This is a genomic window from Paraburkholderia sp. BL27I4N3 (assembly GCF_003386115.1).
Lineage (GTDB): Bacteria > Pseudomonadota > Gammaproteobacteria > Burkholderiales > Burkholderiaceae > Paraburkholderia.
This window is the reverse complement of the sequence record NZ_QREJ01000001.1, coordinates 5,804,155-5,919,497: the sequence shown is the minus strand read 5'-3', so window position 1 is coordinate 5,919,497 and position 115,343 is coordinate 5,804,155. Positions and strand designations below refer to the sequence as shown.

Sequence of the window (115,343 nt, the reverse complement as noted above, 5' to 3'; positions counted from 1 at the left end):
CTTGCGCAAAACGAAGCGCATCCAGTAAGAAGGGCAATTCGATCCTCGAAACGGAGCAGGCAATGAACGGGGTTCCTTTTCCAATTGGTCCATGCGTGATGACGCTAGTACTCGTCGCCGCCCTGTGGGACATGCAAACGCGCCGGATTCCTAACTGGCTGGTGGCGACAGGATTGATCGTGGCGATTCCGGTGCAGTGGTTTACGCACGGTGTCGTCGATGGCATGACGATGTGGATGGGCGGCATGCTGGCCGGCGGCGCGTTTTTCCTGCCGGGCTACGCGATGCGGCTGATGGGCGCGGGCGACGTGAAGCTGATGGCGGCAATCGGCGCCTTCTGCGGCGCTTACGGCGCGCTCGAAATTGGTTTGGCGGCCTGTGTGATCGGTGCGATCGGGTCGCTCGCAATATGGTTCCGGCGTCGCCAGATGCGCGCCGGACTGCACGGGGCGGCAGCATTGCTGATCAACTGCGCGACGCCGGGCAACGGCACGCTGCGCAGGTCGGGCAGTGTGGCTGAAAGCAGTGCGACGGGGACCATGCCTTACGGCATTGCGATAGCAATAGGCAGCGCATGCGTGTTGTTCGCCAGCGTGTGACGCATGCCGGGGCAGGGCAAAAAATCAGGGGTTGAAAATGAAAAACGCGCGCGCTGTAACGATGCTGCTGATCGCGACGCTGGCGGGCCTCACCGCGGTGGTGTTCGCCTCGCGCTGGATGGTCTCGCAATCGTCGAATGCCACGACAAGGGTCGTGGTGGCGGCAGCCGATATCAATCTCGGTCAACGCATCGGCCCGGACTACCTCAAGCTCACCGACTGGCCGTCCAATAGCGTGCCGCCCGGCTCGTACACCGACATCCAGAAACTCGACGGCCGCGTGCTGAAGGAAAGCCTGCTGCGCGGCGAACCGATTCTCGATGCGAAGCTCACGCCGGTCGGCACGCTCGGCGGCCTCTCGGCGGTGATCGGCGAAGGCAAGCGCGCCATCACGGTGCGCGTGAACGACGTGATCGGCGTGGCGGGCTTCGCGCTGCCGGGCAATTACGTCGACATCATCGTCAACACGCAAAAGGATGCCCGCGATCCAGGCACCCAGCGTGATCAGAACATTTCCAAGATCGTGCTCGAAAAGATTCTCGTGCTGGCCGTTGCGCAGGAAGTGGGCCGCGACGAAACCAAGCCGAAGGTGGTCGATGCGGTGACGCTCGAAGTGTCGCCGGAACAGGCCGAGAAGATCGACCTTGCACGCAGCATCGGCACGCTCTCGCTGGTGTTGCGTAACCAGATCGATCCGAAAGCGATCGATACCGCCGGCGCCACCAAGGCCAGCCTGCTGCAAACGCCGGTCGCCGTGGTGCCCGCACCCGAACCGAAGCCGGTCCATATCGTGCGCAAAGTGGCGGCGCGCGCGCCGGCCAACTGTGTGCGGGTGCTCGACGGCGCCGACGTAAGACAAGAATGCTTTTGACAGGCTCGAGCCTGCAGGCCGTGACCGATGCGTGACCGACGTTCAGAGCGGCACGCAAAAAAATGCGGCACATAACGGGGGTAGGACATGAACGCCAGAACCACTCAGCGCGCTAGCGCGCCGCGGCAGCCGCTCGGCCCGCGCGAAGCGAATTCGCGCCTGCCGCGGGGCCGCACCCGGATCGCCGAAGCCTGCACATGTGTGCTGCTGGGCATGTATCTGACGATGCTGCCGGTGGCGCAAGCGGCCGGCCAGAACGCCGCAGCGGGTGTGCCCGGATTGCCGGACGTGCCGCTCACGGTGGCGTCGAACGGTTCGGTGCATCTGACCATTGCCGCGAGCGGCATGGGCCCGGGTGCTTCGTCCGGCGGCGCGCAGCAGGGCGCTCGTGGCCCGAACTGCAGCGGCCCGGTCGCCGAACACAGCTCGGTGACGATCCCGGTCGGCAAATCCACGATGGTCGATGTGCGCGAACCGGTGAAGAGCCGCAGCGTCGGCAATCCGGCGGTCGTGCAGGCCATGCTCGTGTCACCGCAAACACTGTATCTGCTGGGCTCCGATGTCGGCACCACCAACATGATCGTGCAAGGCCGCAGCGGCTCCTGCACCATCATCGACGTGAGCGTCGGCGCGGACCCGGGCGGTCTCCAACAAACCCTCGCCGCGCTGATGCCCGAGGAAACCGGCATTCAGGTGAAGGCCGCCGCCGACACGCTGGTGCTGACCGGCACGGTCTCCGATGCGGTCAAGGCCGAACGCGTGCTTGAACTGGCGCGCGCCTTCGTGGCCCGTCCGACCACCGCCTTGCAAGCCGCCGCGCCGATGGGCAGCGGCCCGTTGCCGGTCGGCGCCGCACCGCGCGCGATGGGTATGCCGGCACCGACGCTCGGCGGCGCGGGCGGCGAACGCATCATCAACATGATGCACGTGGCCGCGCCGCAGCAGGTCATGCTCGAAGTGAAGGTCGCCGAAGTCTCGAAGACGCTGATCGACCAGCTCGGCGTGGCGGCGAATATCAACGGCGGGATCGGCAGCTGGAGCTTCGGCTTGCTGGCCGATTACCTGTCGGGCGGGCTGAGCGCATTGACGGCATCGAAAGCGAACAATGCGCCGCTCAGGGCCGCGATCGATGCGCAAAAAACCGATCAGCTCGTCAAGATTCTGGCCGAGCCGAACCTGATGGCGATCAGCGGCCAGGAAGCGAGCTTCCTCGCGGGCGGCAAGGTTTATATTCCGGTGCCGCAAAGCAACGGTGCGAACGGCACGACCATCGTGCTACAGGAAGAACAGTACGGTGTCGGCCTGACCTTCACGCCGACCGTGCTCGAAGGCGGCCGCATCAACCTGAAGGTGTCGCCGGAGGTGTCCGAGCTGTCGTCAACTGGCGTGGTCGTCAGCGCCGGCAACTCGAACAACCAGACGATCCTGCCGCTGATCACCACGCGGCGCGCCTCCACCACGCTGCAGGTGTTCGACGGTCAGAGTTTCGCGATCGGCGGCTTGCTGAAGAGCAACATCACCGGTTCGATCAAGGGTTTGCCAGGCGCCGCGGAATTGCCGGTGCTCGGCGCGCTGTTCCGCAGCACGAGCTACGAACAGGACAAGACCGAACTGGTGTTCGTCGTGACGCCGCGGCTCGCCAAACCGCTGCCGCAGCACTATCCGTTGCCGACCGACGGTTTCGGCGACGCCAGCGAAGCGAACGTGTACCTGACCGGCCACATGGAAGGCACGAAGCGCGCCGCGCCGGCCGCGGGAGCTTCGGCGCCAGTCGGGGCACCGGCAACCGCGCCTGCACCCATACCGGTTCCCGCACCCGCTCCCAGCGCGGCTGCCGCTGTCGCTGTGATACCGGCCACGCCGGAAACCAGCGGCTCACACGCCTCGCAGTAATGCGCGGCCTACCGGAGATCGACATGACAAGCACCAAGACACTGATCCGCACGGCACTGTGCGCCGGCTTGAGCGCCGCGCTCGCCGGCTGCCTGAGTTCGACGCCGCACTGGGACGCGACGTTCGGCGACTCGATCAACCAGATCAAGGAAATGCAGACGCTCAACCCGAACGCATCGGCGAACACCGATCCGGTTGCGGGAATCGACGGCACGGCTGCAGCCGCGGCGCAGAAGAGCTACGCCAAATCCTTCACGGCGCCGCCCCCGCCCACCAATTCCTTGACGATCGGCGTCGGCTCATCGATTTCGTACTGAAGCGGCACAACCAGGAGGCTCGCTGTAGAGCCAGCGGAGACTTACCATGATCGACACCCTTCTGATTTCGTCCAGCGCCGAGCGCGCGCCGCACATCGCGGCGCGTCTCGAGGCAAGCGGCATCGCGTTTCGTCTGCGTACGCTGCACGGCACGGCGAAGCAGTTGCGCGTGCACGCCACGGCGATCAGGAGCGCCGATCTGCTGATCGTCGACGACGCCGATCTGACACCGCGCGATCTGAACGGTGTCGAAGAAGTGCTGTCACTCCTGCTGAATTTGCATTGCATGCTGATCACGCCTGCGCCGTCGACCACGCTGCTGATGGCGGCGATGCGTGTCGGCGTACGGCATGTGCTCTCCTGGCCGCTGAACGACGCCGAGATCGCCGACGCGCTCGCTCACGTCTCGGCAAAGAAGCACGCCGGTGTGCGCCGCGACGGCCGTGTGGTGTCGTTCACCTCCTGCAAGGGCGGCAGCGGCACGACACTGATCGCCGTGAATCTCGCCTATGCGCTGGCCGCCTTGCGCGACAAGCGCGTGCTGCTGATCGACCTGAACCAGCAATTCGCCGACGCGAGTCTGCTGGTCGCCGACAAAGCGCCGCCCGCCACGCTCGCGGATCTGTGCTCGCAGATCGACCGGCTCGACGCCGCGTTCTTCGAATCTTGCGTGATGCATGTGCACGCGAATCTCGACGTGCTGGCCGGCGCGGGCGATCCGGTCAAGTCGGGCGAACTGCGCGCCGCGCATCTGGAACGGATTCTCACGCTGGTGCGCGAGCAATACGACGCGGTGCTGATCGACGTCGGTCAGAACATCAATCCGCTCGCGATCCACGCGCTCGATCACAGCGACTCGATCTGCATGGTGGTGCGGCAGAACATTCTGTACCTGCACGCGGGCCGCCGGATGCTCGACATTTTCAAGGAGCTCGGCTATCCGGCGAGCAAGGTGAAAGTGATCGTCAATCAGTACGACAAGAACGCGCGCATCAACCTGTCCACGCTCGAAGAAACGTTCGGCGCGAAGGTCGCGCATCACTTGCCGCGCGACGAAAAGCAGGCCACCGAGGCGCTGAACCACGGCGTGCCGCTCGTGACCGGCGCGAAGGGCGGCGCGCTCGCCCAGGGCATCTCGCAACTGGCGGCGCTGCTGTGGCCGTTGCCGGTCGCCGAGCGCAAGAGTGTGCTCGGGCGTCTGTTCCAAAGCCGGCCGAATTCGCCGCCGCAACTCAAGCCCGGACACTGAGCCGCCTGAATTCGTTCAGGGTAGCTTGCCATCGAAAAGAATGCGGAGAGCACCATGTCATTGCGCGAACAGTTGATGATCCAGAGCGGCACGATGCCGTTCGACGGCGCCAGTCCCGCCGCGGCCACCGAAAGCCTGGCGGCGCGGCGCGCGTATCAGCAACTCAAGATGAACATTCATCAGGCGATCATCGACCGGGTGGAACTCGACAAGCTGCAACGCCTGTCGCCCGAGCAGATCAAGCGCGAGTTGGCGCAACTGGTGGAACGGATCGTCGACGAAGACAAGATCCCGATGAACGAACTCGAGCGCCGCCGTCTCGCTCAGGACGTGCACGACGAAATGGTCGGCCTCGGCCCGCTCGAACCGCTGCTCAACGACCCGACCATTTCCGACATTCTGGTCAACACGTCGCAGCACGTGTACGTGGAACGGCGCGGGCGCCTCGAACACACCGACGTGACCTTCTACGACGACGCGCATCTGATGAAGATCATCGAGCGCATCGTCTCGCGCGTGGGCCGCCGGATCGACGAATCCACGCCGATGGTCGATGCGCGCCTGCCGGACGGCTCGCGCGTCAACGCGATCATTCCGCCCTCGGCGATCGACGGACCGCTCGTGTCGATTCGCCGTTTCGCGGTAAATCCGCTTACCGTGACCGACATGGTGAACAACCAGAGCTTCACGCCCGCGATGGCGCAACTGCTCGAAGCGCTGATCAAGTCGAAGCTGAACGTACTGATTTCGGGCGGAACCGGCAGCGGTAAAACCACGCTGCTCAATCTGCTTTCCGGCTTCATTCCCGAGGACGAACGGGTCGTGACGATTGAAGACGCGGCCGAATTGCAGATGCGCCAGCAACACGTGCTGCGCCTCGAAACGCGGCCGCCGAATATCGAAGGCAAGGGCGAAATCTCGCAGCGCTCGCTGGTGCGCAATGCGCTGCGGATGCGCCCCGATCGCATCGTACTCGGTGAAGTGCGCGGCGCCGAAGCGCTCGACATGCTGCACGCCATGAACACCGGCCACGAAGGTTCGATGGCGACGCTGCACGCGAACACGCCGCGCGACGCGCTCACGCGGCTGGAGAACATGGTCGGCATGGCGGGTCTGACGATGCCGATCAAGGCGATCCGCCAGCAGATCGCGTCGGCCATCACGGTAGTAGTGCAGGCTTCGCGCCTCACCGACGGACGCCGCAAGCTGATGAGCATCTCCGAAGTCACCGGCATGGAAGGCGACATCATCAACATGCAGGAGATCTTCGCGTTCAAGCGCACCGGTGTCGACGAGAACGGCATGATCAAAGGCTATTTCTGCGCGAGCGGGGTACGGCCGAAATTCTGCGAGCGGCTGGCGGGCTTCGGCATCGTGCTGCCGGACCAGATGTTCGATCCGGCAAGGCGTTTCGAAGTATGAGCGCGCAACGGATTTGAGGAGAGGGACATGAACACGTCGTTTATCGGCTTTGCGGTGCTCGCGTTCCTCGCGGTCGTGCTGGCCATCGAGGCTGTTTATCTGCTCTGGAGCAGCCATCGCGGCAAGGACGTCAAGCGCATGGACGAGCGCATTCGCGCGCTCTCCGCCGGCGGCAATGTGAGCAGCCAACAGCTCTCGATTCTCAAGCAGCGCATGCTGAGCGAGTCGCCGTTCGTCACGCAGCTACTGCTGCGCATACCGCGCGTGCACACGCTCGACCGGCAGTTGCAACAGTCCGGGCTGAAGTGGTCGGTGGCGCGCTTCGTTACCTACACGTTGCTGTGCGCGATGCTGGGCGCGTTGGGCGGGTTTGTGCTGCAATTTCCCGCGCCGGTGATGGGCGTGTTCGCCGTGGTGGCGAGCCTGCTGCCTACCCTGATTCTTCGCCGCAAGCGCACCAAACGCGTGCTGCAACTCGAACGCCAGTTGCCCGATGCGGCTGATCTGATCGCCCGCGCGCTGCGTGCCGGCCACTCCTTTCCGGCCGCGCTCGGCATGGTCGGCGAAGAACTGCCCCAGCCGCTCGGCGGCGAATTCGCGCTGGTGTTCGACGAGATCAACTACGGCGTGTCGATGAACGACGCGCTTCTGAACATGGTGAGTCGCGTACCGGTCGAGGATCTGCGCTACTTCGTGATCGCCGTGCTGATCCAGCGCGAGGCGGGCGGCAATCTGGCGGAGATTCTGGGTTCCATCGCCGGCATCATTCGCGAGCGGCTCAAGCTGCTCGGCAAGGTGCGCGTGCTGTCGGCGGAAGGGCGCCTGTCGGCCTGGGTGCTCGGCGTGTTGCCATTCGCCATTCTCGGGCTGCTGTCGGTGCTCAATCCGGGTTACATCAGCGTGTTCTGGAAGGATCCGGCGGGCCCGCAGATCGCCGGCGTGGCTATCACGATGATGATGTTCGGCATCTTGTGGATGCGCAAAGTCGTGCGCATCCGCGTCTAGACCACGGTTTCGACACGAGGAGCGCGGGTTCGGCCCGCAGACCATGAAAATTGAACAGATCGTGCTGCTTGGGCTAATGTTTCTGATCGTGTTCGGCGCGGCGCTGAAGGCGATGACGCTGCTGCGCCCCGACCCTGTGCAACGGCGCATTGAAGAGATCGCGCAGCCAGGTGTCGCCGCCGAGGCTGACGCCGGCGCGCAAATGAATTGGGTCGAAACCGTCACGAAGATGTCCGAGCGGGTCGCCAAACTGTCGCTGCCGAAAGAGGACTGGGACAAGTCGGTGCTGCGTCTGCGCTTCGCGAACGCGGGTATTCGCACGCCGTCCGCAGCGGCCATCTACTTCGCTGCCAAGACTGTGCTGGCGCTTGCGCTGCCGGCCATTGCGCTAATTGCTTTCGGCAACGCCTTCCAGGCCGGCGAGCGCATTTATCTGCTGCTGACCGTGCTGGCTGCCTCGGCGCTCGGCTTCTATCTGCCGAACCTCGTGATGAGGCGCCTAGTTGAAAGCCGTCAGCGCAAGCTGTTCGAAGATCTGCCCGACGCGCTCGATCTGATGACCGTCTGCGTGGAAGCGGGCCTCGGCCTCGACGCAGCGATGATGCGCGTCACTCAGGAAATCGGCGTGAAAAGCCATGCGCTCAAAGACGAATTCGACATGGTGCTGCTGGAGCTGCGTGCCGGCTTGGGCCGCGACAAGGCATTGCGCAACCTTTCGCTGCGCACCGGCGTGGAAGACATCGACACGCTTGCCGCGATGCTGATTCAGGCGGACCGCTTCGGCACCAGCGTGGGTGACTCGCTCCGTGTTTATACCGACAACCTGCGCACCAAACGACGCTTGCGCGCCGAAGAGCAGGCTGCGAAGATCGCCTTGAAGCTGCTGTTTCCGCTGATGTTTTTTATTTTTCCGACTCTGCTGGCCGTGCTGGTCGGCCCGTCGGCGATCCAGATCGTGCGTCAGCTGTCACCGGCCGTCCAAGGTATTGCGGGCGGTTGAACGCCAGGCATTCATCGGGGAATCCCATGCTCGCATCCAGCCCGTTTCCTGACCTCCTGCAACACGCAGGCCTGTGGCTGCGCATGTACGCGCTCGGGCTGGCGATGATGGCCGCGGGCGCGGCGCTGGAACGGCGCTGGCCCGCCGCGATGCTGCAATCGCGCGCCGGCCAGCGTTTCAACGTGGCCTATGCGGGCGTGTATCTGGCGCTCGCGGAAGCGATGAAGCCGTTCACCGCGGCGGCGAGCGTCGCGATCGTCAATGCGCTCGGTGGCGGCCTGGTCGTTCTGAACTCGCACGAGGTGGGCGCGGTGGCTTCGTTCGTGATCGTGCTGCTCACTATCGACGTGCTCGAATACGCGTTTCACCGGCTGCAGCATACGTGGCCGGTGCTGTGGAAGCTGCATTCGCTGCACCATAGCGCGGTCGAGTTCAATGTCACGGTCACGTGGCGGCACCACTGGGTCGAATCGCTCATCAAGGGTTGCCTGCTCTATCCGCTGATCGGCGTGCTGTTCAAGGTCGAACCGTGGATCGTCGGGTCGACCTCGGTCATTTTCATGCTCGGTAATTATTTCGCGCATCTGAACCTGCGCGTGGACCTCGGCCGCTACATCACGTGGGTCAACAATCCGCAGTATCACCGGCTGCATCATTCGAACCGCGCCGAGCATTTCAACCATAACTTCACGCAACTGCTGCCGCTGTGGGATCACCTGTTCGACACGCAGTGGGTGCCCGCCAAAGAAGAGTGGCCGGCCACCGGTCTCGACGACGGTGCGCAGCCGCGCTCGTTGCTGGAAGCATTGTGCTGGCCGCTGCGTCTGCACGCCGGACGCGGCGCGGGGCTCGCCGGCAAGCCGGTGCCGGTGCTGGACAAGGAGACGAAATGAAATCCGCTCGCCACAAGTCCATCTTTAGCGGGGAGGCGCGCGCAGGCAAGCGCGGGCACACGCGCAAGCAACGCGGCGTGGCCACGATCGAGTTTGCGTTGATCGCGCCGCTGCTGCTGCTGTTGCTGTGCTTTGCGATGGATCTCGGCATTGCGCTGTGGGTCAACCTGACCATGCAATACGCGGTGCGGGAAGGCGCGCGCTATTCGGTAACGGGGCAGACCAACCTCGATCCGAACGCGACCAATCAGCAGCGCTATCTGGCTGTCGTGCAGGAGATCAAAAACAGCTCGATGGGCCTCTATTCGCTCGTCTCGCCGAGCTATGTGATCACCATCAACGGGGCGACCCAAAGCTACAACACGCAGACAAGTTACAGCACGGGCATGTTCGGCAATCCCGGCGACATCGTGGTGCTGCAGATCAACTGCATCTGGCCGCTGCTCACACCGCTGGTCAAGCCGTTCTTCGCCAACGGCAAGTTCAGCTTCAGCGTCGCGGCGACGATGCGCAACGAGGGCTTCTGACATGCGCACACGTTCCTCGCGAAGCGGCCGCGCGTCCAAAGGCATCGTCACGGTGGAGATGGCGCTGTTGCTGCCAATCATGGTGGCGCTGGCGCTGCCGGTGTACGACATTGCGCGCAACATCCAGGCACAGATGATTCTGATCAACGTGAGCCGCGAAGGCGCGAACCTGTCCTCGCGCGCATCGCTTACGTTTCCGATGCAGACCATCATGTCCTCGCTCAGCGCAACCACGCCGCCGCTCAACATGAGCGCGCACGGCATGATCTACATCACCGAGATCATGGGCAATAACAACTGCGACAGCAACGGTAACAATTGCACAGGCGTGGTGGTCGCGCAATATCGCTGGAACGGCGGCAACTACGCTCCGGCGAGCAAGTTGTGGAGTTGCGGTAGCAGCGGCACGAACTGGGCGACGGACGGCAGCGGCAGTTGCAGCGGCATTCCCGCGGCAGGGAAGACGTCGCCGGTGGTCAATCTGCTGCAAGGCAAGCTTTCGGACGGCCAGATCGCCTACGCGGTGGAGGCGTTCTATTTGCAGACGCCGCTGATCGGTTCGCTGAATCTGGGCCGCGGCCTCACGACGCCCGCACTCTCGCCGAATCTCTATGCAATGACGGTGTTCTGACGCGGCGAAGAAGTGCCCGATTAGATAAGAAAAACGCAGGACCGGGGGTAGCAAATGAAAACAAAAACGAAAACAGTGGCGGCATTCAGAAGGCGGCAGAGAGGATCGGTCAGCATTTTCGTGGCGGTGTCGCTGATTGCCTTGCTGGGTGTCCTCGGCCTCGCGGTGGATTCCGGTTTCGGCTATATGATCAAGGCACGTCTGGACGCCGCCACCGACGGCGCAGTTATTGCGGCTGGCGAAGCAGTCACGCGCGGCAACAATCAGACGGAGCAGACCAATAACGCGCAGCAGGCGGCAACGGCTTTTTTCGCGGCGAACTATCCGGCGGGTTTTCTCGGTTCCAGCGCGACCGCGGGCACGCCGTCGATCGTGTTCAACGCCGGCACGGTGACGATCGGCATGACCGCGCAGGCAAGCGTGCCGGTTACGTTCTCGAAAATACTCGGATTCAATGTGCTGAATGTGAGTTCGTCTTCGCAGGCGATTCGCAGGACGCTGGATATGGCGTTCGTGATCGATACCACGGGCTCGCTGAATTCTTCCGGTGTGCCGGCAGCGGTGCGCTCGAATGCGGTGGCCTTCCTCAATAATTTCGACGTGACGAATGACCGGGTCACGCTGATGCACTTCGCGTACGGCACGGTGGTGGATGTACCGTTCAAGGGCAACACGCGTGGTTTCGATCGCGCAACGATGACCACGGATATTAACAATTACACGTTCAGCGGCAGCACCAACTCCCCCGAGGCACTGTGGAACGCGCGTAACCAGTTGAACACGGTAATTACACAACCTTCGAGCCTGCGCGTCATCGTGTTCTTCTCGGACGGCGCACCGAATAGCTTCTCATCGTTTTTCACGACCAACCAGAGCAAGTGCAACAACATCTCCACCACGCTCGCGAGCGGCGATGGTCAAACCGGCTCCCCCTCCGGACTATTCAGCATCAATGCCCTGAATCAAAAGCTGGCGTCGCCGTGTTATCAGAGCGATACGTCGGGCTTCGTGACCGCCATGCCGAAGTGGTACAACGCTCACAACGTCAACGAGCAGACCTTCCCGATCTGGCCCGTGACCTCGCCGCGCGTGGTGTCGAACGGCAATGCGACGTATGTGAACGTCAACCGCGTATCGCGCAATCTGCTCGAAGCGATGGCCGCGGCGGCGCGTGCCGAAGGCACCTACGTGTTCACACTCGGCTACGGCAACGAGTTGACCAAGCCCGCCGGTCCGGACAATGAAATTGGCCAGGACGTGCTCAAGTGCATGGCCAACACAGCCGATTCGCTATCGCGCTGCTACAACCCGAAACAACCGGTCGGCGTGTACTGCTACGCCGCGACACCGGCCGATCTGAAGCCGTGCTTTTCGCAACTGGCTTCGCAAATCCTGCGTATTTCCAAGTGAGCGCGCCATGATACCGACGACACCTCTCCAAGACCTGCCACTCGCCGTGAGTACCGAAGGCGCCACCCTGGCCAGTGCCATGTCCGCGGAGCCGGGCAATGCCGGCGGCTTGCGCGAGGCGCTGGTGGAAGTCGCCGCGCGCGCGGGCGCGGCGACCATGCTGAGCCTGTTCGCCTATGCCGCGATCACGCAATGGCGCGCGGCGCCCTCGCGGATCACGCTGTTATTTCTGGTGGTTTCCGCATGTTTCACGGTCGGCTTGTCGCTCGTGACGCGGGTGCCGATGAAGCGCGATTGGCGGCCGTTCGCTTTCATGTGCGCGATGGGCGGCACGTACTATTTCCTCGCCGTGCGTCTCGCGCCCGGCGTGCAACTCGTGCCTGAGGCGGCCGGTGCCGCGCTGCAGCTGCTGGGGATATGCTGGCAACTGTTCGCCAAGGTATCGCTGCGCCGCTCGTTCGGCATCTTGCCCGCCAATCGCGGCGTCGTATCGCGCGGTGCCTATCGCTTCATTCGGCATCCGATGTATCTGGGTTACTTCATCACCGACATCGGCTTTCTGCTGGTGAACTTCGGTCTGCAAAACCTGCTGGTGTACGGGTGCCAGTTCGCGTTGCAAGTGGGGCGCATCGTGCGCGAGGAGCGGCTTCTCTCGGCGGACGAAGGCTATCGGACCTACAAGGGCCGCGTGCGTTATCGCGTGATTCCGGGCATTTTCTAGGGCTGCGGTCCTTGCGCTCGGCCATCCCATGGCCGGCGCAAGTCCGTTATCCACGTGAGCTTGACCTAAGCAAGCCGCGCCCCGCGCACCGCCTTCCCCCCAACCACACAAACGACCAGCGTCGCCATGACAAGCACGCCCAAGGTCACGGCGCGTTCCTTGACCGGCCTGATCTGAGGCATAGCGACAATCGGTTCCCTCGAACCGTGCTCCGCGCCGGTTTCGCGCGACACGCGGCGCCGAGCGCGGACACGCCCCGCCGCATCTAACTCCGGGCGTAGCACCACGGCCAGGCACCCGCCGTCATGGCGTCGCCGCGCGCCGCGCGGCACGGCCGAAGATCGCCCGATCCGCGAGCCACACCGCCAGCAGCGTGACGCCCATCAACGGGAACACGATGCCGAGCAGGACGAGGCCGATTTTCCAGCCGCGCATGGGCGGCGCGGCACGTTCGCGCGACGGTGCGCCGAGCGAGCGTTGCGGCCGCCGCTTCCACCACATCACGCAGCCGGTGACGGCCATCGCCGCCAATCCTAAAGAAATCGCGGCGCAGAGAATCTGGTTGGCAACGCCGAAATAACGGCCCATATGCAGCGACGTGCCGTACGACACGGCCTTCGACACCGCGCCGTAATCGCCATAGCGGATGTCCTTCAGAATCGCTCCGCTGTATTGGTCGATGTACAGCGTGCGTTCGTCTTTCGGATCGTCCGGAAAGTACGAGATGGTGTAGACGCCGGTCGCGGAAGCCGGCAGCACGATGTTGTAGCCGTCCGTCACGCCGAGCGAGGCAGCCAGTGCGACGACGCGTCCGAGCGGCAGCGGACGCACGGCGTTTGCCTCGTCGGCCGAGGAGAGAGAGTGGGAGTCAGGCACGCGTGTGTTGCCGACGGCCCAGGGCGTGAGCGGCAGAGGCAGGTCGTCCATCACCATGCCGGGCATCGAGTCCATGTTGGCGGCGTGGGCACCGTGGCCGTTGTGCTCATCGTGAGCTTTGTTTTTCGCGTGCGTCTCCGTTGCGGCAGGCTGCGCGCCGCTCTTTGCTGGCAGCGCAGAGCGCAGCGGCAAGCCGCCCCACGATCCCGGCGGCGCACCGAGATTCGCGGCGGTCGCGAGCGCCTTGAACTGCTTGCCCCACGAACCCGTCCACGGCAGCCCCGTCAACACGAACGCTAGCGCGCCGAGCGCGAGCCAGATGCCCATCACGGCATGGACGTTCTTCCACAGCGCGCGTCCCTTCAGTGCGAAGCGCGGCAACAGCGCAGCACGTGCCGTGGTTTTCTCGCGCGGCCACCACAACGCGACGCCGGTGCCGATCATCACGAGCGTCCAGCATGCGGCCAGTTCCATCAGCAACTCGCCGGGTTTGCCGAGCAGCAGCTTGCGATGAAGCATCCGGTCCACTTGCATGAAGCGGCGTTCGACGCTCAGCGTGCCCAGCACCTCGCCGGTATAGGGGTTCACATAGACGCTCTGCTTATCGCCGTCCGCGAGACGGAAGACAAATTCGGCGCTGCGCTCCGGTGCGCTCGCGACGACCGCGGTCAGCGCGACCGCGTTCGCCGGCAGTGCCGAACGCGCTCTTGCCAGCAGTACGTCTTCGGGCAATCTCGGGAGCGCTTGCGGCGCGATGGTCAGGCGCCCCGGATACAGCAGCGGCTCGATTTGCGGCTGGAAGCAGTACAGCGTGCCGGTGATCGCCAGTACGACCAGAAACGGCATCACGAAGAGGCCCGCATAGAAATGCCAGCGCCAGAGCGTGCGATAGCCTGGATGGATGGCGGTAGTCGCCGGCGTGGCGCGCTGGGCGTCGATGCCAGTGGTGGTGGACATGAAAATCCTCCTGAAGCAGAGATGAATCAATCAGTTCGAGCAACGTGCATGCGTATGCGTTTGGTTCAGCGCGCTCACATGCGCAGCTTCGCTTCCAGATAGAACGTGCGGCCGGGATACGGGTGATAGACGAAGTAGCGGGCATCGAACAGGTTGTCGACGCCGATGCCGATTTCGCTCAGCCTGGTCGGCTTGTAGGTGAATTTAGCGTCGGCCACCGTGTACGAACTGGTGCCGCCGAACACGTCCGGATTCGTGTCGGTGTTAGTGAGCGTGTTGTACTGACGGCCCGAATAGCGCGCAGCGAGCGTGAGCGCCGCGCGTTCGTCGAAGTGATACGTCGCGGCGAGATCCGCGCGCCACAGCGGGATCCGGTAGAAGTACTTGCCGACCGTGGCCGGGTTCTGCGCGTTGGCGATGATCTTCGACTGCGTGTAGGCCACGCTTGCCAGCAGGTCCAGGCCGCGCACCAGCACGTTCTCTCCCGAATAGCTCGTTTCGACGCCGCGCGAGCGGACCTTGCCGATGTTCTGAAAGTTCGTCACGTTCGGAATCACGGTCGTATCGGTCTGGCTGAAGATTGTGTTCTTCACGTCGTCCTGAAACAGCGAGAAGCGGAACAAGCCGTTCCAGTGCGCCCATTCGGCGGTCAGTTCCTTCGAGAGATCGTCTTCGGGCTTCAGGTTCGGATTGTTGTTGACGATCGCGGAGCCGTTGATCTGCCCTTGAAACAGCTCGCTCACTGTCGGAAACCGATAGGCGCGGCCGATGGACGCGCGCAAGGTCAGATCGTCGGTGACGTCGAACGACAAGGAGGCTTTCGGCGAGAAATGCTGCTGGCTTGCGTCGCTATACGGCAGCGTCGTGCCGCCCAGCGACTGCGAACCGCCATAGGCCTGCCAGTCTTCGTAGCGCACGCCGTAGACGAGCTTCCAGCGCGGCAGAAAGCGCCAGGCGTCCTGCGCGTAGAGCGCCTGAGTCTGCGTCTTGCCGGCGAACGCATTGGCGAACGAGGTGGCTGCGCCGTCGCGCCAGTTCAGCGTGTTGTAGCTTTCGTTGTCGACGAAGTAGTTGTCGTAGTGATAACCGAAGCTCAGCGCGTGATTCGCGAGTCCGGCCTGATTCGTCGCGGGCGTGTAGGTGCTGCGCAGATCGAGCGTTTTCCAGCCGGCGCCGTCGCCGAAGATCACGGTGCCCGGACCGTTGCCCGGCGCGCCGGAATTCGCGGTGCGCGCCACGCTGTTGCCGACGTCGTAGTACGAAGCGATCGCTTCGCCATTCCAGCCGGTCGCATTGCGCGTTTTCAGCGACACGCCATAGAGCCAGTTCTCGCTATGGCCGAGACTCGGCGCGAATGCGGCGGTGGGAATCGTGTATTCGTAGCCGTCGATCGCGACCTTGCCGCTGTACACCGCGTTGCCGTTCGCATCGCGCAGAAAGCTCGAGGTCTGGCTGTTGTAGGTCTGATGCCAATAGCCGAGCGTGAAGCCGGCCTGCAGTGTCGGCGTGAAGTCGTACTGCATCTTCAGCTTGAACTGGTCCTGCACCGTGTGTTCGATCCCTTCACCGTTCACGCCGAGCACTGCCGTCGGCGTGTTGGTCTGGTTGTTGTAGAAGTACGCGCCGGTGACCGGCGTGTCGCCGGCTTTGGCGGGTGTGCCGGACTTGGCGAGTGTGGCGAATTGCAGCGGCTGGCTGGTGTTTTCCAGGTGATTCACACCGAGTAGAAACGAGAACTTGCCGATGCGGTTGCCGAGCGTCGCGCTGGCTTCGCTGCCGTTGAAATTCTGGTTCACGCCGAACAGGCTGAAGTGCTGCGTGAAGGCTTTGACGTCGGCGCTCGCTTCGAACTGTTTCGGCATGCGCGTGCTGATGAGCACGGTCGCGCCGAGCGAGTTGCCCGGATAGAGCGCGGAAAACGGCCCGTAGATCACATCGACCTGCTGGATCTCGTCGGGAAACACCATCGACCAGCGCGGCGGAAACGAGTAGCTGTTGCCGAGCAGATTGCTGAGCAGCAGACCGTCCGCGTAGACGAGACCGCGCGCGCTTTGCGTGTTGCTGGTGCCGCGCACGGCGATGATCGAATTCAGATCGCCGATAAAGCGCTTGCGCACGGCGAGGTTCGGCATGTACTTCAGGACGTCTTCGGTGTTGACGACGTTCCAGTTGTCGAACTGCTCGCGGGTGACGGTTTCGACCGAGGCCGGCAGGTTGGGATCGACGGCACGCGGCGCGGCGGCGGCATTCGCGCTGACGCTGATGGCAGGCAGCGCGGCGTCGGCGCTCGCGCTCTGCGCATGAGCGGACGAGGCGATGAACGCCGGCACGAACGCCGGCACGATGGCAGGCAGACAGGCGGACAAAAACGGCCGGGGCAGCGGTTGAAGCGAGACGCGGCGCTCGCCACGGCGGGCGCAAAAGGGTAGTCTTCGCAGGGCGAAGTTGAACATGAGTGTTTCCTCGATGCATGGAACAAACGATCGCGCGCCCCCTCGACGGGTGCGACGACTGCGCGATCAGGACCGATAGCAATCAGGAAACGACGGGTGGGGCTCGAGGACGGCCGGACGGAAAGGCGCCGAGCGGCGTGAAGCGAGTGGAAAGCGTGGGCGGCGCGGTGCCGGCAAGTGTGAGGGCGGCCGGCGGCTCGGCCGCGGCGACCGTCGGCATGGCGACGTGGTGCTGAAGCAGATGACAGTAGCCGCACGCGCCGAATGCGTCGTCATGGCTCAAACGGACCGGCGCCGGGGCGGCCTGGGTCGTCACGCTCGCCGCGCCGACCACGCTGAAATCGCGCGGCTGCAACGCCGAACAGAGCGCGGCGATGGGCTCGTGCGCACGGTTCGACATCAACATCTGACTCACGACCGGCGCGAACACGACGAGCCACATGGCGAACAGGCCAAGCCATGCGGTCATGTGAATGCGAGAGCGTGGATTCATGATGTTGGGCGTAAAGACGCGGGCGATTCTAACATCGCCGCGCGGACTTTTCGCTCGTAATCCTCGTTATAGCGTGGGATTAGAAGGCCGAAAACCGCTCATTTCGTCGCGTTACAGGCGCGCCGATTCACGTAAGCTGCGTGGTACATGTTCCGCTTTCGCGGCCGCACCGAGACTTCGGCACGCCAATCTGGCAGCCGGGTCAGGGCGCGGCACATGCGATCGACCCGGCCGGCTCATCGCCGGCTCCAGTGACCACGACTCATGAACCACACGCAGCTCGCAACCTCGATCGACGATATCAACCAGCAGGCCGTCTCGTTGTTCTCGGCCGGACAATTCGCCGAGGCTTTGTCGATGCTGACGCCGTTCATCGACGGCGATGCGCTGCCGGACGACGCGCTCGCCGACGCGTTGAATATCGCCGGGGCCTGTTCGTTCGCCCTGCAGCGTCCCGCGGAGGCGGAAAGCTATTGGCGCCGCTGTCTGCAACGCAAACCGGGCTATGCCGAGGTGTACGGCAGTCTCGGCATGCTGCTCAAGTCGCTCGGGCGTCTGTCCGCAGCCAAGGCGATGTACCGGCAACTGGTCGCGCTGCGGCCCGGCGACGCGGACGCCCGCAATCATCTCGGCGCCGTGCTCTACGGGCTCGGCTACAAGGAGCAAGCGGAGGCGTCGTATCGCGAGGCGCTGGCGCTTCGCCCCAACTACCCCGAAGCCCACTACAACCGCGGCATCGTATTGCACGAACTGCGCCGCCTGCCGGAAGCGGAAGCGGCATTCCGCGAGGCGCTGCGGGGACTGCCGGTTCACGCCGAAGCCCATAACAATCTGGGCAACGTGCTGATGGAGTTGGGCCGCCTCGCCGAAGCGGACCTTGCCTATCGCGAGGCGCTGACTATCCGGCCACAGTATCCGGAGGCGCTCAACAACCTGGGCGGCGTGCTGAAGGCCGCTTTCCGTCTCGCCGAAGCCGAGCTGGCTTTTCGCCTTGCCCTTGCCATTCGTCCGGATTACGCCGAAGCCCTCCTGAATCTCGGCACCGTGCTCGCCGATCTCCAACGTCTGCCCGAAGCCGAGGCGGCATATCGCGACGCCATCGCACAACGTCCCGGCTACGCTGAAGCGCACTACAACCTCGGCGTGGCACTGTGCAAAATGGAGCGTCTTTGGCAAGCCGAACTGGCTTACCGCGAGGCGATTCGCCTGCGGCCCGATCTCGTTCATGCGCACAACAACCTGGGCTGCGTGCTTCGCCGGCTCGACCGACTGCCGGAGGCTGTCGAGGCTTTCGAGCAGGCGCTCTGCCTGCGTCCCGATCTGGCGGAAGCGCATTACAACCTCGGCGCAGCGCGGGCGCAACTCATGCAATGGCCCGAGGCCGAGAGCGCGTATCGCCGCGCGCTTGCTTTACGCGCCGATTACGGCGATGCGAAATTCGGCCTGGCCGTGTTGCTGCTCGGCATGGGCCGCTTCGAAGAGGGTTGGCGTCTGTACGAATGTCGCTACGAGCAGGCCGGTTTCGTCCATCACAAGACTAGGTCGATGTTGAGCTGCCCGCAGTGGCAAGGCGACACGCTCGCCGGCAAGCCGCTGCTGGTATGGCAGGAAGACGGCCTCGGCGACATGATCCAGTTCAGCCGCTATTTCGCCTTGCTGAAGGCACAGGGCGCCTCGCATATCGCCTTTGCGTGCGCACCGTCGTTACACCGGCTGATGGCATGTGTCGACGGCGTGGATGCCGTGCTCGATCACGATACCGCTCGCGCACAGGCGTCCACTTACGGCTGCTGGACGAGCCCGCTGAGCGCGCCGCTGCATCTGCGCACGAGCGTGGACACGATTCCGCGCGCCGTGCGTCTCACGGCCGAGCCGGCGCTGGTCGAGCATTGGCGCACCATGTTGGACGCGCTGCCTTCCGGCCGCAAGATTGGCCTGGTATGGAGAGGCAACGCGAACCATCCTAACGATATGAACCGCTCCATCCCCTCGCTCGCTGTGCTGGCGCCGCTCTGGAGCGTGCCGGGCCTGAGCTTCGTGAGCCTGCAAAAAGGATGGGGCGAAGACGAGGCGCGCCATCCACCCGCCGGTCAACCGCTGCTCGACCTCGGCTCGCGTGTGTCGGATTTCGCGGACAGCGCTGCGATCATCGCGCAACTCGACCTGGTGATTTGCGTGGACACGTCCACCGCGCATCTGGCCGCGTCGCTCGGCACGCCGTGCTGGGTGATGCTGCCGGAAAAGGATATCGACTGGCGCTGGCTGCACGATCGCAGTGATTCGCCGTGGTATCCGCGCACGCTGCGCCTGTTCCGCCGCGCGCCGGGCGAGGATTGGTCGATGCCGGTCGAGCGGGTGCGTCAGGCGTGCGTCAAACGATTCGGCGCAACGGTCCGCGCGCTTACCTGATTCGCGTGCCGCGCTTGCGGGCCGATTGCGTCGACGTGTGAAAGCGGTCCTCGATCGTTTCGATTGCCTGGCCGAGGAACTGCAGGAACATGCTCATCGCGACGGTGCTCGTCAGATCCGAGCGTTGATATAGACAACTGAACGATTGGGCCCCGGCATCGGCGAGCGGGGTCCATGCCAGCTTACGCTCGGCCACGTCTTCCGCGACGTTCTCCGCGATCAGAAATCCGATGCCGACCCCGTCCGCCACGAGCCGGCGCACCATCGAGACCGAACTGGTTTCCACCAGAGGACGGGCCTTGCGTCTTTCGCGATGATCGATCTGGTCCACCATGGCGCGTAATTCGGTATCCGGCGTCATCAGGATGAGCGGGTAGTCGAGACATTCGCGCAGGCGTGGGCGTTTCTGCAGCTTCGTGAGCGGATGCCCCGGCGGCGTGACCAAGCCGAGATACTGCGCGAACGCGCGCACTTCCACGACGCCTGGCGGCGGCTTGCGGCGCAGGCCGTAGCCGATGTCGGCCTCGCCGGTCTCCACCCATTTCAGGATGCTTTCGCCGTTGCCCGAACGCACGCTGTAGGTCACGCCGGGATAGCGTTCCATTGCGGCCTGAATCGCGTCGGGCACCAATTGCTCGGCCGACGACGGCGACACCGCCAGATTGACATGCCCGCGCCGCAGCGAACGCAGATCTTCCACCTGCGTCATGGCGTTGTCGAAATCGCGCTGGCCGCGCCGCACCGCCGCAATGATGATCTCGCCGGCGGTGGTGAGTTGCATGCCGCGCGGCAAGCGGTCGAACAGCGGCGAGCCGACCTGTTCCTCGAGATTGAGAATTTGCTGGTGCACCGCGGCAGCGGTCAGATGCAGCGCTTCCGCCGCTTTACGGATCGAACCGCGCCTGACCACCTCGTCGAAACAGCGGAATGTCTGTGATATTGGACGCATGACTAGCCTGTATAGTTTTCTCGAACGGCCTGTATAGAACAATCAGATTTTCCTGACGCAGCGAATGGCCTAGATTTGTTCCAACATCTTAACGGAGCGAATCGTGACCACCACAGTCGATCAGATTACCCAGCGCCGCCGCGGCGTCGGCCTCATTGCTCACGACCCGAAACTATCCGCCGGCGGCTATACGCTGATCGCGCCGCAGACAGCGGGCGGACGCGTGTATCTCGTGGATATCGGCGGCGAGGTTGTGCACGAATGGCAGATGCCGGTGCGTCCCGGCCGTCACGCGGTGATTCTCCCGAACGGCAATCTCGGCTACAACGGCAACCATGCGGACTCGGAAGACCGCTACGCACCGTGGTCGATGTGGCATGGCGGTGATTTCTACGAAGTCACACCGGGAGGCGAAGTGGTCTGGCGTTACGAAGATCCGGCGCATCACCACGACGCGCAGTGGCTGCCGAACGGCAATTTGCTGTATGCCGCGTGCGCGCCGGTGCCGGCGGGTTTCGCCGATCGCGTGCCGGGTGGCACCGCGCATGGTCCCGAAGAGGTGATGTACGGCGACGTGATTCGCGAAGTGAATCGAGCGGGCGAACTCGTGTGGGAATGGAAGGCCTGGGAGCATCTGAATCCGCAAGACTTTCCCATCGCGCCCGGCTTCGGCCGCTATCACTGGCCGCTCGTGAACGGGCTCGGCGTGAACGCACAGGGCGAGGTGCTGATGAGTTTGCGCACCACGTCGGGCATCATCGCGGTCGATCGTGAGACGGGCGCTGTGCAGACGCACATTCCACCGAGCGTGGTTTCGCATCAGCATGCGCCGGTGGCGCTCGCCAACGGCAACATTCTCACCTTCGACAACGGCAATTTCCGCGCTGGCGCGCACGTGGTGTTCTCGCGAGTGCTGGAGATCGATCCCGTTAGCCGCGAAGTGGTGTGGTCATACGCGGACGACATGGTGAACATGTTCTACAGCGCGTTCATGGGCAACGCGCAGCGCCTCGCGAACGGCAATACGCACATTACCGAGTCGGCCACGGGGCGCTTATTCGAAGTGACTCCGGCAGGGGAAGTGGTGTGGGAATACGTGATTCCGTGGTTCGGTGAATACCCGGATGAAGCGGCGCGTAAAACCGGTCCCGGCCAGTTGAACAGCGTGTTCCAGACCTTCCGCTACAGCCGCGAGCAATTGCCGTGGTTGCGCGCTTGACTGCCGCGTTTCATTGCACTTCAAACCCCGAGGGCAACGTGAATCCAGAACCCGCCATTCATAGCGTCGACGCGCGCCTGCCCGCGTGGCAACTCGTGCTGTTCGGCCTGCAACATGTGCTGTCGATGGCCGCCTCGCCGGTCACTGCGGTGTTTCTGGTGTCGCGCATGTTGTCGCTGCCATCGGACATAACCGTGCATCTGATCGGCGCGACCTTCTTCGTGTGCGGCGCGGGCACGCTGCTGCAATCGCTCGGTGCGGGATCGATCGGCGCGCGGCTGCCGTTCGTGATGGTGCCGGGCGGCGCGCCCGCGATGCTATTCGCGGTCATCGCGACTCAAACGGATTTGCGCACGGCGGCCGGCGCCGCGATTCTCACCAGTCTGTTCTACTGGATCGTGCTGCCGGTATTCGCGCGCTGCCTGCGGTTCTTTCCCCGCGTGGTGGTAGGCACGATGCTGGTGCTCGTGTCGGTGAGCCTGATCAAAATATATGCGGGCATCGTGGTCGGACAGCCCGGTACGCCGGGCTTCGCGCGGCCCCAGTCGCTGGGACTTGCGCTGCTCACGATCGTGGCCACACTCGTCGTGGCGCGACTCTTCAAGGGCACGGTGGGCCGGCTGGCCGTGCTGCTAGGTCTTGCCGCCGGCACCTTTGCCGCCTGGGCGATGGGCTTGATGCCGGCCAATGGGCTGTGGAGCGGGCCGCTCCTCACGCTGCCGACGCTGCTGCCGTTCGGCATGCCGCGCTTCGATGTGCTGGCCGCTCTGCCCATGCTGATCTTCAGTGTGATCTCGATGGCTGAAGCGACGGGGCAGACGGTGGCCGTCGGCGAGATCACGGGCAGGAAGATCGACATGCGCCGCGACGTGCCGCGCACGATTCGCGGCGATGCGCTGGCGTCATTGATCGGCGCGCTGCTCGGCACTTCGCTCATCATCACCAGCGCGGAAAATATCGGCGTCGTGCAAACCACGGGCGTGCGTTCGCGCTACGTCACCGCGACGGCCGGTGCCATGCTGATGCTCATTGCGCTGTTCGTGCCGCTCGGACGCTTTGCGTACGCGATTCCCGCGCCGGTGGTCGGCGGCACGGCGCTGATCGTGTTCGCGATGATCGGCGTGATGGGCATCAATCTGCTCGGCAAAGTCGACCTCCACGTGCGGGGCAATCAGTACACGCTTGCCGCGGCGCTCGTCATGGGACTGATACCGGTGCTGGTCCCCAATGTCTACGCGGCTTTTCCCGCCTCGTTACAGATCGTGCTGGGCAACGGCATGGCCGCGGGCACGCTCACGGCGATCGTCGTCAATCTGGTGTTCGTCGCATGGCGTCTCGCACCGGCGGAGAAAGTGCAGACCATCTGATTTCGGCTTTCCACGCCCTACGCAGTTTTCCTTCCAACGTTTCACCACACGCCATGAAAATCAAAATCGCTTGCCTCGCGACGCTCGTCGCGGGCTCGGCTGCGCTCGTTGTTTCCTCGACGGCTTTCGCGCAGAGCAGTGTCACGCTGTATGGCAGTCTCGACGCCGGTCTCGGTTATGTGAGCAATCTGCACGGCTCATCGGCTTATATCGCGGAGCAGGGCACCCTGCAGGCCGATCGCTTCGGCTTTCAGGGTGTGGAGGATATCGGCGCGGGCCGTTCGGTCGTGTTCAGACTCGAGAACGGTTTCGTCACGACGACCGGCGCCTCCGCGAGCAGCACGACGTTCTTCAATCGCCAGGCATACGTGGGACTATCCGATCCGCGCTTCGGTACGGTGACGCTCGGCCGTCAGACCGACTGGAATTTCGACTGGCTCGGGTCGGTCTCGACCGGACAACTACTCGGCGACTTTTCCGCTTTTCACCCCGGCAATCTGGATGGTCTCGGCAGCACCTTGCCCGTGCAGTTGTCGAGCACGGTGAAATGGAAAAGCGCCAGCTATGGCGGCCTGACGCTCGGCGCGCTCTATGGGTTTCCCGGCGCGGCAGCCAGCAACACCAACGGGCGGACCGTCAGCTTCGGCGCCAACTATACGAATGGTCCGCTTAAACTGGTGGCGGCGTATTCCGAGTATCGCGACCGTTTGCTGCCGCTGTCGAACGGACTCGGGTTGACTTCGTTCGAAGGGCAGACGCTCGCACCCGGCGCGACCTTCAACGCAAAACAGGTGCGCGATATGGGCATCGGCGGATCGTACCGGTTCGAGCGGGTGACGCTGCATGCGCTTGCCACCGATGTGCGGATCGCCTGGAACGGCGGCAGCGAGCACTTTCGCAGCTTCGACGGCGGCGCCAATCTGCGTTTGACGCCCGCCGAGGAAGTCGCGGCGGGCGCATGGACCGCGACGCTTGATGGGCGTCGCTGGACGCAGTTCACGGTGGCGAATGTGTATTCGTTGTCGAAGGCGACGCAGCTCTACGCCGATCTGATGTTCGAGACCGCAGGCGGCGGCGCGGTGGCGAATACGCTTGGTATTGGGGCTGCGTCAGGTGGGCGGCAGACTGTTGTTCTTGGGGGGATTCATCATTTGTTTTGAGGCTGCGCGTGTGCCGGGTTTGCCATCGCTGGGGAGCGTTAAGCCAAGGTCGGTGGCACGCCTTAGCCTTTAAGCCTCGGTTACCTGCAGATGATACAAGCCCCAAGGCGACAGTTCGAAACGGTCCTTGAGCGGCTTGCTCGACAACTCAGGGATATTATCCGCGTCGTAGGTGGCCCACAGCGGACCGACTCCGCCAAGCGGCAGTGGCTTGCCGTCCATTTGTGTCGCCACGATGAATTGATAGGCGCGCATTTTATCGAGTGTCGTCGCGACTGCATAGCCGTCCACCGCGTGCATGACGATTTGCGTGCTGCCCGCGCTGGGCGCGCCCACGTGCTCGAGCACATGCGTGAGCAGCGGGCCGCTCAAGGCGTGCTGATGGGCATCGTATTCGGTGGTGGGCTTGATCGTCACCGCTGGCATGCCGGCGAGCGAAGCGAAATCGACGGCGTACGCTTCGGAGAACTTCACCTGATGCTTGGCGAGCAACTGGTCGAAAGCGGGATCGAGCGCGCCGCGATTGTGGCGCTTGATCGCGCCGGTGATCGTCAGAACGACGGGCGATGCCGGGCAGGCTTCTTTCCGGACGCGCTGGCTGCCCAGTGCAGGCGCAGCTGTCACGCCCAGCAGCGCGGCGCTGGTCAGGAACTGGCGTTTGTTCATGGCGTGGTCTCCGGACGATGAGAAGAGCGACGGGTTCGGCAAGGTTGTCTCAGCTTCTATTGTCGGGTAATTGCCGCTGACTGTGTCACGGCTAGGCTTTATATAACGCGTTGAGCCCTATGCTGCGTGGCGTAGGCCATACTTCTGCCGTCACGGCGAGGACTCGGTTCGGCGCTGGCCGCGAAAGGCGTGCAGGTGTCGATTCAACGGCGGTGGAGATGCGGATTATTCAACGCTCCTGATTGGGTTGTGTTTCTTGGCGGGGAAAAAGCCGGTCGTGATGGCCCGGTTTTTTTGCGTGTGTCGAGCGAGCTTAGTGGCCGCTAGTCGCATCGAATGTCTACCGGAGGTACCACAGGCCGTGGTCGTACAGGATTGACAGGATCTTGTGCTCAGCGGTTGCGCCGGCGGCCAGACTGTTCGCCACGGTGAGGCACGCGGCAGCAGTGTTGCCCACCAGGAACCCAGAATCGCGTGCAAAGGTTCTGCGCGTGTTCAAGACTTCATCGTACGTCACTGTTCTGATTTCACTGATCAGGTTCCACTCGATAAAAGGCGGTACGACGCCCACCGACATGCCCTCGAGCTTGTGATCCAAGAAAACGCCATTTCGCGAGTCGCATCCCTGCGGTTCGACGAGGACAACGGTGACGCTATAACCCGCCAGTTTCAACGCCTTTGCAATGCCGACGAGGCTGGCGCCCGTGCCAGCACACGAAACAAAGGTCACTTCTCTGACCTCCGGCCACGCCTTGAGTTGCGCGGCGATTTCCGGCCCGGTTTCCAATTCGTGAGCGGCGACGCTCGCGGCGTTGCGAAATTGATCGGTGTAGAAGTAACTGCGGCCATGTTCCGCCGCATGCTCCAAGTGCCATTGCACGACCTCGCGCGGAGTCGCACCACGTTCGAGCATGTCCAAGCCGATAAGCCGGGCGCCGAACAATTCGAGGCAGCGTCGTTTGACGGCGCTGAATCCCAATCCAACGGCAAGCTCGACGGGTATGGCGTGTGCCTGGCAGGCGAGGGTAAGTCCAAAGCCAAAGTTGCCACCGGTCTTTTCGATTATGGTGGTTCGGCCAGGAACGATTTCGCCGCTCGCGATCGCGCTCCGAACGATGAAGCGTGCAGCCCGCACTTTGTGGCTGCCGCCGGGATTATCGCATTCAAACTTGAGAAGAAGTCCGGGCCTAACCTCGCGAAGCGGCGTGGCTGTGACATCGCCTCGTCCGGTAGCGACGCTAGCGAAAGGGCGCCTGTCAATGAGATTGAGCGTCATGACGGAAGCGCCTCTGCAGTCGGCGCGCCGGCTTTGCGCATGCACATCCATGTGAGGCAGGCCGCAATCGCGCAAAGAGTGAGGCACAGCAGGTTCGTATTTTTCCAGCCAATGAAGGCCTGTAATACGGCAGGAAAAAAAGCGCCAACGGTTGCACAGATCGCGATGACGGAGTCGTTGATGCCCTGCATCCGATGACGATTGCTGTCGGTCAACACGCAAGCCAACAAAGCGCCGCCGCCCACGTAGCCGAAATTCCAACCCACGCCGAGCATGATCAAACCTGCGATCAATGCCCAAAGATTTGAGCCCCAGACTCCCAAAGCAGCTGCGCAGGCTAGTAATGCATAACCGGCGAGAAGCGAGTTGCGGTGGCCTGCGCGGATGAGAATGGCCCCGGTCACGAGGGATGGAGCAAACATGGCTATGACATGCCCTTGAATTGCAAGTGAACTCGCATGGAACGACACGCACATCGATTCCATGACAAGCGACGCCTGAACCATCAGCATATTCATGATGAGGTAGCTTAGCGCGGACGCGACTATTGCAACCGTAATTGGCGCGGTCGCGGCGATGTTGCGGGCTTCGACTGAGCGCTGAACCGTTGCCGGAGATTCAATCGGACGCCAGATTGCGATCAGCGCGATGGTGGCGAGCCCGAGCAGCACAAATGACGCATAACACAGCGAGAATGTCGCAAAGCCATCCACATCTTTCAGGCCCATCGACAGAAGGGGGCCGCTAATTGCCGCAACGATACCGCCTGCCACGACTAGCGACAAACCCTTCGGACGCACCTCCGCCGCGAGTCCATCAACCGCGGCAAAGCGGTAGAAGTTCGCAAAAGCGACATACAAGCCGAGCATTCCATGCGCCACGATCAGTTGCGCAAAGCTACTCTGTGTCGTTGCGTTATAGCCAATGCAGCCTGCGGCAATCAGAAACATGGCGCCGAGCTGAAACCCTTTTTTGCGGCCATGACGGCGCATGAAACTTGCGGCCGGGTACGTGGCGATAGCAACCACTGCAAACTGGCAACCGTATGGCACCGTCGCCCACGCGTGACTGGGCGCGAGCTTACTACCGACGAGTGCCGCGATGGTGACAGAGACCACGGCTGCAGTCAGATTGATGGCCTGGCATAGCGTGAGAAGATAAGTCGTGGGCGGCAGCTTTTTTAGCCCGCCACGGTTCGCATGTGAGGTGACGCGAATTCCATTCATGACACTACTCCCCGCGAAGCGCTACGCCGTCAGCAGCGTGGAAAGAAGCCGTATCGAAGCGCGCGTTGTCGAATTGACACGACAGACGTTCCTTACCCGACCCCATGCTCTTGCGGCGGACGCTTATCCGCCCGATGGGTGCGGTGTTGCCGATGTGGGTGCCCCCGCAAGGTATGAGATTGTCCTCGCATTGCCAATAGCGGGCTTCGATATGGTCCGGATGGGCGCGCGTTGTAACCGCGCTGCCGCGAGCCACGAAGTCGTTCGCGATCTGCTCGATGGCCAGGACTTCGTCAGGCGTAAAGCGGCTACCGACGCCGAAATCGAAGCGAGCGCCATCTGTCCGGATGTGGCATCCCAGTGTCCATGCAATGGCGTCAGGTCTGATCTTGCCGACACCCAGATATAGCAGATGCGACGCAGTGTGGCTCAAGGACAATTGAGCCCTACGCATCGTGTCGATACTGATCTGCACTTCGTCATCTACTTGCAGCGCGGCGAGATATTGAATGTCTTCGGGGTGAATCACATGTTCGATAATCCCGCCTAGCTGAATGTCCGGAAAGCCAGGAATATTGGCGCGTCGGCCGTACATTTTACGCACGTGAATGAATCGGATTACATTGCCGTCCGGCAGCGCCAGCGTACCTGTGTCGGATTCTTGGCCACCTCCCTCGGGATAAGCAACAGTTGCGTTCAGTTCGACATAGTCGCTACCGATCTTTGAAACAACGGACCGCGTTTTATATAGCAAGTTATCCGAATAATAGAGTCTGACCGTATGTCTGGGGAATGAGAGCATTAATTGGGTGACCTCGACTATGCAATCCGGTTAAACGCATTTGGCGGCGTTACCGCCACGTACAACTTGCGTCTCCGACCGAAGCGTAACAATGGAATCTGAAGGGATATCTTGTGTGATACAGCAATGCGTGCCGATGAATACATTGTTGCCGATTTGAATGTTGCCGAAGATACGGGCGAACGCGCCGATCTGTACGCGATCCCCCAAACTGGGGTGACGCCTGGCTGACGGGTTGTTTGCAATACCCGCGGCGCCTAAGGTCACACCTCCGAGCATGTAGCAATCGTGACCAATCACGCTCGTCTCGCCGATGACCGATCCCCAGCCATGATCCAGAACAAATCGCCTGCCGATTTCGCATCGAGGATGTATCTCCGCGCCGGACAGCAGTTTGCCGCGACTTGAAACGAGGGCGGCATAGGCTTCGAGTTCGTTAAATGCAAACTCACCAGCATTGCCTATGGCAATCAACGCGTGGGCAAGCCGGTAATGCAGGATCGCTTTGTATGACGTGGAGCCAGTCAGCGTGATCACCGCTGAACCGCGTTGAGCCGGATCTTTGGACAGAAACGCATCCAGATCCTCATGTGCGGCAACGCATGCTTGCGTAAAGCGGCGATGGACGACGACCGCTTTTGTGACCGCAGGCGGAGCGCATTCCATCAAAGCGGCGCGTAGTAGGTTGAAAACAGACTGGTAGGAGTCTGGGGAAGCGGACGTGGCGACGGGTGCTGCGTCGCCCTCGGTTGAGTTGCAACGAATAGCGGACGGCACCTCAAATTCCCCGGGTTCGGTTAAGACGTCTCTCATGTGTTTTTGTTCGTGTATATAGGGATGCACATAATCAAGTTTGCACCAATCTGGCGAAATCATGGTGTGTGAAATTTCCCAAATTTCAGTGGCGGATAAACAGAAGTTTCACGCCTCAATGTAGGCGTCGAGTGCCCCAGTCGCTAGTAGACATCGTGGCCCCATTCGCCGTTTCTATTACATCCAAGGTAATTGCCGACCCTCACCCCCAAGCCTAATCTTCGGTGGTCGCGCGGTTCACCCCGAACCGCGTTCACTATCAAGGACACATCATGTCGACGTTTCAGGTTCACACCATCGACTCCGCGCCGGAGCAATCCAAACCGGTATTGCAACAACTCAAGCAGACCTTTGGCTTCATCCCCAACATCGCGGGAGCCATGGCCGAGTCGCCCGTGCTGATCGGTGCGTTCATCAATCTTTTTCAGAAAGTCCATTCAGGCACGTTCACCGAAGCGCAGATCCAGACGCTGTTGCTGACGAACGCCGTCACCAACGCATGCACCTGGGCAGTCGCGTTTCACACGGCATTAGCGCTGAACGAGGGACTCACGCCCGCCGATGTCGAAGCGCTTCGCGCAGGCCGCACGCCTGCTGACCCCAAGCATGCCGCGCTTGCCACGTTGACGAAAAATGCGATCCTGAAACGCGGCCATCTCGACGAGCGCGACGTGAGCGCATTTCTCGAAGCCGGTTTCCGTCGCGATCAGGTGCTCGAAGTACTCGCGGTGGCAGCAGCCTCGACGATCACGAACTACGTGGGCAGCATCACGCAACCGCCCTTGGAAGCGCAGTTTCAGGTTCACGCCTGGACGGCTTGATTCCCGTGAGGGAAAGCGCACTCACCGCTAGCGAGTATCCTGACCGACGAGGTTAGCTGAACCTCTTACCGGTAACATCTTGCGGACAGGAACACACGATGAATCCTGCGAACCCAGTCAAAAAAGCGCCGCCGAACGATCTCGGCGTCTTGTTGCGTCACTGGCGAGACGTGCGCGGGATCAGCCAGTTGGACCTGTCGTTCAATGCCGGCATCTCGCAGCGTCATATCAGCTTCATCGAAAGCGGACGCAGCGTGCCCAGCCGTCAGATGCTGATGGATATCGCGCAGGCGCTCGACATCCCGCTGCGCGAACGCAACACGCTGCTGCTGGCAGCAGGGTACGCGCCCATGTATGCCGACGCCGCATGGAATGCGCAAGAGATGCACAGCGTCACGAATGCGCTCGGACTCATGCTGCGTCAGCATGAACCGTTTCCAGCGCTCGTCATGGACCGCTACTGGAATGTGCTGATGACAAACGATGCGGCTCCACGTTTTTTCAATTGCTTTATCGACATGGCGGCGCGCAAGGGGCCGCGCAACATGCTGCATCTGGTGTTCGATCCGGAAGGTATGCGTCCGTTCGTGGCCGACTGGCAGACCGTGGCGGATAGTTTGATTCAGCGCGTCTACCGCGAGTCGGTGGGGCGTGTGATCGACGATCGGACGCGCGAGTTGCTCGACGCGTTGCGCGCCTACCCGGATGCGGAAAAGAACAGGGAGCCGGGGCATCCCGAGTCGGCGGCCGAAACCGCGTCGGCGGCGGCCATGCCGGTGATCCCGATCGGTTTCGTCAAGAACGGCCACGTCATGAAGTATTTCTCGATGGTCGCGACCGTGGGCACGCCGCAGACGATCGCGGCGCAGGAGTTGCGCCTCGAATGCATGTTCCCCGCCGACGACGAAACCGAAGCGCGTCATCGGGAGATGCTCGACGCGGCGGCGCAGCCGCAGCGCTAGATCAATCGGCAAGCTGCCGCTACAGCAGCCGCCGTTGAACCACAGCGCCGCGTCGAAGCTTTAAAACTTATGCCGCACGCCGATGCTGACAATCGCCTGCGATTGCGTCGCTGATGAGTGCCCGTTGCCCTTGTCGCTAACCGATGCAGTCGCCGCGACCGGATGGCCGAGCGCATCCAGCGTGCCGCCTGACGCGTGCTGGTAACCACCCATCAGATACACAGTCGAACGCTTGGACAGCGCATACTGCGCGCCGAGCGTCACGTTGTGATATTGCGCGCGCTCATCCACGCCATCCACTTCGCCGCCACGCGTGTAGCTGTAGCCCGCGAACAGTTGCACGGCGGGACGGATCGTCCATTGTCCGAACGCGCCGGCGATGTTGAACGTCGCGTGACCCTTGAACAGCGAGTCCGCACCGGAGCGATACTGCACGTTGCTGTAATTCACACCGACGATCGCCGGCCCGAAGTCGTACGTCGCGCCCGTCGCGATGATCTGTTGCGATTGCGCGCTGGCGTAGCCTTCGTTGATCGATGAATTGAACAGGCCGTCGTCCGTGCCGCTCCATTTGCCGTAGGTCGTGTCCTGCGTGCCGGTCTTGCTGTTGTCGGAGCGTTCGTAGCCGACGCCCACGTGCAGCGGGCCGTTGCCGTAGGCGGCGCCGACGCTCCAGGTGTTCTGCTGCTTCAGGCTGCCGGGCTGGCCGCCGAAACCGTACAGCGCGCCGAACGTGAAGCCGGCATAGTTCGAGCTCGTGTACTTGATCGAGTTGTTGACGCGCGCGGTCTGATCCAGATCGTCGATATCGCCCGGATGCGCGCCGTAGCCGCCGACCATCGCCACCGGGGCCACCGGCGAAACGAAGTCGTTCAGCGAGGTGTACTGGCGCCCCAGCGTAATCGTGCCGAACTGCTTGCTGCCGATGCCCACGTACGCTTGACGCCCGAACAGGCCGCCGTTCTGGCCGGTCTTGCCGTTCGTGATGTCGAAGCCGTCCTCGAGCTGGAACAACGCGTTCCAGCCGCCGCCCAGGTCCTCCTGACCCTTGATGCCCCAGCGGCTGCCGGAGAGATTGCCGCTCGTCACGGCGATGTTCGAGTGGCCGCTATAGTTGCCGGCCGTGCCGGTGCGCTCGTTGCTGCGATACGAAATGCCCGCATCGACGATGCCGTACAGCACGACGGAACTCTGCGCGGACGCAATGCCCGCGAACGTCATCAGGAGGGGTGCGGCAATCCATTGGTTCTTCATCGTAGTCATAGCCTGGTTGGAACTTCTATCTCAAGTCGCCTGAATGGCGATCTTTCTTTTTTCCGCGCACGCGAAAGCCCGCTCACGGATGATGGAGCGGACTGCATGAAGCGGGTATGCGCAGCGGCGCTTGCCATATCTGTGACGCGTCCCTCGCGCGGGACGCGTCACGCAAGGCCGCATGCGATCAGTGAGCCAGGGCGGCGCCTGGCGGCATGTCGGGCGCGCGCACCGTGACGGTCTCGCGGACGTGGGCGACATCCGTCGCGCTGACCGTTGAACCGCGGTTGCCCCAACTGTTGCGCACGAAGTTGGTCACATCCGCGACTTCCTGATCGTTCAGACGCCAGCCGAAGGCCGGCATCGTGAACGAGGAGGGTGCGGTCTTCGTGCCTTCCAGCGTGCTGCCGGTGAGCAGCACGTGAATCAGCGAGGTGGCGTCCTTGCCCTGCACGACCGGATTGCCGCCCAGCGCCGGAAACACGCGGTTGTAGCCGCGACCGTCGCTGCGGTGGCAGGCCGTGCAGTTGTCGCGATAGACGGCCGCGCCCGGCGCGGTTGCGTCGCCCATGCGCAGCGCGCGCGCGGCAGTGTCGTCGTATGCGTACGGCGTTTCCTGCGGATCGGTCGATGGCAGCGTCTTCAGATAACGCGCAATCGCGGTGAGATCGGCGTCGCTCATGTGCTGCATGCTGTGCTGCACGACGTCCGTCATGCCGCCGAAGGCCGCGCTGTGCTGCGTGCGTCCGGTCTTCAGGAATTGCACGAGATCGGCTTCGCTCCACGCGCCGATGCCGGTGCGCGGATTGCCGCGCAAGCTCGACGGAATCCAGCCGTCGATCGCCGCGCCGCCCGCGAGAAACGCCGGGCCGTCGAGGTCGCTCAGCGCGCGCTCCTGCATCGTCGCCGCGCGCGGTGTGTGGCACGCGCCGCAGTGGCCGAGCCCTTGCACGAGGTAGGCGCCGCGCGCGATCACGGGATCGGCGTAACGCTTAGCGTCGAACGAAACCGGCTCGGGCGCGAACAGGTGACGCCAGATGCCGAGCGGCCAGCGCATCGACAGCGGCCAGACGATGTCGACCGGTTTGTTCTTCTGGTTCACCGGCGCGACGCCTTGCGTGAAGTACGCATACAGCGCGTGCATGTCGTCCTGGCTCAGGCGTGCATACGACGGGAACGGCATGGCCGGATACAGCGTGTCGCCGTTTGGCTTCACGCCGGCGCGCACCGCGCGATCGAACTGCGCGAAGGTCCACGCGCCAATGCCGGTGTTGCGCTCCGGCGTGATATTGGTCGAGTAGATCGCGCCGATCGGCGTGTCGAATTTCAGCCCGCGGCGAATGGCTTGCCCGAAGGTGCCGAATGACACGCGATGCAATCGCCGGCCCGCGCGAGATATTCGCCGTGCGCGATCAGCGCTGCGTCGTTCTGGCTTTGTGGCGCTGCCGCGTGTGCGGCAAGCGTGCTCATGCCCAGCACAGCCGCCGCGCCCACGCGTTTGAGCGCCCGCGCGAGGCGTTTGTTATGGATCTTCTTCGTCATACGCTCACCAGCGGCCCGGGGTTCTTCAGATACTGCGTGCGGATCGCCCGCGCCGACCAGTAAGCCAGCGCCGCGACGAGGCCGGTCGGGTTGTAGCCGATGCCCTGCGGAAACGCCGAGGCGCCCATCACGAACACGTTGTGCACGTCCCAGCTTTGCAGGTAGCGGTTCAGCACGCTTGTCTTCGGATCGGTGCCCATCACCGCGCCGCCCACCAGGTGAGTGGTCTGATAGCGGCGCGAGTCGAAGTGCGCGCCGAATTCGCGTGTGTAGACGTTTATCGACTTCGGGCCCATCTGCTGCGCGATCTTGTGCATCTGGCCGGTCACGTAGCGCGCCATCTTGATGTCGTTGTCCTTCCAGTCGAAGGTCATGCGCAACAGCGGCTGGCCGTACGAATCGCGATAGGTCGGATCGAGGTCGAGGAACACGTCGCGGTACGACATGTTGCTGCCGTGCGCATCCATCGAAATGGTGTGCGCGTAGTGGTCTTTCACCGACTTCTTCCAGTCGGCGCCCCAGTTCGGCGTGCCGGCCGGCGTGGCGATGCCGCTGACCGGCTTGGTGCCGGCCTGATTGACCCACAACGGCGAGCCGCCGACGAAACCGAGCGGACCGTGATCGAAGTTGTCAGCATTGAAGTCGTCCACCGCGACGCCGTTGCCGCCCGCGCCGATGAACGGATTGGTGAAGGTGTCTTTATCGAAGAACGCGGTGATGGTCGAAAGGTTCTGGTACGCAAAATTGCGGCCGACCACGCCTTCGCCCGAGATCGGGTCATACGGCTTGCCGATGCCCGACAGCAGAAGCAGATGAACGTTGTGATACTGGAACGCCGCGACGATCACGAGATCCGCCGGCTGGAACACTTCATTGCCCGCCGGATCGACATACGTCACGCCCTTGGCGCGCTTTTTCGTGTCGTCGAGTTCGACGCGCAGCACGTGGCAGCGCGAGCGCAATTCGAAGTTCGGCAACGGCTTCAGGGCGGGCAGAATGTTGAGATTCGGCGAGGCCTTCGAATACATGTAGCACGCGTATCCGCTGCAGAATCCGCAGAAATTGCACGGACCCATCTGCACGCCGTACGGGTTGGTGTACGGCCCCGATGTATTCGCCGACGGCAAACGGTACGGATTTAGCCCGAGTTCGCGCGCGGCCTTGCCGAAGCGCTCCGCCGAATAGGTGTTCAGTTGCGCGGCGAGCGGAAAGTTGTCGCTACGCGGCGCTTCGTAAATGTTGCCGTCGCCGACTACCTTGCCGTTGACCTTGTACGCCTGGCCCGAGGTGCCGAACACTTTCTCCGCGAAGTCGAAATGCGGTTCGAGTTCGTCGTAGCTGACGCCGTAATCCTGGATCGTCATGCCTTCGGGAATGAAGCGCTTGCCGTAGCGTTCCTCGTAGTGGCTTCTCAGGCGCAGTTCTTCCGGCGTGATGCGGAAATGCACGCCCGACCAGTGCAGGCCCGCGCCGCCGACGCCTTCGCCCGGCAGGAACGCAGCCAACTGGCGATACGGCAGAGCGGTATCGCTCGGCGCATGACGGATCGAGACCGTGGTCTTCGAAAGATCGAGAAAGAGCTTCTTGCGGACGTTGTAGGTCAGTTCATCGATGGTGTTCGGATACGCGCCGTCCGGATAGGTGTCGCGATATTCGCCGCGTTCCAGCGCGACGACTTTCAGGCCGGCTTCGGTCAGTTCCTTCGCGAGAATCGCACCGGTCCAGCCGAAGCCGACGATCACCGCGTCGACGTGCGGTTTGTTTTGAGTAGACATCAGGTGCGCTTTCCTTCGATCGACACGGGGGCATACGGATAAGCCGCGCCGTTCTGATTGACGAAGTCCATGAAATCGGCGCGCGCGCCGGGGAAGCCGATCATCTTCCAGCCGCCCATGTCGCGGTTGCCGCCGTGGATCGGATCGCAGAAGTAGCCTTCGCGCGTGTTTTGCAGCAGTTGTCCGAAGAACACCCCGGCCGGCACGTTCTCCAGATCGACCTTGTCTTTCTCGAGCGCGCCGAGCACGGTGTCGCGCGTGGCGGCGTCGAGGGCGTCGAACGGATGCGCGTAAGTCTTCGTGCAGTAGGCGTTGACCGCCGCGATGCCGAGGCGGTACAGATCGCGCGGCACGAGCTTCAACTGGTAGCCGAGTTCGGGCGCGCCCTGCGTGAACGGCCCCTGCATGTACCAGAGCGCGCCATGTGCGTACGGCGTATCCATCTGCCGGTCGATGAATTCGGGCACGCCGGCTTCGACTGCGCCGGGACCTTCGCTGTCCGACGGAATCAGACGGTCGACCGCGGCGTGGATGAACGCCCATTCCTTCGTGTCGAAGAAATGCGGTTTGTAGTCCGCTCCGGACGCGCGGCCCGCGTTCGCGCTTTCGCCCGAACCCGGCACGGAGGCCGTCGTGGCTTGCTTGACCTCGCAGCCGGCGAGCGTTCCGGCCGGGACCAGAGCGATAGCCGTACGTAAAAAGCCACGGCGAGAGTTGATAGGGGATGAGGGCATATTGTTCTAGTCACCAGATTGGAGCGCGCGATTGCGTTCCGGCATTCATCGGATTGCCGGCGGGATGATAAATGGAACCGGTTCCAAAGTCTTTTAGCTTTTTTACAATAGCTTGTTTCGCGGAGCGATGAAATGCCGCGATTTTTTCAAAAAATCCGTTTTAGATCAAAGGCATTCTAGGCGTGAGACGACGCGGCAGCGAGGGCGCCAGGCGTATCAGGGCTGATGTGAAAAAGCGACGTCGTCGCGGGCGTGACCCGAGCGGCGGGCGATCAGAGCGGGCCCGTGCGCGAAGCGCTGCTCCGACTAGCCGCGGCCGGCATGGTGGAGATGCGGCCGCGGCATGGCGCCGTGGTCGCGAAGATCAACCTGCAAAGACTGATCGAGATGTTTGAGGTGATGGCCGAACTGGAGGCGATGTGCAGCCGCCTCGCCGCGCGGCGTGCTCGCCGCACGTGCAGAGCGGCGAGTTCTTTTACCTCACAGGTAATCGACACGCGTCATGCCCGGGTCGACCATGAGCGGCATGCAAGTTTTCGATCCGCATCCACTCATGACCAGGAGCCACGCCATGACCGCCTACGCGATTGCCCATCTGCACGACGTCGAACTGGGCAACGAGATCGTCGAATACCTCAAGTGCATCGACGCCACGCTCGCGCCGTTCGGCGGCCATTTCATCGTGCATGGCGCACGCCCCGAGATACTCGAAGGCGAATGGCGCGGCGATCTGATCGCGATCGCGTTCCCCGATCTTGCCGCCGCGCGCGCCTGGTACGCGTCGGACGCGTATCGGCGCATCCGGCCGCTGCGCACGCGGCATGCGCGCGGGCCGGTGATCCTGATCGACGGCGTGGACGAGCGGCACAAGGCGACCGACATCCTGCGATGAACGCGGCGGCATCAGCGCGTGAACGTGCCGGGACCTTCCGCGTTGTAGTACTCGATCGTCACCTGATTGCTGAGGAACGACACCTTGGAGATGGTCCCCGGCGCGGCGTTTTCGTAGCGTAGGCAGCAATGAAGCGAATCGAAAGCCACGTGCGCGAATGGCAGGCATTCTGGTCTGGAGAAGGGCGTTACACTGGCCCATCTTTTTTACCGGTCCCTTCATGCCGATGCCGGGTTTGCTGTTGGGTTCTTCAGCCTCACCGTGTATGAAGCATCAACAATGGAAAACCTTCTCAAGAAACTGGACCTCACCTCGCTGCGCCTGTTCGTCGCCGTCTGCCAGGAGCGCAATATCGCGCGCGCGGCGGACCGCGAGTTCATCGCATCGTCCGCGGTGAGCCGGCGCATCGCCGAGATCGAGGCGGTGATCGGCTTGCCGGTGATCCAGCGGCAGTCGCGAGGCATCACCGTGACGCCGGTCGGCGAGACCGTGCTGCGCTACGCGCTGGCGATCATCGGCAATATCGAGCAGATGAGCGCGGAGCTGTCGCGTTTCTCGTCGGGCGCGAAAGGGCGCGTGCGGGTGGTGGCGAATCTGTCCTCCATCGTGCAGTTTTTGCCGGAAGATGTGGCCGCGTTCGGGCGCGCGTTCCCGGAGGTGTCGATCGAACTGGAGGAGGAAAATAGCGCCGACGTGCTGCGGATTGTCGGTGAGCACGCGGCGGACTTCGGCATCTGCAATTCGGTGGCGGGCAGTGAGGCGTTCGAGCAGGTGCCGTACCGGCAGGATCGGCTGGCGGTGCTGGTGCCGGGCGGCCATCGGCTCGCCGGCGCGTTGCGGGTGAGCTTCGACGACCTGCTCGATGACAGCTTCGTCGGGCTGCGCAGCGAGAGCGCGCTGACGCAACTGCTCACGCAGCAGGCAGCCGGCGCGGGGCGGCAACTCGATGTGAAGATTCGCGTCAGCAGTCTCGACGCGCTCTGCCGGATGGTGCATGCCGGGCTCGGCATCGCGGTCGTGCCTGAACAGGTCGGGCTGCTCTATCTGAATGCACTCGACGTGAGCCTACTGTCTTTGAGCGATGCCTGGGCGGTGCGCCACCTCATCATGATCTTCAAGTCACGCGATCAGTTGAGCGCGAGCGCGGCGGCGCTGGTCGGGTTTCTCGGCAAGGGCGGTTGACGCGAGCCACGGCGGGCGAATCGGTACAGGCGTGTCTGCGCCGGCGGCGACGCGCCGATGCCCGGACAACCGTGTCGAGTACGATCGCGCCCATCATCGCCAAACGAGAGGTCTGCGTTGCCGCACCGGCACTTCGGCATTGCTCATGCGCGCCGTATAGTGGGCGCAAGGAGAATGCCCATGAGCGACACGATTCGTCTGGACGGCCGCGTGCTGTACCTGTCCCAGGACCCCGCGGTGATCGAGGCGCAACTCGCCGGCGAGAACTTCACGCGCGCCACGGCCGGTCCGCTGCGCGACAACGTCTCCACCGACGAGATCACGCCGGTCACCGTCATGCTCACCTACGACGAGCGCCTCGGCCAATATCCGTACGTCGGCTTCAAGGCCGGCGAGCGCATGCCGATCGGCCGCGATGCGGTGAAGAATGGCGGCTTCCAGGTGACGGTGGCGGGCAAGCGCTACGGCAAGGGATCGTCGCGCGAATCGAGTCCGTTGGCGGAACTCTCGGCCGGCATCCGGTTGATCGTCGCGGAAAGCTTCGAGCGGATCTATCAGCAGAACTGCGACAACATCGGCATTCTCACCACCACTGACTTTGCCGTGCTCGATCGTTTGAGCGCGGGTGAAGCGGTGCCGATCGACGAATTCCTGAACGGACGCGACGCGCTCACGCAGCAGATCATTCGCAGCGGCGGCCTGCTCGCATACAGCAAGTTCGCCGACTGGCCCGCGCCGCGCCCGGGCGATAGCGCTGACGCTGACGCGCTGCAGGCTGAGAAGCCGAAGACGCTGGTCGAGAAGATCATCGAGCGCCATCTGCACCCGGCCAGCGTGGGTGCGCGACGCGGCGATGGCGTGTTCATCGCCGCGGACTGGCGCTTCAGCCACGACTACTTCACCGGCATGTGCGCGCATCTGATGCATCGCGCGTTCGGCAAGCCGGCGCCGCTGCATGCGCCGGATCACATCATCGCGTTCCAGGATCATCTGGTGCTCGCATCGCAGAGCATTCCGCACGTGCGCGACGGTCTGCTGCCGGGCGTCGCCAATCTGATGGAAGGGCATACGTCTTTCTCGCGTGACTATCCGGCGCGCTCGCATGGCGCGCTCGACAGCATGCCGGGCTCCGAAGGGATCTGTCATGCCTTGATGGCCGAGCAATACGCATTGCCGGGGCAAGTGGCGTGCGGCACCGATTCACACACGCCGCATTCGGGTGCGCTCGGCTGCCTCGCGTTCGGTGCGGGCGCAACGGAAATCGCCAATAGCTGGGTGACGGGCTATGTGCGCTGCAAAGTGCCGGAGACTTTGCGCATTGAAATCAGCGGCCACTTGCGCGATGGAGTGACCGCGAAGGACGTGGTGCTGCATCTGCTGCAAATGGATGCGATCCGCTCGGGTGACGCGATCGGCCTCGTGTTCGAATATGGCGGTGCAGCCGTGCGCGCGATGTCGATCGACGAGCGCGCGACCTTGACCAACATGGTCGCGGAACTGGGCGGCTTTACCGGCATCGTGGAACCGGACGAACGCACGATGGCGTTTCTCAAAGAGCGGCGCGGCGTCGATTTCACCCTTGAAAACTGGATGAAAAGCGATGCGGGCGCCACCTATCGCGACACCATCCGTATCGACGCAGGCGCGATCGAACCGATGCTCGCGCGTCCCGGCGACCCCGGCAACGGCGTGCCGGCGCCGCAACTGGAACAGGACGTCGCCATCGATATCGCTTACGGTGGCTCGTGCACGGCGGGCAAGCGCGAAGACTTCGATTTCTATCACGAGGTGCTGCATTGGGGTGTCGAGCACGGTCTTGGCGTGCCCGAGGGGACGCGTCTCTACTTGCAGTTCGGCACCATGGCAGTGCGCGCGTATTGCGAGGAGCGCGGTTATTTGCCGGTCTTCGAGCGCGCGGGCGTGACGCTCGTCATGCCGGGGTGCGGGTCGTGCGCGAATTGCGGGCCGGGCCAATCGGCCGAGGCGAACGAAGTGACGATCAGCGCGATCAACCGCAATTTCCCGGGCCGTTCGGGGCCGGGCAATGTGTGGCTCGCGAGTCCGTACACGGTGGCGGCGAGCGCGCTGGCCGGAAAAATCACCACCTTCGAACAATTGAAGCGCGCACGCGGCTAGAATGCTGGCCGGACCTTGGGCCCGGCATCGTGGTGCGCGTGACGCGCGAAAGTACAAGAGGCCGGCGAGACCGGTCCAGCGAACCCTATCGTTTCGCGAGTATCACCAGGAGACATACAACATGGCATCCCCCGATCACGTCGGCTCTGTCGCGAAGAAAAGCGGCGACGCGGCGCATTCCGATAACACGGCCAAGCGCGCCGCCGCGGCCGCGCCGCTCGACGCCGGCAGCATTTCCGCGCGCCTCGACCGGCTGCCCGCCACGCGCTCCGTCTGGAAGCTGGTGGTGTTGCTGAGCCTCGGCTTCTTCTTCGAACTCTACGATCTGCTGTACTCCGGGTATGTCGCGCCAGGCCTCGTCAAAAGCGGTGTGCTGAGCGCGACCACGCACGGCCTGTTCGGCTCGACCGGTGTCGCGAGTTTCATCGCGGCGTTGTTTAGCGGCCTTTTTATCGGCACGATCGCGTGCGGCTTTCTGGCGGATCGCTTCGGACGCCGCGCCGTGTTCGCGTATTCGCTGCTGTGGTACACGGCGGCCAATGTGGTGATGGCGTTTCAGGAAACGGCGACCGGCTTGAACTTTTGGCGCTTCGTGGCAGGGGTCGGCATCGGCGTCGAACTGGTGACGATCGGCACGTACATCTCCGAACTCGTGCCCAAGCAGATTCGCGGCCGCGCGTTCGCGTGCGAGCAGGCGGTCGGTTTTACGGCTGTGCCGGTTGTGGCGTTCCTGTCGTATCTGCTGGTGCCGCGCACATTGCTTGGTCTCGACGGCTGGCGCTGGGTCGTGCTGATCGGCGCGCATGGCGCGCTGTTCGTGTGGTGGATTCGTCGCGCGTTGCCGGAAAGCCCGCGCTGGCTCGCACAGCAAGGACGCCTTGCCGAAGCCGACCGCGTGATGACGGCCCTCGAAGCGAAAGTGCGCCGCGAATACGGCCGCGAGTTGCCGCCGCCCGCGCCGCCGGTGCCGGTCGCGCCACGCGGCAGCTTCCGCGATATGTGGGTGCCGCCGTATCGCAGCCGCACGCTGATGATGACGATCTTCAATATCTTCCAGACCGTGGGCTTCTACGGCTTTGCGAACTGGGTGCCCACGCTGCTGATCAAACAGGGCATTACGATCACCACGAGCCTGATGTATTCGAGCGTGATCGCTTTGGCTGCGCCCGTCGGTCCGCTCATCGGACTTTTCATCGGCGACCGCTTCGAGCGCAAGACCGTGATCGTGGTGATGGCGGGGGTGAACATCGTCTGCGGCCTGTGGTTCAGCCAGGCTGCGGGCGCCGTGTTGCTGGTCAGTCTCGGTGTGTGTCTGACGCTTGCGGGCAACATCATTTCATACAGCTACCATGCGTATCAGACTGAGCTTTTTCCAACCAGCATTCGGGCGCGCGCGGTGGGATTCGTTTATTCGTGGAGCCGTTTTTCGGCGATCTTCACGGCATTTCTGATTGCCGCTGTGTTGAAGCAGTTCGGTACCACCGGGGTTTTCGTCTTTATCGCTGGAGCGATGCTGATCGTCATGCTGGCGATCGGATTGATGGGACCGCGCACGAAGGGTATCGAGCTCGAAAAAATATCGCGGTAGACAAGTTCACAGCCGTGAAAATCGACGTCTTCGCATCCGATCACGGCGTCCAGCGATAAACGGCGATGCTGGAGCCCTTGACGTTGTTCTTCGTGACCACGTACTCGCCGGTCGATCGAAGGTAGGCCTTGACGCTGTACATCGCATCGATCGCGCTGCTGGCGTCCACGGTACGGGGGCTGGTGTTCACGAGCGTTGCGTCGAGGTTGCCTGTAGCGAGATTGAAGGCGTCGATGTCCGGCAAAGCGGGCCCGCTGCCGAACCAGTAGCCGACGAAAAGATAGCGGCCGGCCGCGTCGATCGACTTGGCGCCGGCGTGGGTGAGATTGATCACCGGATTGGGTGTGGTGGTATTGCCCGCGCTCCAGCCGTGATACACCTCGATCCGCGTGCCGATCCCCGTCCAGTCCGTACTCCCGACAACGCCCTGTCCGAGGATCATCGTGTCGCTGTCCGCGAGGTAGAGAATGCGCGTCAGCGGCTGGATGCTCGCGGGAATGCGGATGGGGATTCCGGGTCCCCACGATGGTTTGCCGCTGGCGTCGAAGCCGGTCAGCGGGTAGTGATAGATATAGCCTGTCTTGTCCAGACCGGCCCACACGCCGCCCTTGCTGTCGATGCAGAACCCGTCCCTGACCAGGGCGCTGGTTTTGAACGCCGCACCCGGAAGCGTGGCGTCCGGTATGGCGATATAGCCGTTCGCGGCATTGAAGTGGAAGAAGTAGTAGACGTCGGGATTCTGGCCGGACGCCACGAGGATCCGGTTGGCGCCGACCGTGGCAAGGTGAGCGAAGTGCTCGTCGCGTGAAGTATCGTTGATGTCGATGCGCGGGTCCGACGGATAGGCGAACGGATCGACGGTGTTCGCGACGAAGGCGCCGCCGGCGCTGCCGCTGTAGATGTTGGTGCCGCCATAGAACATGGTGCCGTCCGTGAGCGGGTCGGGTACGGCGTCGCCTTCGAGGTTGAGGGACCGCAGCGTCCACTGCAGATTGCCGGCGCTGCTATACGCATGAATGTCGGTGCCGCCATTGCGGCCGAGGTCCCAGCTGCCGCCCCACGGGTTGTTGAGCACATAGAGGCTGCCCGCGGTGTCCTTGCCGATGCCGGCGATGCGAGTGAAGCGCTTCGCGCCGACCTGGCCTTTGATGCCCGTCGTGGTATCGAGATACCCGCCCTGAACGCCGAACGTGCCGGCCAGCGTCGGCGTACCCGAGAGCGTGTAGCGCTTGATGTTCATGTCGGGCCCCTCGTCGCCCACCATGAGCTGTCCCGACGACGCATCGAAATAGAGCGCCGACGGCTGCGATCCGGCGGGCATCTGGATGGTATTCAGCAGTGCCCCGGCTGAACTGAACTCGACGATCGTGCCCGCACTTTTCTGCGCGATCCAGACGTTGCCCGCGCCATCCACGGCGAGCGCGCCGGGGCCCGGGACGTTGATGTCGCGCTGCCAGACACCGTCGGTGGTGTAGATACGCACGCGATTGCCGTCGATGTCGCTCGTATAGAGGAGCGAGCCCGCCGTGGCAAGTCCGGTGATGACGTCGACCCGCGGCTGATTCTTCGATGCAGTAACCTGGATGAAAAGATCGCGAGCGCCAGTAGCGCGGTTGTATCGTCCCACCGCGCCGCTTCCGTACGACGCGCTGTACTGGAGCGCCACGAAAATCGACTTGGCATTACCGGTGATGGCGCTCCCCTGAAATTCGCCATGAGCGCCGATGGAGCCAGCGCTGCGGTGGTTCTGATAGATCGCGACGCCGCCCTCGTACTCGTCCCACATGGAGGCCGTATAGAGGACGCCTTCGGGCGCGACCCACATGGAGCGCGCGGCGTTACCGACGTGGGCGGCGAGAGTGCCATACGTGTTCGCCAGCCAGTCGGTGGTGTTTTGCGCCTGACTGGCCGGCGCAATCGCGGCGATCGTCGCGGCGAGGAGCGCAGCATGAATTCGTTTTCTTGCGACCATGACTGATGCTCTCCTGAGCGTAGCGATGATTGATATGAATCGTCGGCTGAGCTTGTTTCCTGAAATGCGTGATGGGTAAAAGCTATTTCGAGCCGGTCTCGTGCACGCTGTATTGCATCCAGCGTACCGTCGGCAAGTGGCAGGAGAATGACTCGTTTAACTCAATACGAATAACGGGCAATTTGCGCATCCTCATTTCTAGGTCAAATTGCGGATGGACTCAAGCGTTTCGTGCGGCTCGGTGTGTTCGTTACGGTCGAGCACTTTGCTCGCATACATCGCCTGCGCCGCAAGTCATTCCTTACCCGATGCCCGACCTTGAACGCTCAGCAGATGCTCGCGCATGCAACGGGCCGCTGTCTCGCCATCACGCGCTTTTATCGCATTGACGACAGCCTGATGTTGCTGGGCATGGCAGTCGGCGGGATTCTCGGCGGCTGGGCGAGCGGTCGCATCGGGCGGGTGAGGGTGGTGGTCTGGGCGTTGGCGCTCTTTTCGGTCGGCGCGGGGCTGCTTGGACTCACGTACAGCTTCGTGGAGTTCGCGGTCGTCCGCTTTATCGGTTCGTTGGGCATCGGCTCCACGGTGTTGGTCACGACGCTCGTTGCCGAATACGTGCCCACGGAACGGCGCTCGCTGATTCTGGGAGCTTTGCAGGCCGGCATTTCGGCCGGTTATATCGTGATCATTGCGCTGAGCAGCTGGATTTTGCCGCACTACGGGTGGCGCACGCTGTACTACGTGTCGGCCATACCCGTGGTGTTTGCGTTGGCGATCAAGTTCGCGGTGCCCGAGCCGGCTAGCTGGAGGGCGAGCCAGGCCATCGAGCGCACGAGCCAGCGCCGCTGGCGCGACAGCCGCTACCACGTGATTTTCAGCAATCGACAGACGCGAACCCCGTTTATCCTGTGGACGCTGGCCTCGGTTTTCATTCTTTCCGGGTTCTACGGCTTGAATAACTGGCTGCCGACGTACCTCGAAAAAGAACTGCATATCAAGTTCAGCTCACTGGCCGGGTACATGATCGGGACTTACGTCGTCGCGTTCATCGGCAAGATCTTCGCCGGCTGGCTAGGCGACCGCTGGAGCCGGCGCGGCGTGTATGTACTCGGCTGCGTGGGCGCCGCGCTCTTTCTGCCGGTGATCATCTTCTGGCATACGCGGGAGAACATTGCCGTTCTCAAGCTTTTCTTCGGGTTCCTGTACGGCGTACCACTGGGCACGATCGGCACGTTCATGTCCGAGAGTTTCGCCACTTCCATCCGCGGCACTGCGGTGGGCGGCTCCTATAACCTGGGGCGCTTCTGCTCGGGCGCGGCGCCTATCGTCATTGGTTTTCTGGCCACGCAGTTTTCCATCGGTATGGGTTTCCTCGTGGTCGGCGCGGTGTTCTTCCTGAGCGGCGTGACCGCGCTGTTTATCCCGGACCGCTTGTACGACACGGACCGGCCATCCACGCCGTGAGTCGAAGCGGGTGCGCAGCGCGCTTCTACGTCTCCTGATGAAACTGCGGCAACACCTCATCGGCGAGTTCGTTGACGATCTCAGCGACGGGACGCTCCGACGACAGATTGAACGTCACATGGTGCGTCCCGTCCGCGCGCAACGCTTTGAGTATGTCGATCAACGCGAGCCGGCCGGTCCGGTAGCCGAGCGTCACGGCCTGAGCCGGCTCATGCGGATCGCTGCTGAGTTCGAGCCGCATCGCGACGCCGAACGCGCGAAACGCTTCGGGCGCCGCGCGTTCGACGGCGGCGCGCCACATGCTGTAGCGGGCGCGTTGCGCGTCCGGCTCGCGATGGTACGTCATCCACCCCAGCGAATGGCGCGCGATCCAGTCGACGCTCTGACCGCCCGAACCCACCGCAAGCAGCGGAACCGCGCGCGAATGCGCGGGCAGCAGCTGAAAGGTAGGCGCACCTTCGGGCGTGCGATCGGGAATCACGCGCGACGGTGCGCCGAGCGCGGCGGCAACCGTCTCCCAGTGACTGCGATACAACTCGCGCCGCTCGTCCGCGTCGCGCCCGAATGCGGCATATTCCGGCGGACGGTCGCCTGAACCCAGACCCAGAATAAAGCGTCCGTGGCTGAGCGTATCGACGGACAGCGCCGCCTTGGCAATATGCAGCGGGTGACGCAGCGTGAGCACGATGGCGCCGCTCACAAGCGCGATACGCCGCGTGTTCGCAGCGAGCGCACCAAGGAATACCCACGGGTCGAGATGGCCGACAGGGTCCGGGTAGTCCGCGCTGTTCAGCGGGACGTCGCGGATCCAGAGCGCGCGAAAGCCGCGTTCGTCGGCCAGACGCGCGAGCGCCAGCTGCTCGTCGAAATCGGCCACGATCGTGCCGGCGCGCAGCATCGGCAGCGTGAGTCCGAGACTGAGCGCACCGTCCGAAAACACGCGGTTCGCGGCGGTTGGCGCGTGGGTTTTCAACTCGTCTGCCGCGATTGGATGCGACTCGTTCATGCGTGGCCTTTGCAGTGCGTCGTCGATACGCCCGATGCTAACACTGCGTCAGAACAACTGCTTCTGCCCTGACACCAAGGTCGTGAAATCGTCGCGCAGGAGCGGCAGGATGGCGTCGGCGACGGGCCGCAACTGACGCGTCAGATAATGTTCGTAGTCGATTGCCGAGCGCAGCGTTTCCAGCGGCTCGGGTCCCGCAACCGTCATCACATAGCTGATCCAGCCGCCGTTCTGGTATTGCAGCGGGCGCCCTTGCCGCCGGTTGAACTCGTCCGCCACACGCGCCGCGCGCACATGCGGCGGCACGTTGCGCTCGTATTCTTCGAGCGGCCGGCGCAGCCGTTTGCGATACACGAGCTGATCGTCGAGCTTGCCGTCGAGCGTGTCGCGCACATAGTCGCGCACGTAATCCTGATACGGTTGCTGCGTGAAGATGCGCCGATACAGTTCCTGCTGAAACTGCTGCGCGAGCGGCGTCCAGTCGGTGCGTACCGTTTCGAGTCCCTTATAGACGATGTCTTCGCTGCCGTCCGGCAGCACTGTGAGGCCGGCGTAGCGTTTCTTGCTGCCTTCTTCGGCGCCGCGAATCGTCGGCATGAAGAAGCGCCGATAGTGCCGCTCGAATTGCAGTTCGAGCGCGCTGTCGAGCCCGAATCTCTCCTGCAGATTCTGCCGCCACCACGCGTTGATATGTTCGACCAGCGCGCGGCCGATGCGGCTCGCGTCTGCCTCGCTGTGCGCATGGTTTAGCCACACGAAGGTCGAATCCGTGTCGCCGTAAATGACTTCGTAGCCTTCGGCTTGAATCAGTTCGCGCGTGGCATGCATGATTTCGTGGCCGCGCATGGTGATCGACGACGCGAGACGCGGATCGAAGAAGCGGCAGCCGGTCGATCCCAATACGCCGTAAAAGGCGTTCATGATGATCTTCAATGCCTGCGAAAGCGGCTTGTTGTTCTCGCGTTTGGCCGTTTCGCGGCCTTGCCACACTTGCCCGACGATCGACGGCAAACAATGGCGCGTGCGTGAAAAGCGCGCGCCGAGAAAGCCCGGAACCGATTGATCGTCGGCGGGATTCAGCATGCCTTCGACAAGACCGACAGGGTCGATCAGAAACGTGCGGATAATCGACGGATACAGACTCTTGTAATCGAGCACTAGCACGGAGTCGTAGAGACCGGGGCGCGAATCCATCACGAAACCGCCGGGGCTCGCGGCGCCGGCCACGTCGCCGAGATTGGGCGCGACATAGCCTTGCCGATGCATGCGCGGCATATACAGATGCGTGAACGCCGCCACCGATCCGCCGCTGCGATCCGCCGGCAAACCGGTTACGCTCGCGCGTTCCAGCAGGAACGGCAGTAACTCTGTTTTAGCGAAGATGCGCGTGACCAGCTCGCAGTCTTTGAGGTTGTAGCGCGCGAGCGCGGGCTTGTCCTCGTCGAAGCGGCGCTGGATTTCGTCCATGCGTTGATACGGATTGTCAATCGCCTTGCCTTCGCCCAGCACGGTGCGCGAGACATGTTCGAGACTGAACGAAGGGAAACTCCAGGTCGCCGAGCGCAGCGCCTCGATGCCGTCGATAATCAACCGTCCCGCGGCGCCGGCGAAGAAGTGGTTCTGCTTGAGCCCGTGCTCGCGCCATTCCATCACCGCACCGCCACGGCCGAGCCGCAGCGGTACGCGATATTGTTCGGCATGCTGTTGCAGCACGCGCAGATCGAACTGCACCAGATTCCAGCCGATGATCGCATCGGGATCGTACCGTTCGAGCCACGCGTTCAGTTTCTCCAGCAACTGCGCGCAGGTTTCGCAGTATTCGAGCTCGAAGTCGAGCGTGCCCGCGTCGCCGTTCGGCGGCCCCAGCATATACACCTGACGCTGGCCGCATCCTTCCAGCGCGATCGAATACAACTCGGCGTGAGCGCTCGTTTCGATATCGAGCGACACGAGCTTCAAGGGCGGGCGATAGCCGGCGGCCGGCTTGAGTTCGCTGTTCACGAGCGGACCGCTCTTTCCGGCGCTCTGCGCGTCGCCGCTGAACCACACGGGCGCCGTGATGAAGCGCTCCATCATGTAGCGCTCGGGCGGAAAGATATCGGCTTCGTAGACGTCGACGTCGCCTTGCTTCAGACGTTTCTCGAAGCCGGTCAATTGCCGGTACTGCGGGCAGTAAAGCCCCATGACCGGCCGATGCTGAAAGTCGCACAGATCGAGCACTCGCAGATCGAGCGGCGCTTCGCGGCGCAGGATCGTTTCCGTGCGCTCGCGATGTTCGGCGGGAATGAACGCCACCGAAGGCTGAGGGCGTAAGCGCACGTGCCGGGGCCCGCTGTCCGTGGCCAGCCAGAAATCGACTTCGGTGCCGGCGGGCGTGTCCCGCCAATGCCGGGTCAAGATGAAACCCTGTTCAAGCTCAGTCAAACTGCCACCTCGAAAACCGGCGTGATCGCCTTGCGCGATTTTACCGCCATGCGCTTCGGGCCGTGACGTCATCCCCGAACGCTGCGGCGTCGGCGCGGCGAGGTGTGCGCGTGCGACCTTGCGGCACGCTGGATGCAACCGCGCCGCGCAGTCTGTATGATCGGGGTGCAGCGATTCCATACGGCGCGGGCCATGCGCCGGTCAAGTCTACTAAAAAGGGAGTAAGCGATATGACGGTGGGCAAACTTGTTGTTGTCGTCGCGGTAGCTGCAACCAGCCTTGGTGCACAGGCGCAAGTCGCCGGCACGCAACCGCTGAGCGTCACAGTCGAGCAGTCGAATGCGCTGCTGAGCGGCTGGAGTGTGAAGAAGAGCATTCTCGGCAAGTCGGTCTACAACGACCAGAACGCGAAAATCGGCACGGTCCGCGATCTGGTGATCGCGCCGGACGGCTCGCTGTCCGCAGCCATCGTCTCCGCGGGCGGTTTCCTGGGCGTGGCATCGCACGACGTGGCGGTGCCTATCGCAGCGCTGGATATTCGCGAGGGGAATTTCTATCTGGCGGGCGCCACCAAAGATGCCTTGAAGGCAACGCCCGAGTTCCAGTACAACAAGGTTCAGGCGCCGCCGAAGCCTAAAAAGCTGACGGGGCAGTAATTGCGGGAGGCCGGCGCAGCGTCGCCGGTCGAGCCGCAAGAAGCGGCTCTGCGTTGACGCAATAGTGGAAAAGCGGCGCTCGCAGCGTGAAACGGTTGGTATGAGAAACCGTTTCGCGCGTGCGGCGCCGCTTTTGTATTTTCAGTTGACCGTGCCGCCGGTCGAGTTCGATTCGAAGTCTCGAATCAGGCCTTAATTCAAGCTTCCAATGCAAGCGTGGCGAATGTGCCTAGCCAGTGCTCGCCCATATAGTCGCCGGCCACGTGCGGCAGTGCGGTTTGCAGGTGCCGCTCGGCCGCGTCGAATAGAACCGTCCGGCGAATATCGCCTGCGGGCAGGGCGCGCGCGAGTGAACGCTGGCACCATGCGCGGCTGAGATTCAGGCCGTCCAGATGCGCGATCTTGCCGTCGGTACGATCCGTGACGGTGACAGGCTCGAACAGCGTAGCGGGCTTTTTCGAGCCGAGATCCGGCAGAAAGCGGCCGAACCAGTCGACGAATTGCGCGGGCGGCAGTATGCGGCGCATGAGCTCGGCTTCCATGAGCAAAGGCGAGAGGAATTCGTCGCCGGCAGGCTCCCATGCCTGACACGCAACGTCGTTCACAAACCAGCGTTCCGCCGTATTCACGACCAGTGCTTCCAGCGAATCACGCGATGTTTGCCGCGCAAAATCCAGCGTCAGCGCCAACGCGAAGGCCATGTTGAAGTGCGTGCCCACGCGCAACGGGTAGGTGGCCTTCGGCAGAAAGTCCTCGAAGCGCTCGACAAACAGTTCGGTAAGCGGCGCAAAGGTTTTCGACCAGCGCACGGCTTCCGTGAGCTTCAGCGAACTGAGTTGTGCGCTGAGCGCGAGCAGCCAGGCCCAGCCATACGGACGCTCGAAGCCACGGTTGTGCGGCAGTTCGAGATACGCCACTTCACCGGCCACGTTAGCCGCGGTGAAATGCTCGTCGACCACTGCGACGATGCGCGCCGCTTCAGGCAGATCGGGGAAACGATCGAGTAGATGCAGAATCAACCAGTAGCCGTGCACGCACGAATGCCAGTCGTAGCTGCCGTAAAAAATCGGATGCAGCGCGCGGGGGCCTTGCACATCTTGCGGCCCGGCGAGCGAATGCGTCAGCTTGTTCGGGTATTCGCGCGTGAGATGGGCAAGCGCCAGGTTGGCGAATTTTGACGCGAATTCGCGAGTGAGTTGAGTGGTCATCGGCGCCTCCTCAAAAGCGGCATACGAATAAGTTTGACAGTATGCTGTGGAGGGTCACCAATAGTAAAGTAGCCGGCAAGGGCGACCGGATTGCGCCGCGCCTCATTCCGGTGTTATAGCAGCGCTGCCGGCGCGATATGGAGGACGAGTGTCGTCGCGGTTGTCGGCGCAACGTAAGCGCTGCGCCGCGTGCCGGCCATGCCTAGAACAACTCCAGAATCCGGTGATACATCATCCCCAGTTCCAGCGCCGGGCCGCGCAACGCAGGGCCGCCCGGAAAGCGCGCATGCCGCAATTGCGCGAACAGATCGAAATCTTTCGTCTCACCGGCCATTGCTTGGGCCACCACGCGCCCGGCAATACCGGTCAGCGCCACACCGTGCCCCGAAAACCCCTGCACGTAAAAGTAATTCGGATCGATCGATCCAAAATCGGGTGCGCGATTGCGCGTCACGTCGACAAAACCGCCCCACGCATAGTCGATTTTCACGTCGCCGAGTTGCGGGAACACGCCGATCATGCGCTGGCGAATCTCTTCGCCGAGCTGCGCCGGTGAAGCACCGGTCGAGCTAGCCCGCCCGCCGAACAGCACGCGATGGTCCGCCGACAACCGGAAATAGTCGAGGAAGAAGTTGTTGTCGCAAATCGCCTCGCGTCCTTTGATCAGCGCATCCGCGCGCTCTTTGCCGAGCGGCTCCGTGGCGACGATATACGACGCGATCGGCGCGATACGCGCGGCCACCGGCGCGGGCAGCACGTCGCCGATCGTGGCATTGCCGCATGCCGCGACGAAACGGCAGCGCACTTCGCCACGAGCGGTACGCACGACAGGCCGTGCACCCCGCACGACCTCGATCACCGGCGAATGCGCGAATAGCTGCGCGCCCTCACGGCGTGCCGCATCGGCGAGACCGAGACAGTACTTGAGCGGATGCAGATGGCCGGAAACCGGATCGTAGACGCCGGCCAGATAGCGCTTCGAAGCGACGCGCGAACGGACCGCGTCGGTATCGAGCCACGAGAGTTTCGAATAGCCCCAGCGTTGCGAAGCCGCTTCCATCCACGAACGCAAATCGGGCACGCGTTTCGGTTTGGTGGCGACGGTCAGATAGCCGGACGTGAAATCGCAGTCGATGCCGTAACGTTCGATACGCTCGCGCACTAACGAGACACCTTCCACCGACATCGCCCATGCGGCCCGCGCGCCGTCGAGACCGAGCTGGCGTTCCATGACCTCGTCCTTCGCGAAACCCACCAGCGTCTGCCCGCCGTTGCGGCCCGACGCGCCCCAGCCGGGCCGATGCGCATCGAGCACGACCACCGACAAGCCGCGCGCCCGGCACTCCAGCGCCACCGACAAACCGGAGAAGCCCGCGCCGATCACGCATACGTCGGCTTCGAGCGAGCCGTCGAGCGCGGGATCGTCGGTGAGCGGGCGGGTGGCGCTCGCTTCATAGTAGGAGTTGGCGATCAGCGCATCGGCGCGGCGGTCGAGCGTATTAAGCGTGTGAGGTGTGTTGAAGCCGGGAGTCGCAGCATTCATCAAAGCAGGTCCTTCATTCGATACCAGGCCATCGCGAGTACGAGGGCAGGGGTGCGCAGTGTAGCGCCGCCGGGAAAGTCGCGGTGACGAATCTTGCCGAACAGATCGAAGCGCGACGCCTGGCCGTCGATCGCTTCGGCGATCAGTTTGCCCGCGAGACCGGTGGTATTCACGCCGTGCCCCGAGAAGCCTTGCGCGAAATACACGGTCGGCGAGAGGCGGCCGAAATGCGGCGCGCGGTTCATGGTGATGTCGACGAAACCGCCCCACGCATAGTCGATTTTGACATCGTCGAGTTGTGGGAAGGTCTTCAGCATATCGCGGCGCATCGCTTCGCCGAGGTTGCGCGGCGCGAGCTTCGAGTAACTTACTTTGCCGCCCCACAGCAGGCGATGATCGGGCGCGGGCCTAAAGTAGTCGAGCACGAAGCGGCTGTCGCACACAGCGGCTTTCGCGGGCATCAACGCTTCGGCGCGATCGGGGTCGAGCGGTTCGGTGGCGATCACGTAGGTGCCGACCGGCATGATCTTGTTCGCGACGTCCGGGGCGAGCTGACCCAGATAAGTATTGCAGGCGAGCACGACGAAGCGTGCCTGCACTCGTCCGCGTGCCGTTTCAGCCACATGTCGGCCGTTTTGTTCACGCAAGGCCGTGACGCAACTGTCCTCGAAAATTTGCACGCCGGCTTCGCGCGCCGCGCGCGCCAGCCCCAACGTGTAATTCAACGGATGCAGATGGCCGCTGTCCGCGTCGAACAGGCCGCCCAGGTAGCGTTGCGATTGAACATAGTTGCCGACGCCGTCGGCATCGACATAACTGAAGCGGTCGTAGCCAAAGCGCCGTTGCGCTTCGTCACGCCATTTTTGCAGCGCGTCGGTATCGCGCGGCTTATTCGCCGCAGTCAGGTAGCCCATGGTCAGATCGCAATCGATCTGATGCTTCGCAACGCGTTCCTTGACGATATCGAGGGTTTCGATCCCCATGTCCCAAACACGCTTCACGTCGTCCGCGGGCAGGTACTTCGCGAACGTATCGATATCGCACGCGAAGCCGCCGATCAACTGGCCGCCGTTGCGGCCGCTCGCCGCCCAGCCGACTTTCGATGCTTCGAGCACCGCGACCGAATGGCCGCGTTCGGCAAGATTGAGCGCCGTGGAAATGCCGGTCAGTCCCGCGCCGATCACGCACACGTCGACGCTGATGGTTTCGTCGAGCGTGGGATGGCGGGTGCTGTCGTTGGCAGTGGCGGCGTAGTACGAGGCGACGTGAGGCTGGTTCGAGAATCGGAGCATAGGCAGAGCATGCGGAAAGAGCCTGTGCGCGTGGCCTTTTCGACAACAAGGCCACGCACCGGCAGAACAGATTAGAACGAGTAGATGAACTGGGTTGCGAGCAGGTCGTTGGACTTGCCATACGAACCGTCGTTCTTCAGGAACACCTGCTTGTTGGCCCAGTCGTGGCGGTATTCCACCTTGACCGTGATCTGCTGGGTCGGATAGAACAGCAGATCGAGCGAAACATCCTGGCGGGTCGCGCCCTTGCATTCGAAGCCAAGGCCACCGTTCGCCTGCGAATTGGCGAGACAGTCCGCGCCGATACCGAAGCCGTTCGCCGTGTCCATGCCGTTGCCGTTCAACGCGATGCCACCGCCGCCGCCGCCGTTCTTGCTGTCGACCAGCAGGTCATAACGTACCGTCGCGCCCATGCGGCCCACCACCGGCAGATTGAACTTGCGGTGCGCGAGCAGCGACAGGCCGTACCATTGAGCCTGGCCGCCGTTGTACGCGGCGTTTTGCTGCTGGCCGTAGTCGAGCTCGGCGTTGTACTGCACGTCGGCGAGCGTGTAGGTCAGGTCCGCTTCGGTGAAGAAGAACGTGCCGCCCGAGCTCGGCGCCTGGCCGCCTACGCCGTAGCTGACCGTGCCGTTTGCGTCGATCGAGCTAGGCAAGGTCTGACGGCCGATGTTGATCGACGCGCCAAGATCGAGTGCGCTCGACCACGTGTAATCGGTGCGAGCCGTGAACGTCGGAATCTTGTTGCTGGTCGTGATCGGATCGCCCAGCGCGTTCGTGCCCGTCTGCGTGACTGCGCCGAACGTGCGGTACTGCTCGTTGCCGACGAAGAACTTCCACGCCCAGTTGCCGACCGTGTAGTTCGCGCCGATCCCGATGTAGCTGCCCGGATCCGAGAAGTCATACAGCAGGTTGTGCGTCAGCGTGAGCATCTGATTCGACTGCTGCACTTCATAGCCGCCGAAGCTCGGAATCAAACCGGCCACAAGTGTCGTGGTCGCCGTCAACGGCACATTCACCACGGCCGTGTTCAGGATGTTGTTGCCGATATCGCCGTGCGAGTTTTGCAGCAGCGTAATGCCGTTGCCGCGGTTCGGCATCAACGTGATTTCCGCCGACGGCGCCATCGGGCCGACACCGAAGGTCTTCTTGATATCGAGGTACAGATCGCCGAACGTGCTGTTGAAGTAGTTGTAGCTGCTTTCGTGGTTCGCGAACAGGAACGACGAGCTGCTCTGTGCACGGTTATACAGGTACGTCGGGTCGATATAACCCGTCACCGACAAACCGGCGATCGGCCCGGTCTGCGCCGCGTCTTCGAGCGAATCGACCTTCAACTGCTGATTGGCGATCTGTTGCTTCATCGCCGTCACGTCGTCGTTGGTCAGCGTCGCCTGAGCCTTGCCGTAATCAGGCGACGAGACATCCACCGGCGCGGCCACCACCGCCGGGGCAGGGGCCGCTGTCGCGGCCGTCGCCGCGGTGGCTGCCTTCGGCTTGGTGGCGACTTCAGCCCGCAACTGCTTGACCTCCTTTTGCAGTGCATTGAGTTGGGCCTGGAGCGCCTTGATCTGGTCGCTGGTGGCATCCGCCATGGCCATGCCAGGCAGACTCCCCGCCACCAACAGACAGATGAGCTTCTTTCTCATTCAAATTCTCCTTATTGGTCGTATTGCGAATGGACTTCTTATGCGCGTGCCGTATCGAGCGACTTTCGTACGGCGGCTTGTTGTGGTGCGACGGGCAAGGGGTCGGCGGCTTCGGCGAGGGCGAAAGCCATCTGCATGTCGCGATTGCGCTTGCGTTCGCGCAATTGCATCCAGCGGTTCACGGCAATCACGCCGATCGTCACCGTGGTGATGAAGATCGTGGCGAGCGCGTTCATTTCCGGATTCAGGCCGAGACGTACCCGCGAGAACACCACGAGCGGCAGCGTGGTCGAACCGGGACCGGACAGGAATGCGGAGAGCACGAGGTCGTCGAAAGACAGCGTGAACGACAGCAGCCAGCCCGACATCAGCGCCTGCGAGATCAGCGGCAGGGTGATCAGGAAAAACACCTTGAAGGGCGTGGCGCCGAGGTCGAGCGCGGCTTCTTCGAGCGACTTGTTGAGCTCTTTGACACGCGATTGCACGATGATCGCCACGTACGACACGCACAGCATCACGTGGCCGATCCAGATCGTGAAGAGGCCGCGGCCCTTCGGCCAGCCGAGCATCTGTTCAAGCGCGACGAACAGCAGCAGCAGCGAGATGCCCTGAATCACTTCAGGAATCACGAGCGGCGCGTTGATCATGCCGGCGAACAGCGTGAAGCCGCGAAAGCGCCCAAAGCGCGCGAGCACGAAGCCGGCCCACGTGCCGATCACGACCGAGGCGCACGCGGTCAGCAGACCGATCTTCAGCGAGAGCCACGCCGCGTTCAGCAACTCGCCGTCCTGCAACAGCGCGCCATACCATTTGAGCGAAAAGCCGGACCACACCGTGACGAGCTTCGACTCGTTGAACGAATACACGATCAGGCTGATGATCGGAATGTAGAGAAACAGAAATCCGAACGTCAGCACGCTATTGGAAAGCGTCTTATTAGGCTTGATCATTTCGCGCCCTCCAGTTCCTTGACCTGGTAGTACTGGAACACCGCCATCGGCACGAGCAGCAGTAGCACCATTGCGACGGTGACGGCGGATGCCATCGGCCAGTCCATGTCGTTGAAGAATTCATCCCACATCACGCGGCCGATCATTAGCGTGTCGGCGCCGCCGAGCAGTTCCGGAATCACGTATTCGCCGACCGCCGGAATGAACACGAGCAGACTGCCGGCGATAATGCCGTTCTTAGACAGCGGCAACGTAATGCGCGTGAAAGCGGTCCACGGTTTGCAACCGAGGTCGTATGCCGCTTCGAGCAGCGTCAGATCCATCTTCACGAGGTGCGCATACAGCGGCATCACCATGAAGGGCAGGTACGAATAGACCATGCCGATATAGACGCCAATATCCGTGTGGTAGAGGCGCAACGGCGAATGAATCATGCCGATCGCCATCAGCGTGTGATTGAGCAGACCGTCGTCTTTCAGAATGCCGATCCATGCGTAGACGCGGATCAGGAATGACGTCCAGAACGGCAGCATGACGCCCATCATCAGCAGGTTGCGTTTAGTCGGTTCCGAACGGGCGATGTAGTACGCGATCGGATAGCCGATCAGCAGGCAGAAGAAAGTTGAGACCGCGGCCATCTTCAGCGAGCTGATATACGTGGCGACGTAGAGATCGTCCTGCAGCAGAAACGCATAGTGGCTGAGCTGCATGGCGAAATGCACCATGCCGTCCTTGACCGTGACGAGATCCGTGTACGGCGGAATGCCCAGACGCAGATCGGCGAAACTGATCTTCAGCACCAGCACGAACGGCAACGCGAAGAACACCGTGAGCCAGAGGAACGGCACACCGATCACGGTCGAGCGGCCCGACGGCACGAACATCGACAGGCGTTTTTTCAGCGAGCCGAACAGGCGGCTGCCGGACGGCGCGCCGAGCGCCGCGGGGGAGGAAGTAGTGGGATTGCTCATTGCGTCAGCACCACGCCGCTAGCCGGCGACCAGTAGACGAACACGTCGTCGTTATAGGAAGGCGCACCTTCGGCCATCAGATGCGAGCTGGAGAGATTCGACACGACGGTCTTGCCGCTCGGCAGGCGCACGTGATAGAGCGAATAGCTGCCCATGTAGGCCACATCGGAGACCACGCCGCGCGCCCAGTTGTGCGGCGTGCTAGGTTTGTCGAGCGAGACCTTGATGCGCTCAGGACGCACCGAGATGCCCACCGGCATACCAAGCGGTCCGGTAATCCCATGGCTCACGTAAATGCGCGATTCGAGTTCTTCGCTTTCCACAAAGATATGGTCCGGTTCATCCGCGACCACCGTACCTTCGAACAGATTGGTCGAGCCGATGAACTCGGCGGAAAAGCGGCTATTCGGAAACTCGTACACCTGGCTCGGTGAACCGATCTGCACGATGCGGCCTTCGCTCATCACGGCGAGGCGCCCGGCCATCGTCATTGCTTCTTCCTGATCGTGTGTAACCATCACGCAGGTCACATCGACCTTCTCGATGATGTTCACCAGTTCGAGCTGGGTCTTCTGGCGGATCTTTTTATCGAGCGCCGACATCGGCTCGTCGAGCAGCAGCAGCTTGGGGCGCTTCACGAGCGAGCGGGCGAGCGCCACACGCTGCTGCTGGCCGCCTGACAGTTGATGCGGCTTGCGCTGCGCGTATTTGCTCATCTGCACGAGATGTAGCGCATCGGCGACGCGTTCCTTGATCTCGTTCTTCGGCGTGCCTTCCTGCTTCAGGCCGAAAGCGATGTTCGCCTCCACGCTCATGTGCGGAAACAACGCATACGACTGGAACATCATGTTGACCGGCCGCTTGTACGGCGGCATCGCGGCGAGATCTTCGCCGTCGACGAAAATGCGCCCGGAGGTCACCGTCTCGAGCCCCGCGAGCATGCGCAGGAGCGTGGACTTGCCGCAGCCGGAACTGCCGAGCAGCGCGAACAACTCGTTCTTGGCGATGCTCAGGTTGACGTTGTCGACAGCCGTGCTGTCGCCGAATTTCTTCACGACATTTTCAATCCGAACGAATTCGTCCGATTTCGATTTTGTCGTCACCGCGGGGCGGGCCATCTGGGTGGCGCCGGCTGCGCTTTTTGAGGTCGTCGAGTTCATGATGTAACCATTCCTTGCGGATCGCGGGCGCAAGTGTCTCCATACGAGGCGCGGGAAGCGTCTCGCAACGTGCGCTGCGATCGGAAAACATGGGACTGCGCGCGGGTGGGACTGCTAAAGCAAACGCGCAGGCTGACTACCGTTACGGCTATCCATGCGCTCAGGGTTCAAGCGATCCCTGAGCGCGGGATCGATTAATTAATGTGGCCAGGTTAATGACCGGTTTTAAGCTGTGCCCAAAGACGGTTTTCAAGGCGGAGAATGTCGGTCGGCATCGGCTTCATCAGCGTCATTTTGCTCAACACTTCATCGCCCGGATAAACGGTCTTGTCCTGTGCGACAGCAGGCGTCACGAACTGGCGCGCGGCCTTGTTCGCGGTCGGGTAGAACACTTCGTTGGTGATCGCGGCGTTGACCTTCGGGTCCGAGATGTAGTTGATCCATTTCAACGCGGCTTCCGGATGCGGCGCGTCTTTCGGGATCACCATCACGTCGAACCACAAGAGGCCGCCTTCCTTCACGTTCGAGAACTTGATCTGATACGAGCGCTTGGCTTCTTCGGTGCGGCGGCTGGCAATGCCGACGTCGCCCGACCAGCCCAGGACCACGCACACGTCGTTATTGGCGAGGTCGTTGATATAGCCGGACGAATTGAATTGGGTGATATACGGGCGGATCTTTTTCAACACTTCGAATGCGGCCTGATAGTCGGCGGGGTTCGTGCTGTTCGGATCCTTGTGCATGTATTGCAGCGTGGCGGCGAAGACGTCGACGGCCTGATCGAGGATGGACACGCCGCAGCTTTTCAGCTTGGAGAGATTGGCCGGATCGAAAATCAGTGCCCAGCTGTCCACCGGTGCATTGGCGCCGAGCGCTTTCTGTACGGCCTGCACGTTATAACCGATGCCGTCCGTACCGTATGCCCAAGGCACACCGTACTGGTTGCCCGGGTCGGCGTCGGCAATCATCTTCATCAATACGGGGTCGAGATTCGCGAGGTTCGGCAGCTTCGATTTGTCGAGCTTCTGGTATACGCCGGCCTGAATCTGCTTGGCCATGTAGTTCGAAGTGGGCACCACGATGTCGTAACCCGAACTGCCGGCGAGCAGCTTGGCCTGCAAGGTGTCGTCGCTATCGTAGTTGTCGTATTTGACCTTGATGCCGTCCTGCTTCTCGAAGTTCGGAATCGTGTCCTTCGCGATGTAGTCCGACCAGTTATACACATTCAGTTCCGTGTCGGCCGCAAGGGCCGGCGTCACCGACAGCGCCGCAAAACCGGTGAAGGCGAGAAGCACGGCCCCCGCGACCGCATGACGAAGATGACTAACGCTCATGGTTTTTTCCCTTGATGTGAAGAACCGGCATGAGCGTAAGTGGTGGGTGTGCTCATGCCGGAGCGGACTGCCGTTACGAAATGCCGAGTTGTTGTGCTGTCGCATCGATGGCTTTTTTCGCCTTCGAAACGATTTCGTCGATTTCCAGCTTATTGATCACGAGCGGCGGCGACAGCAGCATGCGGTCGCCGGTGGCGCGCATGATGAGGTTGCCGTTGAAGCAGAAGTCGCGGCAGATCGTGCCCACGTCGCCACCATTGGCGAAACGCTTGCGCGCTTTCGGCTCTTGCGCGAGTTGCAGGCCGGCCACCAGACCCGCACCGGAGATTTCGCCGACGATCGGGTGATTGGCGAAGGTCTCGCGCAACTGTTTCTGGAAATACGGACCGGTGTCGTTCTTCACGCGATCGACGATCTTCTCGTCGCGCAGCAACTTGAGGTTGGCGACGGCAACGGCGGCGGCAACCGGGTGGCCCGAATACGTGAGACCGTGATTGAAGTCGCCGTTTTCGATGATCGCCTTCGCCACGCGGTCATGCAGACCGACCGCGCCCATCGGCACGTAGCCGCTCGTCAGACCCTTGGCCAGCGTGATCAGATCCGGCTCGAAACCGAAGTGCTGATGCGCGAACCATTCGCCGGTGCGGCCGAAACCGCCGATCACTTCATCGGCAACGAGCAGAATGTCGTACTTGCAGCAAATGCGTTGGATTTCCGGCCAATACGTCGAAGCCGGGAAGATCACGCCGCCTGCTCCCTGGAAAGGCTCACCGATGAACGCGGCAACGTTGTCCGCGCCGATTTCGAGAATCTTCGCTTCCAGTTGCTGCGCACGGGCCAGCGCGAATTCTTTCGGCGTCAGGTCGCCTTCCGCTTCGCCGAAGAAATACGGCTGGTCGATATGCACGATGTTCTCGACTTTCGAGGGCATCTGTTCATGCATGTAGCCCATGCCGCCGAGCGTGCCGCCTGCGATCGTCGAACCGTGATAGCCGTTCTTGCGCGAGATCACGAACTTCTTCGCCTGCTTGCCTCGCGTCGCCCAATATTGATGGACGATACGCAGCACCGTGTCATTGCCTTCCGAACCGCTGTTGCAGTAGAAGAAGTGATTGAACGGTTCCGGCGCCAGCTCCGCGAGCAAGGCCGACAGTTCGATTACGGGCGGGTGCGTCGTCTTGAAGAAAGTGTTGTAGTAGGGCAGTTCCTGCATCTGCCTGTACGCGGCATCGGCCAGTTCCTTGCGGCCATAACCGACGTTCACGCACCATAGGCCGGCCATGCCGTCGATTACCTTGTTGCCTTCCGAATCCCACAGATACACGCCTTGCGCCTTCACGATCACGCGGCTGCCGCTGCGGTTGAGCGAGCCCATATCCGAAAACGGATGGATGTGGTGAGCGGCGTCGAGCGCGCGATATTCGGCGGTGCTGCGTTGTTGCGTAGCTTGTGCTGCCTGTGCGCTTGCGGCCGGCTGGGCCGGTTGCACGTAAGCGACTTCTTCTGTTCTGTAGCTCATACTGCCTCCAATTTTTTGCGTTTGCCTTACACGTGCAGCAGCAAATGCCGGCGTTCCCACGAACTGATCACGCGGAAGAACGCTTCGTATTCGGTCTCTTTCAGGGCGAGGTAGGCTTTGACGAATTTCTCGCCGAGCACTTCGGCGATCGGCTCGCATGCGCCCATCAACGTCAAACCCTCTTCGAGATTGCGCGGCAACTGGTACGGCAATTCGTAACCGTCGCTCAGCAGCGGCTCGGTGGCTTCGAGCTTCTGCGTCATGCCTAGATAGCCGGCGGCGAGTGTCGCGGCAATCGCGAGATACGGATTGCAGTCCACGCCCGGAATACGGTTTTCGATGCGGCGTGCAGCCGGCCCCGAATGCGGAATCCGGAAGCCCACCGTGCGATTGTCGTAACCCCACGCCACATTGATCGGCGCGGCCATGAAACGCGACAGGCGACGATACGAGTTGATGTACGGCGCGAAGATCGGCATTAATGCGGGCGTGTACTTCTGCAAACCGGCGATATAACCCGTAAACAAAGAAGTGGGTTTGCCGTCCGGGCCGGTGAACAGGTTGTGACCGGTTTCTTCATCCACGAGGCTTTGATGCATGTGCATGGCCGAGCCCGGTTCGCCTTCCATCGGCTTGGCCATGAAGGTCGCGTACATCTTGTGGCGCAGCGCGGCTTCGCGCACCGTGCGCTTGAAGAGAAACACGCTGTCGGCGAGCTTGAGCGGATCGCCGTGCATGAAGTTGATTTCCATCTGCGCGGCGCCGACTTCGTGAATCAGCGTGTCGACTTCGAGTTCCTGCACCTCGCAGTACTCGTAGATATCTTCGAAGAGCGGATCGAATTCGTTGACCGCTTCGATCGAGTAAGCCTGACGGCCGGTTTCCGGACGGCCCGTGCGGCCGATGGGCGGCTGCAGCGGAAGGTCGGGATCCTTGTTCATATCGACCAGATAGAACTCGAGTTCGGGCGCGATAACCGGCTTCCAGCCTTTGGCCTTATAGAGTTCAAGCACGCGGCGCAGCACACGGCGCGGCGAGATCGCGACGGGCGTGCCGTCGAAGTGAACGCAATCGTGAATCACCTGAGCGGTCGGATCGACGGCCCACGGAATCATGCGGATGGTGCTGGCGTCGGGCACGCACACCATGTCCGGGTCGGTCACGCCGGTGAGCGTGCCGTCTTCCGGATAGTCTCCTGTGACGGTCTGGATCATCACCGCCTGCGGCAAGCGCATGGACTCGCCGGATTCGAACTTGCTGCGCGGAATGATCTTGCCGCGCGCGATCCCGGCCATATCCGGAATGATCGCTTCGATTTCGGTGACACGGTTCTTCTTCAGAAAATCGTCGATGTCATGCATGTCTATTCTCTCTGTTTTGGTGCGCGACCGGCTCAGGCTTGCGTGGCAGCGGCGGATGCCGCGCCATAGCCGGCCTTGGTGCGCATTCGATCGCGGCAGGCGTCGCCGAATGCCCGAAAGATCGCGGTGGACAGTGCGTCGCCGGCATGCTTCCACTCCGGGTGCCACTGCACACCCAGCGCGAAGGCGCGCGCATCGTTCACGCTCACCGCTTCGATCAGGCCATCCGGCGCGGTGGCTTCGGCCGTGAGGCCCACGCCCAGCCGCTCGACGCCCTGACCGTGCAATGAATTCACACGCGCTTCATTCGTGCCACCCGCGAGGCGCTGCAACAAGCCGCCCTGCGTCAGCGTGATCGAATGCGACGGTGCGTATTGCACGTCGAGGTCGTCTTCCTTGTTCTCGCGATGGTCGTTCAGACCGTCCACCGCGTGAACGCTTTGATGCAACGTCCCACCGAAAACCACGTTCATTTCCTGGAAGCCCCGGCAGACGGCCAGCACCGGCACGCCGGCGGCGATTGCCGCGCGCATTAGCGGCAGCGTCGTCGCATCGCGAGCGGCGTCGTGCAGCGTGCCCGGCATGCTGGCGAGGCCGCCGTAGCGGTGCGGCTCCACGTTCGAGTAGCTGCCTGTAAACAGCAGGCCGTCGACTGTCGCCAGCACGTCTTCAACGGACTGACGCTCGCCGAGCGCGGGCAGCAGCATGGCCAGCGCCTGTGAACCGTCTACGATCGCGGCGATGTATTTCTCGCCGACCACGTGCGACGGGTGGACTCCCATCATCGTTCTGTCGGCGCTGATGCCGACCAGGGGCTTCTTTCGCATAACGAATAGACGTGTGTGTTCCCCGCGGGACGCGGCATGAAGAAAGTTAAACACAGCGCGGCACGATTCCGCAGCCGTGCGCAAGGCGCAAGGCCACTGGATAGTGCAGGCGGTCGTCGTCAGGAAAACGCGCCGCGCGTGACAGTCAGATGGGCCGTTCGATTCGATCCGCTGCGGTGCGCAACTGATCCGGCAAGTGTGAAATGCACAGGCGGCAGACGGCACCGCACATGCACAAACGCGCGGCTCGAAAGAGCGCGCTCACGCAAACGGATGAATCGAACGGCGAAAAGGGGGAGGCGCTACGGCAGCAGCGAGGCGACTTCGTCCGTACGCACGGCAATGAAGGCGCGCGCGGAGATAGAGTTGTGACGTCGAACTGAACGGCGGGACAGGATCGTGAAGACGGACAGAAAGCGGCGGAACGCAAGGCTGCCGCTGCTGCCGTCGGCGATGGCGCCGTCAGCGCGAGGACAACTCGCCTGACTACGATTCCATCTCACCAAAGGGCCTCGGACTCTCACGATTACACTCGACTGGCGACGTTGAAAGTATTGAACGGCCTGCTCGAAACCCGCACGGGGCGTTTAAAGAAACAGGACGCTGGGATGATCGCCTTGCACCGATGCGAACCGAATTCGCTGCGCCGCGAAACACCGTTCGGTGTCTCATGACGTCGGTATGACGATCGCCTGGGAACCAGCATATACGAGCCAATAAAGCCGTCAAACCCTTTTTGAGAAAACATTTATCAGGGCTTTCCCGAGGGTGCGGCTAGAATCGCCGCCGATGGGAACGTTCATTGCGCCATTCATTTGCGCTATTCATATTTCGGAATCCTTTCAGGGTTTTCCCCAAAGGCGCAACGACCAAAGTGATTAGAATATTCAACACTCGCGAGCAGCGCGTTGCCCGAGTCTTGTGTTTCATTCATCTGATCACTTGGCGCCCCGATCGTCTTCAATGTCAGAGAACCTAACGATGTCCATAGAAGTAGCGACCCGTCTGCAATACATCCGCAAGAAGAACGGCTTGTCCCAGCGTGAACTGGCGAAACGGGCGGGAGTGACGAACGGCACGATCTCGTTGATCGAACAGAATCGCGTGAGCCCCTCGGTCGGCTCGCTGAAGAAGCTGCTCGAATGCATACCCATGAGTCTCGCCGAATTCTTCACCTTCGAAGTGGAAGTAGAACGTTCGGTGGTGTCGCGCCGTGCCGACATGCCAAACCTCGGCAATGAGTCGATCGAGTTCTATCTCGCGGGTTCGAGCGTGAAAGATCGCAACATGGGAATTCTGCGCGAGGTCTATCAGCCGTTGTCGGACACGGGGCCGGAAATGCTGGAGCACGAAGGGCACGAGGGCGGGGTGGTGGTCAGCGGTCAGATCGAACTCACGGTGGACGGCACCACGTGGCTGCTCGACCCCGGTGACAGCTACTACTTCGAAAGCCGTCTTCCGCACCGTTTTCGCAATCCCAGCGCGGAGCATCTCTGCGAGATCGTGTCGGCCAATTCGCCGCCCACTTTCTAAAGACTCCGCGCCAACGCGCCTCGACTCAACTCACTGCCGCAGTTCGGTGCCGCATGAGGTCGGTGCAGGTTTGCGTCGAGCGCATAACATTGAGGCATCCTGATGGACAAGAAAACTCTCGCTTTCTGGCAAGACAAGACCGCTACGCTATCGATCGAAGGCCGCGCGTTTATCGACGGCGAATACCGTGACGCCGAAAGCGGTCGCACGTTCGACTGCCTGAGTCCGATCGACGGCAAGCTGCTCGCCAAAGTCGCCGACAGCGGCTCGACCGACGTCGATGCCGCCGTTGCGGCCGCGCGCCGCGCGTTCGACTCCGGCGTATGGTCGGGCCTCAACCCGCGTCGACGCAAGGCGGTGCTGCTGCGCTGGGCCGCGTCGATTCGCGAGCACATGGACGAACTCGCGCTGCTCGAAACGCTCGACGCCGGCAAGCCGATCGCCGACACCACCAGCGTCGACGTGCCGGGCGCAGCGTATTGTGTCGAATGGTTCGCTGAAGCCATCGATAAAATCGGCGGCGAAGTCGCGCCGGCCGATCATCATCTGGTCGTCCTCGTCACGCGCGAGCCGATCGGCGTGGTGGCCGCGGTGGTGCCGTGGAATTTCCCGATCCTGATGGCGTCCTGGAAATTCGGCCCAGCGTTGGCGGCGGGCAATAGCGTGGTGCTCAAGCCGTCGGAGAAGTCGCCGCTCACCGCGATCCGCCTCGCGCAACTCGCACTCGACGCCGGCATTCCCGCCGGCGTGTTCAACGTCGTGCCGGGCGCGGGCGAGCCGGGCAAGCTGCTGGCGCTGCATCACGACGTGGACTGCCTCGCCTTCACCGGCTCGACCAACGTCGGCAAGCTGATCATGCAGTACGCCGGGCAATCGAATCTGAAACGCGTGTGGCTCGAACTCGGCGGCAAGTCGCCGAACATCGTGATGACGGATTGCCCGGATATGGACCGCGCGGCCAACGCGGCAGCGGGTGCGATCTTCTACAACATGGGGGAAATGTGTACCGCAGGTTCGCGCCTGCTCGTGCATCGCGACATCAAGGACGTATTCCTCGACAAGTTGATCGCCGCGGCGCGCAGCTATACGCCGGGCAATCCGCTCGATCCGAACACGTCGATGGGTGCGATCGTCGACAAGGTTCAGCTCGAACGCGTGCTTGGCTATATCGAGGCAGGCCGCGCTGAGGCGAAGCTGCTGCTCGGCGGCGCGCGCGTCAAAGAGGAAACCGGCGGCTTTTATATCGAGCCGACCATCTTCGAGATTCCGGCTTCCGGCGCGAAGGTGGCGCGTGAGGAAATCTTCGGACCCGTGCTGTCGGTGATCACATTCGACACGGTGGAGGAGGCAATCAGGATCGCTAACGATAGCGAATATGGTCTCGCCGCCGCGGTCTGGACCTCGAACCTGACCACCGCGCACGAGGTGTCGCGTCAACTTCGGGCCGGCACGGTGTGGGTCAATTGCTATGACGAAGGCGGTGACATGAACTTCCCGTTCGGCGGCTACAAGCAATCGGGCAATGGCCGCGACAAGTCGCTGCATGCTTTGGAAAAATACACCGAGCTGAAGTCCACGCTCGTGCGGCTGCGCTAAAGGATTCGCGAAGCCGGCGCTGCGGCGCGTGTGATGCGCGCTGTAGCGTTTCCCAATGAATCCGAGGCCGGCGTTGCGTGTGCCGCGCCGGACTGCCTAAAGGTATCAGCTCATCCATGACTGAACTCGTCTATGGCGACGGCGCGATGCGTCGCCCGTCGCTTTATGGCTCGTCGATCGAAAACACCTATGCGGGTGTGCTTTCGTTCATGCGCCGCAAGTACACACGCGAACTCGACGGCGTCGATGTCGTGGTCTCCGGCGTGCCGCTCGATCTGGCCACCACGTTCCGCCCGGGCGCGCGTCTTGGGCCCGCCGCGGTGCGCGCGGCCAGCGTGCAGTTGTCGGAGTTGCATCCGTATCCGTGGGGTTTCAATCCGTTCGACGACCTCGCCGTGACCGACTATGGCGATTGCTGGTTCGACGCGCACAATCCGCTCACGATCAAGGAGTCCATCGTCGAGCATGCGCGCACGATCCTCCGTTCGGACGCGAAGATGCTGACGCTCGGCGGCGATCACTACATCACCTATCCGCTGTTGATCGCGCACGCGGAGAAGTACGGCGAACCGCTCTCGCTGATTCATTTCGACGCCCACTGCGATACCTGGGCCGACGACAGTCCCGACAGCCTGAACCACGGCTCGATGTTCTACAAGGCGGTGAAGGATGGTTTGATCGATCCGAAGACCTCGGTGCAGATTGGCATTCGCACATGGAATGACGATTTCATGGGCATCAATATTCTCGACGCCGCCTGGGTGCACGAGCATGGCACGCGAGCGGCGGTGGAGCGGATTACGTCGATTGTGGGTGCATGTCCCGCGTATTTGACGTTCGATATCGACTGTCTCGATCCGGCTTTCGCGCCGGGTACCGGGACGCCGGTGGCGGGCGGTTTGTCGTCGGCGCAGGGGCTGGCGATCGTACGCTCGCTCGGTGCGTTGAATCTGGTGGGCGCGGACGTCGTGGAAGTCGCACCGGCTTACGACCAGAGCGAGATCACGGCGATCGCCGCGGCGCATATCGCGTGTGACCTGCTGTGTCTGTGGCGACAGCGCAAGGTTGCGGGACGCGAGGCTTAGGCGCGCTCGATCGAGGTGAACCGGCTCAGCCCATCGACGACGATTGTTCGGGCTGGCGCCGGCCTTCACGCAGACCCACCGTGTAGATCACCAGCGCGCCGCTCATCAGCGCGAGTTGCCACATCAGCATATCGCTGCCACGTGCGTTCATCGCGAAGCCCGCGACGAGCGGCCCCACGATCGAACTCGCGGTGAAGGCGAGCGACAACAGCCGCATGTTGCGCGCGAGCGCGGCCTTGTCGCTGCAAGCCGCCGCGTACATGCCGAGTGTGATGAACGAACTGTTCATGCCGCCGAGCAAGAGCGCGCTCGCCGCCGCGAGCCACGATGCGGGGGCCGCCAGCGCGAAGCCGCAGATGGCCAGTGTGCTGAGCGCGGCGCACACGATCACCGTGGCCGCAAGCCCCGCGCGATCGGCCAGCCAGCCAACCGGAAATTGAAGCGCCATGCCGCCGACGCCGAACAACGTCAGCAGCGTGGCGGTTTGCGTGGCGTTGAGGCCGTGCGCGTCGGCGAATAGCGGGAAGAGGCCGTAAAGCGCACCGTCGCCGATACCACCTGCCGCGATGACCACCATACCGAGGTTCACCAGCGGGCCGAGGACCAGGCGTCGTTGAGCGCTCTTTCTTCGCGCAGGCGGCGCGGCTTGCAAAGCTGGCGCGTTCTTATCGGATGCGGTCAGCCAAAGCGGCAGCGCCGCTGCCAACGTGAAGGCCGCGCCGGCCACGAACGTAATGCGTCCATCGACATCGCACCACACCGCGAGCGCAGGCCCGATGACACCGGCCGTGGCGATCAGCGCTTCGTGTACGCCCACCACGCGTCCGCTCGACTCGGCGGGGACCAGACTGTAGAGCCAGGTTTCATTGGCGATCCAGCGCAAGCCGATGCCGAACCCCGTCAGCAGACCGGGTACGAGCCACAGCGGCCACGATAATGCCCCCATGATGGCGAAGGCCACCAGCGTGGCCAGCAGACCTAGCGACACCGTGCGTTTCGCGCCGATGCGGGCCATCAGCCACGGCGCGATCAGCAAGCCGGCCAGCATGCCGGTCCATTGCGCGGCGGAAAAGAGGCCGGCGCGTGGCGCATCCAGGCCTCGATGGGCGAGCCACACCGGCAGCACCATAAAACCGATGCCGAACTGGCCGACCTGCGAGAGCGCCGACACCGCGGTCAGCGCAGCGATTGCCGGCCAGCGCACCGGCGCGGCGGATTTCATGGGCTGCTCCGCGCGGGCATGGGCAGCCCCTGCTCGCGGCATTCGACCGGACAGCCGGCTTTCAGGCAGGGACCGTCGTCGCACAGGCGGCACAGTTGCATGGCGTGCGCGGGGTCGCGAGTCTCGTTCCACAAGATCTTGATCAGCAGGCTCTCCAGCACCTTGCGCTCGCTGTCTTCGAGCCGGCCGACTATGCGTTGCAGCATCCTGTCGCGCGCCATTTGCAGACGCCTGGCCTCACGTTTCCCGGCTGTGGTCAAGGCAAGCGCGACGGCCCGTTTATCGGCGCCCGATTTTTTCTCGACGAGACCCGCCTCGACCAATCCCGCCACGGCGCGCACGGCGGCCGGATGCGACAGATCGACCGCCTCGCGCAGCACTTCAATCGATGAATCGGGGTATTGGCCGACCGCGTTGAGCATGGCGCGGGCGGTGGGGCCGGCGAGCGCGTCCACGGTGGGTTGCGCGTTCATTTCGTCCGTGACCAGCAGGGCGAGCACGCCGAGCAGATTTTCTGTGCGCTGCGTCATGGCGATACCTCAATGTGTGCAACGTGCATATATGCATGTTGCACACATTGAGGGTGAAGCGCAAGCGGAATTTGGACGGCAATGCGGGCGATACGGGCAATACGCGAGGCACGCGTGGAGCGTTATTTCGCCAGCCGCGCCCGTACCGTGTATTCGCCTTCTTCGCCCTCGTCCTCGATCATGTGGGCCTTGGCGGTGTGGAAGTCGGCCGGCAACGGTTCGACCGGATAACCGCGTTTCTGCCACGCATCGAGGCCGCCCTTGAGCGCGCGGATATGGTGGATATTCTTGCGATGCAACTGCTCGACGATCCGCTTCGCCGTCGCTTCGTTCGGACACACGCAGTAGACGACAATCGGCCGCTTCAGCAGATCGGGGTCGATCGGCTCGGGCGAATCGAGATCCAGCGGCCGTGCGCCGGCAATCCGGTGCGATTCCTTTGCGCGCACGCTGCGTGGCCGCGCGTCGAAGATCAGCGGCGGCTCGTTCGACTTCATCATCTCGTCGAGCTGATCAGGTGAAATACGCGTGTGTGCGAGCCAGCGGCGAAACTGCCAGCGGCGCACGCAGCGATACAGCAGCACGGCCACGAAGATCGCCGCGAACGCGTCGAAAATCGTGCCGCCGTTGTGGCGCACGAGCAGCATCAGTTGCACGATCTGGCCGTGCAGCGCGGCGCCGCCGATCACCCATACGCTTGCCCACAGCGTCGTGCCGAAAAAATCCCACAGCAGAAACACGCCGAAATTGATGGCTGTCGTGCCGAGCAGCGGCGCGGAGATCAGGCCGAGGCCGGGCAGGAACTTCGCGACGGTGAGAATCGGCGCCCCGTACCGTTCGTACGCGTTGCGCGCGATCCGCGTCGTGGTGTCGAGCGAGAGAGAGAAGCGTACGAGATAGTTCAGCAGACGGCGGCCATAGGCGCGTCCGGTGAAAAACCATAGCGAGTCGGCGATCAGCGTGGCGGCGACCGCGGCGCACACGACGCTCGCATACGAGGTTTGCCCCATGGCGGCCATGGTTCCACCGAGAATCAGCATCGGCGCGGCCGGAATCGGCACGCCGAGTTGCGTGATGAGCACGCTCATGAACACGGCCCATACGCCCAGCGAGGGTGGAATAGCAACCGGAAAATGCCACACAACCGTGCTCCTGAGAATGCACTGAAAAGATTTGCAACGTGCGTGCCAGGGCGGCGCATGGCGAACAGGCTGCGCATGTTCCGTTGCCGCACGACGGCGAGCGCCACGCCGCGTCGGCAGGCGGCCGCCCAAAAAAAAAGAGATGAAAGGCGGATTTAAGCACAGGTGGCAAAACGGCGCTGCGGAGAAGGCTGAACGCGGGCTCGATTGCGGCAGGATGGCGGCGAGGAGACGGGGCGCGGCAAAGATCAGCGGGCGAGCCTGATGCGGTCGGCCGTTATTAACTGGCCGGCCGCGCCGCCCCTCATTGACTGGACTTCGTGCCCGAAGCCGATTCACGCTTCAGTGGCGGGATCGTACGGCACGACACGTTCGTCCTCATTCGCATGATTGCGCGCCACGATGGCGCGCGCCGCGTGATTGGCGTCCAGGTTGAACGGCTGATGCGGCACGCCAGGCGGAATGAACAGGAAATCGCCCGGTTCGGTGATGACGGACTCGCGCAAGCCGGGCCCGTAGCGGGTCTCGATCTTGCCCTCGAGCTGGTAGATCGCGGTTTCGTAGTCGGCGTGGAAATGCGGCTCGGCATGGCCGCCTGGCGGCACCACGACCATGTACATCGACAAACCCGTGCTGCCCGCGGTGCCGGTGGAGATGCCGACAAAGTAAGGCAGCCGCTGGGTCGTCGCCATTTCCCGGTCGGGTCGAACCTTGACGACGGGCGCTCGCGCGTCGTGCGAAACGTCTGACATGGTCTGCTCCTGCTGAAATCCGGCCGGCGCCAGTCGTCGCGGCGCGGCTCATGCTCCCTTGAGTGCAAAGTCTAGACGAAATGGACGCCGATATCGGACCTTGTCGAGCGCATGCTGCGGCCGTGCGGCTTGCTAGAATCGTCGTCATACCCAAACAGATACGACGGAGACACAGCATGGCCAAGCCTCAACCGATCAGCCGCTACCCCGTGCCCAAACCGGATGCATGGCCGGATGACATTCGCGCGCGGATTCTCGAAGTGCAGGAAAAAGCCGGCTTCGTGCCGAACGTGTTTTTGACGCTGGCGCACCGCCCGGACGAGTTCCGCGCGTTCTTCGCCTATCACGACGCGTTGATGCTGAAAGAGGGCGGTCTCAGCAAAGGCGAACGCGAGATGATCGTGGTCGCCACCAGCGCGATCAACCAGTGCCTGTATTGCGTGGTCGCGCATGGCGCGATTCTGCGCATTTACGAAAAGGCGCCGTTGGTGGCCGATCAGGTCGCCGTCAATCATCGCAAGGCGGATATCACGCCGCGTCAGAAGGCGATGCTCGACTTCGCCGTCAAGGTTTGCAGCGCGTCCGGCACGGTCGGCGACGCCGATTTTCAAACGCTGCGCGAGCACGGCTTTTCCGACGAAGACATCTGGGATATCGCGGCGATCACCGCGTTTTTCGGTTTGTCGAACCGCATGGCCAACGTCATTTCCATGCGTCCCAACGACGAGTTCTATTCGATGGGACGCGTGCCGAAAGCTGCGGCGGACACGCCGAAAAAGTAGCCGCGCACAGGGCGTTTCCCGCTGTTTTTGACTGCGTGCCGGTGGCTTCGTCCGCAGCGGCCACCGGCATGCAGGCTCACGCACGCTTACGCAGCCGCTGGTTCGCCTCGAAGCGCGGGCGTGCTCACGGTGGTGTCGTCGATCGGGAAATGCAGCAGCGCGGCCACGAGGCCGGCGACCACCGTCGCCTCCCACAACAGCGAATACGAGCCGGTCAGATCGAACACCAGACCGCCGAGCCACGCGCCGAAAAACGAGCCGATCTGATGGCTCAGAAAGCAGACCCCGAACAGGCTGCCGAGGTGGCGCGTGCCGAACACTTTCGCGACGAGTCCGCTCGTGAGCGGCACGGTGCCGAGCCAGGTCAGTCCCATCACGGCCGCGAAGATCACGACCGACGCCGGGCTTTTCGGCAGTAGAAAGAACGCGCCGATCGTCACGCTGCGAATCACGTAAAGCCAGCCGAGCACATAGTGCTGCCGGAAGCGGCCGCCCAGCCAGCCGCACGCCCAACTGCCCGCCATGTTGAACAGGCCGATCAGCGCGAGCGCGGTGGCGCCGAGTCCGACCGGCATATGGCACAGCGACAGATATTCGGGCAGATGCGTGGCGATAAAGGCAAGCTGGAAACCGCAGGTGAAGAAACCGAGCGACAGCAGCCGGTAGCCGCGATGCCCGGCCGCTTGACTCAGCACCTTGCGAAGCGGCGCGGTTGGCGCCTCCTGAACGGGCGTGCCGACCCGCGCGCGCCGGTCGAGCACCATGCCGAGCGGGGCGATCAGCAGCATCAGGAAAGCGAGTACGAAGAGCGACGTCGCGATGCCCGAACTGAGCCGGATGCCTTGTACGAGCGGGACCATCAGCACCTGGCCCGCGGAGCCGCCCGCGCTGACGAGGCCCATCGCCATGCTGCGTTTTTCCGGCGAAGCGATGCGGCCGACCGCCGGCAGCACCACGCCGAAGGTCGTGCAACTCACGCCGATGCCGACCAGCAGTCCCATGCCGACGATCAGCATGGCGCCGCTGGGCGCCACGGCCGCGAGGCCGAGCCCTGCCGCGAACGTCGTCGCCCCGAACGCCACCACCGGCGCCGAGCCGTAGCGATCCGCGGCGGCGCCGGCGAACGGCTGGGCGAAACCCCACACGAGATTGTGCAGGGCGATCGCGAAGGCGATCAGCGTGACCGGCAAGCCGCGGTCGAACGAGAACGGTCCGATGAAGAGGCCAAAGGTCTGCCGGATCCCCATGGCGGCGCTCAGAATGAGTGCGCCCGCGAGGATCACGAGCGTCGTCTGATTGAAGGCGGGGGCGAAGCGTCTGCTGTTGGCGGTGGCCATGGTTCTGATCTCCTTTGACACATGGTCGCAGCGAGCGTCAGAAGCGGCAAAAGATAAGTTTTCGACGACAGGTGAGCGCGGCTCACCTGTGCGAACGGACATGCGGTTTAGTTGGCGGCGCTTTGCAGTGGGTGGTCGGCAGCGTCGGTGCGCGCGTCGATGTTCTCGGCCTCGCTCGCCAGCCAGCGCTTGAAATCGACAAGCTCCGGCCGGCGATCCGCATTTTCCGTGCTCACCAGCCAGTAGGCCGTGGTGGATTCGATCGTCGCCGGGTGAGCCTGCACCAGCACGCCGCTGTCGATATCCCGATCCACCAGCGGCCGTCTGCCGAGCGCGACGCCGAGGCCCATCGCGGCGGCTTCGAAGGCAAGCTGGATCGTGTCGACGCGCAGGCCCGCCGTGGTGTCGATGCCTTCGGTGCCGGTCGCATCGAGCCATGCTGGCCAGTCCTCGCTGGCGGCGTTCACATGAATGAGCGTCGCGCGACGCAGGTCCGCGTCGCCCTGCTCGTCGCGCAGGTTCGCCAGGTACGCGGCGCTGCATACGGGCACGAAGCGCTCGCCGAACAGCCGCGTCCACGCGGTGCCGGCAACCGGCGCACGGCTCATGCGGACCGCGAAGTCGAACCCGTCGACGGGAAACCCGACTTGCCGATGCGAGGTGTCGACGCTCACGTTCACGTTCGGCCAGCGCGCGCGAAAACCGGCAAGGCGCGGCAGCAGCCAGCGCGACGCGAAGGTCGGCGCGCAACTCAGCGCGATCGGGCGATCCGCGCGATGATTCGGCAGACGCTGCGTGCCGATGGCGATCAGCGAAAACGCTTCAGAGACGTACGACAGATAGTCCGCGCCGCTCGCCGTGAGCGAGATGCCGCGCGGTTCGCGCACGAACAATTCGACGCCGAGCGCCTGTTCCAGGCCCACAATGCCGTGGCTGATCGCGCTCGGCGTGACGTTCAGTTCCGCGGCGGCAAGTTTGAAACTCTGATGCCTGCCGGCCGCTTCGAAGAAACGAAGCGCCGGCAGCGGTGGCAGACGAAGCGGCATGTTGCATCCCCATGGACGGCGCGCCCGGCGCGCGTGCTGTTGCGCTCAAGCATACCTTGCCGGGCGCTTCCGGTTGCCGTTGTAGTGCCTGCCGGCATTGCGGCAAAAAATGTCGCCGATGCTGTCGATTTGCCGCTGCACGGTTCGTCGTGGCTATATGGAGGACGAGAACGCGCCCGCGCTCGCGGCGCGCGGCTTGCGCCCTTTATCCGTGTTCCGTGACAGGAGATGGCTGATGACTGACGCACACGCATCCGCACCAACGCTCAAGCCGGCCCGGCAACTGGCGGCTGGCACACCGAGCCGCTTTCCCGGTGAAAGCGCCGACTATCGCCGCGCGCGCAACGAATTGCTCGCTGAGGAAATCGAGTTGCGCCGCCATATCGAACGGGTCGCCGAACAGCGCCGCGCGCTGCCGCCCGGCGGTGTGGTGCCTGAAGATTACCTGTTCATGGGCGAAGCAGGGCCGGTGAAGCTATCGGAAATGTTCGGCGACCATGACACGCTCGTCACCTACAACTGGATGTTCGGCCCGCAGCGCGCCCGGCCGTGTCCCATGTGCACGTCGCTGCTGAGCGCATACGACGGCGAGATGCCCGACATGCTGCAGCGCGTGGCCTTTGCCATCATCGCGCGCTCGCCGATCGAGAAGCTGGTGGCGTTCAAGCAGGAGCGCGGCTGGCGGCATCTGCGGCTGTATTCGTCGGGTGGCAACACCTTCAATCGCGATTACGCGGCCGAAGATCCGGCCGGCGACGACAATCCCGCGTTCAACGTGTTCACGCGCTCGGGCGGTACGGTGCGGCATTTCTGGGCAGAGGAGATGGGGCCGGCGACTGCCGACCCCGGGCAGGATCCACGCGGCGCGCCCGACGTGATGCCCATCTGGACCGTGCTCGACATGACGCCGGGCGGGCGCGGCACGGATTGGTATCCGAAGCTCGAATACGGGAACGCGGCGCCTTAGGGGGCCGACGTGAAGGCGGCCAGGCGTCGCCTCGCCCGTTCACCGCAGAAGAAAAAATTTCGGCGGCGCGGACAGCGCGGGGCGATAGAGAGCAGGGCGACAGGACGCGGGCAGTCGACTACGGCAGCGCTTGCACAGCGTAGTCGTGCCCGTGCGCCGTCTGCAGATACGCGGCGATTGCGCTCGCCCGCATCGGGCGGCTGAACAGATAACCCTGCGCCGCGCGTGCGCCAAGCATCTTGACGACCTCGACTTGCGATGCCGTTTCGAGTCCTTCCACCACGCATTCGAGTCCAAGGTTGCGGCACAGGTCGAGTACCGACTTGACGATCTTCTTCGACGCGCTGTTGGTATCCACGTCCGTCATGAAACTGCGGTCGATCTTGATCGTATCGAAGGGCAGGCGGTGCACGTAGCTAAGGCTCGAATAACCGGTGCCGAAGTCGTCGAGCGATACGCGGCAGCCGGCTTTCTTGATCATGGTGAGCGAACTGCGGGCCTGTTCGAAATCGCGCGTCACGGCGGTCTCGGTGATTTCGAACGACACGCGATGCGGCGGCACACCGCTAGCCAGCACGATATCGATCAGCCGGCGGGCACGCGCGGAAGTGCAGATATCGATCGCCGACAGATTGAACGACAGATAAAGCTCGCACGGCCAGCGCGCGGCTTCGTCGAGTGCTTTGTGCAGCAGGACTTCCGTGATGCGCAGAATCAGTTCGGTACGCTCTGCAATCCGAATGAATTCTTCCGGCCTGACCGCGCCGAGCCGCGCGTTATGCCAGCGCCCAAGCGCTTCCATGCCGAGGGTGCGTTGCGTGACCACGTCGCAGATCGGCTGAAATTCCAGAAACAGTTCCGACTCGAGGTCTGCATGACGAAGCTCCTGGGTTACGAGACTCGAACGCCGGATACGCGTTTCATGTTCAGTCGAGAAGATGACGGGCGTGCCGCGCCGGCTTTCCTTGCCGACGTACAGCGCCGCGTCGGCGCGTTCGAACACCTGCGCCACCGTCGTGCCGGCCTCGGGAAACGCGGCCCAGCCGATCGTGCCCGACAACTCGGCGACATTGCCGGCGACCCGATACGGCTGACTGAGCGCCTCGCAGATGCGCTCACCCAACTCGACGAGCGTCTGGTCCGTCAGTTTGTGCTGCGCCAGCACGCCGAACTCGTCGCCTCCGAGGCGTGCGAAGAAAATGCCGGGCTCGGCAAGCGCGAGCAAACGCGAGCCGACTTCCTGAAGCACGAGATCGCCGCTGGCGTGGCCGTAGATATCGTTGACCTGTTTGAAACCGTCGAGATCGATCAGTCCGACATTAAAGCCGCCACTGGTGACGATCGCCTGTTCGGACAGCGCGCGCAGCGAGGCGAAAAAACTGCGCCGGTTGGGCAGGTCCGTCAGGCTGTCGATGCTCGCGAGCCGGAAGTTGTCGTCGCTCAGGCGTTGCGTCTTTTGCTGGCTCGCCTGCAATTCGCGCTGTGCGTGCACCACGTCGGCGAAGGTCCGGCAATATAGTTGAATGATGAAGGCGAGTGCGACGCCGACAAGGGTCATGTCGACAGCCATCGCGATGAAGACCGGATAGCCGGTGAAGACCAGAAAGGTCGAAAAGCTTAGGATGACGATCGACAGCAGCAGCATCGCAGCCGCGCGCAGGTGCATCAGGCAGAACACGCAGCCGACCAGCGTGGTCGCCATGTAGAACGCGACCTGCGTCTGTTCGTACGCGGTGCCGTAAGGGAAAAGGAACAGCGACCAGGCGCTGAATGCGACGGCGAAGAGGCCGGCAAGCCAGGTCAGCTTGCGCAGTTCGGGCTCCGCTTTGTCGAGAGTCAGGACGCGGTGCCGAAGATGCCACCATCGTATGCACCGGATAATGCACAGCGTGCACAGCGCCGCGGGAAAGTAAATCGACAGCCAGGCCGGCGCGCAACTCAGGTGCGTGACGGCGACGGCCGCCGTATTGACGAGCAGGATGAAATACAGAAGGGGGACTTGGTGGCTGAATGCTTCGAGCTGCGAACGTATGAGCTCGGGGTCGCGTCCCGCGACCGACAGCGCATCCCTCAATTTGGCTAGCAGAATCATCCCCGTCCTTTTTAAACGTTTGCGCAGCACACGCAGCTTTGTATATCGGCAGGTCGGGTGGGACCTTGAGGGCGGGTCAGACAGAAATCGATCGCTGTGCGAATAAACGGTAAGTGCGACCGGAAAGCATTGCCTCTATGTGTCATTTGTGCCGCGTCGAGACGGGCGGAATGGCGCGTTCGCCGTGTTAAAGCGCCGGACAGGAGAGCACGCGTTGCGGTGCGAGTGTCGTGCCGGGTTCGCCGTTTTGCATCCGCGTGCCTTGCGGCGGCGTCGAAACGAGCCGCACGCTATTCACACCGGCATTCGCGAGCGCGTATTTTTCCTGGCTGTTCTCGGGCTGCCAATAGGCGCGGAACACGCCGCCGTCGCCGAAAACCAGCAACTTGCCGTGCACCGTTGCGGCGCCGCTGACGAGGTCGACCGGCTCGCCGTCACGTATCTGAAAGCTCTGCGGGGCGGGTGAATTTGCCGTGCCGACGAGGGTGGCGCAGCTTTTGTCGTCGGCTGCGAGGGCGGCGCACGACGCCGCGGCGAGCAGCGCACATGTTGCAATATGGCGAAATTTCAATTTTTTATTCCTCCCGGATTCTTTATTTAGCGCCGCCGCGCCTGACAAATGCGGAGTCTTGGCGAACCACCATAAGATAGTAAAAAAGCCCGCCGGTGGCGGCTCGCGGCGCGCTAAAGCACTGAAATTGCAACGGATTGTGATAACGCGAAAACCCGTATCCAGCCGACGAATCGTCTAAGCGCGCGATTCTTATGGCACTTTGCCGGAAAAAATCGTCAAATTCCCTGTGGGCGGGTGATACAAGCCTTACACCCAAGGTTTGCGCGAACCCGCGCGTATGCGTTAGTGTGTCGGTCCCGGCGCAACAGATGTGGCGCCGGTTCCATGATTACCATACGGGAAGTGCTATGAACAAACAGGAACTGATTGATGCAGTCGCCGCAGCGACGGGCGAAAGCAAAGCGGCCACCGGCCAAACCATCGACGCGATCGTCGAAGCGGTGACCAAAGCCGTGGTGGGTGGCGATACGGTGCAACTGGTCGGTTTCGGTTCTTTCTCGACTGGCGCGCGCGCAGCACGCGTGGGCCGCAATCCGTCGACGGGTGCCGAGATCCAGATCGCGGCTGCCAAGACGGTGAAGTTCACCGCGGGCAAGGCGTTCAAGGAAGCTGTCAACGCGTCGTAATGCAACGCGCTTCGCGCCGGAGCATTCATGCGCGCTGAACTGGCGCGCGGTGAGCGATGTGTCGGGCGTGAGGAATCACGCGCTGCCCAACCCCGGTCGGTTTGATCGATCGGCGGGTGGTGCGGCGCGTGTGTTTTTGTGCTCTCCCCCAAGGGCTTTCCCGGGGGCCGTGCTTGGCGCGGCGTTGGCGGCCCGGCGCGCGCTCAGCCCGCGCGACGTTTGCGGGTGGCCTCGGCCAGGGTTTCGAGCGCCGGCTCGGTCTGCGCCCAACTCACGCAGGCATCCGTGATCGACACGCCGTGACGCAACGGCACACCTGGCTTCAGATCCTGACGGCCTTCCTCCAGATGACTCTCCAGCATAACGCCGATGATGCGGCGCTCGCGCTGCGACAGTTGCCGTGCCAGGTCCTGCACCACCTCCAGCTGACGCAAATGCGACTTGCCCGAGTTCGCATGCGAACAGTCGACCATGACCTGCTCGCGCAATCCCGCTGATTTGAGCGCCACGCAGGTGGCTTCCACCGACGCGCTGTCGTAGTTCGGCCCTTTCTTGCCGCCGCGCAGGATTACGTGCGCGTCGTCGTTGCCGCGCGTTTCGAAGATCGCGGCCATGCCCATTTTCGTCATGCCCATGAACGCGTGGCTCGCGCGCGCGGCGACGATCGCGTCCGCGGCGATCTGCACGCCGCCGTCCGTGCCGTTCTTGAAACCGATCGGGCAACTCAGTCCCGACGCCAGCTGACGATGGCTCTGACTCTCCGTCGTGCGCGCGCCGATGGCGCCCCACGCGATCAGATCGGCAATGTACTGCGGGCTCAACAGGTCGAGGAACTCGGTGGCCGTGGACAAGCCAAGACCGTTGATGTCGAGCAGCAGTTGCCGTGCAAGACGCAGACCTTCGTTGATGCGGAAACTGCCGTCCAGACGCGGGTCGTTGATATAGCCTTTCCAGCCGACCGTGGTGCGCGGCTTCTCGAAGTAGACGCGCATCACGATCAGCAGATCGTCTTTGTAGGCGTCCGCAGCGACTTTCAGTTTGTGCGCATATTCGATTGCCTGATCGTGGTCGTGAATCGAGCACGGTCCGACGATCATCACGAGCCGGTCGTCGCGGCCATGCAGAATGTCGGCGATTTCCGCGCGGGTCTTCTCGACCAGCGTCTGCACCGAGGGCGGCACCGGCAACTCATCCTGCAGCAGCGCAGGGGAAATCAGTGGACGTACTGCGCCGATCCGAACGTCGTCGATGCGCGTGGTGTCCTGGGTGGCGTCGGCCGAGCCGACTTCCTGATCGTGCAAAGGATTGTCGATGGCGCTCAAAATATTCTCCCGGACCTTGGTGATGAAGCGGCCTTGCGGCCTGACTGCGTGTGTGTGGATGCGTCGATCGTGCTTGTCTTCGCTGCCGGGATTATGACACTCGCGCGATGCGGCCGGGAGCCGCGTGTCAGAGCCGTTTGATCAGCGCCATGGCGGCCGCCGGATTGCGTTCCTTGAAGCCGCTGATCACGTAGAGGTAGACGTCGCGTGCGACCGTTTTCGCCGGCGCATCCGCGGCGGTTTCCAGGTCGTCCGGGGTGATGCCTGCCGCCAGTTGCCGCGCGCGTTCGGCCCATGCGTCGAGCGCTTTGGTCGAGTAGCCTTTGGCCTGTTTGTCCGTGGTGCCCATGATGCGGGCGTACACGAAGGGCGCCGTGAGATCGGCGATCTGCGGGTATTCGCTGTCGCCGGCGAGCACGACGGCAACCTTGTATTTACGGGCGAGCGCGATGAAGTCCGGCGTCTTGAAGGTGTCGTTGCGGACTTCGATCGCATGCCTGAGCTTCTGGCCTTCTATGCTGGCCGGCAGCAACTTCAGAAAGGCTTCGAAATCTTCCTTGTCGAATTTCCTGGTGGGAGCGAATTGCCAGTTGACCGCGCCGAGCTTCTGTTTGAGCAGCAGCACGCCACTGTCGAAGAAACGTTCGATGGTTTCGCCCGCTTCGGCGAGCACTTTTCTGTTGGTCGCGTAACGCGGCGCCTTCAGCGAAAAGACGAAATCGTCCGGGGTTTCCTGATACCACTTTTCGTAGCTCGCCGGTTTTTGCAAACCGTAAAAGGTGCCGTTGATTTCAATCGATGTGAGGTTCTGGCTCGCGTATTCGAGTTCGCGGCTCTGCGTGAGGTCGGACGGATAGAAGGTGCCGCGCCATGGCGCGTAGGTCCAGCCGCCTATGCCAACGCGGATGTTCGATGTTTTTGAGGTCTTCGGGGTCTTTGTTGTTTTTGCGGCGGGTTCTTTCGGCACTTGGCTTCTCCATCCGACTTCGCGCGGGGAAGCAGTAGATTAGCCGTTTTTTTGCCAAGGAACAGAGCCACGCGGCGACTCAATCGCGGCCGCTATTCGCTGTCCCGTGTGGACGTATCCGTTGCGCCCCGCGCCGCTTCTTCAAACCGCCGGTTCGCCTCCGCCACTTCCACCCTGAACTGCTGCAACGCGCTCACCGCAAGATCCGGCGGCGTGAGTGCGGCCCACAATACGTCGATCAACTGATCCGCCGTCGCATCGATATCGATGTGCCGGTTGGCGAGCGTGGCATCCCACAGCACATGCTCCATCGGCCCGAACACCATCGAGCGCAACAGGCGCAACGGCATGTCGCCACGAATCTGCCCGCTTTCCTGGCCCTGCGCCAGCACGCGCATCAACGGCGCGGTATAGCGACGCTGCAACTCCGTGAGCGCCTCGCTCAACTCATGATGCCGCGCCCGGCCTTCGGACAACACCAGCGCGCACAGATCCGTGCCGTTCACCAGCATCAACCGCAAATGCGTGCGCACGATGAATGCAAACTGCTGACGCACATTGCCGTCGCGCGGCAAGCCGGACTCGATGGCTTCGATGATCTCGTCGTACCAGTCGCCGATCACCCGCGCGCACAACTCGCGCTTGCCGCGGAAATAGCTGAACACGGTCGCCTCGGAAATGCCGAGGCGCTGCGCGATTTCGGCGGTGGTCGCGCGTTCGTAGCCCTTTTCGGAGAACACGTCGCGCCCCGCCTGAAGAATCTCCTTCACGCGTTGCTGTGACTTGCGCCCGGCCGGCTGGCGGCGCGAGGCGGGCAACTCGGCCTTCGTGGCAACCGTCATATGAGTCCAGTTCAGATTTGTGAGGCCCATCGCGCCCGCAAAGGTGCGAAACAAGCCGGATAAGTGCGATGCTAGCACGCCATAGTGATGTTGTAGGCGACCGCTTCAGTTTCTGAGTAACACTCAAAAATACCTATTGACGCTTACGTAAATGTAGCGTGAAATGCGCCTTGAACGTTTCGCGCCTCGTGCGTGACGGCAGGGGCGGCTCACAAAGCCGCCGGGCCGCCGCCGTCCGCCGAGCCGCAACCGGACCAGCCGGCGCCCACCCAAGGCCGGCCGCCAACGAACTCTGGAGACACTGCAATGAGCAACCTGCCCGGTTTGCAATTCCCGCTCGGCGAAGAAATCGAAATGCTGCGCGACAGCATTGCGGGATTCGCTGCCAAAGAAATCGCCCCGCGTGCCGCGGAGATTGATCGCACGGATCAGTTCCCCATGGACCTGTGGCGCAAGTTCGGCGATCTGGGCGTGCTCGGCATGACGGTCTCGGAAGAATACGGCGGCGCGAATATGGGCTACACGGCGCATATGATCGCCATGGAAGAAATCTCGCGCGCGTCGGCCTCGGTCGGCCTTTCGTACGGCGCGCACTCGAATCTGTGCGTCAACCAGATTCATCGTAACGGCACGGAAGCGCAAAAACAGAAGTATCTGCCCAAGCTCGTCTCGGGGGAACACGTCGGCGCACTCGCCATGAGCGAGCCGAACGCGGGCTCGGATGTGGTCAGCATGAAGCTGCGCGCCGAGAAGAAGGGCGACCACTACGTGCTCAACGGCACCAAGATGTGGATCACCAACGGGCCGGATTGCGACACGCTGGTCGTCTACGCCAAGACCGATCCCGAAGCGAATTCGCGTGGCATTACCGCGTTTATCGTCGAGAAGGGCATGAAGGGTTTCTCCGTTGCGCAGAAGCTCGACAAACTCGGCATGCGCGGCTCGCATACCGGCGAACTGGTGTTCCAGGACGTGGAAGTGCCGGAAGAAAACATTCTCGGCCAGTTGAACGGCGGCGCGAAGGTGCTGATGAGCGGTCTTGACTACGAACGCGCCGTGCTCGCGGGCGGCCCGACCGGCATCATGGTGGCGGTCATGGACGCGGTTGTGCCGTATATCCACGACCGCAAGCAGTTCGGTCAGTCGATCGGCGAATTCCAGCTCATTCAGGGCAAGGTGGCCGACCTCTACACCACGTTGCAGGCGTGCCGCGCGTACCTCTACGCGGTGGGCCGTCAACTCGATACGCTCGGCAAGGAACATGTGCGCCAGGTGCGTAAAGACTGCGCGGGCGTGATTCTCTACACGGCCGAAAAAGCCACGTGGATGGCGGGCGAGGCGATCCAGATTCTCGGCGGCAATGGCTACATCAACGAGTATCCGGTCGGCCGTTTGTGGCGCGATGCGAAGCTCTATGAAATCGGCGCCGGTACGAGCGAAATCCGCCGCATGCTGATCGGCCGCGAGTTGTTCGCCGAAACGGCATGAGCGCAACGGCCCGAAGCGAATAAGAAGCGGCGAACAGGAGAGCCACGCAATGCCGATCATCGAATCAAAGCTGAATCCGCGCTCGGACGACTTCCGCGCCAACGCGGCGGCGCTCGAAGCGCTGGTCGCTGACCTTCGCGCGAAAGTCGAGAAGCTCGCACTGGGCGGCGGTCAGGCGGCGCGCGACAAACACACCGGCCGCGGCAAACTGCTGCCGCGCGAGCGGATCGAAAAGCTGCTCGATCCGGGCACTCCGTTTCTGGAGTTCTCGCAACTCGCGGCCTACGGCATGTACAACGACGACGCGCCGGGCGCGGGTGTCATCACCGGCATTGGCCGGATCGCGGGGCAGGAGTGCGTGATCGTCTGCAACGATGCAACGGTCAAGGGCGGCACTTACTATCCGGTCACGGTGAAAAAGCACGTGCGGGCGCAGGAAATCGCCGCTGAGAGTCACTTGCCGTGCGTGTATCTGGTCGACTCTGGCGGCGCGAATCTGCCGAATCAGGACGATGTGTTTCCGGACCGCGATCACTTCGGCCGCATCTTCTTCAACCAGGCAAACCTGTCGGCGGCAGGCATTCCGCAAATCGCCGTCGTGATGGGTTCGTGCACGGCAGGCGGCGCGTATGTGCCGGCCATGAGCGACGAGTCGATCATCGTCAAGAATCAGGGGACGATTTTTCTCGGCGGCCCGCCGTTGGTGAAAGCCGCGACGGGCGAAGTGGTGAGCGCGGAAGACCTCGGCGGCGGCGACGTGCATACGCGTCTGTCCGGCGTGGTCGATCATCTTGCGCAGAACGATGCGCATGCGTTGGGGATTGCGCGCAGCATCGTCGGCAATCTGAATCGCACGAAGCAGGTGCCGGTCGCGTTGCAGGAGCCGAAGCCGCCGCGCTACGATGTGAAGAGCATGTACGGCGTGATTCCCGTGGATACCCGCAAGCCGTTCGATATCCGTGAGGTGATCGCGCGGATCGTCGACGACTCGGCCTTCGACGAATTCAAGGCGCGCTACGGCACCACGCTCGTCACCGGTTTCGCGCATATCTGGGGTCATCCGGTCGGCATCATCGCGAACAACGGCATTCTGTTTTCGGAGTCGGCGCTCAAGGGCGCGCACTTCATCGAGTTGTGCTGCCAGCGCAAGATTCCGCTCGTGTTCCTGCAGAACATCACCGGCTTCATGGTGGGCCGCAAGTACGAAAACGAAGGCATCGCGCGCAACGGCGCGAAGATGGTGACGGCGGTGGCCACGGCCAAGGTGCCGAAGTTCACGGTGATTATCGGCGGTTCGTTCGGCGCGGGCAATTACGGTATGTGCGGCCGCGCGTATTCACCGCGCTTCCTGTGGATGTGGCCGAACGCGCGCATCTCGGTGATGGGCGGCGAGCAGGCGGCGTCGGTGCTGGCCACGGTCAAGCGCGACGGCATCGAAGGCAAGGGCGGTTCGTGGAGCGCCGAGGAAGAAGAGACGTTCAAGCAACCTATTCGCGAGCAATACGAACATCAGGGCCATCCGTACTACGCGAGCGCGCGTCTGTGGGACGACGGCGTGATCGACCCGGCGCAAACGCGCGACGTGCTCGGCCTCGGCTTGTCGGCCACGATGAATGCGCCGATCGAAGACACGCGGTTTGGCGTGTTCAGAATGTGACGATGCGCCAGGCAACGCAACCACGCGCGGGAGCAGCGACGATGCAATACGAAACACTGAATGTCGAATTCGCCGGAGCGATCGCGACGGTCACGCTGAATCGTCTGGACGTGCGCAACGCGTTCAACGAAACGATGATCGCCGAAGTGACCTCGGCCTTCACGGCGCTCAACGAGCGTGACGATATTCGCGCGGTGGTACTCGCCGCGAACGGCAAGGCGTTCTGCGCGGGCGCGGATCTGAACTGGATGAAGAAGATGGCCGGTTACTCGGACGACGAGAACCGCGCCGACGCCATGCTGCTGGCGAACATGCTGTCGTCGATCTATCGCTGCAACAAACCGGTGATCGCGCGCGTGAACGGCGACGTGTACGCGGGCGGCATGGGTTTGATCTCGGCGTGCGACATCGTGGTGGCGGTCGACAGCGCACGCTTCTGCCTTTCGGAGGCGCGCCTCGGACTGATTCCGGCCACCATCGCGCCGTACGTGATTCGGGCGCTGGGCGAGCAGGCATCGCGCCGCTATTTCACGACCGCCGAGCAGTTCGATTGCGGGACGGCATTGCGTCTCGGACTCGTCAGCGAAGCGGTGAGCATGGAGCACCTCGACGCCACCGTGCGGCAGATTGCTGAAACACTGTGTGCGAACGGTCCGCAAGCGGTGCGCGCATGCAAGCAACTCGTGCAGGACATTGCGGGTCGCGAGTTGAACGACGCAATGATCGAGGACACGGCGGCGCGCATCGCACTTACGCGTGCCGGCGCGGAAGGCCGCGAAGGCGTCGCGTCGTTCCTCGAAAAGCGCACGCCGGCCTGGCGCAACTGAAGCACACATTCCAGGGCGCCCGGCGCGCCTTGATCAGAACAACAGCCCCGAAAAAAACGGCTCACTTCATCGAGACACTTCATGTTCAACAAGATCCTGATTGCCAACCGGGGCGAGATTGCGTGCCGCGTCGCCGCGACCTGCAAGCGGCTCGGCATCGCGAGCGTGGCCGTCTATTCCGATGCGGACGCCAACGCGAAACACGTCGCCGCGTGCGATGAGGCCGTGCACATCGGCGGCTCGACGGCGGCGGAAAGCTATCTGCGCGTCGAACGGATTATCGAAGCCGCGCGGGCCACCGGCGCGCAGGCGGTGCATCCGGGCTACGGCTTCCTGTCGGAAAACGAGGACTTCGCGCATGCCTGCGAGGCGGCCGGCATCGTCTTCATCGGGCCGCCGGTCGAAGCCATTGCCGCGATGGGTTCCAAGGCTGCCGCGAAGGCGCTGATGCATGCAGCCGCCGTGCCGCTCGTGCCGGGCTATCACGGCGACGATCAGGACCCGCAACTGCTACATCGTGAGGCGGATGCGATCGGTTATCCGGTGCTGCTCAAAGCCAGTGCCGGTGGCGGGGGCAAGGGCATGCGGGTGGTCGAGCGCAGCGAGGATTTCGAGGCGGCGCTGGCGTCGTGCAAGCGGGAAGCGGCAAGCAGCTTCGGCAACGATCGCGTGCTGATCGAAAAATACCTGACGCGACCGCGTCACGTGGAAGTACAGGTGTTCGCGGATCGTCACGGCGGCGCGGTCTATCTGTTCGATCGCGATTGCTCCGTGCAGCGGCGTCATCAGAAAGTGCTGGAAGAAGCGCCCGCGCCCGGATTGTCCGCTGAAATCAAGCGCGAAATGGGCGAGGCGGCGGTGGCGGCCGCGCGTGCGGTGAACTACGTCGGCGCGGGCACGGTCGAGTTCATCATGACCGGCACGGGCGACTTCTACTTCATGGAAATGAACACGCGCCTGCAGGTCGAACACCCGGTCACGGAGATGGTGACCGGCCAGGATCTGGTGGAATGGCAACTGCGCGTGGCCGCCGACGAACCGCTGCCGCTCACGCAGGAACAGTTGAAGATCGACGGTCACGCGATCGAAGCGCGTATCTATGCCGAACATCCGGCGCGCGGCTTCCTGCCGTCGACGGGCACGCTCAAGCATCTGCGCATGCCGGAGGGCGTGGAGTTCAGCATCGACGCGGCCGGTCTCGGCGAATCGGGGCGCAAGGCGCCGGTGCGGATCGACAGCGGCGTGCGTGAAGGCGACACCATCACGCCGTTCTACGACCCGATGATCGCCAAGCTGATCGTGCACGGCGCGACACGTGAAGAGGCGCTGGCGCGTCTGAGCCGCGCGTTGCATGCTTGCGAGGTGGTCGGCCCGCATACCAACGTCGAGTTCCTGCAAAGCATCGTCACGAGCGAGCCGTTTGCAACGGGCGATCTCGACACCGGTTTGATCGAACGTCATCACGACGCCCTGTTCGCGCCGCGCAAGAAGCCGTTCAAGGAAGCGCTCGCGTTGGCTTGCGCGGCGTTGCTCAAGCGCGAAGGCGGCACGGCTCATGGCGCGTCGCCGTGGGATGCGCTGTCGCACTGGCGCCTGAACGGCGGCTACACGCAGACGCTCGGCTGGCGTGATCTGGAGAACGGCAACGCGGGTAACGACAACGAAAGCACCTTCACCGTCACGTTCGCGCGCGACGGCGGCACGCAAACGCTCGAACACGACGGCGTGCGCGAGGACTTCAGCTGGTCGGACGGCAGCGGTCCGCACGAATTCCGCGCGACGATCGGCGATGCGCGCGCAACGGGCCGGGTGTTCGTCGACGGCGATACGTTCCATGTGTTCTGCCTTGGCGAAGCACTGTCGTTCGAGTGGCAGAACCTGCTCGCGCACGCCGCGGACGCCGAAGGCGGCGAAGGCCGCCTGACCGCGCCGATGCCGGGCAAGGTGATCGCGGTGCTGGTCGAGCCGGGCACCGTGGTGGAGAAGGGCACGCCGCTGATCGTGATGGAAGCGATGAAGATGGAGCACACCATTGGTGCGCCGGCGGCCGGTACGGTGTCGGACGTGCTGTACTCGGTCGGCGATCAGGTCGCCGATGGCGCGCAGCTTCTGGTGCTGGACGTGCAGCAGAAGTAAATCTGCGGCTCAGGCCTCAGCTGCAGGCCTCAGGCCTCAGGCCTCAGGCGAGGCGCGTATAGCCGACGGCGCGCGCCTCGTTCTCGAGTTGCTCGATGCGTTCGTAGTCCGAGGGCGGCAGCACGGAAAAGCCCTGCAAACGCAGGCGTTTCGCGCGTTCTGGCTGGATCACAAGGGCTTCGTTCAGCGCTTCGCGCAGCGCCTCGATTGTCGCCGGGGGCACCGTGTCGGAAGCGATCAAAGGCAGGCCCGGCGACGGCGCCGTCATACCGATCCGGCGAACCTGGCGGGCCAGTTCCGGCATTTCGTCGCACACGAAAGCGAAGGTCACGCAATCGATCGCGGCGACGTCCGCGCGATTCTCCGCCACCGCGCGCAACGAGCCGAGATGCGAGCCGGTTCGCAACACCGAGCTGAAGAACATGCCGGCGCGCGAGAACGGCGCCACGGCGTGGCGAAACACATTCATGCCGCTATTCGAATCGTCCTGGTTGTAGGCGGCGCGCGCGCCATGGCAGGCCGCGAGCGTATCGAAGTGGGCGTCCGCGCGCGTGACCAGCACGCTCGAATAATGCGCGCCTTCGCAGCCGGGTGCGTCGAAGCGCGGCGTCGCGACCAGTTGAACCTGCTCCTGCAGACCATGCATGAACGGATAACCGCAAGTCTGCGAGATCAGCAGATTGGGGCGCCGCCAGAAGCCGTGCAATTCCTCATCCGGTTCGACGATGCGGCACGCAGGCTTGACCATGCGCAGCACGTCGGCGAGCCACTCGCGCCAGGCGAGGTCGAGCGCGGGCGTGACGTTATACATTGGCAGGGCGGCGATCCAGGTCATGATGCGAATTCTGGCATACCCGTTGTTTCAATGTCTGACCATTCGGAATTCGTCGAGGCCGAGACGCACCGGCTCTGTCGGTCTGAATGCCCATTTCTGCGCCGCGACCGAGAGGATCTCGAACTGCGCATCCTCGAATGCGACGAGCAGGTCTTCCTTGCGTTTGCTCGCCGCGCCGCAGAAAGTCATGAGTGCCTCGGCGCTGACCTCGAAAATCTGCGCGCGATCGTCACAACACACCCGGAACGCGACCGTCGCGCATTCCGTCACACAGGGCCTGAACCCTTCATCGACATAGACCGACATAGCCATCTCCCGCCAAAACACACGCCTGAGCCATCAGGATGACAAGTCGTAATCTGTCGGTATGTGGGAAAACCGGCATTTGCGGCGAAATGGCCACGACTTCATGGGTTGTGCCCGGCAGAAACTGAATACGTCTGCGCAAGCTTTTGTATTCGACGGTCTCGGGGCGATGAAGGCGAAGGTAAGGCAGCTCGCCGTACCGCGTCGATCACCGCGGATTTTCACGCGTCGGGCGTCGCCAATGCCGCCGCGACGCGCTCGCGCAAGGTCGGCAGAACGCTCGCATCGAACCACGGATTGCGTTTGAACCAGGCAATGTTGCGCGGCGACGGATGCGGCAGCGGCACGACCTGTGGGCCGAATTCGCGCCACCGGACGAGCGTGTCCGTCAAGGTCGGCCCGAATGCCTTGCCCAGCGCGAATCGCTGCGCATATTGTCCGACCAGCAGCGTGAGCCGGACCGACGACATGTGCGCGAGCAACTCCTTGTGCCAGCGGGCGGCGCACTCGGGCCGTGGCGGCAGATCTCCGCTCGGGCCGCGGCCCGGGAAACAGAAGCCGATTGGCACGACGGCGATTTTCGACGTGTCGTAGAACGTGGCGTCGTCGACGTCGAGCCATGCGCGCAGCCGCGCACCGCTCGCGTCGCTCCATGGAACGCCGGACGCATGCACTCGCGCGCCAGGCGCCTGCCCGATGATCAGAATGCGCGCCGTTCCGGACGCGGCCAGCACCGGCCGTGGCGCGTGCGGCAGCACCGGCGCGCAAAGTGTGCAGGCGCGAATCTCACGAAGAAGGATATCGAGCGACGTGGCTTGTGTGGTGACGGTCATGCGATCGTGCAATACGGCGGACGGGCGGTCGCTTCGCGTGCCGGTTCAGGCCGTGGTTTGAGCCGGATAGATCAGCGTGCCGTCGGGTTGAGGTTGCGCGCCGGGTGTCATCGTTGCAACGGTTGTGTGACGCGCGTCCATGATGTGCAGCACGGTTTCGCCGTGCAGCAGCAGGTAATCCGTGATGATACGCCTGTGACAGCGCCACCAGACGGCCTCCGCGCACATGATCGCGCAGCGGCGTCGGTGGCCGAGCGCGAGAAGCTGCGTGAGGCCGGCGCGGAAAGCGTCGCTCATCGCATAGTCCGCGTAATTGCGGAACGCCGGATGGGTCCAGTACTGATTCGGCGACGGTGCATCGTCTTTGCGCCGGCTGCGGCGCCCACCCAGTTCGGCAAGATGCGCGTAGTCGATGTGTTCCGGCGCGAGCGTATCGGGCAGCGTGTCCCGATTGAACTGCGGATTGGTGCGTGAGCGCGGAATACTGCGCACATCGATCAGCGTCGCGACCTCCGCTTCTTTCAGCAGACTCGTGAATTCGGGCAACGGACGGTTGGAATGACCAATCGTGAAAAAGGGGCGGCTCATCGTGCCTTCCTGAAACGCTTGCGTCCATCCCATGTTGTGTACAGCGTGGGTCGCGAAAGGTCAACGTGCCGACGCTGACGATCGCCATGTCCTCCACGGAGCGATCCGCGACTTGGAACTATACTGGGGCACCCTGGAGGTTTCGATGGCTGAACAAGACAGACTGCATCCACTACGTCCGCTCCTGAAAAACTGGATTTGGGAGCATGGTCGAGTCGGCACTCGCTATCTGGATTGCGCCGATGGCGCGATCAAATTCGACGAAGGCAAGAAATCGCATTTCGCCGCCGAGAAATATACCTACGTGCCCCTTGGCAAGGACGCTCAAGACAATGTGTCCGAGGAGGGGCCCGCGGTCCAGGAAGCAGCACTTGCGCGTTTTTTACGGGCCGCGCAGTTGGGCAAGCCAGAGGAAGCCGGTTCCCTGGCGGAGGTTCAGCGCGCGGTGCAGGACTGCGTTGCACTCGGCCTGTTTAGCGCGTATCAACGGGAGGCTCGTGAGGCATTTGCCCGCTACGCGCAGGAACCCATGTTCGACGATGAAATCCGCGCGGCTGTGGTCGACGACATCCGCCGTATTTACGCCGGCATGCCGGAACAACTGGCGCTTTACGATTTCAGCGTGCTTTACGGCTTGCCCACACCGCTGCTGATCAGCGAGACGCCTTTTATCGACTGGCGCGTGAGCGCGAGCCCGGCGCTCCCGTTTGTATCGCTTCCGCTCGGACCTTATTGCCTGCTGGTCGGCGCGCCGTCGGGCAGGCAAAGCCGGGTCGCCCCGGTGGTCTGGAAGGCCGCTGCCGCGCTGGGCCCTCTGAAAGACCACAACCGCCGGATCGCGGAGCGGGCACATCTGTGGCTGGTGGCGACGACGGATGACCAACTCGTTGCCGCACAGAGCCGGATTGTTGCGGCGATGGGGGCGAGGCCGGAGGATGGGAAGCGCTGATATCGTTCGAATGGGCGCTCCGCGTCCAGTCGCCAAACCTACTCCGTCGGCTTCGACCCAAGTAAAAGTATATCGACCAGTCTCTTCGCACTTTGCTGCCAGTCCGGCGCCGACGCGACATTCGAAACGCCGACGAGCGCGCGAAGCAGATCCAGTGGCTCGATATCCGCACGGATGTCGCCACTCGCGACGGCGTTCGTGACGAGCAAGTGAATCGCGTCCTTGATCTGCGCACCGGACGATTCGAATAGCTTGGTCGGCCCTCCGACGATCGAATTCAATGCCGGCGCGATGATCTTCTTCGTTGCGATGTAATCCACGAAGAGCAGCATCCACGATCGCAACGCATCGGGAGGGGGCAGCGAGTCGGACAGTCTGCGCTGCTCCTCGGCGAGCTTCGCCACCTCGGCACGGTAGACGCTCTCCAGCAGCGCATCGCGCGTGGGGAAGTGCCGGTACAGCGTGCCTGCGCCGACCCCTGCCTGCCGCGCGACATCCTCGAGGCTGATTTCGCCGCCAGCGCGCGTAAACGCCGTTTTTGCCTCTTCAAGGATGCGCTCGCGGTTACGCAGCGCGTCCGCTCTGGGTTTTCGTTCTTTGGGCGTCGAGTCGGTCATTTACAGTTGGGCGCTTGCAAACGGAGGGTGTCTCCGTTTAATATCAAAAAACGGAGGTAAGCTCCGTTTTTATCCCGGGCGGGGAATGACGTCAATCTTCATTGTGCTGGAGCGGCGGAAATGACTGAGAAATTTGGGGCGACTTCGACGACCGACGACGTGCTCGCAGGCGTCGATCTTCATGGCAAGCGAATTCTGGTGACCGGCGTGTCGGCGGGTTTGGGCGTAGAGACTGCGCGGGCACTGGCGGCGCGCGGGGCCAACGTGATCGGCGCGGCCCGAGATCTGGAAAAAGCCACGCGGGCGATTGCCGATGCGCGGCGGGAGGCCGACGCGGCCGGCGGCAGCATCGAGCTGATCGCGCTCGATCTGGCGAGCCTCGCGAGCGTCAGGGATTGTGCCGACAAGTTGCGGGCGGAAGGCAAACCGATCGACGTCATCATCGCGAACGCGGGCGTGATGGCGACGCCTTTCGGCAAGACCGCGGATGGCTTCGAGACGCAGTTCGGCACGAACCATCTGGGGCATTTCGTGCTGGTGAACCGGCTGGCGCCGCTGATCCCATCGGGTGGCCGAGTCGTGATGCTCGCGTCGTCGGGACACCGTTTCGCTGACGTGAATCTCGACGACCCGGGCTTCGAGCGAACACCTTACGACCCGTTCGTTGCCTACGGGCGCGCCAAGACGGCGAATATTCTCTTCGCGGTGGCCTTCGATCAGCGGCATCGAGCTCGCGGCGTTCGCGCCAGCGCGGTTCATCCAGGCGGAATCCACACGGAACTCGCGCGTCACATGGACGAAGGCCAGATGACTGCGTTGCTCGAAGGTATCAACAAGCAGCTCGAGTCGGACGGGAAGGCGCCGTTTCAGTTCAAGACCGTGCCGCAAGGGGCCGCGACTTCCGTGTGGGCGGCGGTGGTGGCGGCAGCTGACGCCGTCGGCGGCAGATACTGCGAGAACTGCCATGTCAGCCAAACCGTTGCCGACGATGTTGTCATCACACCCGTCAGCGAAGGCGTCCGACACTATGCGCTCGACGCTGCGAACGCTGACGCGCTCTGGCGCAAGAGTGAAGAAATGGTGGGCGAATCATTCTGACGCGACGCTGCGGATGCTACCGAGGTGGTCGTCCGCCGCACTGTATCGATCCTGTTACGCACCTTCCCATCGCTAGCAGCCGTTACCCAACGCGAAACGGCGGCGGTCCAATCGCGGTGTAGTATCCCAGCATGTCCACGCTATTGCGCGGCCTCGACGGCACTGATGCAGCGCATCTTGACGAGCCGGTCAAAAGGCCTGCAAAGCGGTCCGACGGCACCTATGCCGGCGCTGGCCGTAACAGTGGCATTGGTGGGATAAACATCATGTCAATCGAGTGGAAGCGCCGCTTCAAGCTGTTTGTCCAGCGTTTCTGGCAGCCGACCAGCGCATGCATGACCTGCATGCCTGGGAGCTGGGGCAACATCATGAGTCTTGCCCATTGGACGATCGCATTCCATACCGGTCTGCTCACCGGACTCCTTGCCGTGCTTTTGACCTTCACGCCCGCAGCGAAACTGTACGGGAATCGATACGGCAATGCGGTGGTCGTCGGCTTGCTGACAGCCGTAGGCGACGCCTACGCGCACGCGAGTCACTACCGCATCCCCTATGTCGAGCACATCGTGACGGGTGTCATTTCAGGTCTCTTGACGCTGGCTGCATCATATCTGTTTGAAGATCGCGCGCGACGTCTTCGGGTGGCATGGACCAAGGTTTTCGGATGACGCTAACGACATCTCATGGATGTCTGTAGAGAGCGACATTTCGGCTCCGATAATCGGCTTGAGTCATAGTCGCGGTACACCGTACGTTGTACTCAGAATGCTCGACGTGAAAGTATCCAGAGCGTCGAGCACTACGAAGTCGGCCTTTACCGCTCGCGCGCCACATATCGCGGTCAATTCGCCTTACTCTGCAATGCGCTTGAAACTGACGTAGTAATCGTCGGTGTAATAGCAGTCGCCTGTCTGCTTGCGCGGTCCACCGCATATGATCCGGCGCTGCCCGCGATCCGTCGACCCAGGCGTGCGAACGGTGTATGTGTGGTAATAGCCGCGTGGATGCTGCGGCAGCAATCCCGCGCTGTTACGGAACACGACGCCGTCCTCCGAAAAGGGGAAAGGGCCGCCCGCTTTGATCAGCCGCAATGTTTCGGCTGCTTCGCCCGGCAACTGTGTTTTGGTGACGGTGCCGAGTGCGCCTGACGCGACGGTTGTACCGCTCGCGCCTTGCGCTGGCTGAGCCGGCGCCGCGCTCGCGGATGCGCCCGACGCCTCGGTGGCGTTTTGCGATCCCCCCTTGCCGCATCCGCCGAGGATCGCGCTCAAGGCGACGATGCAGGAGAAAGCCCACGCTCTTTTCACGAAACGGGTCTCCTCTCGTTGACCGCAATTCGACGACCGGAATAGACGTAAAGGTATCGCTAATGGCGGAGCAAATCAACGCGGATCATGATCCTCAACGAGGCCGGCGATCCGCGCCCGCTGTCGATCGCGCAATCCGGCGTGGCGATCCTCCTTCGCCTTGCGTGAAAACACGAACCCGTCTGGTCGGACATTTTGTGGTTTTCCCTTATTTTAAAAAATGCGTTTCCCGCTTCCCGCCGCCCTCTGCAAGTCGCTTATAGCGAATAAAGTCCGGGATTTTTTGTGTGCACTACCGCGCATACTTGGTTCGGCCTTATGCGTACTGTTGCGTCAGGGAAAGGACCAATACCGTTAATCGCACATTTCCCTCGTTCGAATCCGCTTGCCTGAGCGGTCAAATAAAACCACGTGACGAGACGTGCCCATGAAACTCAAATATCAAGCGTCAGAGGGATTATCCGAACGTAACGACGAATTCGATCCTGGATCGATCATCGATACGTTGATTAATCACCGAAAAATGATCGCCGCTATAACAATGGCATTCATTCTGGTGGGCGCGCTGTACGCGTTTTGTGCTACGCCTATCTATCGAGCCAGTATTTCGATCAGGGTGGAGGACAATTCGCCAACCGCACTGCCGGATTCGAAGGATCTGGTGCGCAATGCGTCGTCGCTGTTCCAGGAGAAGTCTTCGGCCGAAAGCGAAATGCAGATCCTGAGGTCGAAAGCCATCGCCATGCAGACGGTGGATTACCTCAAGCTCTACATCGAAGCCGAGCCGAAGCGCCTGCCGGTGCTCGGCGGCCTGATCGCGCGCCACACCGACTCGCGCATGACGCCCGGCATCTTCGGCTGGGGCGGCTTCGTCTGGGGTGACGAATCGATCAGCGTGTCGACCTTCGAAGTGCCGAGGAAGCAGGAAGGCAACGCGTACACCGTCACCGCATTGACCGGCGGCCAGTACCAGTTGCGCGGGCCGGGACTGGAACAGCCGGTCACAGGACGCGTGGGCGTCGACGAGCAATTCGAAACCAGCCACGGGCCGGTCAATCTGCTCGTGAGCAAGATCGACGGCGAGAGCGGGGCGGAGTTCAAGCTCACGCGCCACTCGCGTCAGCAGGCTCTCGAACAGCTGCAAAAGGGCCTTCAGGTCGACGAACAAGGCAACAAGTCGAATGTGCTGGGCGTCATGCTGGAAGGCCGTGATCCGGTTCTCGTCACCAACATCCTCAACGATATCGGCGCGGTGTATGTGCGCCAGAACGTGAACGAGAAGGGTGCCAACGCCGAGAAATCGCTGAACTACCTCGAGCAGCAGCTGCCGGGCGCGAAGCGCCAGATGGAGCAGGCGGAAGAAGCCTACAACACCTATCGCAACAGTCACGGCCTGCTGGATGCGGACGAGGAAAGCCGGCTCATCCTGCGCCAGGCTACGGAAGCGGACTCACGCCTCTACGACCTCAAGCGTCAGCGTCAGGACCTCATGGCTCACCTGACCGCCGAGCACCCGAGCGTGGTGGCGATCGATCAGCAGATCGCCAGCACCAACAAGTACGTCGAGAGTCTCGCGGCACGCGTCAAGTCCATGCCGTCGGCGGAGCAAGGTGCGATACGTCTGATGCGCGACATGCGCATGAGCTCCGACATGTACTCGGCGCTGCGCAGCAACATCGACACGCTGCGGCTGGTCAAGGCCGGTCAGTCCGCTTCGGTGCAGTTGCTGGATACCGCGGACGTCCCCGAGCGCCCGGTCAAGCCGGCAAAAACGCTCGTGCTGCTGATTTCGGCAGTGCTGGGTCTGTTCGTCGCTATCGGGCTGGCCTTCCTGCGTGACTATCTGTTCAAGGGCGAGGCCGATCCGGAAGAGCTGGAATCGCGCACCGGCCTGACCGTGTACGCGACGATTCCGGTCAGCGCCCAGCAGGAGCAACTGACGCAGAAAATGGCGATCCGCGGCCCCGAGAAACTGGCTCTGGCTTTCCGCTACCCGATGGACCCCGCTGTCGAAGCACTGCGCACGATGCGGGCAGCACTGCAATTCGCCTTGAACGGCGAGCGCAACAACGTGGTGATGCTCGCGGGGCCGCTGCCGGGTATCGGCAAGTCGTTCCTGTCGGCCAATCTCGGCACCTTGCTCGCCTCGGGCGGCAAGCGTGTGCTGCTGGTGGACGGCGACTTGCGTCGCGGCCATCTGAACCAGTACTTCGGCTTGCAACGCGGCGCGGGCCTGGCCGATCTGATCACGGGCGAACGTTCGCTCGAAGAGACGGTGCACAAGGACGTTCTGCCGAACCTCGACGTCCTGCAGTGCGGCGAGTATCCGCACGAGCCGGCCGAACTGCTGTTGAGCGCCAATTTCAGGGCAACCATTCGCGCCGCTTCGGAACAGTACGACATTGTGCTGCTCGACGCGCCGGCCATTCTCGCAGTGTCCGACACGGTGACCATGGCGCCGGTCGCCGATTCGATCTTCATGGTCGCGCGTTTCGCCGATACGCGTGCTGGAGAGATCTCGGAATCGGTCAAGCGTCTGGCGCAAACGGGTTCGAAAGTCGAAGGCATTCTGCTGAACGGATTCAAGGTGAGCCGCGGCAATTACTCTCAGTCGCGCCGGTACGGCGGCTACGCATACGACGCCTACTACTCCGATTCGGTCGCGAAATAACGCGCGTAGCCCCGGGCAAAGCTTCAGTCCTGCTGAACCGTGCCCGGGGTTCGGACAAAGACGCGAATCCATAATAAAGGGGAGCAAGAATCATGCATTCGTTAAACGAGCTGAAACTCGCCGTGATCGGTCTGGGCTATGTCGGCTTGCCGCTTGCGGTGGAGTTCAGCAAGCATCGCCCGGTAGTGGGTTTCGATATCAACGGGGCCCGTATCTCGGCGTTGCGTGAAGGACGGGACGTCACACTCGAAGTCTGCAATGAAGAACTGGCCGCTGCCACCGGCATGACGTTCACGTCCGACGCGCAGGAACTGAAAGCCTGCAACGTGTTCATCGCAACCGTTCCGACGCCGATTGACGACTACAAGCGGCCCGATCTCAGGCCCTTGATCGGCGCCAGCGAAACCATCGGCGGCGTGCTGAAAAAGAACGACGTAGTCATCTACGAATCGACCGTCTATCCGGGTGCGACGGAAGAGGAGTGCGTGCCGGTTCTCGAGCGGGTCTCGGGGCTGAAATTCAACGTGGATTTCTTTGTCGGCTACAGTCCGGAGCGCATTAATCCCGGCGACAAGGCACACCGCGTGACGGATATCCGTAAAGTCACTTCGGGATCGACACCGGAAACCGCCGAACTCGTCGATCAGCTGTACCGCGAGATCATCGTCGCGGGCACGCACAAGGCGAGCAGCATTCGCGTGGCCGAGGCGGCCAAGGTCATCGAGAACACACAGCGCGACGTCAACATCGCGCTGATCAACGAACTGTCGATCATCTTCAACAAGATGGGAATCGACACGGAGTCGGTCTTGCTGGCAGCCGGAACCAAATGGAACTTCCTGCCATTCAGGCCGGGTCTGGTGGGCGGGCATTGCATCGGCGTCGATCCGTATTATCTGACGCACAAGGCGCAGGCGATCGGCTATCACCCGGAGATCATCCTCGCCGGCCGGCGTCTGAACGACAGCATGGGCGGGTATGTCGCGTCGCAGCTCGTGAAGGCGTTGACCAAGCGGCAGATCGGCGTCTCCGGTGCCCGCGTGCTGATCATGGGGCTGACCTTCAAGGAAAATTGTCCGGACCTGCGCAACACCAAGGTCGTCGACATCGTTGCCGAGTTGCGCGAGTACGGCGTCGAGGTCGATGTCTACGATCCATGGGTCTCGAAAGAAGACGCCCGTCGCGAACACAACCTCGATCCGATCGAGCATCCCGCCAAAGGTGTCTACGACGCGACGATCGTGGCCGTCGCGCACAGCCGGTTCCTGGAATTGGGCGTGGAAGCCATTCGCGTCTTCGGCAAGCCCGAACATGTGCTGTACGACCTGAAATACCTGCTGCCTCCCGAGGCTAGCGATCTGCGTCTCTAAGCAATGCCAGATGCCGCGCACATCGCACGCAATGCCATCACGGCGTGATGGCTTCCTCATCTGATCCGGAGGCACTGATGCCAGATCGCTACGAAACAATACGGCAACAACTCGCCGGACGCCCGCAGCAGTGGCTGATTACCGGCGTGGCCGGTTTCATCGGCTCGAATCTGCTGGAGGCGCTGCTCAAGCTCGATCAGACCGTGGTCGGACTCGACAATTTTTCCACCGGCTACCAGCGCAATCTCGACGAAGTACGCTCCGTCGTTTCGCCGGAGCAATGGAAGCGCTTCAGGTTCATCGAAGGCGATATCCGCCGGCTGGAAGACTGCGTGAGCGCCGTTCATGGCGTCGATCACGTGCTGCACGAGGCGGCGCTGGGTTCGGTTCCGCGTTCGGTGGCCGACCCGATCGCGACCCACGAGGTGAACATCAGCGGCTTCCTCAATATGCTGGTGGCCGCGCGCGATGCGCAGGTGTCGAGCTTCACGTATGCCGCCTCGAGCTCGACGTATGGCGACCATCCTGGCTTGCCGAAAGTCGAAGACCAGATCGGCCAGCCGCTTTCGCCGTACGCCGTCACCAAGTACGCCAATGAACTCTACGCGTCGGTGTTTGCTCGTGCGTATGGCTTCAAGACGATCGGCCTGCGCTACTTCAATGCATTCGGAAAGCGCCAGGATCCGGACGGCGCGTATGCCGCGGTCATTCCCAAATGGACGGCGGCGCTGATTGCCGGCGACGACGTCCTGATCAATGGCGACGGTGAAACCAGCCGGGACTTCTGCTTCGTCGACAACGTGGTGCAGGCGAATATCCTCGCGGCGATGTCGGACGAGCCGGCCAGGAACGAGGTGTACAACGTCGCCGTCGGCGATCGCACGACCTTGATCCAGCTCTACGACGGCTTGCGGGCCGTGCTCTCCGACAATGGCGTGCGCTGCGACAAGCGTCCGGTGTTCGGACCGTTTCGCGCCGGCGATGTCAGGCATTCACAGGCCAATGTCGATAAGGCCGAACGGCTTCTGGGTTATGAAAACAAAATCCCCTTCGTCGAAGGTTTGTCCAGAGCGATGCCCTGGTACATCGAATTCGTATCGAAACGGTAATGCCTTCAGTCGCCCAAGCTCACCGGCGCACTCGGCATGACAGGCTCATGCGCGGCGCGTCGATTCTTTTAAGGCGGTAACGTCAATGTCTCAGATCGCAGGTTGGCGAAACCGTCTTGCGCAGATTCACCCTGACCATAGCCGGATCGCACGCAGTGCGGTCTGGGTTTCCATGTTCGCGCTCATCGGCAAATCGGCGGGCGCGCTCAAGGAAATGGCGATCGCGTATCGCTATGGCATCAGCAATGTCGTCGATGCCTATCAGCTCACGCTCACGCTGATCACCTGGCTGCCGGCCACGTTCGTCGCCGTGCTGAGCGTCGTGCTCGTGCCGGCGCTGGTCGAACTGCGTTCGCGGCCCAAGCAGGAGCAGGCGAAGTTTCTCGGCGAACTCGACGTGATGGCGATAGCCGTCGGCGTGGCGTTCGCGGTCCTTCTCTATTTCTCCTGGCCGTATGCGCTGGACCTGATGGCGCGCAACCTGTCGGAAGAAACCCGCGTGATGTCGCGCAGGATGATGCTCGGCATGGCGCCGGTCGGCATCGTCATGCTGACGATCTGCGTCTATGCGGCCCGCCTGCAGGCGCGTGAAAAGCACGTCAACACGCTGCTGGAGTGCGTGCCGGCGCTCGTGCTGCTGGGCTTCGTGCTCGTCTGGCACGATGCAAGCTCGCCGGCGCCGTTGATCTGGGGCAGCACGCTCGGCTTCATCCTCCAGGCAGTGCTATTGGGTGTGCTCTCCGGGCGCGCCGATCAGATCCGCGCGCGGCTCAGCTTCTCTCTCAGCTCGCCGCAGTGGCCGCACATGTATCGCGCGGTCGGCGTGTTCATGATCGGCCAGCTCGTCATGAGTCTGGCCACACCGCTGGATCAGTATTTCGTGGCTGGTCTTGGCGACGGCAACATCGCGACGCTCGGCTATGCGAGCCGCGTGCTGGGCTTGCTGGTCAGCATGGGCGCGGTAGCGATCAGCCGGGCGACCTTGCCGGTTTTATCCGAGCTGTTGAGTGCAGGAGATAACGTTCGTGCCCGAAGCATCGCGCTAAAGTGGTCGCTGTTCATGCTGGCGATCAGCGGCGTGGTGGTGGTGGTGGCGTGGCTTCTCGCACCGTTCGTCGTGAAGCTGCTATTTCAGCGCGGCGCCTTTAGCGCGGCCGATACGCTGGCGGTGTCCAGCCTGTTTCGCTGGGGATTGATTCAGATTCCTTTCTATTTCTCGGTGCTGGTGCTGGTGCAGCTTTTCGCGAGCCAAGGCCGCTTCAAGGCAATGGCTTTGATCGCGGTCGTGAACTTTGCAGTAAAGGCAGTCGCGAATTTTTTCCTGATTCGTTGGCTCGGCATTACGGGGGTTGTCCTGGCAACCGGTGTCATGGGCGCCAGTTCGTTCGTTTGCTATCTGTCTCTGACGCTGTCACACGGATCATTAGAGAATAAAAAGGCAGGTCCGCTATGAAGATTCTGCTGTTCATCCATTCACTGCATTACGGCGGCGCGGAACGCGTCGCCATGAACCTGTCGAGCGAATGGGCGGCACAAGGTCAGGAAGTCTGTGTCGTGACGCTGACCTCTACCGCGAGCGACTTTTATTCGCTGCACGACTCGGTCAAGCGCATAACGCTCGATCTCGCGGGCGCCACTAACGGCCCGGTGAGCGCGGTCTTCGCGAATGCGCGGCGGATGCTGGCATTGCGGCGCGTGCTCAAAGAGGTGCGCCCGGACGTGGTGCTCGGCATCGAGACGAGGCCGTCGATTCTGGCGATCCTGGCCGGCTTGGGCTTGCCGTGCAAGGTCATCGCAACCGAGCACATTCATCCGCCGATGCTGTTCGAAGGCAGGTTCTGGGAATGCCTGCGCCGCTGGACTTACCCGTTCGCGGACAAGGTGGTCGCGTTGACAGAGAAAAGCAGGCTATGGCTGCAGGAGCACTGCCATTGCAAAAGGGTCACCGTCATTCCAAATTCGATCTCGCTGCCGATTCCCGTTGTGGAACCGCTCATCTCGCCGCAGGCGGTCGTGGGCGCACAGCGTCGCGTATTGCTCGCGGCGGGACGGATGGCCGAGCAGAAAGGCTTCGATATCCTGATCGATTCCTTCGGCCGGATCGCGAGCGATTTTTCGGCGTGGGATCTCGTCATTCTCGGCGATGGGGATGACCGGCGCGCACTCACTGCACAAATAGCGGCGGCGGGATTGGGCGATCGCGTGCTGCTGCCGGGTCAGGTCGGCAATATGCCTGACTGGTACGAGCGTGCGGACCTTTACGTGCTGAGCTCGCGCTTCGAAGGCTTCTCGATGACGATCGTCGAGGCGATGGCAAGCGGCTGCGCGGTGGTGAGCTTCGACTGCGATGCCGGCCCTGGTGACATCATCACGCACGGCCACGACGGCCTGCTGGTTCGTCGGGTCGGCGATCCGCAGGCGCTCGCCGATGCCTTGTCGATCCTGATGAAAGACGACGAGACCCGCGCGCTGATGGCGTCGCGCGCGCGTGCTGTCGTCGATCGCTTCTCTGTAGCGAGGGTGTTCTCGATGTGGCGCGACGTGTTCACGCAAACCGGCGCGAAACCTTCGGGACTCGTCGAGCGTCCTTCCGTACGGGTGACGGAATGAGTACCGGGCGCTTTGCACTCCATCAATCACATGGGCCGAATCCGGACCGTTCATGAATATCGTCTTGTTCATTAGCGCGATGCAGGATGGCGGTGCCGAGAGCGTCGCCGCGACGCTTGTCAACGCATGGGTCGAGCGCGGCGACTCGGTCACGCTCGTCGCCACGTATTCCGGCCGCGGCGCCTGCAATTACCCCGTTTCACCGGCCGTGAAGTTCGTCTACCTGGCTGACCTCGTGAAGCGGCGCGGCCGAGGACCGCTCAACTTTATCCAGCGTATGAGTGCCTTGCGTGCCCTCATGCGCGAAAGCAGAGCGGACGTGATTGTGTCGTTCCTGACGAATGTGAATGTCGCGACGATTCTCGCGTCGCGCGGGCTCGGCATTCCCATCATCGTGAGCGAGCACACGAATCCACTTGCCGATAACCGTTCGTTGCTATGGCGACTGCTGTGCCGGTTCGTCTATCCGAAGGCCGATCTGCTGACGCTGCTGACCGACGACGTAGTCGCGCCGTTCAGGAAAGTCGTGCCGGGCATGAAGGATATCGCGGTGATGCCCAATCCGCTGCCCGACGGACTGTTCCTCCAGCAACGCCAACCGGCCACGGCACGCAAACGCGTGATTTCGCTGGGACGGCTCAACAGGACGAAGCAGTTCGATTTGCTGATCCGCGCCTTTGCACTGCTCGCCCACGAGTGGCCTGATTGGGACTTGTGGATCTGGGGCGAAGGACCGGAGCGCGCGGCGCTGGAGGCTCAGATTGAGCAACTGTGCATGGGCGAGCGGATTTTCCTGCCGGGCCGCACGCTGGCCCCGTGGAGCGAACTGGCCAAGGGGCAGGTCTTTGCAATGTCGTCGAGCCACGAAGGTTTGCCCATGGCGCTGATGGAAGGGATGGCGCTTGGACTGCCCGTCGTGTCGTTCGACTGCCCTAGCGGACCGCGGCAATTGACGCGCAACGGCGAGGACGGCCTGCTCATTCCGCCAGGCGACGCGAACTCCATGGCTGCCGCGTTACGCCGGCTGATTTCGGACGACCCGTTGCGCGCCGAACTGGGCAGGAAGGCCGCCGTCTCGGTACGGGAACGCTATTCGTTGAAGGCGGTATTGCAAATCTGGGACCAGTTGTTCGAACGGGTTGGGGCGCGTGCCAAGGCTGCTGAGTCGACGCACTGAATAACCCAACGGCATGGTTGCGCTCGTGATCTGCCGTATTTACACACAGCTCAGAGATTCAGGAGCGGACATGAACGGACGTAAAGTAGTTCTCTTTGCCAACACCGACTGGTATCTGTACAACTTCCGGCTCTCGCTGGCGCAGAGACTGCGGCAAGACGGATATGAAGTGGTCCTGCTGTCGCCGCCGGGAGAATTCGGACCGAAGCTGCAGGCACTCGGTTTCAGCTGGCACCCCGTGCCGATGAATCGCCGCAGTCTCAATCCGTTGCGCGAAGTCGGTGTGCTCGCATGGATTGTCCGGTTTCTCCGCCGTGAAAAGCCCGACCTCGTCCACGGATTTACGATCAAGAGCGCGGTGTATGGCTCGCTCGCGAGCAAGCTGGCCGGCGTGCCCGCGCGAATCAATGCCGTGGCGGGCATGGGCTACGTCTTCACAAGCCGGGATTTGAAAGCCCGCGTGCTGCGGCCTATCGTGCGCCAACTAATGCGCTCCGCGCTTAACGGCCGGCGCAATGCGCTGATTCTGCAGAATCCCGACGACGTCGCGATTTTCAAACGGGCGAGAATTGTCGACGACCGGTCCATACAGCTCATCAAGGGCTCGGGCGTGAACTGTTCGCGTTTCTCTGCCCGGCCGGAGACCGATGAAGACACGCAGGCCCCGTTGCGGGTCGTGCTCGCTGCTCGCCTGTTGTGGGACAAAGGGATTGCGGAATACGTGGAGGCGGCCCGGGCGCTGAGAGATGAAAACCGCTCGGTGCGGTTTCTTCTCGCCGGCTCCCCCGACGATGGCAATCCCGCCTCTGTTCCCCGCGAACTTGTCGAAGGCTGGGCTAACGACGGGCTTCTCACGTGGTTGGGCCATGTCAGCGATATGCCGAAGCTGCTCTCCGAAGTGGACGTCGTGGTACTGCCGAGTTATCGGGAGGGTTTGCCCAAGACGCTGATCGAAGCGGCCGCGTGCGCGTTGCCGCTGATCACCACCGATGTCCCCGGCTGCCGTGAAGTCGTCAGCGCGACGGGAGAAGACGGCTTGCTCATTCCGGTGCGCGATGCCGCGGCGCTGGCCAACGCGATTCGCCTGCTCGATGACGATCGCAAGCTTTGCCGGAAACTCGGCCTTGCGGCTCAGGCCAAGGCGCTGAGTGAATTCGACGAGTCGATTGTGATCAGCAAGACCTTGCGGGTGTATAGCGAATTGCTGGATCCGGCGCCTCGCGAAGTTGTCGTGGCAAGTCAGCGCGAGCGGCAGATTTGACGCTTTCAGCGAAACATCCAGAAGGAGTTTGAGTGGCCATGGTCGTTCCCAAATTCATACTGCGCTTCGATGACATCACTCCGGAAATGGCGTGGTCGCGCTTCGATCCCTTCGATGAGCTTTCCATGGATCAGGACCTGCCGCTGCTCGTCGGCGTCGTGCCGAACTGTCTCGATCAAACGCTCGTCGTCGAGCCGGCGAGAGACGCGTTCTGGGACACGGTCCGCGGTTGGGTCGATCGCGGCTGGAGCATCGCGCAGCACGGCTACACCCACCAGTACGTCACCGAGCACCCTGGGCTGTTGCGTCTCGGCAGCAAGTCGGAGCTGGCCGGTCTCTCCTACGAGGAGCAATTCGCCAAGCTGCAGGCGGGAAAGACGATCCTCCAGCAAGAGGGCGTCTGGCAGCCAGTATTCATGGCGCCTTCCCACTCGTTCGATGAAGCGACGCTCCGCGCGCTGGCCGATCTCGACTTCAAATATTTGACGGACGGCAGCGGCGTCTATCCGTACAAATTCGGCGCCCTGACTGCGGTGCCGCAGTTGTTCGCAACGCCGCTGCATTTTGGTTTCGGCGTGTATTCCATCTGCTTGCATGTCAATACGCTCAGCGAGGCCGAGATCGACAAGATTGTCGGATTCGTGAAGAAGAACCGCTCGCGGTTCATTTCCTTTGAAGACGCCGCGAGCGTCAGAACACCTGTCCCGGGCGTCGCGATGGCGATGCGCTTTTTAACTTCTACCCCGTTGCGCGCCATGCGCCGCTTGAGGGGCTGAACTCTTGATGAGGTGCACGGTGCGCAACAGCCGGAGAGCCGTCAATGCCTTTCTCCTCAGCAGCATGGTGGGTGCGATCACGCGACCTCTCGCTGCGGTGGCCGACGTCGTGACCAACAAGCATGCCGCGCCCGACGAGGTCATCGACCGTTCGTTCGGCGTCAAGGCGGACGGCACGACAAACGACCGCGCCGCGCTTCAGAAGGCAGTCGATAATTCGGTCGGCAAGACGCTCGTCATCACGGGCCCATGCCGGATCGACGCCGAGGGACTGCATATGCGCACCAACAGCCGCGTGCGTTTCGCGCCCGGCGCTTCGATCAAACTGCTTCCTCACGACACGCAAAACTACGAGGTCATCCGTGTCTGGGACGTGCGGCACGTGGTGCTGGAGAATCCTCGCCTCGACGGGAGTAAAGAGCTGAACTCCGTGAAGGGCGGGGAATGGGGCATGGGCATTTCCATTGCCGGAAGCACGGATGTGACGATACTGTCGCCCAGCACGATCAACTGCTGGGGAGACGGCATCTATATCGCCAACAGCTTCGGCAACGGGTTGCCCTATTCGAGCGACGTCCGGGTCATGAATCACTACGCGTCCGGTTGTCGTCGGCAAGGTGTGTCGATTATCAGCGGCAAGAATATTCTGTTCGACAGTCCGGTGTGGGAAAACATAGCCGGCACGCTTCCTTCCGCCGGACTGGATATCGAGCCGAACGCAAACACCGACATCGTGGAAAACATCCGGATTGTGAATCCGATCACACGGCACTGCCAGTTCGGCATTCTGGTCTATCTGGAGGCACTGCCGGGAAGCCGGGAAAAGAACGTCAGCGTCGTGATCAGCGGACACAAGGACGAAGACAGCAGGGAAGCGGCCTTCAGCGTATCCGGATTGAAGATGAAAGGCAGCGTGGTTACCGGCTATATCACGAGCAATTCGCCGACGTGGATTCGTCCGAGGCGAGACGCCTTTGTCAGCGCTGACTACGACCGTGCCGGGCCGAAGATCGATATCACGAATCCCACCATCGTCCGCTAGCCGCTTGCGAGAGGTGCGACGCTCAACGCGTCACACCTTTGGCGCGTAGCAATGTCGTGTACATGTCCCGGTACTGTTGCCAGCACACCGTAATCGAAAAGGACTCGACGATCCGCTCGCGCGCCAGCCGTCCCAGTGTCTTGCGTTGCTCCAGGCTCAACGTCGCCATCTGTTCGAGCGCGTCCGACAAACTGACGGGATCGCGTGGGGGAACAACCAGACCGGTGTCGCCGACCAGTTGGCCGGTATCGCCCACGTCCGTGACCACGCATGGAACGCTGCAGGCCATCGCTTCGCCCACGACCGTGGGCAAGCCTTCCGTTCGGGATGAGAGGCATAGCATGTCGAACGCCGGCATGATTCGATGCAGGTCATTCCGGGCGCCCAGCAAGTGACAGACGCCGCCCAGGCCAAGCTCGTTCATCGTGCGTGCGAGCACCTTGTTGCTGGCGTCGACGTCCTTGCCGACCATGACGAAATGGCACTCCGGCACACGCTGATGAAGCATCGCGGCCGCGCGCAAAAAGTTATCGTAATCCTTGGCGGGATTGGAGCGTCCCACGATTCCAATCAATATGGAAGCCGGCGGCAGGCCGAGCTCATTGAGCAGCGCAGTCCTTGCGGTGGCGTCCGGCACGAACTTGCGGACATCAAAGCCGTTATGAATCACGCGCATCTTCGTGCGTTCGTAGCCGTATTCGACGTGAGTTCTGAACGACGCGTTGGCGCAGCAAATGACCGAATCCGGCAAACGGTTCGAGGTCGCCGCGCCCATTCGCGCAAGCGTATTCAGAACGCGCCCGACTTTGCGCGTGGGCACTTCGGTACGGTGAATACCCCACACGAGCACGAAGCGATGGCGCTGCCTGCTGAGGCGGAACATGAGCCGCGCCAGCAACACCGCCACGCCGCCGAAAATATCCGCGTGATACATCCAGGTCTGGACGACATCGGGGCGCGCTTCGACGATCCACCTTGCCAGTCGAATCAGGAGCAGCGGATTCGGAACACCAGACCGCATTCCCAGAAACCTGACTTCAGCACCCGCCGCGCGCAGACGGTCGGCCATCTTGTCGATGGCGGACAGGGAGATGACGACGTGCGTCTCTCCGGCGATGCGGGACTCCGAAACCAGATTCAGAAGCAACGTTTCGGCACCACCTACCCCGAGTCCCGAAATAATATGGAAAATTTTCATTTTGTTTGCACGGTACGGCATTCGGTGACGTAGAACCGCTGCAATTTCAATCCGGTCCGACTGTGTCGTGTGTCTTTCACGGATCGCTATCCGTCATCACGAGAGGATAATGGAAGGCTAAGTGATCGAGCCGCCGCCATACCGTTCGCCATCCAACACAGCCCGAGACAATTGTCGCTCGCTATTCCCGAATGCGATTTATTGTGCATACGAGTCTATGGACCCATCCTCCGGAATCGATGCGAATCTTATGTGCCGTTCCGCTCGTAAGGTCCAACCGAAAGCTGATAGCGTGCAGGGGCATAAGGCAAAGTTAGTTTGAAGGGCATTCAATGGCCAGATAGCAACACCGGTCACTGAGCGCGGTCCGCCGAACGGCGCTTGCCGAAAGCATGCATGAGCGGCATAAAAATCAACGCACCTCCTCCGGTTTGCGCGGCATTGGCAAGCTGACGGGCAAGAGAGGGATGAAAGTGGCAGAACAACTCAACTCCAAGTTCCAGATCCATCCAATCGGCTACCGGTGGCTGCGGCCTTCCATGCTTGGATTCCTGGCGTTGTCGGCGTTCATTCTCCTGAAGATCGCCCTTGGCGATCGGAGCACGCTGCTCGATCAGGACAATTACGTTGCGTACTTCAGGGACGCCGATCCGCTCTGGATCGTCCATCTCTGGTCCAGCAGCCAGTCGGTGGTACTTTTCATCGTGAAGACCATCACGGATGAACTCGGCTGGCGGCTGTGGGTGTTAGGCCTCGATTCACTGGGCCTCTCACCGGACACCGCGGTGCGTGTGACGGTCGTCGTGCTGAACGTGCTGATGGCGCTTGCTCTTAGCCGCACGCGCCGGCCGCTTCTCGGCCTGCTGTTGTGGGCGCTGATTCCCACCGGCCTTGCGACGGTCGGGTTATTCCAGATCCGCCAGGGATTCGCCCTGTCGATCGCCATGTACTTCGCGATGTGCCGGCAGCAACCCGTTCGAGGCGCGTTGCTCGCGAGTATCGTTCACACCACCTTTGCGTATCCGGCCTTGTTCCTGATTCTCGCGCACGTCCTCATGAAGCGAAGCAAGGCGCTGGCGATCGTGGGCGTGGTCGGCGCGGCGCTCGCAATGTCGCTGGCGTCGGCGTGGCTGTTCGCCAGGTTCGGCGGCCGCCGGATCGAGGAATACACGCAGCAGGAAGAATTCACCGTGAACTTCCTGATCTCGCTCGCTCTGTATCTGATCGTACCAATGCTCGTGATCGTGCTGCGTCGAAAGCATATCGAGCATGTCGCGCGCGAAATGGTCGTTCATGAGATCGCGATCATGCATATCGGGCTGATCATGTTCCTGATCATCTCCTTCTTCGTCTATCCATTCGGGACCCAGCGCATTGTCTACTATGGACCGCTGCTGTTGGCCTTCATGCTGCCGGAGATCCGTATCAAGAATTCGCTGGTCCTGTGGATGGTCGCTTTTATCCTGGCTATTTTGACTTACGACATTCACAAGAATTATCTGCTGGACACTTATAAGTACTTTCTCTGAGCGCTTGTCCGCTGGCCGCAAGGTAATGCTTGCCGGTACGAAGCACGCCTTCTTCCGGAGCGTGTGCAAGAGCGGGCAATGATCATTTCATAGACATATTCCGCTGCGTCGATCAGTTGATTCGGCGTATGCCGTGGCACGTCGTATTTACGCTTATTTGTCGGCTCATAAAATGATCGTGTCCGGGTTGTGTTGGGAATGCCACAGAGGAAAGACTCAAAGTGAGAGACGGTGTGCATCACTAACCTTGTCCTAAATGTGCTTTAAAGCGACAAGAAAATAAAAATTCGTACGTTTATGTTGGAGACCGAGATGTTAAATCTTGCGTTTGGCTTTGTTGTCTCATTCCTGGTTATCTTTTTTATCGTACGAAGTTCGGGCTTGCACGGGTCGCTTACGATGGACCACGACTTGCGGGGCATTCAGAAGAACCACGCCTATGCGGTGCCGCGAATCGGCGGAGTCGGCATTGCCTGCGCCGCCACGGTCGTTGCGCTCATCCAGCCGTTGTGGGCGACCGCCCCGGGGACCGGTCAACTGCTGCTCCTGTTGTGCGCCGTGCCCGCCTTCGCAGGCGGCGTGATCGAAGACATGACCAAGCGCGTGAGCCCGCGCGTGCGGCTGCTGTGCGCGCTCGCTTCGGCGCTCGCGGCCTGCCTGCTGATGCACGCCACACTCACGCGGGTGGACTTGCCGCTTATCGATCAGTGGTTGCGCATTCTGCCGATCGGGATCGGCTTCACCATGCTCGGCGTCGCCGGTCTGACGAACGCCGTCAATATCATCGACGGCTTCAACGGACTCGCCTCGGTCGTCACCATGCTGATCTTCGCCTCGATCGGTTATGTGGCCCATAGCGTCAACGACTGGCTTGTCATGAGCATGGCGCTGACCATGATTGGCGCGATCGGCGGCTTCGTGCTCTGGAACTTTCCGGTGCCTTCCGTTTTCCTCGGTGATGGAGGGGCCTATTTCATCGGTTTCGTCATGGCGGAGCTGCTGGTCCTGCTGATCGTGCGCAACCCGGGCGTGTCGGCGTGGTACGCGATGGCCGTCGCCATCTATCCGACCTTCGAGACGCTCTTTTCCATCTATCGCCGCAGGATCGTGCGCGGCAGGCCGGCGGGCGCTCCGGACGGACTTCATCTGCATACGCTCGTGTATCGGCGTGTGGTGCGAAAGGGTATCGACGGCGGCAATCTGCGCCGGCGTGCGATGCGCAATTCCTGCACATCCGTTTATCTGTGGGTGCTGAGCCTCGTCAGCATCGTGCCGGCCACGTTCTTCTGGGACACGCCTATCGCGCTCGCCGGGGCGACCATCGCCTTCGTCACGATCTACGTTCACGTCTATGTGTCGATCGTACGCATCAGGACGCCGCGCTGGCTGGTGATCACGGGACACGCGCCGGTCGTCGCGCCGCGCGGAGCCGAGGAGCCGCGCCACTGACCCGGCGCTGCGATTTCCATTCATTTACACAGGCAGTGTGTGAGGACGTACGTTGCGGGAGCGAAACCCGATGCACCATATGAACATACAAAGGCACGGGGACAAGCCTTGAAAACCGCGGCCAGGGTCCGGAAAAAGACGGACCTTGCAGGTAACGCCCATAGGACCACGAGAAGACAAAATGAACCACGGATACGAAACATCGCTAGTCAAGCGAGTGGTCAACCAGGTGGTGACCGGTATCATCAACGGGGATTACGACGGCGACATGCTGCCTCCGCAGGTCATCCTGTCGAAGAAGCTCGGCGTGAGCCGCTCGATCATGCGCGAAGCGATCAGCATCCTGATTTCACGCCAGATTCTCGACGTCCGGCCGAAAACGGGTACACGCGTCAAGCCGACGAAAGACTGGCTCATCATCGATCATGAAGTCGCCGAGTGGCGGCTTCGCGCCACGCCCGATCCGGAGTATCTGCACGGGCTGATCGAATTCCGCAAACTCGTCGATCCGCGTGCGGCTGCGTTCGCGGCCACGCGGGCGAGCCGGCATCAGCGCATTGCTATCGCCGGCATGTATCAGAATCTCCAGCAGGCGAGCGGGGATCCCGTCGCGCGCAAGGCCGCCGAAGACGCGCTGCAACTGGCGATCATCGACGCCAGCGGCGACAGCTTGCTCAGCCAGATGGGCAACATCGTCCGGATGGGGCTGAAGTCCGTGCAACCGGTCTCCCGCATGCAAGCGCTGGCGTACGAGGCGCGGATAGCCGATTACGGCAAAGTCGTGCGCGCGATCGAACTCGGCGATGCGGACGGCGCGAAGGCGGCGATGATGCAACTCATCAGCCATAGCGCGGACCAGCTGCTCGCGGAAACGGTTTGAGCTGAATACCGGCCGCCGCCGGGGTCCGAAGGTGGCCGATTTAATTCGGATGCCTATTTAGAATAAGGATGCGCGAAGCAACGGGCCGCTGTAGCGCAACAGAAGACGCTTTATGAAGTCCACGCGATATTCCAACACGGTTGAGTCGCGCAACGGACTAAACCATCGGAGGGGAATATGTGTGGAATCGTGGCTGGGATCGCGGAACGCAACGTCGTTCCGGTATTGCTCGAAGGCTTGCGGCGGCTGGAATACCGCGGCTACGACTCCTGCGGCGTGGCGGTGTTGCGGGACGGCGCGCCACACCGCGTGCGCAGTCTGACGCGCGTTCGCTCTCTGGATCGCGAGGTCCGCGAGATGGGGCTCGAAGGCTGGACGGGCATCGCTCACACCCGCTGGGCGACGCACGGCGCGCCGGCGACCCAGAACGCGCATCCCATCTTCTCGCAGAACGAGATCGCGATCGTTCACAACGGCATCATAGAAAACTTCGAGGCGCTGAAACTCACGCTGAGCGGCGCGGGCTATGAATTCGCGAGCCAGACGGACACGGAAGTGATCGCCCATCTGATTCACAGTCACTACCGGGGCGATCTGGCGGAAGCGGTGCGTCGCGCCGTGAGCGAGCTGCGCGGCGCCTATGCGATCGCAGTCTTCTGCAAGGCCGAGCCGGAGCGCGTGGTGGGGGCGCGCTATGGCTCGCCGCTCGTGATCGGGATAAACGGCAAGGAATCGTTTCTTGCGTCGGATCCGCTGGCGCTTTCCGACGTAACCGACCGGTTCATCTTCCTGCAGGACGGAGACATCGCCGATCTGTCCCACAACGGCACCCGGATCATGAATCGCGACGGCCAGCCGGTCGAGCGCGAGGCGCGCACGTTGCTCCATCCGCCCACCGAGGCGGCGCTCGGACCGTATCGTCATTTCATGCAGAAGGAAATTTTCGAACAGCCGCTGGCTGTGTCCAAAACATTCCCCCGCAACAGCGCATTCGACGCCACGCTTTTCGGGGCCACCGACCCGCAGGCGTTCGCGCAGATCGACTGCATCCTGCTGCTTGGCTGCGGCACGAGCCACTATTCCGCGTTGACCGCCAAGACGTGGTTCGAGTCGATCGCGAAGATCCCGACGCAGGTCGAGATATCCAGCGAATACCGCTACCGCGAAACGATCCCGGGCAAGAACACGCTGGTGGTGCCGATTTCGCAATCGGGCGAGACCGCCGACACGCTCGGCGCCCTGATGCATGCGCAAGCGCTCGGTCAGGACCACACGCTTGCAATCTGCAACGTGGCGACCAGCGCGATCGTGCGGCAGTCGCGCTGGTCGTTCATCACGCAAGCCGGTCCCGAGATCGGTGTCGCATCGACCAAGGCGTTTACCACGCAACTCGTGGCGCTGTTCGTTCTCGCGGTGACGCTCGGCCGCTCACGCGGGTACGTCGATGCACAGCAGGAAGCGAACTACCGCTCGCAGCTCTCGGGCCTCTCCACGGCGCTACAGGGCGTGCTGGCGCGCGAACCGCAGATCATCGCGTGGGCGCACGAGATCGCGCGCACGGACAGCGCGATCTTTCTCGGCCGTGGTGCGCACTTTCCGATCGCACTGGAAGGCGCGTTGAAGCTCAAGGAGATTTCGTACATTCACGCCGAAGGCTATCCCGCCGGTGAACTGAAGCACGGACCGCTAGCGCTTGTGACCGATGCGATGCCGGTCGTCGTGACCGCGCCAAATGACGGCTTGCTGGAGAAGCTGAAGTCGAACATCCAGGAGGTTCGCGCCCGCAGGGGCCAGGTGTACGTGTTCGCCGATGCCGATGCGAATCTGTCGAACGAGGAAGGTTTGCGCGTCATTCAGATGCCCGAGTACTACGGGCCGCTGTCGCCGATTCTGCACGTGCTGCCTTTGCAACTGCTCGCGTATCACACGGCGTGCACGCGAGGAACCGACGTCGACAAGCCGCGCAACCTCGCGAAATCGGTGACGGTGGAATGAGGCGCGGGGCACGTTGCATATCGATCCACCAAGACAATCAGCGATGAACACGATCAAGGTTGGGGTTCTCGTCGACGACGTTGCGTTGCCGGCCTGGGTGAATCACATGCTAGGGCTGATTGCCGCCGAGCAGGGAATGGAGATCGCCCTTGTCGTCAAATATGCGTACCAACGGCGCCCGGGGAGGAAAACTGCTTCGCAGGCCGGTCGGTGGCCCTTGTCGCTGTGGATGGCGCTCGACAAACGCCTCGTCAAGGTCGGACACGACGCGTTCAGGACCGAGTCGCTGGCCTCGGCGCTGGCGGAAGTGCCCACCTTGAATGTCGAGGTGGAGAGCAAGGAATGCGGGGATCATTTCGATCCTCGCGACCTCGCGAAAATCGCCACGCATGGCATCACCGTATTTCTGCGGCTCGGCCCGTTGCGGCCTTGCGGCGAAATCTTCGATACAGCTTCGTGCGGGATATGGTCATACCGGCATGGCGATGAAATAGTCGAACGTGACGGACCCGTCGGCGTGTGGGACATTCTTCTGGACCGGACAACGACGGCGTCCGCCTTGCAGTTTCAGACCCGGGCGGGCGAACGCCCGCACACGTTGCAAAAATCATGGTCGATGACCTATCCGGTGTCGATTCACAGGAATCGCAGCCACTGCTACTGGAAGACGCTCTCGTTCGCGCCGCGAAAGTTGCGCGAGCTCAGGGACATCGGCGAAGACAACTTCAGGCGGAAATACACGCAGGCTGATGCGCCACCCGCGTTTTATTCCGGCGAGAAGATCGCCGAGTCGACCAGCGGCGCTTACGGCAAGTTTATTGGTCAGTTGATGGCGAGAACCGTCGCCAGGAAGGCAAGCGGGCTGCGCAAGTTCGAACAGTGGATGTTGCTGTATCACTTCGGCGAGAATGCTCAAATCCCTGAGCGTCTTTTCGAGTTCAAGCAACTGCTGCCGCCCAAGGACCGCTTCTGGGCAGACCCGTTCGTGGTGGAAAGAAATGGCGAGTATGCGGTCTTTATCGAAGAACTCGAATACTCGAAGAACAGGGGGCATCTCTCGGTTATCCGTTTCGATGCGAACGACCAGCCGATCCTGCCTCCCGTGAAGATTCTGGAGCGGCCTTATCACCTGTCCTATCCGTTCATGCTGGAGGAGGGCGGCGATCTCTACATGATCCCGGAGACCAACGAGAGCAAGGCCATCGAGCTTTATCGGTGCACGAGGTTCCCGGATCAGTGGGAACACGTCATGAACCTGATGGATGACGTCATGGCCGTGGACACGACAATCTGGCGTCACGACGGCAAATACTGGCTCTTCGCCTGCATGCGGGAAAACGAGCACGCACCGCTGTCCGACGAGTTGTTTCTGTTCTGGTCGGATACGCTGTTGAGCAAGGACTGGCATCCTCATCCCTGCAACCCGATCGTGTCGGATATCAGAACTGCTCGCCCCGCGGGGAGCATTTTCGAACATCACGGCCAGTGGTATCGGCCCGCGCAGGACTGCAGTGGCAAATACGGGCGCGCGTTGTCGTTTCAACGTATCGACGCTATCGACGAAACCACCTATAAGGAAACGTCGGCAAGCCGGATCGAAGCTAATTGGGACGCAAGCATAGATCGCGTGCACACGTTCAACCGGGCGGGGCGATTGACGCTCATCGACGGGATGAAGAAGCGCGCTAAATAGTGACTCACCGCGGTATCCGGCGCGCGGCGCCGGATCTTCCGTTGAATGTATGGCGCACAGCCCCGCATTACGCCGGGGCTGTTTCAATTGGCGTCCATCCA

At 62.4% G+C, this 115,343-nt stretch carries 97 protein-coding genes and 3 pseudogenes; 53 read left to right on the top strand and 47 right to left on the bottom strand.

What is annotated here, in order from left to right; genetic code table 11:
• Nucleotides 1–62 precede the first annotated feature (62 nt).
• The 13 genes from B0G71_RS26900 to B0G71_RS26840 all read left to right on the top strand — a co-directional run bounded on the left by B0G71_RS26900 (nucleotide 63) and on the right by B0G71_RS26840 (nucleotide 12,538).
• Nucleotides 63–599, top strand: coding sequence for a prepilin peptidase (locus B0G71_RS26900; protein WP_116145575.1), 537 nt, complete (start codon nucleotides 63–65; stop codon nucleotides 597–599).
• A 37-nt stretch (nucleotides 600–636) separates the two neighbouring features.
• Nucleotides 637–1,470 carry a Flp pilus assembly protein CpaB gene (cpaB, locus tag B0G71_RS26895; RefSeq protein WP_116145573.1) on the top strand — a complete coding sequence of 278 codons (834 nt, stop codon included), beginning with the start codon at nucleotides 637–639 and terminating at the stop codon, nucleotides 1,468–1,470.
• Nucleotides 1,471–1,557: 87 nt separating this feature from the next.
• Complete coding sequence (locus B0G71_RS26890) at nucleotides 1,558–3,363, top strand: type II and III secretion system protein family protein (RefSeq protein WP_116145572.1); 1,806 nt, start codon at nucleotides 1,558–1,560, stop codon at nucleotides 3,361–3,363.
• A gap of 23 nt (nucleotides 3,364–3,386) precedes the next feature.
• The gene (locus B0G71_RS26885) at nucleotides 3,387–3,680 is read left to right on the top strand and encodes a hypothetical protein (RefSeq protein WP_116148915.1); all 294 of its coding nucleotides are present in this window, start codon (nucleotides 3,387–3,389) and stop codon (nucleotides 3,678–3,680) included.
• 46 nt (nucleotides 3,681–3,726) lie between these two features.
• The gene (locus B0G71_RS26880; protein ID WP_116145570.1) at nucleotides 3,727–4,929 is read left to right on the top strand and encodes an AAA family ATPase; all 1,203 of its coding nucleotides are present in this window, start codon (nucleotides 3,727–3,729) and stop codon (nucleotides 4,927–4,929) included.
• A gap of 54 nt (nucleotides 4,930–4,983) precedes the next feature.
• Nucleotides 4,984–6,351, top strand: coding sequence for a CpaF family protein (locus tag B0G71_RS26875; protein ID WP_116145568.1), 1,368 nt, complete (start codon nucleotides 4,984–4,986; stop codon nucleotides 6,349–6,351).
• A gap of 27 nt (nucleotides 6,352–6,378) precedes the next feature.
• Nucleotides 6,379–7,356: a type II secretion system F family protein gene (locus tag B0G71_RS26870; RefSeq protein WP_116145566.1), complete on the top strand. Its 978-nt coding sequence runs from the start codon at nucleotides 6,379–6,381 to the stop codon at nucleotides 7,354–7,356.
• 43 nt (nucleotides 7,357–7,399) lie between these two features.
• Nucleotides 7,400–8,356, top strand: a complete 957-nt coding sequence (locus B0G71_RS26865) for a type II secretion system F family protein (protein ID WP_116145564.1) — start codon at nucleotides 7,400–7,402, stop codon at nucleotides 8,354–8,356.
• A 26-nt stretch (nucleotides 8,357–8,382) separates the two neighbouring features.
• Nucleotides 8,383–9,249 (top strand): sterol desaturase family protein, encoded by an 867-nt coding sequence (locus B0G71_RS26860; RefSeq protein ID WP_116145562.1) that lies wholly within the window; start codon nucleotides 8,383–8,385, stop codon nucleotides 9,247–9,249.
• Nucleotides 9,246–9,776, top strand: a complete 531-nt coding sequence (locus B0G71_RS26855; RefSeq protein WP_116145560.1) for a TadE/TadG family type IV pilus assembly protein — start codon at nucleotides 9,246–9,248, stop codon at nucleotides 9,774–9,776. The genes B0G71_RS26860 and B0G71_RS26855 overlap by 4 nt, the downstream gene beginning before the upstream one ends.
• Before the next feature lies 1 nt (nucleotide 9,777).
• Nucleotides 9,778–10,407: a TadE/TadG family type IV pilus assembly protein gene (locus B0G71_RS26850; RefSeq protein ID WP_116145558.1), complete on the top strand. Its 630-nt coding sequence runs from the start codon at nucleotides 9,778–9,780 to the stop codon at nucleotides 10,405–10,407.
• A gap of 54 nt (nucleotides 10,408–10,461) precedes the next feature.
• On the top strand, nucleotides 10,462–11,817 hold the full coding sequence (locus B0G71_RS26845) for a VWA domain-containing protein (protein ID WP_116145556.1): 1,356 nt from the start codon (nucleotides 10,462–10,464) through the stop codon (nucleotides 11,815–11,817).
• A 7-nt stretch (nucleotides 11,818–11,824) separates the two neighbouring features.
• Entirely contained in the window at nucleotides 11,825–12,538 is a 714-nt protein-coding gene (locus B0G71_RS26840) for an isoprenylcysteine carboxylmethyltransferase family protein (RefSeq protein ID WP_116145554.1), read from the top strand.
• A 303-nt stretch (nucleotides 12,539–12,841) separates the two neighbouring features.
• On the opposite strand, the gene B0G71_RS26830 is transcribed toward B0G71_RS26840, so the two are convergent.
• The 3 genes from B0G71_RS26830 to B0G71_RS26820 form a co-directional block, all read right to left on the bottom strand.
• Nucleotides 12,842–14,371 (bottom strand): PepSY domain-containing protein, encoded by a 1,530-nt coding sequence (locus B0G71_RS26830; protein WP_116145550.1) that lies wholly within the window; start codon nucleotides 14,369–14,371, stop codon nucleotides 12,842–12,844.
• A 74-nt stretch (nucleotides 14,372–14,445) separates the two neighbouring features.
• Nucleotides 14,446–16,824, bottom strand: coding sequence for a TonB-dependent receptor (locus B0G71_RS26825; protein WP_116145548.1), 2,379 nt, complete (start codon nucleotides 16,822–16,824; stop codon nucleotides 14,446–14,448).
• An 82-nt stretch (nucleotides 16,825–16,906) separates the two neighbouring features.
• Nucleotides 16,907–17,317 (bottom strand): DUF2946 domain-containing protein, encoded by a 411-nt coding sequence (locus tag B0G71_RS26820; protein ID WP_116145546.1) that lies wholly within the window; start codon nucleotides 17,315–17,317, stop codon nucleotides 16,907–16,909.
• Nucleotides 17,318–17,581: 264 nt separating this feature from the next.
• Between B0G71_RS26820 and B0G71_RS26815 the strand changes: the two genes are divergently transcribed.
• Nucleotides 17,582–19,726 (top strand): tetratricopeptide repeat protein, encoded by a 2,145-nt coding sequence (locus B0G71_RS26815; protein WP_116145544.1) that lies wholly within the window; start codon nucleotides 17,582–17,584, stop codon nucleotides 19,724–19,726.
• Here B0G71_RS26815 and B0G71_RS26810 read toward each other — a convergent pair.
• Nucleotides 19,719–20,675 carry a LysR family transcriptional regulator gene (locus B0G71_RS26810; protein ID WP_116145542.1) on the bottom strand — a complete coding sequence of 319 codons (957 nt, stop codon included), beginning with the start codon at nucleotides 20,673–20,675 and terminating at the stop codon, nucleotides 19,719–19,721. The two genes, B0G71_RS26815 and B0G71_RS26810, sit on opposite strands and share 8 nt — an antisense overlap.
• 103 nt (nucleotides 20,676–20,778) lie before the next feature.
• Here B0G71_RS26810 and B0G71_RS26805 point away from each other — a divergent pair, with 103 nt between their 5' ends.
• From B0G71_RS26805 to B0G71_RS26795, 3 genes are read left to right on the top strand one after another with little or no spacing between them, the layout of a single operon-like run.
• A complete protein-coding gene (locus B0G71_RS26805; protein WP_116145540.1) occupies nucleotides 20,779–21,894 on the top strand; it encodes an aryl-sulfate sulfotransferase in 1,116 nt (371 codons plus the stop codon).
• Nucleotides 21,895–21,932: 38 nt separating this feature from the next.
• Complete coding sequence (locus tag B0G71_RS26800) at nucleotides 21,933–23,261, top strand: uracil-xanthine permease family protein (RefSeq protein ID WP_181916832.1); 1,329 nt, start codon at nucleotides 21,933–21,935, stop codon at nucleotides 23,259–23,261.
• A 53-nt stretch (nucleotides 23,262–23,314) separates the two neighbouring features.
• Nucleotides 23,315–24,421 (top strand): porin, encoded by a 1,107-nt coding sequence (locus B0G71_RS26795; RefSeq protein WP_116145538.1) that lies wholly within the window; start codon nucleotides 23,315–23,317, stop codon nucleotides 24,419–24,421.
• Nucleotides 24,422–24,490: 69 nt separating this feature from the next.
• Here B0G71_RS26795 and B0G71_RS26790 read toward each other — a convergent pair whose 3' ends face one another.
• From B0G71_RS26790 to B0G71_RS26770, 5 genes are all read right to left on the bottom strand, one after another.
• On the bottom strand, nucleotides 24,491–25,087 hold the full coding sequence (locus tag B0G71_RS26790; protein ID WP_116145536.1) for a molybdopterin-dependent oxidoreductase: 597 nt from the start codon (nucleotides 25,085–25,087) through the stop codon (nucleotides 24,491–24,493).
• A 340-nt stretch (nucleotides 25,088–25,427) separates the two neighbouring features.
• Nucleotides 25,428–26,363 (bottom strand): PLP-dependent cysteine synthase family protein, encoded by a 936-nt coding sequence (locus tag B0G71_RS26785; protein WP_116145534.1) that lies wholly within the window; start codon nucleotides 26,361–26,363, stop codon nucleotides 25,428–25,430.
• Entirely contained in the window at nucleotides 26,360–27,589 is a 1,230-nt protein-coding gene (locus B0G71_RS26780; RefSeq protein WP_116145532.1) for an MFS transporter, read from the bottom strand. The genes B0G71_RS26785 and B0G71_RS26780 overlap by 4 nt, the downstream gene beginning before the upstream one ends.
• 4 nt (nucleotides 27,590–27,593) lie before the next feature.
• Nucleotides 27,594–28,343, bottom strand: coding sequence for an alanyl-tRNA editing protein (locus tag B0G71_RS26775; protein ID WP_258875668.1), 750 nt, complete (start codon nucleotides 28,341–28,343; stop codon nucleotides 27,594–27,596).
• 78 nt (nucleotides 28,344–28,421) lie between these two features.
• Nucleotides 28,422–29,267, bottom strand: a complete 846-nt coding sequence (locus B0G71_RS26770; RefSeq protein WP_258875667.1) for a serine O-acetyltransferase — start codon at nucleotides 29,265–29,267, stop codon at nucleotides 28,422–28,424.
• Nucleotides 29,268–29,476: 209 nt separating this feature from the next.
• On the opposite strand from B0G71_RS26770, the gene B0G71_RS26765 reads away from it, so the two are divergent.
• Together B0G71_RS26765 and B0G71_RS26760 are read left to right on the top strand one after the other, a co-directional pair.
• A complete protein-coding gene (locus tag B0G71_RS26765) occupies nucleotides 29,477–30,025 on the top strand; it encodes a carboxymuconolactone decarboxylase family protein (RefSeq protein ID WP_116145526.1) in 549 nt (182 codons plus the stop codon).
• A gap of 98 nt (nucleotides 30,026–30,123) precedes the next feature.
• Nucleotides 30,124–30,987 carry a helix-turn-helix domain-containing protein gene (locus B0G71_RS26760; RefSeq protein ID WP_116145524.1) on the top strand — a complete coding sequence of 288 codons (864 nt, stop codon included), beginning with the start codon at nucleotides 30,124–30,126 and terminating at the stop codon, nucleotides 30,985–30,987.
• 60 nt (nucleotides 30,988–31,047) lie between these two features.
• On the opposite strand, the gene B0G71_RS26755 is transcribed toward B0G71_RS26760, so the two are convergent.
• The 4 genes and pseudogenes from B0G71_RS26755 to B0G71_RS26740 form a co-directional block, all read right to left on the bottom strand.
• Nucleotides 31,048–32,241, bottom strand: coding sequence for a porin (locus B0G71_RS26755; protein ID WP_116148911.1), 1,194 nt, complete (start codon nucleotides 32,239–32,241; stop codon nucleotides 31,048–31,050).
• 187 nt (nucleotides 32,242–32,428) lie between these two features.
• A pseudogene (locus tag B0G71_RS26750) lies at nucleotides 32,429–33,783 on the bottom strand (c-type cytochrome).
• Complete coding sequence (locus tag B0G71_RS26745; protein ID WP_116145522.1) at nucleotides 33,780–35,558, bottom strand: GMC family oxidoreductase; 1,779 nt, start codon at nucleotides 35,556–35,558, stop codon at nucleotides 33,780–33,782. The pseudogene B0G71_RS26750 and the gene B0G71_RS26745 overlap by 4 nt, the downstream one beginning before the upstream one ends.
• Entirely contained in the window at nucleotides 35,558–36,292 is a 735-nt protein-coding gene (locus B0G71_RS26740) for a gluconate 2-dehydrogenase subunit 3 family protein (RefSeq protein ID WP_116145520.1), read from the bottom strand. Before B0G71_RS26740 ends, B0G71_RS26745 begins: the two co-directional genes overlap by 1 nt.
• Nucleotides 36,293–36,574: 282 nt before the next feature.
• Between B0G71_RS26740 and B0G71_RS26735 the strand changes: the two are divergent.
• From B0G71_RS26735 to B0G71_RS26715, 5 genes and pseudogenes are all read left to right on the top strand, one after another.
• A pseudogene (locus B0G71_RS26735) lies at nucleotides 36,575–36,736 on the top strand (GntR family transcriptional regulator); the annotation flags it as partial.
• Between the two features lie 127 nt (nucleotides 36,737–36,863).
• Nucleotides 36,864–37,184, top strand: coding sequence for a DUF1330 domain-containing protein (locus B0G71_RS26730; RefSeq protein WP_116145518.1), 321 nt, complete (start codon nucleotides 36,864–36,866; stop codon nucleotides 37,182–37,184).
• Nucleotides 37,185–37,463: 279 nt separating this feature from the next.
• The gene (locus B0G71_RS26725; RefSeq protein WP_116145516.1) at nucleotides 37,464–38,366 is read left to right on the top strand and encodes a LysR family transcriptional regulator; all 903 of its coding nucleotides are present in this window, start codon (nucleotides 37,464–37,466) and stop codon (nucleotides 38,364–38,366) included.
• A gap of 180 nt (nucleotides 38,367–38,546) precedes the next feature.
• Nucleotides 38,547–40,502, top strand: coding sequence for an aconitase family protein (locus B0G71_RS26720; RefSeq protein WP_116145514.1), 1,956 nt, complete (start codon nucleotides 38,547–38,549; stop codon nucleotides 40,500–40,502).
• A gap of 121 nt (nucleotides 40,503–40,623) precedes the next feature.
• The gene (locus B0G71_RS26715) at nucleotides 40,624–42,090 is read left to right on the top strand and encodes an MFS transporter (RefSeq protein ID WP_116145512.1); all 1,467 of its coding nucleotides are present in this window, start codon (nucleotides 40,624–40,626) and stop codon (nucleotides 42,088–42,090) included.
• Nucleotides 42,091–42,130: 40 nt separating this feature from the next.
• Here B0G71_RS26715 and B0G71_RS26710 read toward each other — a convergent pair whose 3' ends face one another.
• Together B0G71_RS26710 and B0G71_RS26705 are read right to left on the bottom strand one after the other, a co-directional pair.
• A complete protein-coding gene (locus B0G71_RS26710; protein ID WP_116145510.1) occupies nucleotides 42,131–44,062 on the bottom strand; it encodes an SMP-30/gluconolactonase/LRE family protein in 1,932 nt (643 codons plus the stop codon).
• Between the two features lie 294 nt (nucleotides 44,063–44,356).
• Nucleotides 44,357–44,449: pseudogene (locus B0G71_RS26705) on the bottom strand (FadR family transcriptional regulator); the annotation flags it as partial.
• On the opposite strand from B0G71_RS26705, the gene B0G71_RS26700 reads away from it, so the two are divergent.
• Nucleotides 44,429–45,526, top strand: coding sequence for an MFS transporter (locus B0G71_RS26700; protein ID WP_258875782.1), 1,098 nt, complete (start codon nucleotides 44,429–44,431; stop codon nucleotides 45,524–45,526). The pseudogene B0G71_RS26705 and the gene B0G71_RS26700 sit on opposite strands and share 21 nt — an antisense overlap.
• A 25-nt stretch (nucleotides 45,527–45,551) precedes the next feature.
• On the opposite strand, the gene B0G71_RS26695 is transcribed toward B0G71_RS26700, so the two are convergent.
• Complete coding sequence (locus B0G71_RS26695) at nucleotides 45,552–46,532, bottom strand: LLM class oxidoreductase (RefSeq protein ID WP_116145508.1); 981 nt, start codon at nucleotides 46,530–46,532, stop codon at nucleotides 45,552–45,554.
• A gap of 48 nt (nucleotides 46,533–46,580) precedes the next feature.
• Complete coding sequence (locus tag B0G71_RS26690) at nucleotides 46,581–48,956, bottom strand: DNA polymerase II (protein ID WP_116148909.1); 2,376 nt, start codon at nucleotides 48,954–48,956, stop codon at nucleotides 46,581–46,583.
• Nucleotides 48,957–49,186: 230 nt separating this feature from the next.
• On the opposite strand from B0G71_RS26690, the gene B0G71_RS26685 reads away from it, so the two are divergent.
• Nucleotides 49,187–49,612: a PRC-barrel domain-containing protein gene (locus tag B0G71_RS26685; RefSeq protein WP_116145506.1), complete on the top strand. Its 426-nt coding sequence runs from the start codon at nucleotides 49,187–49,189 to the stop codon at nucleotides 49,610–49,612.
• Between the two features lie 197 nt (nucleotides 49,613–49,809).
• Here the strand turns inward: B0G71_RS26685 and B0G71_RS26680 are convergent, their stop codons facing one another.
• The 12 genes from B0G71_RS26680 to B0G71_RS42110 all read right to left on the bottom strand — a co-directional run bounded on the left by B0G71_RS26680 (nucleotide 49,810) and on the right by B0G71_RS42110 (nucleotide 63,950).
• The gene (locus tag B0G71_RS26680; protein ID WP_116145504.1) at nucleotides 49,810–50,820 is read right to left on the bottom strand and encodes a DUF2891 domain-containing protein; all 1,011 of its coding nucleotides are present in this window, start codon (nucleotides 50,818–50,820) and stop codon (nucleotides 49,810–49,812) included.
• Between the two features lie 202 nt (nucleotides 50,821–51,022).
• A complete protein-coding gene (locus B0G71_RS26675; protein WP_116145502.1) occupies nucleotides 51,023–52,363 on the bottom strand; it encodes an FAD-binding oxidoreductase in 1,341 nt (446 codons plus the stop codon).
• Entirely contained in the window at nucleotides 52,363–53,655 is a 1,293-nt protein-coding gene (locus B0G71_RS26670; protein ID WP_116145500.1) for an FAD-binding oxidoreductase, read from the bottom strand. Before B0G71_RS26670 ends, B0G71_RS26675 begins: the two co-directional genes overlap by 1 nt.
• Before the next feature lie 71 nt (nucleotides 53,656–53,726).
• Entirely contained in the window at nucleotides 53,727–55,304 is a 1,578-nt protein-coding gene (locus B0G71_RS26665; protein WP_116145498.1) for a DUF3138 family protein, read from the bottom strand.
• 38 nt (nucleotides 55,305–55,342) lie between these two features.
• Entirely contained in the window at nucleotides 55,343–56,254 is a 912-nt protein-coding gene (locus tag B0G71_RS26660; protein ID WP_116145496.1) for an ABC transporter permease subunit, read from the bottom strand.
• Complete coding sequence (locus tag B0G71_RS26655) at nucleotides 56,251–57,225, bottom strand: ABC transporter permease subunit (protein ID WP_116123599.1); 975 nt, start codon at nucleotides 57,223–57,225, stop codon at nucleotides 56,251–56,253. The genes B0G71_RS26660 and B0G71_RS26655 overlap by 4 nt, the downstream gene beginning before the upstream one ends.
• Complete coding sequence (locus B0G71_RS26650; protein WP_116145494.1) at nucleotides 57,222–58,385, bottom strand: ABC transporter ATP-binding protein; 1,164 nt, start codon at nucleotides 58,383–58,385, stop codon at nucleotides 57,222–57,224. The genes B0G71_RS26655 and B0G71_RS26650 overlap by 4 nt, the downstream gene beginning before the upstream one ends.
• Before the next feature lie 212 nt (nucleotides 58,386–58,597).
• On the bottom strand, nucleotides 58,598–59,719 hold the full coding sequence (locus B0G71_RS26645) for a polyamine ABC transporter substrate-binding protein (RefSeq protein ID WP_116145492.1): 1,122 nt from the start codon (nucleotides 59,717–59,719) through the stop codon (nucleotides 58,598–58,600).
• A 73-nt stretch (nucleotides 59,720–59,792) separates the two neighbouring features.
• A complete protein-coding gene (locus B0G71_RS26640) occupies nucleotides 59,793–61,238 on the bottom strand; it encodes an aspartate aminotransferase family protein (protein ID WP_116145490.1) in 1,446 nt (481 codons plus the stop codon).
• A 26-nt stretch (nucleotides 61,239–61,264) separates the two neighbouring features.
• Nucleotides 61,265–62,599 carry a glutamine synthetase family protein gene (locus B0G71_RS26635; protein ID WP_106277425.1) on the bottom strand — a complete coding sequence of 445 codons (1,335 nt, stop codon included), beginning with the start codon at nucleotides 62,597–62,599 and terminating at the stop codon, nucleotides 61,265–61,267.
• Between the two features lie 32 nt (nucleotides 62,600–62,631).
• On the bottom strand, nucleotides 62,632–63,426 hold the full coding sequence (locus B0G71_RS26630) for a gamma-glutamyl-gamma-aminobutyrate hydrolase family protein (protein WP_116145488.1): 795 nt from the start codon (nucleotides 63,424–63,426) through the stop codon (nucleotides 62,632–62,634).
• A 302-nt stretch (nucleotides 63,427–63,728) separates the two neighbouring features.
• A complete protein-coding gene (locus B0G71_RS42110) occupies nucleotides 63,729–63,950 on the bottom strand; it encodes a hypothetical protein (protein ID WP_370577238.1) in 222 nt (73 codons plus the stop codon).
• Nucleotides 63,951–64,407: 457 nt separating this feature from the next.
• On the opposite strand from B0G71_RS42110, the gene B0G71_RS26620 reads away from it, so the two are divergent.
• From B0G71_RS26620 to speB, 3 genes are all read left to right on the top strand, one after another.
• On the top strand, nucleotides 64,408–64,959 hold the full coding sequence (locus B0G71_RS26620; RefSeq protein WP_106277429.1) for a cupin domain-containing protein: 552 nt from the start codon (nucleotides 64,408–64,410) through the stop codon (nucleotides 64,957–64,959).
• Nucleotides 64,960–65,061: 102 nt separating this feature from the next.
• On the top strand, nucleotides 65,062–66,555 hold the full coding sequence (locus tag B0G71_RS26615; RefSeq protein ID WP_116145486.1) for an aldehyde dehydrogenase: 1,494 nt from the start codon (nucleotides 65,062–65,064) through the stop codon (nucleotides 66,553–66,555).
• Between the two features lie 116 nt (nucleotides 66,556–66,671).
• On the top strand, nucleotides 66,672–67,640 hold the full coding sequence (speB, locus tag B0G71_RS26610) for an agmatinase (protein WP_116145484.1): 969 nt from the start codon (nucleotides 66,672–66,674) through the stop codon (nucleotides 67,638–67,640).
• 25 nt (nucleotides 67,641–67,665) lie between these two features.
• On the opposite strand, the gene B0G71_RS26605 is transcribed toward speB, so the two are convergent.
• From B0G71_RS26605 to B0G71_RS26590, 4 genes are all read right to left on the bottom strand, one after another.
• Complete coding sequence (locus B0G71_RS26605) at nucleotides 67,666–68,862, bottom strand: MFS transporter (RefSeq protein ID WP_116145482.1); 1,197 nt, start codon at nucleotides 68,860–68,862, stop codon at nucleotides 67,666–67,668.
• Nucleotides 68,859–69,392 (bottom strand): MarR family winged helix-turn-helix transcriptional regulator, encoded by a 534-nt coding sequence (locus tag B0G71_RS26600; RefSeq protein WP_116145480.1) that lies wholly within the window; start codon nucleotides 69,390–69,392, stop codon nucleotides 68,859–68,861. The genes B0G71_RS26605 and B0G71_RS26600 overlap by 4 nt, the downstream gene beginning before the upstream one ends.
• Nucleotides 69,393–69,514: 122 nt before the next feature.
• Nucleotides 69,515–70,534: a VTT domain-containing protein gene (locus B0G71_RS26595; RefSeq protein WP_116145478.1), complete on the bottom strand. Its 1,020-nt coding sequence runs from the start codon at nucleotides 70,532–70,534 to the stop codon at nucleotides 69,515–69,517.
• 335 nt (nucleotides 70,535–70,869) lie between these two features.
• Nucleotides 70,870–71,286, bottom strand: coding sequence for a cupin domain-containing protein (locus tag B0G71_RS26590; protein ID WP_106277439.1), 417 nt, complete (start codon nucleotides 71,284–71,286; stop codon nucleotides 70,870–70,872).
• A gap of 176 nt (nucleotides 71,287–71,462) precedes the next feature.
• On the opposite strand from B0G71_RS26590, the gene B0G71_RS26585 reads away from it, so the two are divergent.
• Nucleotides 71,463–72,068, top strand: a complete 606-nt coding sequence (locus B0G71_RS26585) for a peroxidase-related enzyme (protein ID WP_116145476.1) — start codon at nucleotides 71,463–71,465, stop codon at nucleotides 72,066–72,068.
• A gap of 86 nt (nucleotides 72,069–72,154) precedes the next feature.
• On the opposite strand, the gene B0G71_RS26580 is transcribed toward B0G71_RS26585, so the two are convergent.
• Nucleotides 72,155–73,405: an MFS transporter gene (locus B0G71_RS26580; protein WP_116145474.1), complete on the bottom strand. Its 1,251-nt coding sequence runs from the start codon at nucleotides 73,403–73,405 to the stop codon at nucleotides 72,155–72,157.
• Nucleotides 73,406–73,512: 107 nt separating this feature from the next.
• A complete protein-coding gene (locus B0G71_RS26575; RefSeq protein WP_116145472.1) occupies nucleotides 73,513–74,451 on the bottom strand; it encodes a LysR substrate-binding domain-containing protein in 939 nt (312 codons plus the stop codon).
• Nucleotides 74,452–74,686: 235 nt separating this feature from the next.
• On the opposite strand from B0G71_RS26575, the gene B0G71_RS26570 reads away from it, so the two are divergent.
• Nucleotides 74,687–75,418 carry a DUF899 family protein gene (locus B0G71_RS26570; protein WP_116148907.1) on the top strand — a complete coding sequence of 244 codons (732 nt, stop codon included), beginning with the start codon at nucleotides 74,687–74,689 and terminating at the stop codon, nucleotides 75,416–75,418.
• A gap of 118 nt (nucleotides 75,419–75,536) precedes the next feature.
• Here the strand turns inward: B0G71_RS26570 and B0G71_RS26565 are convergent, their stop codons facing one another.
• Together B0G71_RS26565 and B0G71_RS26560 are read right to left on the bottom strand one after the other, a co-directional pair.
• A complete protein-coding gene (locus B0G71_RS26565; protein WP_116145470.1) occupies nucleotides 75,537–77,510 on the bottom strand; it encodes a bifunctional diguanylate cyclase/phosphodiesterase in 1,974 nt (657 codons plus the stop codon).
• 187 nt (nucleotides 77,511–77,697) lie between these two features.
• A complete protein-coding gene (locus tag B0G71_RS26560; protein ID WP_116145468.1) occupies nucleotides 77,698–78,081 on the bottom strand; it encodes a hypothetical protein in 384 nt (127 codons plus the stop codon).
• Between the two features lie 350 nt (nucleotides 78,082–78,431).
• On the opposite strand from B0G71_RS26560, the gene B0G71_RS26555 reads away from it, so the two are divergent.
• Entirely contained in the window at nucleotides 78,432–78,710 is a 279-nt protein-coding gene (locus tag B0G71_RS26555) for an HU family DNA-binding protein (RefSeq protein ID WP_006049832.1), read from the top strand.
• 203 nt (nucleotides 78,711–78,913) lie between these two features.
• Here B0G71_RS26555 and B0G71_RS26550 read toward each other — a convergent pair whose 3' ends face one another.
• The 3 genes from B0G71_RS26550 to B0G71_RS26540 form a co-directional block, all read right to left on the bottom strand.
• Complete coding sequence (locus B0G71_RS26550; protein WP_116145466.1) at nucleotides 78,914–80,032, bottom strand: 3-deoxy-7-phosphoheptulonate synthase; 1,119 nt, start codon at nucleotides 80,030–80,032, stop codon at nucleotides 78,914–78,916.
• Nucleotides 80,033–80,159: 127 nt separating this feature from the next.
• Nucleotides 80,160–80,999 carry a DUF72 domain-containing protein gene (locus tag B0G71_RS26545; RefSeq protein WP_116145464.1) on the bottom strand — a complete coding sequence of 280 codons (840 nt, stop codon included), beginning with the start codon at nucleotides 80,997–80,999 and terminating at the stop codon, nucleotides 80,160–80,162.
• A gap of 92 nt (nucleotides 81,000–81,091) precedes the next feature.
• Nucleotides 81,092–81,841: a TetR/AcrR family transcriptional regulator gene (locus tag B0G71_RS26540; RefSeq protein WP_116145462.1), complete on the bottom strand. Its 750-nt coding sequence runs from the start codon at nucleotides 81,839–81,841 to the stop codon at nucleotides 81,092–81,094.
• Between the two features lie 306 nt (nucleotides 81,842–82,147).
• Between B0G71_RS26540 and B0G71_RS26535 the strand changes: the two genes are divergently transcribed.
• The 4 genes from B0G71_RS26535 (at nucleotide 82,148) to B0G71_RS26520 (ending at nucleotide 87,949) form a co-directional block, all read left to right on the top strand.
• Nucleotides 82,148–83,329, top strand: coding sequence for an isovaleryl-CoA dehydrogenase (locus tag B0G71_RS26535; protein WP_012426567.1), 1,182 nt, complete (start codon nucleotides 82,148–82,150; stop codon nucleotides 83,327–83,329).
• A gap of 49 nt (nucleotides 83,330–83,378) precedes the next feature.
• The gene (locus B0G71_RS26530) at nucleotides 83,379–84,986 is read left to right on the top strand and encodes a carboxyl transferase domain-containing protein (RefSeq protein ID WP_116145460.1); all 1,608 of its coding nucleotides are present in this window, start codon (nucleotides 83,379–83,381) and stop codon (nucleotides 84,984–84,986) included.
• A 41-nt stretch (nucleotides 84,987–85,027) separates the two neighbouring features.
• Nucleotides 85,028–85,813, top strand: coding sequence for an enoyl-CoA hydratase/isomerase family protein (locus B0G71_RS26525; RefSeq protein WP_116145458.1), 786 nt, complete (start codon nucleotides 85,028–85,030; stop codon nucleotides 85,811–85,813).
• Between the two features lie 81 nt (nucleotides 85,814–85,894).
• Nucleotides 85,895–87,949 carry an acetyl/propionyl/methylcrotonyl-CoA carboxylase subunit alpha gene (locus tag B0G71_RS26520; RefSeq protein ID WP_116145456.1) on the top strand — a complete coding sequence of 685 codons (2,055 nt, stop codon included), beginning with the start codon at nucleotides 85,895–85,897 and terminating at the stop codon, nucleotides 87,947–87,949.
• A gap of 43 nt (nucleotides 87,950–87,992) precedes the next feature.
• On the opposite strand, the gene B0G71_RS26515 is transcribed toward B0G71_RS26520, so the two are convergent.
• The 4 genes from B0G71_RS26515 to B0G71_RS26500 form a co-directional block, all read right to left on the bottom strand.
• Nucleotides 87,993–88,784, bottom strand: a complete 792-nt coding sequence (locus tag B0G71_RS26515) for a phosphate/phosphite/phosphonate ABC transporter substrate-binding protein (RefSeq protein WP_116145454.1) — start codon at nucleotides 88,782–88,784, stop codon at nucleotides 87,993–87,995.
• A gap of 27 nt (nucleotides 88,785–88,811) precedes the next feature.
• Complete coding sequence (locus B0G71_RS26510; RefSeq protein ID WP_116145452.1) at nucleotides 88,812–89,090, bottom strand: DUF1488 family protein; 279 nt, start codon at nucleotides 89,088–89,090, stop codon at nucleotides 88,812–88,814.
• A gap of 221 nt (nucleotides 89,091–89,311) precedes the next feature.
• A complete protein-coding gene (locus tag B0G71_RS26505; protein WP_116145451.1) occupies nucleotides 89,312–89,923 on the bottom strand; it encodes a uracil-DNA glycosylase family protein in 612 nt (203 codons plus the stop codon).
• A 45-nt stretch (nucleotides 89,924–89,968) separates the two neighbouring features.
• Nucleotides 89,969–90,511, bottom strand: coding sequence for a DUF488 family protein (locus B0G71_RS26500; protein WP_116148905.1), 543 nt, complete (start codon nucleotides 90,509–90,511; stop codon nucleotides 89,969–89,971).
• 145 nt (nucleotides 90,512–90,656) lie between these two features.
• Here B0G71_RS26500 and B0G71_RS26495 point away from each other — a divergent pair, with 145 nt between their 5' ends.
• A complete protein-coding gene (locus B0G71_RS26495) occupies nucleotides 90,657–91,460 on the top strand; it encodes a hypothetical protein (protein ID WP_116145449.1) in 804 nt (267 codons plus the stop codon).
• Nucleotides 91,461–91,498: 38 nt separating this feature from the next.
• Here B0G71_RS26495 and B0G71_RS26490 read toward each other — a convergent pair whose 3' ends face one another.
• A complete protein-coding gene (locus B0G71_RS26490) occupies nucleotides 91,499–92,077 on the bottom strand; it encodes a TetR/AcrR family transcriptional regulator (protein WP_116145447.1) in 579 nt (192 codons plus the stop codon).
• Nucleotides 92,078–92,197: 120 nt separating this feature from the next.
• On the opposite strand from B0G71_RS26490, the gene B0G71_RS26485 reads away from it, so the two are divergent.
• Nucleotides 92,198–93,175 (top strand): SDR family NAD(P)-dependent oxidoreductase, encoded by a 978-nt coding sequence (locus B0G71_RS26485; RefSeq protein WP_116145445.1) that lies wholly within the window; start codon nucleotides 92,198–92,200, stop codon nucleotides 93,173–93,175.
• Nucleotides 93,176–93,441: 266 nt separating this feature from the next.
• A complete protein-coding gene (locus B0G71_RS26480) occupies nucleotides 93,442–93,843 on the top strand; it encodes a hypothetical protein (protein WP_116148903.1) in 402 nt (133 codons plus the stop codon).
• Nucleotides 93,844–94,026: 183 nt separating this feature from the next.
• Here the strand turns inward: B0G71_RS26480 and B0G71_RS26475 are convergent, their stop codons facing one another.
• The gene (locus tag B0G71_RS26475; protein WP_116145443.1) at nucleotides 94,027–94,482 is read right to left on the bottom strand and encodes a ribonuclease; all 456 of its coding nucleotides are present in this window, start codon (nucleotides 94,480–94,482) and stop codon (nucleotides 94,027–94,029) included.
• A gap of 427 nt (nucleotides 94,483–94,909) precedes the next feature.
• Here B0G71_RS26475 and B0G71_RS26470 point away from each other — a divergent pair, with 427 nt between their 5' ends.
• From B0G71_RS26470 to B0G71_RS26430, 9 genes are all read left to right on the top strand, one after another.
• Nucleotides 94,910–97,153: a polysaccharide biosynthesis tyrosine autokinase gene (locus B0G71_RS26470; RefSeq protein ID WP_116145441.1), complete on the top strand. Its 2,244-nt coding sequence runs from the start codon at nucleotides 94,910–94,912 to the stop codon at nucleotides 97,151–97,153.
• Between the two features lie 92 nt (nucleotides 97,154–97,245).
• Nucleotides 97,246–98,523, top strand: a complete 1,278-nt coding sequence (gene tviB, locus B0G71_RS26465) for a Vi polysaccharide biosynthesis UDP-N-acetylglucosamine C-6 dehydrogenase TviB (protein ID WP_116145439.1) — start codon at nucleotides 97,246–97,248, stop codon at nucleotides 98,521–98,523.
• A gap of 77 nt (nucleotides 98,524–98,600) precedes the next feature.
• Nucleotides 98,601–99,632, top strand: coding sequence for an SDR family oxidoreductase (locus tag B0G71_RS26460; protein ID WP_116145437.1), 1,032 nt, complete (start codon nucleotides 98,601–98,603; stop codon nucleotides 99,630–99,632).
• Between the two features lie 85 nt (nucleotides 99,633–99,717).
• The gene (murJ, locus tag B0G71_RS26455) at nucleotides 99,718–101,085 is read left to right on the top strand and encodes a murein biosynthesis integral membrane protein MurJ (RefSeq protein ID WP_116123623.1); all 1,368 of its coding nucleotides are present in this window, start codon (nucleotides 99,718–99,720) and stop codon (nucleotides 101,083–101,085) included.
• Nucleotides 101,082–102,242 carry a glycosyltransferase family 4 protein gene (locus B0G71_RS26450; RefSeq protein ID WP_116145435.1) on the top strand — a complete coding sequence of 387 codons (1,161 nt, stop codon included), beginning with the start codon at nucleotides 101,082–101,084 and terminating at the stop codon, nucleotides 102,240–102,242. The genes murJ and B0G71_RS26450 overlap by 4 nt, the downstream gene beginning before the upstream one ends.
• A gap of 52 nt (nucleotides 102,243–102,294) precedes the next feature.
• Nucleotides 102,295–103,419, top strand: a complete 1,125-nt coding sequence (locus B0G71_RS26445; RefSeq protein WP_116145433.1) for a glycosyltransferase family 4 protein — start codon at nucleotides 102,295–102,297, stop codon at nucleotides 103,417–103,419.
• A gap of 70 nt (nucleotides 103,420–103,489) precedes the next feature.
• Nucleotides 103,490–104,680 carry a glycosyltransferase family 4 protein gene (locus B0G71_RS26440; RefSeq protein WP_116145431.1) on the top strand — a complete coding sequence of 397 codons (1,191 nt, stop codon included), beginning with the start codon at nucleotides 103,490–103,492 and terminating at the stop codon, nucleotides 104,678–104,680.
• 38 nt (nucleotides 104,681–104,718) lie between these two features.
• Complete coding sequence (locus B0G71_RS26435; protein ID WP_116145429.1) at nucleotides 104,719–105,456, top strand: DUF2334 domain-containing protein; 738 nt, start codon at nucleotides 104,719–104,721, stop codon at nucleotides 105,454–105,456.
• Nucleotides 105,457–105,520: 64 nt separating this feature from the next.
• Nucleotides 105,521–106,498, top strand: coding sequence for a hypothetical protein (locus tag B0G71_RS26430; protein ID WP_258875666.1), 978 nt, complete (start codon nucleotides 105,521–105,523; stop codon nucleotides 106,496–106,498).
• Nucleotides 106,499–106,520: 22 nt separating this feature from the next.
• On the opposite strand, the gene B0G71_RS26425 is transcribed toward B0G71_RS26430, so the two are convergent.
• Nucleotides 106,521–107,696: a glycosyltransferase gene (locus tag B0G71_RS26425; protein WP_116148901.1), complete on the bottom strand. Its 1,176-nt coding sequence runs from the start codon at nucleotides 107,694–107,696 to the stop codon at nucleotides 106,521–106,523.
• 467 nt (nucleotides 107,697–108,163) lie between these two features.
• On the opposite strand from B0G71_RS26425, the gene B0G71_RS26420 reads away from it, so the two are divergent.
• From B0G71_RS26420 to B0G71_RS26400, 5 genes are all read left to right on the top strand, one after another.
• Nucleotides 108,164–109,225: an EpsG family protein gene (locus B0G71_RS26420; RefSeq protein WP_181916831.1), complete on the top strand. Its 1,062-nt coding sequence runs from the start codon at nucleotides 108,164–108,166 to the stop codon at nucleotides 109,223–109,225.
• A gap of 312 nt (nucleotides 109,226–109,537) precedes the next feature.
• Nucleotides 109,538–110,674 (top strand): glycosyltransferase, encoded by a 1,137-nt coding sequence (locus B0G71_RS26415; RefSeq protein WP_116145423.1) that lies wholly within the window; start codon nucleotides 109,538–109,540, stop codon nucleotides 110,672–110,674.
• 181 nt (nucleotides 110,675–110,855) lie between these two features.
• On the top strand, nucleotides 110,856–111,554 hold the full coding sequence (locus tag B0G71_RS26410; RefSeq protein WP_116145421.1) for a FadR/GntR family transcriptional regulator: 699 nt from the start codon (nucleotides 110,856–110,858) through the stop codon (nucleotides 111,552–111,554).
• Between the two features lie 177 nt (nucleotides 111,555–111,731).
• Nucleotides 111,732–113,549 carry a glutamine--fructose-6-phosphate transaminase (isomerizing) gene (glmS, locus tag B0G71_RS26405; protein WP_116145419.1) on the top strand — a complete coding sequence of 606 codons (1,818 nt, stop codon included), beginning with the start codon at nucleotides 111,732–111,734 and terminating at the stop codon, nucleotides 113,547–113,549.
• A 43-nt stretch (nucleotides 113,550–113,592) separates the two neighbouring features.
• Nucleotides 113,593–115,242, top strand: coding sequence for a hypothetical protein (locus B0G71_RS26400; protein ID WP_116145417.1), 1,650 nt, complete (start codon nucleotides 113,593–113,595; stop codon nucleotides 115,240–115,242).
• Nucleotides 115,243–115,343 lie beyond the last annotated feature (101 nt).

Coding starts and splice junctions, on each gene's coding strand:
- B0G71_RS26900 (WP_116145575.1), top strand. CDS start 63: ATGAACGGGGTTCCTTTTCCAATTGGTCCATGCGTGATGACGCTAGTA.
- cpaB (WP_116145573.1), top strand. CDS start 637: ATGAAAAACGCGCGCGCTGTAACGATGCTGCTGATCGCGACGCTGGCG.
- B0G71_RS26890 (WP_116145572.1), top strand. CDS start 1,558: ATGAACGCCAGAACCACTCAGCGCGCTAGCGCGCCGCGGCAGCCGCTC.
- B0G71_RS26885 (WP_116148915.1), top strand. CDS start 3,387: ATGACAAGCACCAAGACACTGATCCGCACGGCACTGTGCGCCGGCTTG.
- B0G71_RS26880 (WP_116145570.1), top strand. CDS start 3,727: ATGATCGACACCCTTCTGATTTCGTCCAGCGCCGAGCGCGCGCCGCAC.
- B0G71_RS26875 (WP_116145568.1), top strand. CDS start 4,984: ATGTCATTGCGCGAACAGTTGATGATCCAGAGCGGCACGATGCCGTTC.
- B0G71_RS26870 (WP_116145566.1), top strand. CDS start 6,379: ATGAACACGTCGTTTATCGGCTTTGCGGTGCTCGCGTTCCTCGCGGTC.
- B0G71_RS26865 (WP_116145564.1), top strand. CDS start 7,400: ATGAAAATTGAACAGATCGTGCTGCTTGGGCTAATGTTTCTGATCGTG.
- B0G71_RS26860 (WP_116145562.1), top strand. CDS start 8,383: ATGCTCGCATCCAGCCCGTTTCCTGACCTCCTGCAACACGCAGGCCTG.
- B0G71_RS26855 (WP_116145560.1), top strand. CDS start 9,246: ATGAAATCCGCTCGCCACAAGTCCATCTTTAGCGGGGAGGCGCGCGCA.
- B0G71_RS26850 (WP_116145558.1), top strand. CDS start 9,778: ATGCGCACACGTTCCTCGCGAAGCGGCCGCGCGTCCAAAGGCATCGTC.
- B0G71_RS26845 (WP_116145556.1), top strand. CDS start 10,462: ATGAAAACAAAAACGAAAACAGTGGCGGCATTCAGAAGGCGGCAGAGA.
- B0G71_RS26840 (WP_116145554.1), top strand. CDS start 11,825: ATGATACCGACGACACCTCTCCAAGACCTGCCACTCGCCGTGAGTACC.
- B0G71_RS26830 (WP_116145550.1), bottom strand. CDS start 14,371: ATGTCCACCACCACTGGCATCGACGCCCAGCGCGCCACGCCGGCGACT.
- B0G71_RS26825 (WP_116145548.1), bottom strand. CDS start 16,824: ATGTTCAACTTCGCCCTGCGAAGACTACCCTTTTGCGCCCGCCGTGGC.
- B0G71_RS26820 (WP_116145546.1), bottom strand. CDS start 17,317: ATGAATCCACGCTCTCGCATTCACATGACCGCATGGCTTGGCCTGTTC.
- B0G71_RS26815 (WP_116145544.1), top strand. CDS start 17,582: ATGAACCACACGCAGCTCGCAACCTCGATCGACGATATCAACCAGCAG.
- B0G71_RS26810 (WP_116145542.1), bottom strand. CDS start 20,675: ATGCGTCCAATATCACAGACATTCCGCTGTTTCGACGAGGTGGTCAGG.
- B0G71_RS26795 (WP_116145538.1), top strand. CDS start 23,315: ATGAAAATCAAAATCGCTTGCCTCGCGACGCTCGTCGCGGGCTCGGCT.
- B0G71_RS26790 (WP_116145536.1), bottom strand. CDS start 25,087: ATGAACAAACGCCAGTTCCTGACCAGCGCCGCGCTGCTGGGCGTGACA.
- B0G71_RS26785 (WP_116145534.1), bottom strand. CDS start 26,363: ATGACGCTCAATCTCATTGACAGGCGCCCTTTCGCTAGCGTCGCTACC.
- B0G71_RS26780 (WP_116145532.1), bottom strand. CDS start 27,589: ATGAATGGAATTCGCGTCACCTCACATGCGAACCGTGGCGGGCTAAAA.
- B0G71_RS26770 (WP_258875667.1), bottom strand. CDS start 29,267: ATGATTTCGCCAGATTGGTGCAAACTTGATTATGTGCATCCCTATATA.
- B0G71_RS26765 (WP_116145526.1), top strand. CDS start 29,477: ATGTCGACGTTTCAGGTTCACACCATCGACTCCGCGCCGGAGCAATCC.
- B0G71_RS26760 (WP_116145524.1), top strand. CDS start 30,124: ATGAATCCTGCGAACCCAGTCAAAAAAGCGCCGCCGAACGATCTCGGC.
- B0G71_RS26755 (WP_116148911.1), bottom strand. CDS start 32,241: ATGAAGAACCAATGGATTGCCGCACCCCTCCTGATGACGTTCGCGGGC.
- B0G71_RS26745 (WP_116145522.1), bottom strand. CDS start 35,558: ATGTCTACTCAAAACAAACCGCACGTCGACGCGGTGATCGTCGGCTTC.
- B0G71_RS26740 (WP_116145520.1), bottom strand. CDS start 36,292: ATGCCCTCATCCCCTATCAACTCTCGCCGTGGCTTTTTACGTACGGCT.
- B0G71_RS26730 (WP_116145518.1), top strand. CDS start 36,864: ATGACCGCCTACGCGATTGCCCATCTGCACGACGTCGAACTGGGCAAC.
- B0G71_RS26725 (WP_116145516.1), top strand. CDS start 37,464: ATGGAAAACCTTCTCAAGAAACTGGACCTCACCTCGCTGCGCCTGTTC.
- B0G71_RS26720 (WP_116145514.1), top strand. CDS start 38,547: ATGAGCGACACGATTCGTCTGGACGGCCGCGTGCTGTACCTGTCCCAG.
- B0G71_RS26715 (WP_116145512.1), top strand. CDS start 40,624: ATGGCATCCCCCGATCACGTCGGCTCTGTCGCGAAGAAAAGCGGCGAC.
- B0G71_RS26710 (WP_116145510.1), bottom strand. CDS start 44,062: ATGGTCGCAAGAAAACGAATTCATGCTGCGCTCCTCGCCGCGACGATC.
- B0G71_RS26695 (WP_116145508.1), bottom strand. CDS start 46,532: ATGAACGAGTCGCATCCAATCGCGGCAGACGAGTTGAAAACCCACGCG.
- B0G71_RS26685 (WP_116145506.1), top strand. CDS start 49,187: ATGACGGTGGGCAAACTTGTTGTTGTCGTCGCGGTAGCTGCAACCAGC.
- B0G71_RS26680 (WP_116145504.1), bottom strand. CDS start 50,820: ATGACCACTCAACTCACTCGCGAATTCGCGTCAAAATTCGCCAACCTG.
- B0G71_RS26675 (WP_116145502.1), bottom strand. CDS start 52,363: ATGAATGCTGCGACTCCCGGCTTCAACACACCTCACACGCTTAATACG.
- B0G71_RS26670 (WP_116145500.1), bottom strand. CDS start 53,655: ATGCTCCGATTCTCGAACCAGCCTCACGTCGCCTCGTACTACGCCGCC.
- B0G71_RS26665 (WP_116145498.1), bottom strand. CDS start 55,304: ATGAGAAAGAAGCTCATCTGTCTGTTGGTGGCGGGGAGTCTGCCTGGC.
- B0G71_RS26660 (WP_116145496.1), bottom strand. CDS start 56,254: ATGATCAAGCCTAATAAGACGCTTTCCAATAGCGTGCTGACGTTCGGA.
- B0G71_RS26655 (WP_116123599.1), bottom strand. CDS start 57,225: ATGAGCAATCCCACTACTTCCTCCCCCGCGGCGCTCGGCGCGCCGTCC.
- B0G71_RS26650 (WP_116145494.1), bottom strand. CDS start 58,385: ATGAACTCGACGACCTCAAAAAGCGCAGCCGGCGCCACCCAGATGGCC.
- B0G71_RS26645 (WP_116145492.1), bottom strand. CDS start 59,719: ATGAGCGTTAGTCATCTTCGTCATGCGGTCGCGGGGGCCGTGCTTCTC.
- B0G71_RS26640 (WP_116145490.1), bottom strand. CDS start 61,238: ATGAGCTACAGAACAGAAGAAGTCGCTTACGTGCAACCGGCCCAGCCG.
- B0G71_RS26635 (WP_106277425.1), bottom strand. CDS start 62,599: ATGCATGACATCGACGATTTTCTGAAGAAGAACCGTGTCACCGAAATC.
- B0G71_RS26630 (WP_116145488.1), bottom strand. CDS start 63,426: ATGCGAAAGAAGCCCCTGGTCGGCATCAGCGCCGACAGAACGATGATG.
- B0G71_RS26620 (WP_106277429.1), top strand. CDS start 64,408: ATGTCCATAGAAGTAGCGACCCGTCTGCAATACATCCGCAAGAAGAAC.
- B0G71_RS26615 (WP_116145486.1), top strand. CDS start 65,062: ATGGACAAGAAAACTCTCGCTTTCTGGCAAGACAAGACCGCTACGCTA.
- speB (WP_116145484.1), top strand. CDS start 66,672: ATGACTGAACTCGTCTATGGCGACGGCGCGATGCGTCGCCCGTCGCTT.
- B0G71_RS26605 (WP_116145482.1), bottom strand. CDS start 68,862: ATGAAATCCGCCGCGCCGGTGCGCTGGCCGGCAATCGCTGCGCTGACC.
- B0G71_RS26600 (WP_116145480.1), bottom strand. CDS start 69,392: ATGACGCAGCGCACAGAAAATCTGCTCGGCGTGCTCGCCCTGCTGGTC.
- B0G71_RS26590 (WP_106277439.1), bottom strand. CDS start 71,286: ATGTCAGACGTTTCGCACGACGCGCGAGCGCCCGTCGTCAAGGTTCGA.
- B0G71_RS26585 (WP_116145476.1), top strand. CDS start 71,463: ATGGCCAAGCCTCAACCGATCAGCCGCTACCCCGTGCCCAAACCGGAT.
- B0G71_RS26580 (WP_116145474.1), bottom strand. CDS start 73,405: ATGGCCACCGCCAACAGCAGACGCTTCGCCCCCGCCTTCAATCAGACG.
- B0G71_RS26575 (WP_116145472.1), bottom strand. CDS start 74,451: ATGCCGCTTCGTCTGCCACCGCTGCCGGCGCTTCGTTTCTTCGAAGCG.
- B0G71_RS26570 (WP_116148907.1), top strand. CDS start 74,687: ATGACTGACGCACACGCATCCGCACCAACGCTCAAGCCGGCCCGGCAA.
- B0G71_RS26565 (WP_116145470.1), bottom strand. CDS start 77,510: ATGATTCTGCTAGCCAAATTGAGGGATGCGCTGTCGGTCGCGGGACGC.
- B0G71_RS26555 (WP_006049832.1), top strand. CDS start 78,432: ATGAACAAACAGGAACTGATTGATGCAGTCGCCGCAGCGACGGGCGAA.
- B0G71_RS26540 (WP_116145462.1), bottom strand. CDS start 81,841: ATGACGGTTGCCACGAAGGCCGAGTTGCCCGCCTCGCGCCGCCAGCCG.
- B0G71_RS26535 (WP_012426567.1), top strand. CDS start 82,148: ATGAGCAACCTGCCCGGTTTGCAATTCCCGCTCGGCGAAGAAATCGAA.
- B0G71_RS26530 (WP_116145460.1), top strand. CDS start 83,379: ATGCCGATCATCGAATCAAAGCTGAATCCGCGCTCGGACGACTTCCGC.
- B0G71_RS26525 (WP_116145458.1), top strand. CDS start 85,028: ATGCAATACGAAACACTGAATGTCGAATTCGCCGGAGCGATCGCGACG.
- B0G71_RS26520 (WP_116145456.1), top strand. CDS start 85,895: ATGTTCAACAAGATCCTGATTGCCAACCGGGGCGAGATTGCGTGCCGC.
- B0G71_RS26515 (WP_116145454.1), bottom strand. CDS start 88,784: ATGACCTGGATCGCCGCCCTGCCAATGTATAACGTCACGCCCGCGCTC.
- B0G71_RS26510 (WP_116145452.1), bottom strand. CDS start 89,090: ATGTCGGTCTATGTCGATGAAGGGTTCAGGCCCTGTGTGACGGAATGC.
- B0G71_RS26505 (WP_116145451.1), bottom strand. CDS start 89,923: ATGACCGTCACCACACAAGCCACGTCGCTCGATATCCTTCTTCGTGAG.
- B0G71_RS26500 (WP_116148905.1), bottom strand. CDS start 90,511: ATGAGCCGCCCCTTTTTCACGATTGGTCATTCCAACCGTCCGTTGCCC.
- B0G71_RS26495 (WP_116145449.1), top strand. CDS start 90,657: ATGGCTGAACAAGACAGACTGCATCCACTACGTCCGCTCCTGAAAAAC.
- B0G71_RS26490 (WP_116145447.1), bottom strand. CDS start 92,077: ATGACCGACTCGACGCCCAAAGAACGAAAACCCAGAGCGGACGCGCTG.
- B0G71_RS26485 (WP_116145445.1), top strand. CDS start 92,198: ATGACTGAGAAATTTGGGGCGACTTCGACGACCGACGACGTGCTCGCA.
- B0G71_RS26480 (WP_116148903.1), top strand. CDS start 93,442: ATGTCAATCGAGTGGAAGCGCCGCTTCAAGCTGTTTGTCCAGCGTTTC.
- B0G71_RS26470 (WP_116145441.1), top strand. CDS start 94,910: ATGAAACTCAAATATCAAGCGTCAGAGGGATTATCCGAACGTAACGAC.
- tviB (WP_116145439.1), top strand. CDS start 97,246: ATGCATTCGTTAAACGAGCTGAAACTCGCCGTGATCGGTCTGGGCTAT.
- B0G71_RS26460 (WP_116145437.1), top strand. CDS start 98,601: ATGCCAGATCGCTACGAAACAATACGGCAACAACTCGCCGGACGCCCG.
- murJ (WP_116123623.1), top strand. CDS start 99,718: ATGTCTCAGATCGCAGGTTGGCGAAACCGTCTTGCGCAGATTCACCCT.
- B0G71_RS26450 (WP_116145435.1), top strand. CDS start 101,082: ATGAAGATTCTGCTGTTCATCCATTCACTGCATTACGGCGGCGCGGAA.
- B0G71_RS26445 (WP_116145433.1), top strand. CDS start 102,295: ATGAATATCGTCTTGTTCATTAGCGCGATGCAGGATGGCGGTGCCGAG.
- B0G71_RS26440 (WP_116145431.1), top strand. CDS start 103,490: ATGAACGGACGTAAAGTAGTTCTCTTTGCCAACACCGACTGGTATCTG.
- B0G71_RS26435 (WP_116145429.1), top strand. CDS start 104,719: ATGGTCGTTCCCAAATTCATACTGCGCTTCGATGACATCACTCCGGAA.
- B0G71_RS26430 (WP_258875666.1), top strand. CDS start 105,521: ATGGTGGGTGCGATCACGCGACCTCTCGCTGCGGTGGCCGACGTCGTG.
- B0G71_RS26425 (WP_116148901.1), bottom strand. CDS start 107,696: ATGAAAATTTTCCATATTATTTCGGGACTCGGGGTAGGTGGTGCCGAA.
- B0G71_RS26420 (WP_181916831.1), top strand. CDS start 108,164: ATGAAAGTGGCAGAACAACTCAACTCCAAGTTCCAGATCCATCCAATC.
- B0G71_RS26415 (WP_116145423.1), top strand. CDS start 109,538: ATGTTAAATCTTGCGTTTGGCTTTGTTGTCTCATTCCTGGTTATCTTT.
- B0G71_RS26410 (WP_116145421.1), top strand. CDS start 110,856: ATGAACCACGGATACGAAACATCGCTAGTCAAGCGAGTGGTCAACCAG.
- glmS (WP_116145419.1), top strand. CDS start 111,732: ATGTGTGGAATCGTGGCTGGGATCGCGGAACGCAACGTCGTTCCGGTA.
- B0G71_RS26400 (WP_116145417.1), top strand. CDS start 113,593: ATGAACACGATCAAGGTTGGGGTTCTCGTCGACGACGTTGCGTTGCCG.